The following is a 109783-nucleotide window of genomic DNA, read 5'->3' on the forward strand; positions in this document are numbered from 1 at the left end:
GGGATGGAGACGTGGTGGCAGTACGTGGTGGCGGTGGCGGGGAGCGTGGTGCTGGCGGTGGCGGCGTACGGGCTGGTGGAGCAGCCGGTGCGTCGTTATCCGCTGACGTGGTGGTGGGAGACGCTGCTGGCGGTGCTGGCGGTGGCGGGCCTGTGGATCGGCATCGATGCCCTGCACCACCAGTTCCGCGGCAAGTTGTTTCTCGGCAAGGACGCCGATCCGGTGCCGATCAGTGAGCGCGTCCATGCCCTCAATCCCCTGATCCCGGGCACCGGCATCACCAGCGATTGCACGGTGGCCAGTGGCAAGCCCTACAACGCCACCACCCGGCCGAATTTCGACAAGTGCAACCGGCCCGGCACCCCCGGCGCCCGGGAGATCTTCCTGCTGGGCGACTCCCATGCCCAGCACCTGCTGCCGATGCTGGATGCGGTGACCGCCCGCACCGGTCAGCGGCTCACCTTCGCCGCCATGGGCGCCTGCCTGATCGATCCGCAGCTCACGGTCACCTGGCAGCAGGGCCGCTACGAATCCTGCCGCCAGTTCTCGGCCGGCGAGATGGAGCGCTCCCTGCAGCGCCTCCAGCCGGGGGACATCGTCCTGGTCTCGGGCTTCCTGCACAACTACCTGGCCAGCAACGACCTGGAGGGCCGGGGCTACGGCGCCCCCACCTACCTGGGCCAGCGCCGCCTGCGCATCGCCGAGGTGCGGCGGGCCTGGGTGGGGGGCATGCGGGCCTACGCCGAGCGGCTGGCGTCCCGGGGGATCCAGCTGGTGCTGGTGGTCGACAACCCGTCCCTGGCCAGGGAGCCGGTGGCCTGTCAGGATCCCGCCGGCAGCAGCTGCGCCGGCGATGCCGCCACCACCGCCCGGATGCGGGCGACCCTGGGCAGGCTGCTCGCCGAAGTGGCCGCCGGCCTGCCCAACGTCCATGTCTTCGACCCCACCCCCTACCTGGTCGGTCCTGATGGGCGGGTGGTGTACCGCCGGCCCGACGGCACGCCGCTCTATGCCGATTCCCACCACCTGAGCGTGTCGGGGAGCCGGTCGCTGGCAGCCCCGTTCGAGCGTTTTCTCCAGCAGCAGGGCCTCACCAGCCCCCGGCCCACCCTTTCCCCGCCGTCGCCATGACCCTGCAACCCCCCACCGGGGACTCCCCCCACTGGCGCTTCACCGATCCGGCCAGCGGCGATGTGCTCACGGTCGCCCCCGAGCGCGGCGGGCTGGTCACCGGCTGGTGCTGCGGCGGCAGCGACGTCCTCTACTTCGATGCGGAGCGCTTCGCCGACCCCGCCAAATCGGTACGGGGCGGGATCCCCGTGCTCTTCCCCATCTGCGGCAACCTGCCCGGCGACGCGCTCGTGCTGAGTCAGGGGCGCTTCCCGCTGCCCCAGCACGGGTTCGCCAGGAATCTGCCCTGGTCCATCGCCCCGCTCGCCGACGGCAGCGGCGTGGCCCTGCGCCTCGAGGACGGCCCGGAGAGCCGCCCCCATTTCCCCTTCGCCTTCGCCCTGGAGCTGGAGCTGCGGCTGCAGCCCTCGGCCCTGGCGATCACGGCCCGGATCAGCCACAAGGGCGAGGCCGGCACCGATCCCCTGCCCTTCAGCCTGGGCCTGCACCCCTACATCGCCGTCGCCGACCTGTCCCAGGTGCGGCTCGAAGGCCTGCCGGTGGACTGCTTCGACCACCTCACCATGGCTCCTGCCGCCACCGCCGATCAGCTCTCCCGGCTGGAACAGGGCGTCGATTTCCTCTGCAGCGGCCGGGGCCCGGTGCGGCTGGTGGATCCGGCGGGCGGCCGGGCGGTGACGCTGCATCCCGCCGCCCCGATGGATCTGGTGGTGGTGTGGAGCGATCCGCCCCGGCCGATGCTCTGTCTGGAGCCCTGGAGCGGCCCGCGGGGGGCCCTGAGCACGGGCGAACGGCGCCTGCTGGTGCCGCCCGGGGACTCCCTGGAGCTGGGGTGCCGCTACACCGTCGAGAGCCTCTGAGCGACGCCGGGGAGCCGGCCCGGGGCCAGCTGGCCGGCTGGATCGAAACGGTGCTTGATCGCCTCGATCAGGGGGCGGGAGGGGGCATCCAGCCAGGCCGGCAGGCCGGAGCTGGGGGGCTGGCGCAGCACGGTGAGATGGCCGCCGAGTTCGTTGCAGAGGCTGCGCAGGGTGCTCACCTGGCTGGAGGTCAGGGCCGGCCGGGGCTCCGTCGGGTCTGACCAGGCCAGGCCGAGGCCACTGCCGGCCGCCATGTCCACGGCCAGTCCCGCCAGGGCCGGGGCCTGCATCAGGCTCCCGAGCCGATCGGGGCTGACGCCGAGGCGCAGCAGCCAGGCGGGCGCGCTGGCACCCGTGGGCGCTGCGGCGGCAGGGCCGGTGCCCCCGCGCGCGCGGGCCAGCCAGGTGCCGGTGGTGGCGGCGTCCAGCACCCGGGCGGGCAGGGTGCTGCGCTCCTGCAGGCAGCGCACCTGCTCCTGGAGGGTGGCGGCATCGACGCTGGCCAGGCCGATCAGCAGCAGGGGCTCCGGGTCCAGCCCGGCGGCGGCGGCGAGGCTGCCGTTCCACCAGTCGATGCGCTCCGGGCTGAGGCTGGAGCCCAGCAGCCAGCGGCTGAGGCCGGCCAGATCCTCCGCCCCTCCCTGGAAGCAGACACTGCGCCGCAGGGGCGGCTGGGGCAGGGTGCGCAGGGTCAGCTCGGTGATCAGCCCCAGGGAGCCCCAGCTGCCGGTGAACAGCCGCATCAGGTCGTAGCCGGCCACGTTCTTGACCACCTTGCCGCCGGCCCTGGCCGTCACCCCGTCGGCGCGCATCAGCGCCAGGCCGATCAGCTGGTCCCGCACCCCCAGGTAGCGCTGGCGGTAGCCGCCCGCCAGGCCCCGGGCCACCAGGCCGCCGATGCTGCCGGCGGCGGCGCCCTGCCGGTCCCCCCAGGGGGCATCCACGGACAACCACTGTCCCTGGTGTCCAAGGACCTCCTGCACCTCCACCAGTGGTGTGCCGGCGGCCACGGTGATGGTGAAGTCGCCGGGGTTGAACTCCCGCACGCCCCGCAGGGCGGCGCAGCTGACCACCGTGCAGGGCCCCGCGACGGGCGGGCCCCAGTCGAGCCGGGTGCCCAGGCCAGCGGGCAGCCAAGCCGAACCCTGCCGGTGCAGGTCACGCACCAGCTCCTGCAGCTCGCTGGGCTCAGGTCGCATCACGGCACGATGGTGCCATGGCGCAGGCAGCCCAGGCGATCAAGATCGTGGTGATCGACGACGATCCCACCGGCTCCCAGACCGTGCACGGCTGTCCGTTGCTGCTGCGCTGGGACGCTGAGACGCTCGCCGCCGGCCTGGCCCACCCGTCGCCGCTGCTGTTTCTCCTGGCCAACACCCGCGCCCTGGCGCCGGCCGAGGCGGCCGACCGGGTGCGGCAGATCTGCCGGGCCCTCCGGCCCGCCCTGGAGCGGGCGATGGCCGCCGGCACCATCAGCAGCTGGCTGGTGGTGAGCCGGGGCGATTCCACTCTGCGGGGCCACTTCCCCCTGGAGGTGGAGGTGATCGCCGCGGAGCTCGGCCCCTTCGACGCCACCCTGCTGGTGCCGGCGTTCCTGGAGGGGGGGCGCACCACCGTCGATGGGGTGCATCGGCTCCATGGCCAGCCCGTGCACGAGAGCCCGTTCGCCCGGGACGGACTGTTCGCCTACGGAACCAGCCATCTGCCCGACTGGGTGGAGGAGAAGAGCGGCGGCCGCATCCCCGCCACCGCCGTGGACCGCATCGGCTGGCGGGAGCTGGACGCCGGCGGCCCCGCCCTCATGGGCCACCTGGCCTCCCTGGAGCGCAACGTCTGCGTGGCGGTGGATGGGGCCTCCACCCAGCAGCTGGCGGCCCTGGCCGCTGCGGTGCGTTGCCTGATCGCGGCCGGGGGGCCAACGCCAGCGGGCGATGGCCCCGGCGATGGGCGTCCCCGCCGCTTCCTGTTCCAGTGCGCCGCCAGCCTGATCCAGGCCCTGGCTGCGCTGCCGCCCCAGCCGCTGGCGCCGGCGGATCTGGCGTCCCTGCGCCGCCGTGGCGGCGCCGGCCCCTTGCCTGGGCTGGTGCTGGTGGGCTCCCACGTGCCCCTGGCCGACCGGCAGCTGGAGCGGCTGCTGGCGGAGCCGGACTGCATCGGGGTGGAGCTGGAGGTGAGCAAGGTCCAGCGGTTGCTGGAGGGCCCGGAACCGGCTTTGTTGCTGGCCTCCCTTGAGCAGGCCTGGGCTCGGCGCCTGGCGGAGGTGCTGGCCGGGGGGCACACGCCGGTGCTCTACACCAGCCGTGGTGAGGCCCGCTGCCGCCATGCCGAAGAGCGCCGGGCGCTGGGCCTGGCCCTGGCGGGGGTGATGGCGCGGCTGGCGGCCGCTCTGGCCCCCGCCCTGGGCTACCTGATCAGCAAGGGGGGCATCACCACCCACACCCTGCTGGCCGACGGGCTGTATCTGGAGCAGGTGGAGCTCCAGGGCCAGTTGCTGCCGGGCCTGTCGCTGGTGCTGGCCGCCACGGAGACCTCCCCCGGGGAAGCCCCCGAGGTTCATCCGGGGCCCCTGCCCGTGCTCACCTTTCCCGGCAATCTCGGCGACGAGGGCACCCTGTGGGAGGCCTGGCGGCGGATGGAGGCTCAGGCCGGGCCGGCGTAGCTGCGATCCAGCAGTTCGATCGGATGGACCACCGGCAGCGGCCGCTGCTGCGCCGCCATGGCCTGGCGGATCTGGAGCGTGCAGCCGATGTTGGCGCTCACGGCCAGCTGGGCCCCGGTGCCGCTCAGATCCGCGGCCTTGATCCGGCCCAGTTCGGCGGCCTCCTCCGGCTGGACCAGGTTGTAGATGCCCGCACTGCCGCAGCAGACGCCGGCCTCGGTGGCTTCGCGGATCCGCACATGGGGGATCCGGCCCAGCAGGCGCCGGGGCTGGGCCGCCAGGCCCTGGCCGTGGAGCTGGTGGCAGGCATCGTGGTAGGCCAGCTCCACGGGTCGCTCGGCGCTGGCGGGGGTGCCGTCGTCGTGGAGGAGGGGCCGCAGCCCCGCCTGGAAGTCCTCGCTGAGCCCGACCGTGTCGAGGAATTCCTGCAGGTCGGCCACCGTGCCCAGCACGGGGTGGCGGGTGCCCAGGATCTGCCCGTAGGCCTTCAGGGTGTGGCCGCAGCCCGAGGCCGCCACCAGCAGGGCATCGAGGGGTTCGGGGCCCGCCGCCCGCCCCGGGCCGATCACCGCCTCGAAGCTGGCCATCAGGGCTGCCGCCAGTTCCCGGGTCTGCTCCAGTTCCCCCTGGTGGTGGGTCATGGCGCCGCAGCAGCCCTGGTCGGGGGGGATCACCACCTCGATGCCGTTGGCGGCCAGCACCCGGATGGCGGCGGCGTTGACCCCCGGCTCGAAGACCCGTTGCACGCAGCCGAGCACCAGCCCGACCCGGTGGCGGCGGGGACCCACGGCCGGCACCAGCACGGGCCAGTCGTCACGGAAGGACTGCGCCGGCAGGGGCGGTAGCAGGGTCTCCATCGCCGCGACCTGGGGCCCGAACAGCCGGGTGAGGCCGCTGCGGCGCGCCAGGGCCTGCAGGGGCGTGCCGGCGTAGGCCCGCAGGGGGGCCAGCAGGGCCCGCAGCCGCCCGGGGTAGGGGAGCAGGGCGAACAGCAGCCGCCGGAAGGTGCGCTGGCCGGGGCTGCGCAGCTCGGGCGCGTTCAGCCGCGGCCGCATGGTCTCGATCAGCTCGTCGTAGCGCACGCCGGCCGGACAGGCGGTGACGCAGGCGAAGCAGCCCAGGCAGGTGTCGAAGTGCTTCGCCACCGTGGCATCCAGCGTTAGCTCGCCGGCGTCGATGGCCTTGAGGGCATGGATGCGCCCCCGGGGCGAGTCCATCTCGGTCGCCAGCACCCGGTAGCTGGCGCAGGTGGGCAGGCAGAAGCCGCAGTGGACGCAGGGGTCGGCGGCGATGAAGCCGGCCCCGGGCTCCCCGGCAGCCTGGGACCCGCTGGTCGCGATGGACGGAAGGCTCATGCGGCCCATTGTGATCGCTCGTGCGGGCCCCCAGGCCCCTGGCTTCAGCCTCCGAAGTGGCGTACCACGGCCTCGGCGAAGCCGGAGCAGCTCACGGCCTCGGCGCGGGGTTCCATCAGCCGGGCCAGGTCGTAGGTGACCTCCTTGTTGGCGATCGCGGCGCTGATCCCGGCGGTGATCAGGTCGGCCGCCTCCTGCCAGCCCATGTACTCCAGCATCATCACGCCGGAGAGGATCACCGATCCCGGGTTGATGCGGTCGAGCCCGGCGTGCTTGGGGGCGGTGCCGTGGGTGGCCTCGAAGATCGCCGCGTTGTCGCCGATGTTGGCGCCGGGCGCCATGCCCAGGCCGCCCACCACCGCCGCTGCGGCGTCGGAGATGTAGTCGCCGTTGAGGTTGAGGGTGCAGAGCACCGAGTACTCCTGGGGCCGGGTCTGGATCTGCTGGAAGATGCTGTCGGCGATGCGGTCGTCGACCATCACCATCGACTTCCACTTGCCGCCGCCGTGGCTGGTGCCGATGGCGTCGAGCACGGCCTTCACCTCCGCGTCGACGGCTGCCTTCTTCTCGGGGGTGAGGCTGTCGTAGCCGGGTTCGATCAGGCGGGCGTTGTCCTCGATGCTCAGGCCAGGCTTCTCCTCCAGGTTCCCCAGGATCCAGCTCTCCCGCTCGGTGACGCACTGGTCACGGAACTCGGTGGTGGCCAGCTCGTAGCCCCAGTCGCGGAAGGCCCCCTCGGTGAACTTCATGATGTTGCCCTTGTGCACCAGGGTCACGTGGCGCTTGGCGCCCTCCAGCCCCAGGGCGTGGCGGATGGCCTTGCGCACGTGGCGCTGGGTGCCCGCCTTGCTCACCGGCTTGATGCCGATGCCGGCCCCCTCGGGGATGCGGCGCTTGCCGAGCTTGCCGTTGGCGGGGATCACGGTGTCGTTGAGGTGGGCGATCAGCTCCACGCACACCGGATCCGTGGCCTCCCACTCGATCCCCATGTAGATGTCTTCGGTGTTCTCCCGGTAGACCACCACATCCAGGTCCTGGGGCCGCTTGTGGGGGCTGGGGGTGCCGTCGTAGTAGCGGCAGGGCCGCACGCAGCAGTACAGGTCGAAGATCTGGCGCAGGGCCACGTTCAGCGAGCGGATGCCGCCGCCGATCGGGGTGGTCAGGGGCCCCTTGATGGCCACGCCGTACTGCTCGATCGCCGTGAGGGTGTCCTGGGGCAGGTACTGGTAAGTGCCGTAGAGCTCGCAGGCCTCGTCGCCGGCGTACACCTTGAACCACTCGATGCGGCGCTCACCGCCGTAGGCCTTGGCCACGGCCGCGTCCAGCACCCTCTGGGTGGCGGGCCAGATGTCCACGCCGGTGCCGTCGCCGCGGATGAAGGGGATGATCGGGTCGTTGGGAACGATCGGCTGGCCGCCCTCGAATCGGATCGCCGTGCCGCTGGACGGGACGGTGAGCTTCTCGTATGTGGCCATTGAGTCGGCACGGAACACGCCGATGAGCCTAGGTTTCGGACACATTGGCTTTCTGCTCAGGGGAAACGGCATGAATGCGGCCGACCAGGCCCGATCGGTGGAACTGGCCGCCGCGATCGCCGCGGTGGTGGGGCACTTCCGCCTGCATTTCCCCGCCGCCCGGGCCAACCTCACCCCCTGGCGCGACGATCCCCTCACCCGGGCCTTCGATGAGCGGGAGACACTGGATCTCTCCTTCCACTTCCCCGGCTGGAGCCCCCGCCTGCAGTGCCGCTCGCTGCTGGTGCAGCTGCGCCTGGAGCGGGCGCCGGTCGGATCGGGCGAACGGCCCCGGCTGCTGGGGGTGCTGATCCGCGGGCTCACCTACGAATCGGAGCGCTGGCGCCTGGCCACGGTGGGGGACTGGCAGCCCTCCGGGTCCCATCTCCCCGCCGAGGAGGTGGTCGGCGTGCTGCAGCAGGTGTGCCGGGAGCTGTTCGATCTCTTTGGCGATGTGTCGGCCGGCGGCACCCGGGCCGCGTAATCCTTCGCAACCTTGCCGCGTCGCCCCGCAGGCCCCACCTACGTTTGTACGTCTGCCCGCGCAGCCTCCCGATCCCATGCCCGTCGCCCTTGCTTCCCAACTCCGTGAGGGAACGAAGAAAGCCCACACCATGGCCGAGAACACCGGCTTCGTGAGCTGTTTCCTCAAGGGGGTCGTCGACAAGGCCAGCTATCGCACCCTGGTCGCCGACCTGTGGTTCGTCTACAGCGCCATGGAGGAGGAGATCGGCAAGCTGGCCGACCATCCGGTGGTCGGTCCGATCGCCTCCCCCGAGCTCAACCGCCGCGAAACCCTCGAGGCCGATCTCACCTTCTATTTCGGTGGCGACTGGCGCCAGCAGATCCGCGCCACCCCCGGCGCCCAGGAGTATGTGGCCCGCCTGCACCAGGTGGCGCGGGAGTGCCCCGAGCTGCTGGTCGGCCACCACTACACCCGCTACATCGGCGACCTTTCCGGCGGCCAGATCCTCAAGAACATCGCCCAGAAGGCGATGAACCTGGGTGAGCACGATGGCCTGCGCTTCTATGAATTCGACGCCATCGACGACGAAAAGGCCTTCAAGGCCAACTACCGCGCCACCCTCGACAGCCTGCCCATCGACCAGGCCATGGCCGACCGGATCGTGGCCGAGGCCAACGAAGCCTTCCACTGCAACATGAAGATGTTCCAGGAGCTGGAAGGCAATCTGGTGGCGGCGATCGGCAAGGTGCTGTTCGGCTTCCTCACCCGCCGCACCCGCGCCGGCAGCACCGAGGCCGTGCCCGCCTAGGTTTCCCAGGCCAGCGGCGGCCGCCGCCCCTCCGAACCGCGTGCGCCCGATCCGCTTCCTGCTCCCCGGCACCACCGGCCGCCTCCGCGGCGGCGGCCTGCTGGTCGAACTGCAGACCGCCAGGCTGACGTCCCAGCTGACCCCCACCGAGGTGGTCACCTACCGGAAGCGGGAGGCCGATCACCCGTTCCTGGATGATCTGCTGGCCCGGGAGCAGGCGCCCGGGGACGCCCTCTGGATCGTCAGCTGGGGGTTCGATGTGCCCCGCCTGCTGCGGCGACTGCGGGGCCGGCCCGTGGCTTACCACGCCCACAGCAGCGGCTACGGGTTTTCGCTGCCGCCCGGGGTGCCGCTGCTGGCGGTCAGCCGCAACACCCTCGGCTACTGGGGCGACCGGGCCCCCCGCAACCCTCTGTTCCTGGTGCCGAACGCGCTGCAGCCCCAGTGGCTGGAGCGGGGCAACCGGGCGGCCCCCGTGGGCTGCGGCCGGCCCATCGACGTCCTGGTGCAGCAGCGCAAGAGCAGCCATTACGTCCTGGCACAGCTGGTGCCGGCCCTGCGCCGGCGCGGGTTGCGGGTGGAGGTGCAGAGCGGCTGGGTGGACGATCTGGTGGATCTGTTCAACAGTGCGGCCGTCGTCCTCTACGACTCCGCCGACTACTGGCGCGGCCGGGGGGTGAGCGAGGGTTTCGGGCTGCCGCCCCTGGAGGCGATGGCCTGTGGCTGTGTGGTGTTCAGCAGCCTCAACCATGCCCTGGCCGACAGCCTCGATCCGGGGGTGGTGGGTCACCAGATCGGCTGCGGCAGCCTGGAGCACGATCTGGAGAGGATCCAGGCGGCGGTGGCCGACCCTCTGGCGTGGCTGCCGCCGCCGGCCCGCCTCGCCAGCCTGCTGGAGGCCTGCAGCGAGCCGATGCTGCAGGAACGCTGGCATTCGGCCCTGGAGGCCATCGACGCCCACTGGACCCACCTGCTGGAGGGGGCGTCGCCGTTGCGCTCGCCCCCCGTGCTGGCCGTGCGGATCGACCAGTGGCGGCGCCGATTTTCGGCCATGTGGCGATCACTGAACTGACTGGCTGGCGCAGCGGCGGCCCCTCGGGCCGCACGGGTACGATTCCGGCAAAAGTCTGACCAGATGTTTCGCAAAAGCCAAACCTTCAAGAGTTTGGTGCGACTTCTGGCCCAATTGCCGCGTCGTCGCAAGCGGGCGCTGATGCGCCTGATCCCGTTGGCGATTCTCGCCGGCGTCGCCGATCTGGTGGTGGTGGCCCTGGTGGCCCGCCTGTTCACCGTCGTCGTCGGCGGTGAGAACCGCCCCTCCATCCCCTGGGAAGGCCTGGTTCCGGACGATCCGCGCGTCAAGGTGGTGGTGCTGGTGGTGGCCTTCGTGACGGCCGCCTGGTTCTCCTCGATCTCCAAGCTGATGTTGCGGGCTTTCCAGCTGCGGCTGAAGGCTTCGATCTGGCGTGATCTTTCCGACATGGCGCAGCGCAAGCTGATCGCCCAGCCCTATGTCTATTTTCTGGGTGAATCGAAGTCAGATATCTCCTCCATGGTCCTGATCAACGTGTCGCGCGTCGCCGACATCGTTGTGCTGCCCCTCCTCCAGCTGGCCAGTGGCGTGTTCGTGATCGCCCTGCTCTCCGCCGGCATGCTGATCGTCGGCAAGATGCTGGCCGTTGTTCTGATCCTCGGACTCCTGCTTGGGTATCTGCTGATCTCCACCGCCATCACACCCTTCCTGCGCTTTGCCGCCCGGCAGCGAATCCTGCTGGAGGTGCGCACCAATACGATTCTTTCCGAATCCATGCGCACGATTCTCGATGTGCAGCTCACAGGATCGGAGCCATACTTTGAGCGTCATTATCAACAGGCCGGTCGCGAGACCATTCCCTTCATCTGGAAGGCCGATGTCCTGCCGGAAACACCACGGGCGCTGATTGAACCGCTCGGGATCACGATGATCTTCGCGGCCGGGATGCTGCCCCTCCTTTCCAATCCGGATCCTGGGGCGCTGCTGAAGATCATTCCGTTCCTGGCCACGGTGGCGGTCACCTCCCTCAAGCTCACCCCTCCCCTGCAGGACAGTTTCCGGGCCATCACGTCTCTGAGGGCCGGTCTGCCCGACCTCGAGGAGACACTCAAGCTGATCGAACTGCCCGAGGCCCGGCTCACGATCCGCTCCGAGGGTGTGCCCTCCCCCGACGGTGTGATGCCCAAGCGGGTGATCCGTCTCAACAGCATTTCCTATCGCTATCCAGGAACGGATGCCGATGTTCTCCGCGACGTCTCCATGTCGATCCCGGTGGGCTCCCGTGTGGCCTTTGTCGGTGCCACCGGCAGCGGCAAGACCACAACGGCCAACCAGCTGCTCTGTCTGCTGCGTCCCACCACCGGCACCCTGCAGCTCGATGGCATCGATGTGGATGACGCGGACGTGCCGGCCTGGCAGGCCAACTGCGCCTATGTCCCCCAGGCGATCAACCTGCTCAACAGCAACATCATCGAGAACATCGCCTTCGCCGAGGAGGTCGACGAGGTCGACCAGATGCGGGTCTGGGAGGCCCTCCAGGCGGCCCAGCTGGCCGACATCGTCGCCGAGCTTCCCCTTGGTCTGTTCACGCCGATCGGCGACAACGGCATCCGATTGTCAGGCGGCCAGCGGCAACGGCTCGCCCTGGCGCGCGCCTTCTACCGCAACGCCAAGTTCCTGGTGCTGGATGAGGCCACCAGCGCCCTCGACAACCGCACCGAATCCGAAGTGATGGATGCCATTGAAGTGATCGGACGTCGCTGCACCCTGGTGGTGATCGCCCATCGCCTCTCCACGGTCATGCGTTCCGATTGCATCTTCGAATTCGAAGCCGGACGCATCAAGGCCTCTGGAACCTTCGACCAACTCAGGCAGCGCTCCGAAACCTTCAACGACCTGGCCTCCTTCGAGCGTCGCCTTTCCAGCCCCCTTGGTTGATGGTGCTGTCCTGGTTTTTCCAGGTTGATGGTGATGGCTTCGATCGGCAGATTTGCACCGTTTCCTTCCCCTGAGCGACCCGTATCTGTTCCGATCGCCGCGCCTGTCGGGAAGGGGCTGCTAGGGTCAAATTTCAACGTTCCATGCCGGAGCCTGTGAGTTTTCTGGCCGGTCTGAACGAGGCCCAGCGGCGGGCGGTCGATCACCACACCGGCCCGTTGCTGGTGGTGGCCGGGGCCGGCAGCGGCAAGACCCGGGCCCTGACCCACCGCATCGCCCACCTGATCGGGCACCACGGCGTCGATCCGGCCCAGGTGCTGGCGGTCACCTTCACCAACAAGGCCGCCCGGGAGATGAAGGAGCGCCTGGAGGTGCTGCTGGCCCAGCGGCTGGCCCAGAGCCAGTTCGGCCAGCCGTGGAGCACCCTGCCGGCCCGGGAGCAGAAGCAGCTGCGCAGCCGCATCTACCGGGAGGTGATCAAGGACCTCTGGATCGGCACCTTCCACGCCCTGTTCGCCCGGCTGCTCCGCTTCGACATCGACAAGTTCCGCGACCCCGAAGGACTCACCTGGACGCGCCAGTTCTCCATCTACGACGAGAGCGATGCCCAGAGCCTGGTCAAGGAGATCGTCACCCAGGAGATGCAGCTCGATCCCAAGCGCTTTGAACCGAAGAAGGTGCGCTGGGCGATCAGCAGCGCCAAGAACCAGGGCTGGCTGCCCGAGCGGCTCGAGGAGGAGCACCCCGGCCCCCGCGGCAAGCACGAGGCCGAGGCCTATCGCCGCTACCGGCGCGCCCTGGCCGCCAACAACGCCCTCGATTTCGACGACCTGCTGCTGCTGCCGGTGCAGCTGCTGCAGCAGAACGAGCAGATCCGCCACTACTGGCACCGCCGCTTCCGCCACGTGCTGGTGGACGAATACCAGGACACCAACCGCACCCAGTACGACCTGATCAAGCTGCTGGTGGCCAACGGCCATCCCCCCGAGCACTTCGACGACTGGGAGGGCCGCTCCGTGTTCGTGGTGGGCGACGCCGACCAGAGCATCTACAGCTTCAGGGCCGCCGACTTCACGATCCTGATGGGCTTCCAGAAGGAGTTCGGCGACGGCTCCCTCGACGGGGACACCGGCACGATGGTGAAGCTGGAGGAGAACTACCGCTCCACCGCCACGATCCTGGAGGCGGCCAACGCCCTGATCGCCAACAACAGCGAACGGATCGACAAGGTGCTGCGGCCCACCCGCGGCGAGGGGGAGCCCATCAGTCTCACCCGCTGCGACGACGAGATCGCCGAGGCCGAGGCGGTGGTGCACCGGATGCGGATGCTGGAGGCGGCCCACCCCGACCTGCGCTGGGGCGACATGGCCGTGCTGTACCGCACCAACGCCCAGTCCCGCGCCATGGAGGAGTCGCTGGTGCGCTGGGGCCTGCCCTACATCGTGGTGGGGGGCCTGCGCTTCTACGACCGGCGTGAGATCAAGGATGTGCTCGCCTACCTGCGCCTGCTGGTCAACCCGGCCGACACCGTCAGCCTGCTGCGGGTGCTGAACGTGCCCAGGCGCGGCATCGGCAAGACCACCATCGAGCGGCTCACCGATGCGGCCAACCAGCTGGGGCTTCCCCTGTGGGAGGTGGTCAGCGATCCAGAGGCGGTGCGCTCCCTCGCCGGCCGCTCCGCCCGGGGGGTGCTGCAGTTCCAGGAGCTGATCTCCGACCTGAGCCGCCGCCTGCAGGATGCCCCCCCCTCCGAGCTGGTGCAGCGGGTGATGGAGCAGAGCGGCTACCTGGCCGAGCTGCTGGCCGAAGCCACCGACGAATCGGAGGAGCGGCGCCGCAACCTGCAGGAGCTGGTGAATGCGGCCCTCCAGTACCAGGAGGAGAACGAGGAGGGCTCCCTGGAGGGCTTCCTGGCCTCCGCCGCCCTGGCCAGCGACGCCGACAGCAAGGACACCGAAGCCGACCGGGTCACCCTGATGACCCTGCATGCCAGCAAGGGGCTGGAGTTTCCGGTGGTCTTCCTGGTGGGGCTGGAGCAGGGCCTGTTCCCCAGCTACCGCTCCCTGGAGGACCCCGCCGCCCTCGAAGAGGAGCGCCGCCTCTGCTACGTGGGCATCACCCGCGCCAAGGAGCGGCTGTTCCTCTCCCATGCCAGCGAGCGGCGGCTCTGGGGCGGCATGCGGGAGCCGGCGGTGCCGTCGGTGTTCCTCTCCGAGCTGCCCGAGGCCCTGCTCCAGGGCGACATCCCCCGCAGCGGCGGTGCGGCCCTGCGGCGGGAGCAGCGGCTGGAGCGGCTCACCCGGGTGGACCGCGACGACAGCCAGCGGGTCGCGGCCGGCGGCGCGGCTGCTGATCCCGCCAATGCGGTGCGCCGCCGCAGCCCGGCCCGCGCCTGGGCCGTGGGGGATCGGGTGCGGCACAGCAGCTTCGGCGAGGGCCAGGTCACGCACCTGTTCGGCAGCGGCGAGAAGACCTCCATCGCCGTGAAGTTCGAAGGCATGGGGCCGAAGATCCTCGATCCGCGCCTGGCTCCGATCGAGCCGGCATGACCATGCCGCTGGTCACCGCCGTGGTGCCCACCCGCAACCGCCGCGAGACCACCCTGCGCTTCCTGGCCGCCATGGCCGGCCAGACCCACGGAGCCCTGCGGGTCGTGGTGGTGGATGCCAACTCCAGCGACGGCACCGTGGCGGCGGTCCGCCGGCAGCACCCCAAGGTGACGGTGGTGACGGCCGGCGACCGGGATTTCTGGGCCGGCGCCACCAACCGGGGCGTGCGGCGGGCCCTGGCGGCCGGCACCGACTACGTGCTCACCATCAACGACGATGCCGTCGTCCCCGCCGATTACGTGGAGCGGATGGTGGCCCTGGCCCAGCGCCATGGCTGCGGCATCCTGGGCAGCCGCATCGACCTGCTGGCCGAGCCCGGGCGGATCTGGGCCCTGGGCACCCGCACCGACTGGGGCACGGAGCGCTTCCTGCGCCTGTCCCACCACGACGAGCTGGCCAGCCAGCTGGATCCGGCGCTGGCCGCCGCCGAGGTGCTCGAGGCCGAGGCGATGCCGGGCAACGGGGTGCTGATCCGCCAGGAGGTCTTCCGCCGTGTCGGCCTCTATGACGCCCGCTGGCTGCCCCACTACCACGCCGATTCTGAGTGGGTGATGCGGGCGGTCCGCTGCGGCATTGACGCTCGCGTGACCCCGGGGGTCGTGGTCCTCAACGACTTCGGCGATGAGCAGAAGCGTCTGCCCCTGGGCAGCCTGCGGGGACTGCTGTTCGTCTTCTTCCACCCCAAGTCCCACCTCTACCTGCCGGCGGTGGCCGCCATCCTCTGGCGCCACTGTCCGCCGGCCCAGCGCTGGCCCACCCTGCGGGCCCTGGCGGGCCGCTTCCTCAGGATGAAACGGTGAAGGATGTGCGCGGGTGGGGCGGCTCCGGCCGGCGCAGGAGCCGCCACCAGCACCAGCGCAGGTAATCCCCCAGTCCCCACCAGCGCCCCCGGGCCCGCTCCGGATCGGCCAGGCAGAAGCTGAGGGGGCGGACGGCGTAATAGAGCAGGTTCAGCAGCAGGGCCAGGGGCGTGGCGTGGCGATGCAGGAAGTAGAGCTTGCTGAAGGTGGCGTGCTGGTACTTGGCCCGGGGGGCCCGCCGGGTGATGGCCGACACCTGATGCTCCACCAGCACCGCCTGGGTGACCCGCAGCCGGTAGCCCAGCCGATGGTGGCGCTCGGAGATGTCGGCGTCCTCGTAGTCGAGGAAGTAGCGGGGGTCGAACTGGGGGCACTCCCGCAGCACCCCCAGCTGGAAGATCATGCTGCAGCCGGAGATCCAGCGGGTGGGCCAGGTGCGGACCGGCAGGGGGCGGCAGTCGTCGCCGGGGAAGCGATGGCCGACCTGGCCGGTCCAGCGGTTGAAGCTGCCGTGGCTGAACCAGACATCCCCCCGGGGGTCCCGGATCCGGGTGCCGAGCATGGCGATCTGATCGTCGTTGGACAGGCACTGCCTGACGTAGGCGATCGCCCCTGCTTCGAGGCGGGCATCGGGGTTGATCAACCAGGCCACCGCCCGTCTGTCGGTCTGCCACACGTGGCTGAGCCCCAGATTGCAGCCGCTGCCGAAGCCGAGATTGCCACCGGCCTCGATCAGGGTCACCCGCTGGCGATGGGGTGTGGAGGACAGCCAGTCCTGGACACCGATGTCCTGGGGTGAGTTGTTGACCACGATGAAGCGCAGATCAGGTTCTGCCGAGGCGATGGTGTCCTCGATCAGACCGATGATGAATTCACTGCAGTGATAGTTAATCGTGATGAAATGGATCGGCTGCAGCGCCCGCCCTTCGGTCATTGATAGGTGGAGGGGTAGACGAAGGCGCCTGTGATGCCTTTCAGGGCCGCTTCGCGCAGCCTGTTGTTGTAGCTCAGGGGCACTCCGCGTGCGTAGATGAGATCGCGAAAATCATCCGCGAGAGCCTTGACTTCCTGCTGGCGTTCCTCTCCCATGGAATCCAATAGGGCTTCCTTGAACAGGCTGATGGCCTGAGCCATCGTGTAGCTGCCTGCGGTTCCAAGGTCGTGCTTGACAAACGGACAGTGGAGATAGAAAGGGTACAGAAAAGCCGCGATATGACTGGGATTGCCATTTTCAATCAGGTCGGGAACGCTGTAGAGCTCAACCCGTGAGAGGGCCTCTTGTTTGTCGCTTTTTGCCATCAGCTGATTCAGGGAGTAGCCGATCTTCTTCATCTGCGCAGTCCTCGCAGGAGAGGGCATCAGTCGAAGGACTTCCTCGGCGAGAACTCCCGTCTTGTCCGGGCTGGACTGCTCAATGGCCTCCAGGAGCTTGTCGCTGGTGTAAAGGGTCTCGACGGGGTTGAAGCGTCGGTACACCTGCTGAGAAAGTTCTATTTCTCCGTTGTAGATGCAGTGTCCCCGATGGGACAAGGGTAGGTATTTCTTCCAGAAGCGGATGAAGGGCCTGGAGAGAAAGACGTCGGGTTTGAGAATCTGAAAATAGGATTGATAGTGGGTCTGAATCTGATGGCTGATGTGGCTGAAGAGGGCTTTCCGGTCGGAGGCGGCGAACTCCTCCACCGACCTGACGAGGGCATCAGCATTCCTTCCCGGGATGAACTGCATCGAGTCGTTCACGACGCAGAGCAGTTGGCAGCGTTGCAGATGCCCCTCCTCCAGAAGCAGTAGGATGCCATCTTTGAAGCCGCCAAAGTCCCGGCCGATGTTGCGTCTGTCGAAGGCGCGCCAGCTGAGGTCGCTGATGCCGTTCTGAGCCTCCTCCTCCGTGGTCTCGTTGTTGATGTAGAGCACCGCAAAGCCGGCCTTGTTCAGTGCTTCGAGATAGGCCCTGTTGGATCGAGTCAGCCGCTTCGAATAGGCAACAAAGACGGCGATCCGGGATGGCGTCGTGCCATCGGCAGACGGCTTCCCAATGGGAATCAGTCGCTTCGACGGGCTGCTGCGTGAACCGTTGGGGCCGAGCCAGTACTCGCCCAGGGACGCAAGGTAATCGGTCAGAATGAAGGCCTTGATCTTGATCCTTTTGTAGATTCCAAGCGGCGCTTTGATGAATTTCTTGGCGCTGTCAGTCATGCCGTTAGGGTGTGGCTTGTGGGATTTCGTCGCTTGTGTTCGCTGGCGCTGGATCGCCTCATCGGTTCATCGCCTGGCGATGAGCGGGCGGCTGGCGGAGGCGACGGCCAAGGGCGACGGTTAAAGACGACGGCCAAGGGCGTTTGCCGGCGGACACCTTCCCGAAGTTTCTGTATCGGGACGTCGCACGATGTCGATTGCCCGAGTGTACCGTGCGCCTTCTGGACAGCGCTCCATGGGCCTGCCTTGACGACGGTCTCCGCGATCGATCCCGGGGATCTCTCCTTGCCTCCCCGTCTGCTGGCCGCCTTCCATCGCTCGGCGGACTGCGGCGTGCTGGCCGTCGTGGGCGGCGCCGTGCGGGATCTGCTGCTGCATCGGGTGCATCGCGATCCCCTCCGGGGCCTGCTGGACCTCGACCTGGTGGTGGAGCTGGCCCCGGGGGCCGATCCGGCCGATCCCCGTCCGGCGGCCCAACGTCTCGCCGAGACCCTGCTGGAGGACACCCCGGCCGCGGCGGTGGGCTTCTGCCAGTTCCACCCGGCCTTCGGCACCGTCGAACTGGAGCTCGACGGGATCCTGCTCGACCTCGCCAGCGCCCGCCGCGAGACCTACCCGGCCCCCGGGGAGAACCCCGTGGTGACCGACGGCTCCCTGGAGGAGGACCTGGCCCGCCGCGACTTCAGCATCAATGCGATGGCCCTGGTGTTCGCCAGCTCCGGCCCGGGCCTGCGCCTGCTCGATCCCCATGGAGGCTGGGCCGACCTGGCCCACCGGCAGCTGCGCCTGCTGCACCCCAGAAGTCTGGAAGACGACCCCACCCGGATCGTGCGCGCCGCCCGCTACGCCGCCCGGCTGGGGTTCAGCCTGGCCCCCGCCAGCCTGGAGCAGTTGCGCACCACCCTGGCCCGCTGGCCCTGGGGGGAGGAGAGCCGCTGTGGCGGCACCGGTGACGGACGGGTGCCGCCGGCCCTGGGCACGCGGCTGCGGATGGAGCTGGAACTGCTGCTCGAGCGGGAACCCTGGGAGGCGGCCCTGGGCTGCCTGCAGGCGTGGGGCGCCCTGGTGCTGGTCGACCCGGCGCTGCAGAACGACAACGGCTGGCGCCGCCGCCTTCGCTGGGCCCGGCGCTGCGGCTTGCCGTCCCTGGCCGCCCTGCTGGCCCCCAGCGACGCGGCGTCCGCCGTGGCGACGCGGCTGCAGCTCCCCCACGGCCAGCAGCGGCTGCTGGCCCAGCTGGCCCTGCTGCGGCAGAGCTGGCAGGCCCTGGAGGCGGCGCCGGCCACGGCCCTGGCCTGGACCGGCTTCCTGGAGCGGCAGGGCTGGTCCGCCGAAGCCGTCGCCCTGGCGCTGGTGAGCGGGGCCCTGCCGCGGCGCCCCCTGCTGCGCTGGTGGTGCCGCTGGCGTCACCTCCCCTCGCCGGTGTCGGCGGCCGATCTGATCGCCGCCGGCCTGCGGCCGGGACCGGCCCTGGGGGAGCGGTTGCGGGAGCTGCGGGGCGAGCGGCTGCGGGACGAGCGGCTCTGAGCCGTTGCCGCAACGGTCAGTCCCGGCAGGTCCCCTAGGGTTTCGGGGCAGCGGCTTCCCCTGCGCCGAATGGCAGCGCTGACCCAACCCTTCCTCCCGCTGCTGCTGGCCGTCGCGGCTCCGCTGCTGTGGGGATGGCGCTGGCGCCGGCCCAGCTGGCAGATGCTGCTGCTGGGCGTGGGCCCCTGGGCCGCCATCGGCTGGCTGTCGCTGCTGCCGGCGGGGCCCACGCTGCGCCAGTCCTATGGCGTGCTGGTCGTGCTTGACCTGCTCGTGGTGGCGGCGGCCCTGGGCATCCGTCCGCTCCGCTGGCGCCAGCGGCTGGCGGACCCGGCCCTGGTGCGGCCGTTGCTGGCGGTGCTGGCTCCTGCCCTGGTGTGTGCGCTCGCCCTGGCGCGGCGCGGGGTGGTCTTTGAGTTTCCCTCCGATGGCTTCGTCTACTACACGACCTACTTCGGCAGCGACCTGCTCGACACGGTGCGCCTCGACCCGTTGCACTACCGCTCGCCGGCCAACTGGTTCTTCACCGCGGCCAGCTTCCTGTTCGGCTTCCCCGACGCCCTCGCCCCCTGGCGGGCCAGCCTGCTGGCGGGGCTGAACACCTTCCTGGTGCTCGTCGCCAGCTGCCAGCTCAGCCTGCGACTCGGCGGCCGGGTGGCCCTCTGCTGGCTCACGGCCCTGCTGTTCCTGCTGGGCATGGGGCACCAGAACTTCAGCTTCTTCCACCAGATCGCCCTGAACGGCACCCTGCCCGGGCTGGCCCTGGTGCTGGCTGCCGCCACGCCGCTGCTGGGGCTGCTGCAGCGGCCACGCTGGCCCGGTGCCCGCCCCCTGGCCGCGGCGACGGCGCTGCTGCTGGGGTCCGCCTATCTCGCCTATCACGCCCATGGGGTGACCGCCTTCCTCACGGTCAACCTGCTGGTCGTCACCACGGCCGCCTGCCTGGTGGTCTGGCCCTCACGGCGGCGGCTGCTGGCCGGCGTCGCCGGCGCCGGACTGCTGCTCGCGGCCCTTCACCGCCTGCCCTGGCACCCCAGGCTCGAATCCTTCTACGACTGGCCGGAGACCATGCGCTTCGTCCACGACTACCGGGTTCTGGGCCACCGCTTCTTCTATTTCTGGCCCAGCCTGCCGGTGGCGACCTGGGAGCCGGCCTTTCTGGCGGCGCTGGGGCTGTCCCTGGCCTGTGCCGTGGCCTGGAGGGGCCGGTGCCGCCCCCCCGGCGCGGTGCTGGCCCTGGCGCTGCTGGCACCGCTGGTGCTGCTGGAGTGGTGGGCCCCCTTCGTCAGCGATCTGGTCTTCAAGCTGATCGAACCGGACAGCGCCTACCGGCTGGTGTGGACGAGCCTGTTCTGGATCAGCATCCCGGCGATGGCCCGGGCCCTCGATCCCGGCGAGCGGCGGGACGGCTCCAGGGGATGGTCCCTGCAGCGGGGGATCCTGATGGTGATGCTGGCCGCCCTGATCGCCGTGCTGACGGTTCCGATCGGGCTGCAGGGGCGACCCAATGTGTTCGCCTCCAAGGTGCCCCACCTGCTCACCCCCCTGGAGGAGGTGCGGCCGGCAGATGGCGCCACCATCGAACCGATCCTCGGGCCCCTGCGGGAGTTGTGCGGGCGGGAGCCGCGGCTGCAGGGCCGGACCCTGCTCAGCGATCCCTACGTCGGCGCGGTGCTGGGCACCCGCCAGTGCCTGGCTCCGCTGGCCGCCAGGGACATCACCAAGCTGGCGGCGCCCACGGTGGAAACGGGCCAGTACCCGGGGCTGCAGAGCGCCTTGGGCTCACCCGTCACCCTGCGGGCCTGGCTCGATGAGCGCCGGGTGGATGTGGTGGTGCTCCGCGATGCCTACGTGCCCTACGAGAGCCGGATCGCCCGGGCCAGCACCCACTGGCAGCCGGATCTGCTGAGTCGCTATGGCGATCTCTCCCTCAACCGTCTGTCCACGGCCCAGCTCGCCCGGGTGGGATTCCAGCTGGTGCGGCACGAGCACGGGATCAGGGTGTACCTCAGGACACAGGCTGCGCCTGGATGAGGGACCGCCCGGGCTGCCGGTCGCTCCCGCGATAACCCTCGGGATTGGCGCTCTGCCAGGCCCAGCCATCGCGGCAGATGTCCGCCAGGGAGCGCTTGGTCCGCCAGCCCATGCGCCGCTCCGCCTCGCGGTGATCGGCAACGCTGATGGCGGAATCCCCCGGTCGGCGATCCACCACCGCGTAGGGCAGGGTGAGGCCGTTGGTGGCCTCGAAGCTGCGCACCAGATCGAGCACCGAATGGCCGCAACCGCTGCCGAGATTGAGGGTGAGCAGCTGGGGTGGCTCCGCCTGGAGCACCTCGAGGGCCCGGCCGTGGCCCTCCGCCAGATCCATCACGTGCAGGTAGTCGCGGACGCCCGTGCCGTCGGGGGTGGGCCAGTCGCCGCCGAACACCTCCAGCTGCTGGCGGCGCCCTGCCGCCACCTGGCAGAGGAACGGAAACAGATTGTTGGGGCGGCCGTTGGGGTCCTCGCCGATGCGTCCGCTGGGGTGGGCGCCCACCGGATTGAAGTAACGCAGCAGGGCGATGCGCCAGCCGGGGGTGCTGGCGGCCACATCGGCCAGCATCCTTTCGACCGCCCCCTTGGTGTAGCCGTAGGGATTGATCGGCTGCATCGGCGCCGTCTCGGGGATCGGCACCCGGTCGGTGATCCCATAGAGGGTGGCGCTGCTGCTGAAGACGAGCGTCTGGCAGCCGTGGCGGCCCATGGCCTCCAGCAACCGGACCGCACCGACGACGTTCACGTCCCAATAGCGCAGGGGCTGCCCCATCGACTCCCCCACCGCCTTGAGGCCGGCGAAGTGGAGCACGGCGTCGATGCCGCTGTCGCCCCCTCCCCCGTCTTCAAAGGCCCGGTCGAGATCCTGGGGGGAGCGCACATCTCCTTGCAGCAGGGTGAGCCGGGCCGGCTGCCCCTCTCCCGCGGCCCACTGCTCCGGCGCCAGCTGCCGCCAGCTCCCCAGCCTGGCCAGCTCGCTGACGCGGCGCAGGGCTTCGGGACTGCCGTTGCTGAAGTCGTCGATCACCACCACCCGGTGGCCGGCCTCCAGCAGCACCAGACAGGTGTGACTGCCGATGAATCCGGCCCCTCCCGTGAGCAGCACCGTGGTCAAGGACCGACCCCCGTCAGGCTCTCGATCTCAACTTACCTGTGCTTAACCTGCGTCACCGTTCCGGAGACGCTCCCCGCCATCGCCCGGCCACGGCCAAAGCCAGGCAATGGCGGTAATGTCCCCGCAGCACTGCCATCCCCCATGGACCCGGCCCATCCGCCGATTCGCACCATCTGTTGCATCGGAGCGGGTTATGTGGGGGGACCGACGATGGCGGTGATCGCCGATCGTTGCCCCGGGATTCAGGTCACGGTGGTCGACCTCAATGCCGAGCGGATCGCCGCCTGGAATGATCCGGATCTGGGCCGGCTGCCGGTGTACGAACCCGGCCTCGATGCCGTGGTGGGCAGGGCCAGGGGGCGCAACCTCCACTTCACCACCGAGGTGGATGCGGCGATTGCCGCCGCCGACATGGTGTTTCTCTCGGTGAACACCCCCACCAAGACCAAGGGCGTGGGGGCCGGCCAGGCCAGTGACCTGCGCTGGATCGAGGCCTCGGCCCGCCAGGTGGCCGCCTCCGCCCGGGGCCACACGATCGTGGTGGAGAAGAGCACCCTGCCGGTGCGCACCGCCGAGACCGTGAAGGCGATCCTGGGGGCCGCCCAGCAGAACCGCCCGGAGGGCGATCGCAGGCAAGCCAAGACCTTTGCGGTGCTCTCCAATCCCGAGTTCCTGGCCGAGGGCACGGCGGTCGCCGACCTCGAGGCCCCCGACCGGGTGCTGATCGGCGGAGAAGACCCCGCGGCGATCGAATCCCTGGCCGGGATCTACGGCACCTGGGTGCCCCAGGAGCGGATCCTGCGCACCAATCTCTGGAGCAGCGAGCTGTCCAAGCTCACCGCCAACGCCTATCTGGCCCAGAGGATCTCCTCGATCAACAGCATCGCCGCCCTCTGCGAAGCCACCGGGGCCGACGTGCGCGAGGTGGGCCGCGCCATCGGCACCGATTCCAGGATCGGCGCCAGGTTCCTTCAGGCAGGACCCGGCTTCGGCGGCAGCTGCTTCCAGAAGGACATCCTCAACCTGGTGTACCTCTGCCGCCACTACGGGCTGGAGGAGGTGGCGGGCTACTGGGAGCAGGTGGTGACCCTCAACACCTGGCAGCAGGACCGCATCGCCCGGCTGGTGGTCCAGCGCCTGTTCGGCACCGTCACCGGCAAGCGGCTGGCGGTGCTGGGCTTCGCCTTCAAGGCGGACACCAACGACACCCGGGAGGCGCCTGCCATCCGCATCTGCCAGGACCTGATCGAGGAGGGGGCTCGCCTGGTGATCGTGGATCCCAAGGTGTCAGCCGCCCAGATCGCCGAGGACCTCGGCCAGCCCCCCTCGCCGGCCGACGGCGGCTGGCAGACGGCGGGATCGCCCCTGGAGGCCGCCGCCGGCGCCGATGCCGTGGTGATCCTCACCGAATGGCGTGACTACGCCCGGCTCGACTGGGCGGCGATCGCGGCCCAGATGCGTCGCCCGGCCTGGCTGTTCGACGCCAGGGCCATCGCCGATGCCGCTGCCGCCCGGGCGGCGGGTCTTAACGTCTGGCGGGTGGGTGAGGGCTGAGTGACGCGGCGCAATCTGATCACGGGCGGGGCCGGCTTCCTCGGTTCCCATCTGGTCGACCGGCTGATGGAGGCTGGCGAGGAGGTGATCTGCCTCGACAACTTCTACACCGGGCGCAAGGACAACATCCGCCACTGGCTGGGTCACCCCCAGTTCGAGCTGATTCGCCACGACGTCACCGAGCCGATCCGCCTCGAGATCGACCGCATCTGGCATCTCGCCTGCCCGGCGTCGCCCGTGCACTACCAGTCGAACCCGATCAAGACGGCCAAGACCAGCTTCCTCGGCACCTACAACATGCTCGGCCTGGCGCGTCGCGTCGGCGCCAGGCTGCTGCTGGCCAGCACCAGCGAGGTCTACGGCGATCCGGAGGTCCATCCCCAGCCTGAGAGCTACCGGGGCTGCGTCAACACCATTGGCATCCGCTCCTGCTACGACGAAGGCAAGCGGATCGCCGAGACGCTCTGCTTCGATTACCAGCGCATGCACGGCACCGAGATCCGTGTGATGCGGATCTTCAACACCTACGGGCCCCGCATGCTCCCGGACGACGGCCGGGTGGTGAGCAACTTCATCGTCCAGGCCCTGCAGGGTCTGCCCCTCACTCTTTATGGCGACGGCAGCCAGACCCGCTCCTTCTGCTACGTGGATGACCTGATCGAGGGCATGATCCGGCTGATGAACGGCGAGCACACCGGCCCGATCAACATCGGCAACCCCGGTGAGTTCACCATTCGCCAGCTGGCCGAGAAGGTCCGGGAGCGGATCCAGCCCTCTCTGGAGCTCACCACCCAGCCCCTGCCCCAGGACGATCCCCTGCAGCGCCAGCCCGTGATCGACCTCGCCCGCGAGCTGCTCGGGTGGGAGCCGAAGGTGAGCCTGGACGAGGGACTGGAGCCCACCATCGCCTACTTCCGGGAACGGGTGCGGGCGGGCCGTTGACGGCGAAAGGGCCGATCCTCGTCACCGGGGTCGCCGGCTTCATCGGCGCGGCGGCGGCCGAGCGGTTGCTGGCCCGGGGCGAGCGGGTGGTGGGGCTCGACAATCTCAACGCCTACTACGACCCGGCCCTGAAGCGGGCCCGGCTGGAGCGGCTGGAGGCCCTGGCTCCGGCCGGCGCCTTCGCCTTCCATCCCCTCGATCTGGTGGACGCCGAAGCGGTGGCGGCCCTGTTCGCCGCCGAGCGGCCCGCCCGGGTGCTGCATCTGGCCGCCCAGGCCGGGGTGCGGCACTCGATCGACAACCCGGCGCTCTACATCCAGAGCAACCTGGTGGGGTTCGGCACGGTGCTCGAAGGCTGTCGCCAGGCGGGTGTGGAGCATCTGGTGTATGCCTCCAGCAGCTCGATCTACGGCGGCAACCGCCACATGCCCTTCCGCGAGCAGGACCCGGTGAACCATCCGGTGAGCCTGTATGCGGCCACCAAGAAGGCCAATGAACTGATGGCCCACACCTACAGCCACCTCTACGGTCTGCCGGCCACCGGCCTGCGCTTCTTCACCGTCTATGGCCCCTGGGGCCGGCCCGACATGGCGCCGATGCTGTTCGCCCGTGCGATCCTGGCCGGCGATCCGATCCGGGTGTTCAACCACGGCCGCATGGAGCGGGATTTCACCTACATCGACGACATCGTCGAAGGGGTGATCCGCTGCCTCGACAAGCCCGCCACGGCGGATCCGGCCTTCGATCCGCTGCATCCCGACCCCGCCACGGCCGCCGCCCCCCACCGGGTCTTCAACATCGGCAATGCCCGGCCCGTGCCCCTGCTGCGGTTCATCGACCTGCTCGAGCAGGCCCTCGGCCGTCCGGCGATCCGGGATCTGCAGCCCATGCAGCCCGGGGACGTGCCGGCCACCGCCGCCGACACCACCGCCCTGGAGTCCTGGGTGGGGTTCCGTCCCTCCACGGCGATCGAAACCGGGATCGGGCAGTTCGCCGCCTGGTACCGCTCCTTCCACGGCGTCTGAGCCGACCCCTTCGGGCACAATGGGTCGCTGTCGATCCGCACCGTCTTGAAACCGCTCCAGAGTCTGCGGGGCATGGTCGACCTGCTGCCCGGTCAGACCCCCTTCTGGCAGCGGATCGAAGCCACCGCCCGGGAGCACTTCCGTCGGGCCGCCGTCGAGGAGATCCGCACGCCCCTGCTCGAGGTGACCGAGCTGTTCGCCCGGGGCATCGGCGAGGCCACCGACGTGGTGGGCAAGGAGATGTACAGCTTCGAGGACCGCGGCGCCCGCAGCTGCACCCTGCGGCCCGAGGGCACCGCCTCGGTGGTGCGGGCCGCGATCCAGCATGGCCTGGTGGCCCAGGGACCCCAGCGGCTCTGGTACGGCGGGCCGATGTTCCGCTACGAGAGGCCCCAGGCCGGCCGGCAGCGGCAGTTCCACCAGATCGGCCTGGAGTTCCTCGGCCACGGCGATCCCCGCAGCGACGTCGAGGCCATCGCCATCGCCTGGGATCTGCTGATGGATCTGGGGGTGGGGGGCCTGTCCCTGGAGCTCAACTCCCTCGGCAGTCCCGAGGACCGGCAGCGCTATCGGGCCGAACTGGTGGCCTGGCTGGAGGCCCACCGGGAGCGCCTGGATCCCGATTCGCAGCAGCGGATCGCCACCAACCCCCTGCGGGTGCTCGATTCCAAGAACCCCGAGACCCAGGCCCTGCTGGCCGGCGCCCCCACCCTGGCCGATGCCCTCAGCGGCGAGAGCCATGAACGCTTTCTAAGGGTGCGCCAGGGCCTGGAGGCGCTCGCCATCCCGTTCGAGCTGAATCCGCGGTTGGTGCGGGGGCTTGATTATTACGGCCACACCGCCTTCGAGATCACCAGCAGCCAGCTCGGGGCGCAGGCGACGGTGTGCGGCGGCGGTCGCTACGACGGCCTGGTGGAGCAGCTGGGCGGGCCCCCCACGCCGGCCATCGGCTGGGCCCTGGGCATGGAGAGGCTGGTGCTGCTGCTCAGCCAGGCGATGGAAGCGGGCACCCAGGCTCCAGTGACGGCCGCCCAACCCGACCTCTACGTGGTGAACCGGGGGGCCCTGGGAGAGGCCTGCGCCCTGGAGCTCGCCAGGTGCTGTCGCCAGCGCCCTGGGGCTCCGCTGGCGGTGCAGCTGGATCTCAGCGGCGCCGGGTTCGACAAACAGCTCAAGCGGGCCCGCAGGAGCGGCGCCCGCTGGGCCCTGCTGCTGGGCGATGAGGAAGCCGGGGCCGGCCAGGTGCGGCTGATGCCCCTGGCCAGCGAGGCTGGAACAGGGGATCGGGTCCTGAGCCGGGAGGCGTTTCTGGCCCTGCCGCCGGAGGAGCTGCGTCGCCAGGGATGAACCGCCCCGCTGGAGCCCACGGCCTCAACCATGGCAACAGGATCATGGCCAACAAAAAGCGGATCCCTGGGGATCCGCTGGATGGGTCACTGGGGGCAGCGCGCTGGCCACCGTCCCATCAGGCCGAACCGACACCCACATAGGAGCCGTAGAAGAACAGACCGACCACAAAGATCACGGCCATGCCACCGGCGGTGGCGACCATCCAGAGCGGCAGGACCCCTTCGGTCCACCGGCTCTTCCAGGCCACGGCCGGGCGGCCGTCGGGAAGGCGGTCGGGGATCCGGCCGTCAGGAAGTGAGGATTTCTTGCCGCTCATGGATGGGGTGCCTCCCGATCAGTTGAAGAAGTAGCTGGAGAAGAGGATGCCGATGACGAACACGAACAGCAGGCCCAGATAGAGGCTGGTGCGGTTCAGCTCGACCGGCAGGTTGTTGGGGTTGGGATTGCGCTGCATGGATGTCTCAGCGACGGACGAACTGCATGGCCGCCAGGGCACCCAGGAAGAAGACCGTGGGAATGCCGAGGGCGTGGACGGAAAGCCAGCGCACCGTGAAGATCGGATAGTTGCGCGGCGTGGTGGGGGCGGTGGACTGGGTCATGGTTCCTGGAGGCGCAGATCAAGGCTGCTCTTGCCCTCGTAACGCTGACTCACAACGGGAGCCTTGGTTTCCTGGGCCTGGAAGTAGGCATCGGGACGGGGCGTGCCGAAGGCGTCGTAGGCCAGGCCGGTCGACACGAACAGGAAGCCCGCCAGGAAGATGGCCGGCAGGGTCACCGCATGGATGACCCAGTAGCGGATGCTTGTGATGATCTCGAAGAACGGGCGTTCCCCTGTGGAGCCGGCAGCCATAGCAACAAGCGTTCAGCCAGGAGATCCTAGGGGTCGATCGGGGGGCTCCGCCAGCCGGGCGGGGGGTTGGTTACAGAGGGATGCAGTTGCCCCCCGCCCTCAGCCCACCCAGCGCAGCAGCACGCCCCGCTCCCCCAGGACGAAGCCCTTGCCATCGGGGGAGAAGACGATCCGGGAGAAGTTGGTGGGCTGCTCAGTGCCCACCGGATCCCGCTGCCAGCTGGCGCCGGCATCGTTGCTCACCAGCAGGGTGCCGTTGCCGCCGCCGGTCCACACGGCGCCCCGGGGGTCCCAGGCCATGTCGAGGTAGCCATAGCCGTTGGTGATCGGGATCACGGGCTTGCTCCAGTCGCCGCTCTCGGTGCTCTCGGCGGTGCTCGGGTCGCCGTCGAAACGCAGCTGGGCGCCCCGGGCCACCATCCAGAGGTGGCCGTCGGGCTGGAAGCCCATCGACTGCAGCCGCTGGCTGCTGACCCGCTGGTGCACCTGCCAGGCGGGCAGGCCCGGTTCCCAGGTGGCGAAGAAGTTCCCCAGGCTGCTGACGCTGACGTAGTCGCCCTCGGCGCTGCGGCGCAGGTCGCGGATGGCGCCCGCGGCATCCCCCACCAGGGCCTGCCAGCTGGAGCCGGCATCGGTGGTGCGGTAGACGGCACCGACGTTGGTGGCCAGCTCCGCGGTCTTCGGCCCCAGGGCCGTCACCAGGTAGGGCTCGCCGGGCAGCTTGGTGTCGAGCAGCAGCCGGCTCCAGCTGCTGCCGGCATCGTCGCTGTGCAGCAGCAGGCCGGGCTGGCCCACGATCCAGCCCTCAGGGCCGTTGAAGTCGATGCTGATCAGCCGGAAGTTCTCCTCCTCCGGCAGGTCGAGGGCCCGTTCCTGCCAGCTGGCGCCAGCGTCGTCGGTTTCCATGATCAGCCGGTTGCTGCCCACCAGGAACCCGTGGTCGGCGCTGCTGAAGGCCACGTCGAGGGGGTTGGAGCGGGTGTCCAGGGGGACCGCCTGCCAGGGGCTGGCGGCGGCGGTGGGCAATCCGGTGGTGACGCAGCCCGTGAGGCCGAGGGCGAGCACGAGCGAGATCGCCAGGCTGAGCAGGGGCCGCAGCGGGCGGAGCAAGGCCGGCAGGGCGGGAAGGGGCGCAGGCATCAACGCAGGGAATAGAGAGAGAGGAAGAAAGCGAAGGCGAGGGCGAACCCCCCGAAGATCAGGACGTTCTTCTGACCGGGGGTGAGGCGGTTCACCCCCAGGCCGAAGTTGAGGTTCTCCTCGAAGCCACTGGGCTTGTTGCGTGGGCCAATGTCCTTGAAGGCCCCCACCCGGCTCCGGCAGACCGGGCAGCGGAAACCGACCGGGTCGAGGTCGAGAAAGGAGGTGCCGGAGGGGATCCCCAGCTTCTTCACCCCCTCGGCCGGGTCATAGACGAAGCCGCAGCTGCGGCACTCGAACCGGTGGCTGGATGGATCCTCGGCGACGGTTTCGGCCGCCTCGCTGACGGCCCCGGCGGGCCCGGTGGGGACCTCTTCGGTGGGTGTCTCCGTCGGCGGTTCCGTGCTCATCCCGTGCCTGGCCATACATGGGAACTCTATCGACGGCGACCCCGGGGCCCGCGGCTGCTCCGGCCATCCGGCCGCGCCGGTCGTCGCGGCGACCCCCGCCCCCGGAAGCAGGTGGCAGAATGCGCGCCAGGTTGGGTCCGCCGATGTTTGTGCTCTCCGGCTACGACGCCTTTCTGGGCTTCCTGCTGATCTCGGCGGCGGTTCCGGTGCTGGCGCTGGTGGCCAACAAGCTGCTGGCGCCCAAGAGCCGCCAGGGGGAGCGTCAGCTCACCTACGAATCGGGCATGGAACCGATCGGCGGGGCCTGGATCCAGTTCAATATCCGCTACTACATGTTCGCCCTGGTCTTCGTCATCTTCGATGTCGAGACCGTGTTCCTCTATCCCTGGGCGGTGGCCTTCCACCGGCTCGGGCTGCTGGCCTTCATCGAGGCTCTGATCTTCATCTCCATCCTGGTGCTGGCCCTGGCGTACGCCTGGCGCAAGGGCGCCCTCGAGTGGAGCTGAGCACCTCCCCACCATGACCCTCACACCTCCTGCCGGCTCCCTATCCGTCGATGCCCTGCGCGATCTGCGTGAGGCCAGCTGCGGCCCCGTGGGCGCCCCCGGCGTCACCGCCGACCTGTCCGAGAACATCATTCTCACCAGCCTCGACGACCTCCACAACTGGGCCCGGCTCAGCAGCCTCTGGCCGCTCCTCTACGGCACGGCCTGTTGCTTCATCGAGTTCGCGGCCCTGATCGGCTCCCGCTTCGACTTCGACCGCTTCGGTCTGGTGCCCCGTTCCAGCCCCCGTCAGGCCGACCTGCTGATCGTGGCCGGCACCGTGACGATGAAGATGGGGCCGGCGCTGGTGCGGCTCTACGAGCAGATGCCTGAGCCCAAGTACGTGATCGCCATGGGGGCCTGCACCATCACCGGCGGCATGTTCTCCGCCGACTCCACCACGGCGGTGCGCGGGGTCGACAAGCTGATCCCCGTCGATCTCTACCTGCCCGGCTGCCCGCCCCGCCCCGAAGCGATCTTCGATGCGGTGATCAAGCTGCGCAAGAAGGTCGGCAACGAAGCCCTGGCCGAGCGCGGCAACCTGCGACCCACCCACCGCTACTGCACGATTCCCCACCAGATGAAGCGGATCGAGCCGATCGTCACCGGGGCCTACCTGCGGGCTGAAACCCAGCAGGCCGCCCTGGCCGCCGCCGCCGGTCTGCCGATGGGCGCCGCCGCTGACACCGCCACCGTCCCTGCCACCACCGCCACCACCACCGATGCCTGAGGAGTCCCCCGTCACCCCCGGCGCCTCGGACGCCAAGGAATCCGCGGATGCCGGTGCCCTCCAGGCCGCCGCCCCTGGCCCTGTGGCCACCTGGCTGAGCGGCCAGGGTTTCGATGCCGTCGCCCTGGGCCCGGACCACTCGGGTGTCGAACTGCTCGGGGTGGAGCCTGCGGCCCTGCCGCTGGTGGCCACGGCCCTGAAGGCGGCCGGCTTTGATTATCTCCAGTGCCAGGGGGGCTACGACGAGGGACCGGGGGGCCGGCTGGTGAGCTTCTACCACCTGGTCAAGTTGGCCTCCATGGTCGATCAGTTTTCGGCCATGGCCGAAGCCACCGGCCCCCTGCCGGCCGATGCGCGTCCGGAGGAAGTGCGTCTCAAGGTGTTCCTGCCCCGGGACGGTGCCCTCTCGATCCCCAGCCTCTATGGCCTGTTCCGCGGTGCGGACTGGCAGGAGCGCGAAACCTTCGACATGTACGGCATCTCCTACGAGGGCCATCCCCATCCCAAGCGGCTGCTGATGCCCGAGGACTGGAAGGGCTACCCGCTGCGCAAGGACTATGTGCAGCCTGATTTCTATGAGATGCAGGATGCCTATTGAACCCCTCTATGGAGCGTCTGTGCCGCTGAGCGCAGCGAGCGTTTCTTTGAGGTAGCGGGTTCCCCAGCGCTGATCGGGTTCCAGGTGGTTGCCTTCGGCCCACTCGTTCCAGGCGTTGATGAAGACGACCGGTTCAGGAAGAGCGTAGTCAGGGAGGCGTTCCACTGTCTGCCTGAGCCAGTGGCCGTAGCGCTCCGGTGTCCCATCCTGGAGGATGATGCCCCCCCAGCGGCGGCGAGCCGTGTTGTCCCAGGAGGGGGTGACACAGGGAAAGCGGGGATAGGGGGGAGCTGGCCTGGCAAGGGCGGCTTGGCAGACCTTCTCGTAGTCGATGACCCGGTGGATCTTCTTGCCTGGAGACTCATTCTTGATGATCCCCTTGATCGTTTCACGAAGGCTGGGAGTCTGCGAGGGCAGCGTACCCAGCATCGGCCAGCAGGGCTGAAATTCCACGGCGGCATCAAAGCCGAAGCTTTGGGGGTTGTTGATCTCCTCCTCTTTCGATTCAACGGAAACGAGATAGAGATCTCCAAGGCCATGGTCATGGGCGATCGAACGCCAGATTTCGGCCGTTCGGGCCGGCTGGGGCAGGGCGCTGGTGCGGTAGACCAGAAACAGCGGTTTGCCTTCGATCCTGATGTAGCGGGGATCCCTGAAGGCTGCCAACAAGGACATCAGGTGATCGCGATCGTCCTGCTCGCTGTAGATCTGCTCAAGAAGAATCTCATCATCGGACCCGTCCCAGCGCCGGGTCCAGTTTTCATTGGCCCAGCAGAGGCAGAAGGGAAAGTCAGGCTCCCCTGAAGCCAGCACGTCTTCGAAGGGCCGTTGCAGGACCCTGCGGCCATTGAACCAGTAGTGGTAGTAGCAGAAGCCGTGGATTCCGAACGCCTGGGCCAGTTCCGCCTGGGCCTGGCGCGCTTCCGGCAGGCGAAGGTCGTAGAAGCCAAGATCCGCCGGCAGATGGGGTTGGTAATGATGGCGGAACAGGGAACGTGCCTTGGCTACGTTGCGCCATTCTGTGAAGCCTTTTCCCCACCAAGCATCGTTTTCAGGAATCGGGTGGTACTGGGGAAGATAGAAGGCGATGGCCTTGGGTAAGGGCACTGCTGCACGCGAGTCCGATGGACGGATCCTAGTCTTGGAAACTCCCATGGGCCATTAGATGGTTGATCCCATGGAGTTCTGAGGCCTGCAGGCTTGTGAATGGACTCTTGCCTGAGAAAATGATAGGGCCGACGGAAAAGATCTGTCTCCGTGGGCAAGGCCATGCCGATAGCAAGGCATTCACTGGCACAGACTATTCTTCGCCGTGTACGATTGAGTTCCCCGGCTGAGGCTGTCTGTGGCGCTGGTTCCCTCGTCCATGGGCATGACGCATGCACCTTTCTTCAGCATTGTTATCCCTACATACAATCCCCAGCTTGATCGTTTCGCGAGGTGCTTGGAGAGTGTCTATAAGCAGAACTTCTCAGACTGGGAAATCATTATCATTGACTCACTCTCGGCCCGCAGCGACGATGTCAAACGGCTGGTCGGAGAGTCTGCCCATGTTCGTTACATGCAGGATCTCGAGGCCAGTGGCATCTATCCAGCCATGAATATGGCTTTGGCTCAATCTACGGGGGCTTGGGTCTTGTTCCTTGGCCATGATGATCGGCTGGCCGACCCATCTGTGCTGAGGATCGTCAGGCAGCATATCCATGCATCCAGGCTTTGCTTTTGGAGGCAGGCATACTATGGGAATGTCTTGATTGACGGGGATGCCGGTTGGGCAAAAGGTGGGGCCATCTACGATGGTGAATTCAATCTGGCGAAGCTGCTGAGGCGCAATATCTGTCATCAAGCCATCTTCTACCGAGGCTGCCATGCACGCGGTGGTCGACCGCTCTATAACCCGGACTTCCAGGTGACGGCCGATTGGGACTACAACATACGAGCCTGGACGCGTGGGGGGTACGGATACATCCCATTGACGATCTCTGTCTTTTTGGGAGGGGGGACTTCATCCTCCATGAAAGCAGATGGGTTTTATGGCGCCTTAGCCTTGACGTGGGGCTATTGGAAGCGGAAGCGCCCAATGATCCTTGCCTTGATTACGCTTGTATACTGCAAAGTTGCTGCCTTATTTCCGGAATCCACGCGTGAATCTGCTTCCAGAAGCTAACGCGAACGGGACCGTCAGCGCAACGAAGGACCCCTGGGGATCCTGCTGTGGCGTTACGAAGTGGATGGGTTGAAGCGTGGCTTGCCGCTTGGGTTGAATCTGTCCATTCCTGTCCATGTGTACCGCTCAGCTTGGCAGAAGCTATGGGCACGGGCAAGTGCTTCAAAGAGAGGCGATTGGACACAGCCACCCCAAGGTGATCGGTTGTTGATCCGGCAGGCCCGAAGGGCCGGCCTGCAGTGCGCCTAACCTGCAGAAGCTGACTGGGCCGATCCAGTTCCCTTATTCACGACTCTTTCCAGGCTTGAGTATTCTTTTGATGCCAAGATAGATCTTGATGGGACGCTCAAGTTCGCCGAGGCGCCTCTCCAGGTATTCAATCCTGCGCTTTGCGGACTCTTGCTTGTATTCGAATAGCTTGTTGGCCTCATTGAGCTGTCGAAGGGCGTGATCCAGCTTTTGTGATAGCAAAGCGACTTTCTTCCAGGTGCTGATTCCAGCGGGAGTTTCAGCTTCAAAGCTCTTTTCGTCGACCCAATCTCCCTCTAACAGCAGAGGCGGCAACGCTTTCACGTTTCTGTCGAGGTCCAAGGGCTGCGGCAGCAGTGGCTGGTAGGAGGCGCCTGGCTGACCCTGGTTCAAGCGATCGCGCCTGAGAAAGGTGAGTTCGATGACTCGCGGTATGACAAGACCTGAGCCTTCAATAGTTACTTCACCGCAGCAGTTGTTGGGATGGGCATGGACGCAGATGTGACTGTTGTCGAGCCTTCTGAGCAATGGGCCAAGCTCGTTTTCAAACTCTTCTGGATCATTGGCTGAATCAAGTCTATGCAGCTCAATCGCAATGATCCTGAAGCGGTTCAGTGTGCTTTGCTTGCAGGCAAGAAGATTCCTGTACTCGGCGCCTTCAATGTCCATTTGAAGGAGAAGATCGCCTGCCGGGTCTGGACATTCTTCTTCAACCCATTCGTCAAGGTTGATGCTGTCTTTGCCATGGTCTATGTCCAGCCATTTCTTTTTGAATGTCTGCATGAACTCAACGAGTGGCGTCTCCAGGGCTTCCAAGTCGCTGGTGTAATCACAAAGGTGGCAGACGATCCCGTATGTTATTGCCAATTCATCTTCGAAACTCTTTGTATTGTTCACTCCTGGAGAGAAGCAGGCTCTGATTCCTTGAAGATCGTCAGGAATCAGATACGCTCCATCTTCATCGCCTCCGATTCTGATCAGGGGGTATGGGCATCGCTTGGGCTTCATGATCAGGATGTCTCTGATCCTCTTCGCGAGCTCTTGCTCTTCTTTAGTCCGCGATGAAGGCATTGTTTAGGACATGCCCCATGACATAAGCTTGGCGACTGGCACCTCAAGACCTCAGTCAAATTGAGGTTATCCTAACAGGTAAATCCCTGAACTTCTCGCTCCCGCTGTCCATAAGTGTTACCCATGGAAACCCGGGTGGACAATGTCCTTGAGCATCGGCAGTGTCAGCTTGTACCTTCTGGCTTGGCCGATGCAGGATCTGGTTGGCTGGCGAGCCCTCATCCTGCATGGCCAATCTCGCCATAGGCGTTTTCGGCCTGCAGTGAAGTTGACCCGATCGTACTTGTTTGCCCCTGGACATTTATCTGCTGCGATCGTGTCAGCGGGTAAACCTGCGGGCCTTGTAAACAATGTTGTAGTAGCTTCCTCCTTGCGCGCGTCGCGCGAATCTCGATCGACGGTATTCTTTGTATCCAAGCTGCGACATGAAGGCGTTCATGTCCTTTGGTTAGCAGCAGCCAGTGTAGGCCTCAAAATCTGGGACTTCTGTCTTGATGAATAGAAAAGCTTTCAGTACTGGAATGGCTCCCTTGAGGACAAGCAACTCTGATCCCTGGGTGTCCATGATCAGTGCTTGGTAATCTCTTTCATCCAGTTGATGCACTTTGGGCAGGGATGGCAGGGTTGTACTCTTCAGGCGAATCGTGGTTGAGTAGTTGACTTCAGGCCAAATGTCCCTATGCAGATGTAGGTCGAGAATGGAGGAGGACTCCCCACTGTTGTTAGAAATGAGAAACACATACTCCTTGTCATCGACATCTGTGATCAAGGCGTTCATGGCTTTCTTCTTTGTAAGCTCTTTGGTGTTCTTTTGAAGTTGTCTGAAGATTTCGGGGATCGGCTCAACCCAGGCAACTTTCAGATCGTACTTGGCGTAGAGATTGCGCTCTTGCCCGGTATTTGCGCCGGTGAATGATGCCCGAAACTTCCTTTAGGAAGTCGTCCAGGCCTGATGGCTTTTTTCGAAGTGGGCTCAGGATTGATCGAAGAGCTTTGATCATCATTGTCTTTCCTCAGTAACTTCACCAGCGCTGCTCTTGGCTTTATCGGCTTGAGGCCCTGTAAGGGCGTTGAAGGGGCCGTTCCCTTGTCGCGACAGGACCCCGTAGCATTGCTGTGGCACCTATCGCCCGCAATGCCTGATATCTGAGGCGAGTGCGTTCGATCTGGCCTTCAGGGGTGGAATCGCTGCTAAAGCTCGATTTATCTATTGCTGGCAGGCGCGCCATGGGTTGGCCGAAATGTGAACTCCCCACAGAATTCTCGTTTTTGTGTGGCTGCCCTGCAGGTCATGGGCCTGCGATTCTCCTGCGTCCCAATCCTCAGGTCGTTTTCGGCCACCACGCTGCTGTTCGACAACCCTTTGGGGCCATGGACCTAGGGATCAGCGGCTGCAGCGCTCATCGACGTTCAACTTTCAATCCCTTTTGTGCTTCCGGTAGAACCGGATCACCTCCTTGGCCACGCTGCGTGGTTCATGGCGCAGGGTGGCGCTGGGACGGGCCCCCTGCAGGGGCGCCAGGATCACCTCATAGCCCTGATCCCTGAGGACGGAGGCCTCGCACGTCACCGGTTCGGCGCCCCGCAACCGGTAGACGTCCAGCAGGCTGGAGTCGTCCAGTTCCTCCTGGGCCAGCACGGCCGTGAACAGGCGCTGCTCCACCCCCAGGCTCGCCAGCTGGGCTTCGATCGCCCGCAGGTGGCCGCCGACGTCCAGACCGTCGGTCTCGCCGGGCTGGGTCATCAGGTTGCAGATGTAGAGCCGCGGCGCCTTGCTGGCGCTGATGGCGCTCACCAGCTCCGGCACCAGCAGGTTGGGCAGCAGGGAGGTGTAGAGACTCCCCGGCCCCAGCACGATCAGTTCCGCGTTGGCGATCGCTTCCAGGGCCCGCGGCAGGGCCGGCGGCCGCTCCGGCGTGCAGCCCAGGCGCACGATCGGACAGGGGGCGTGGCCGATCTGGGATTCCCCCTCGATCCGCTCGCCGTTCTCCAGCTCCGCCCAGAGGCGCACGTCGGCGTTGGTGGCCGGCACCACCTGGCCCTGGACCGCGAGCACCCGGCTGCTGGCGATGATCGCCGATTCCAGGCTGCCCGTGATCGCCGTCAGGGCACTCAGGAACAGGTTGCCGAAGCTGTGGCCCTCCAGGCCGCTGCCGGCCTTGAAGCGGTATTGGAACAGGCGGGTGAGCAGGGGTTCCTCCCGTGCCAGGGCCGCCAGGCAGTTGCGGATGTCGCCGGGGGGCTGCACCCCCAGCTCCCGCCGCAGCACGCCGCTGCTGCCGCCGTCATCGGCCACCGTGACGATCGCGGTGAGGTTGCTGCTGTAGCGCTTCAGGCCGCTCAGCAGGGTGGCCAGCCCCGTGCCGCCGCCGATGGCCACGATGGTGGGGCCGCGGTTCAGGCGCCGCTGGGCCAGCAGGGCATCCACCAGCAGGGTGTCCTTCTCCGGGGCCAGGGCCTGCTGGATGGCGCCGAAGCTGCGGCTCTGGCCGAGCCAGACCATGGCGGCGCCGATCAGCAGCACCAGGGGGCCGGTGATGCCCCGGGGCATCACCTGGGTGAGGCGATTGAGCCCCCAGCGGATCGTCTCGAGGGTCCAGTAGATCGGCTGCAGGTCGGCCCATACCGCCGCCCCCAGCAGGGCGATCACCAGGCCCAGGCCCGAGGTGATCATCCAGCGCTTCACCACCAGGCCGGGCTGCAGCCAGCGGGCCGCCCGCCGCGAGCGGCTCATCAGGTCCTGCTGACGGAGGTCGCCGCGGCCCACCCAGCGGGGGCGCCCCGGGCGGGAGCCGCCCCGGCGCCGGCGGGCGTTCGCAGCGGAGCCTCGAACCGTCAAGGGCAGGGCGTGGCGACGCGACACAGACCACCCGAACTGTACGGATGAAAAGCCCGTCCTGAACCGGCAGGATGGGAGCCGGGCCTCCGGGGCCCCCTCGCCGTGGTTCCTTGGCCCTCAGTCAACTCGCGCTGAAAGTTCCCCCGGCCATCCCGCCGGTGGCCCAGATGGAGAACCTCAGCATGCGCTGGGGATCCAACATGGTCCTCGACCGCGTCGACCTCAGCCTCACCCCGGGCGAGCGGCTGGTGGTGGTGGGCCCCTCGGGCTCGGGCAAATCCACCCTGCTGCGGCTGCTGGCCGGGCTGCAACTGCCCACCGATGGGCTGCTGCGCATCCACGGCGAACCCCAGACCTACCTGCGCCTGGACCAGCGCCACCCTCCGGACGTGCGCCTGGTGTTCCAGAACCCGGCCCTGCTGGCCTCGCTGTCGGTGCGCGAGAACGTCGGCTTCCTGCTCTACCGCTTCAGCGGCCTGGGCGAGCGGGAGATCGCCGAACGGGTGGACCAGGCCCTGCAGGCCGTGGGGCTGGCGGGCATCGCCGATCGCATGCCGGGCGAGCTCAGCGGCGGCATGCAGAAGCGGGTGAGCTTCGCCCGCGCCCTGATCGACGACCCCACCCTGGCCTCGGCCCGCACCCCCCTGCTGCTCTTCGACGAACCGACGGCCGGTCTGGACCCGGTGGCCTGCACCCGCATCGAGGACCTGATCGTGCGCACCTCCCGCATCGTCCACGCCTCCACCCTGGTGGTCAGCCACGTGATGAGCACGATCGACCGCTGCGCCGAGCGGGTGGCCCTCCTCTACGACGGCCGCTTCCGCTGGATCGGCTCGGTCGAGGACTTCCGCGTGAGCACCAATCCCTATGTGGTGCAGTTTCGGAGCGGTAGTCTGCACGGACCGATGCAGCCGGCCGAGAACTGAGCCCATGCGCCGGAGTGTCCGTGAAGCCCTGGTTGGATTCTCTCTGCTGGCGGCGATCGCCAGCGGGCTGGGTCTGTGGTTCTGGCTGCGGGGGATCTCCCTGAGAGGGAACACCTGGACGATCCGCGCCAGCTTCGCCGACGCCGCCGGCCTGGCCGACCGTTCTCCGGTCACCTTCCGCGGGGTGCTGGTCGGCAGCGTGCGCCGGGTCACCGTCACCGACGCGGCCGTGGTGGCCGAGCTGGAGATCACCGACCCACGCCTGCGTCTGGCCCGGCCCCTGGTGGCCCGGGTCGGCAATGCCTCCCTGCTGGGAGGAGATGCCCAGGTGTCCCTGCTGGCCGGCGGTCCCCCCCTGCCGGCCAGCCTGCCCGGCCCTCGGGAGCGGGGCTGCGACAACACGCGCATGGTCTGCAACGGCGGCAAGGTGACCGGTGTCGCCGCGGCCAGCCTCGACACCGTCACCGAGACCGTCCAGGGCCTGCTCGACCAGGCGGAAAAGGAACAGCTCGTTCAGCAGATGGTGGCGGCCACGGCCGCCTTCTCCAAGACCGCCAGGGAGACCGAGCTGCTCACCAAAAGTGGCCAGGTGTTCCTGCGCGACGCCCAGGTGCTGGTCAGCCAGCTGAACCGTTCGGCGGGCAAGGTGGACCCGATTCTGAGCAACCTCAACCTCGCCAGCGCCGATGCCGCCCGGGCCTCCAAGCACGTTGGCAACCTGGCGGCGGCACTGGACAACCCCAAGACCGTGGCTGACCTGCAGGCCACCCTCACCAACGCCAAGCAGCTCACCGACCGCTGGTCGGCTGTCGGCGGCGACGTGAGCAAGCTCACGGGTGATCCCAAGTTCCTCGACGGCATTCGCAGCGTCTCGATCGGCCTGGGCCGGTTCTTCGAGGAGCTCTACCCCGCCGAGGTGGATGCGGCGCGTGACCGCAAGGCCCGCCAGGACGCCCGCCAGCAGGAGGCCAGGGCCGCCCGCGAGGCCGCCCAGGACCGGCTCGCCCCCACCGTCAGAAACCGTTGATCGCCTCCAGGGCGATGGCGGCGATGGCCTGGTCGCTCGCCTTGGGCAGCTGCACGTAGCGGCCGCCGGCCGCCTCGGCCAGCTCCCTGCCCATGCCGCTGCCGATGAACTTCCGCTCGGTGTCGATCACCAGCAGCCGCAGGCCGAGGCTCTGGTAGCGGCTCGCCACCTGCCGCAGCTCCTCCTTGAGGTCCACCGGTTCCTCCCCCTCCAGCACCGGCTGGCCCAGGGAACGGCTCAGGGGCACATTGCCGCGGCCGTCGGTGATGGCCACCACCACCACCTGGCCCAGATCGCCGGTGGCCAGGGCGTTCGCCCCCACCCGGGCCGCCTGGGCGAGGCCGTGGGCCAGGGGTGAGCCGCCGCCGCAGGGCATCGACTCCAGTCGGCGGCGGGCGGCGGTGATCGAGCGGGTGGGCGGCAGCAGCACCTCGGCCTGCTCGCCGCGGAAGGTGATCAGGGCCACCTCATCGCGGTTTTCGTAGGCCTCGGTGAGCAGGCGGATCACGGCCCCCTTGGCGCTCTGCATCCGATTCAGGGCCATCGAGCCGCTGGCATCGACCAGGAAGATCACCAGGGCGCCGGCCTTGCGCTGCAGCTGCTTGGCCCGCAGGTCCCCCTCCTCCACGATCACCTTGCGGTGCGGCTCCCTGGCGCGGCGGGCCTTCTGGTAAGGCGCGGCGGCCCGCAGGGTGGCGTCGATGGCGATGCGGCGCACGGGGCCCCGGGGCAGCATCGGCTTCACGTAGCGGCCGCGGCTGTCGCTGAACACCACCGCCCGGCTGCCGCTGCCGCCGCTCTTGGCTTTCGCCGAGGCGAACACCAGCAGGTCGGGGTCGATGGCGGTGGCCTCCGGATCGAGCAGGAATTCCTCCGGGATCTGGGGCGGGGCCTGGTCCTCGGGACTGTCGTCCTGGTCGTCGTCGTCCTGATCCTCAGGCTCCTCACTCTCAGGCTCCTGCTCCGGCGGCTCCGGTTCCTCGGGGGGCTGCTCCCCCTGGGGCGGTGGCGGCGGCGGCGGCTCCATGGGCTGGTCGGGATCCGGGGGCGGCAGCTGCAGGGCCCGCGGGGCGATCACCAGGCGCACCGCCACCTGCAGATCGTCTGCATCCACCCGGTCGCGGCCGGAGAGGGCCGCATGGGCCCGGGCCACCCGCACGGCGTAGAGCTCGGCCCGGTGCCCCTCGACGCCGCCGCGGATGGCTTCGGTGACCAGGTAGCGGATCTGCTCCCGGTCGATGACCACATCCGGCAGCCATTGGCGGGCCAGCAGCAGCTGGGTGGCCAGGGCTTCGGTCTCCTCCTGAAAGCGGGCGCCGAAGGCGGCGCTGGAGGCGCCGTGGTCGAGGGCCGAGCGGGTGATCGCCACCCGCTGGTCGGTGTCGAGCAGCTGGTTGGCCGACAGGGCGATGGCGAAGCGGTCGAGCAGGTGGTCGCGCACCGCCCCCTCTTCCGGGTTGTAGGTGGCGATCAGCAGGCAGCGGCAGGGGTGCGACAGGCTCAGCCCCTCCCGTTCGATGCGGTTTTCGCCGGAGCCCACCGCCGCCAGCAGCAGGTTGGTGATGCCGTCATCCAGCAGGTTGAGCTCGTCGACGTACAGCACGCCCCGGTGGGCCTCCGCCAGCAGCCCGGGCTGGAACACCGGCGCCCCGGCCGTCAGGGAGGCGGCCACGTCCACCGAACCGATCAGCCGGTCTTCGGTGACGCCCAGGGGCACCTGGATGAAGGGGGCTGGAATCACCCGGGTGGGCAGCAGGGCGCCTGGATCGGTGCCGCTGGCATCACCGCCCAGTTCGGTGATGCGGCGCCGGGTGGCCCCGTCCCACTCGTCGGGCCGGGAGGGATCGGCCTGCCGCAGCCCCGGACCATCGGCCAGATCGATGACATCGATCGGCGGCAGCAGGGCATGGAGCCCCCGGGCCAGCACCGACTTGCCGGTGCCGCGACCGCCGGCGATCACCACGCCGCCCAGGCCGGGGTCCACGGCCGCCAGCAGCAGGGCCAGCTTCAGGGTGCCGTGGCCGGTGATGGCGGCCAGCGGAAAGCTGCCGGTGGGCGCGGCACCGGCGGGCGCGGCAGGGGACCCGCTGACGACCATGGGGCAGTGGCTGGGTGGGTTGGCCAGTCTCGCCGACCGGGTGGCAGCGGGTGGCGGCCCTCTGACCCCGATACCCTGCCTGGGTGTCAGGCCCCGGTCGGCCGCCGATGACCCGCCGTCCCACCAACGTTCACGAGCGCTACCACGCCCACGTCTATTTCGGCGCCGCTGAAGCGGCGCAGGCCGGCGCCCTCTGTGGGGCCGCCGGAGCCCGTTTCGGCCTGCCGGTGGGCCGTCTCCACCTCGAGCCGGTGGGACCCCATCCGGTCGGCAGCTGCCAGATCAGCTTCAGCCAGGCGGACTTCGAGGCCCTGATCCCCTGGCTCGAGACCCACCGCGGCGGCCTCACGGTGCTGGTGCATGGCATCACCGGCCATGATCTGGCCGATCACACCGACCATGCCGCCTGGCTGGGGGAGCCCGTCCTCCTCAACCTGGCGGTCTTCGGCGGCTGAGCCGATGCCTCCCACCCCGGCTCCACCACCGTCTGGCCCCTCTGCGTCCAGCCTGGCCATCGCCATCGGGGCCAACCTCGGTGATCCCGTCGCCACCTTCACGGCCGTGCGGCCGCGGCTGGAGGCCGAGCTGCGGGCCTGGGCGGCGGCCCCCCTGCAGCTGAGCTGGTCGCCCCGGTTCCGCACCCAGCCGGTGGGGGGGCCGCCGGGACAGCCGCCGTACCTCAACGCGGTCCTGCTGGCGCGGCTCGCGTCTGCGCCGGTGCCGGCGGCGCCCTGGCCTGATCCCACCGGGCTGCTGGCGCGGCTTCTGCAGCTGGAGGCGGCGTTCGGCCGGGAGCGCCGCGAGCGCTGGGGACCCCGTCGTCTCGACCTCGACCTGCTCTGGTGCGGGGCCATGGCCTGCCCAGGCCCGGAGCTGGTGCTGCCCCACCCGCGCCTGGGGGAGCGGGCCTTCGTGCTGGCCCCGCTGGCGGCGATCGATCCGGACCTTCCCCTTCCCCTGGCGCCCGCCGGTCCCCCCCGCACGGCCTCCGCAGGCCTGGCGGCCCTGCCGCGGGCCGCCCTGGAGCCGCCCCCCCAGGTGCTGCCTGGAACGACGGGCTGGCCGGAAGGGCCCTGAACCGCGCCCACCGGCCCCCGCCCGTCACACTGGGGGCCCCAATGGCCCGCCCCATGGCTCCCCTGCCGCCCCCCGAGCCCAGCACCCATCTGGAGACCACCGCCGCCCTGCAGGCCCGCAAGGTGCGTTTCGAGCTCAACCGGGTGGTGCTGCCGATCGGCATCGAGGGCACCTACGGCGTGATCCGCCATCCGGGCGCCTCCCTGGCGGTGCCGGTGCTCGAGGACGGCCGGGTGGTGATCCTGCGCCAGTACCGCTTCGCCGTGGCCGGGCGGCTGCTGGAGTTCCCGGCCGGAACCCTGGAGGAGGGGGAGGAGCCCCTGGGCTCGATGCGGCGGGAGCTGGAGGAGGAGACCGGCTACAGCGCCAGCCGCTGGGACCCCCTTGGGGCCATGTACCCCTGCCCCGGCTACTCCGACGAGGTGATCCACCTCTTCCTGGCCCGCGATCTCACCCTGCTGCAGGACCGCCCCCCCGGCGATGACGACGAGGACATGGAGGTGCTGCTGCTCGAGCCGGCCCAGCTGGATGCGCTCCTGGCCAGCGGCGACGAGGCCCTGGACGGCAAAACGGTCACGGCCTGGTACCGCGCCCGTCAGCTGCTCGGACTCTGATGGCCCCGGAGCGCTGGCTGTTCTGGCATCGCCGCGACCTGCGCCTGGCCGACAACCTGGGCCTGGCGGCGGCCGCCGCCGCTACCCCGGCGGTCACCGGCCTCTACGTGCTGGATCCGGCGATCCTCTCGGACCCGCTCATGGCGCCGGCCCGGGCCTGGTTCCTCTGCGAGAGCCTGCGGGAGCTGGCGGCCCGCTGGCGGGCGGCCGGCAGCCGGCTGCTGATCCTTCAGGGCGAGCCGACCGCCCTGGTGCCCCTGGCGGCCCGGGCGGCAGGCGCCGCGGTGGTGGCCTGGAACCGGGAGGTGGAGCCCTACGGCCGCGAGCGCGACCGGAAGGTGGCGGCGGCGCTGCAGGGCCAGGGCACCCGGGTGCTGGTGGACTGGGACCAGCTGCTGGTGGCACCGGAGGTGATCCGCACCGGCGCCGGCGAGCCCTACCGGGTCTATGGCCCCTTCCTGCGCAACTGGCGCGGCCAGGTGGAGGGGCGGGCCGGGCTCGGTGCCGGATCGGCCGGCGGCCTGGAGCCGGTGGCGGCGCCAAGCGCTCTGCGGGATCTCGATCCCGGCGCCCTGCCGGCGGAGCGCGCTTCCTTGTGGGAGGCCCTGCCCAGGCTGGACACCGTGCCCAGCGCCGAGGAGCTGGGCTTTCTTTTCAGCGGCGCCGATCTCTGCCCCTGCCGCCCCGGGGAGGCGGCGGCCCTGGCCCAGCTGCAGGCCTTCGCCGACGGTGGCGTCAACGGCGGTCCCCTGGCGGCCTACGAGCCGGGTCGCAACCTGCCGGGGGAGGCCGGCACCTCCGGGCTGTCCGCCGCCTTGAGCGTCGGCACCCTCAGCCCCCGCCAGGCCTGGGCCGCCGCCCAGGAGGCCCGCGCCCTCGCCCGCAGCACCGAGGCCCTCACTTCCATTGGCGTCTGGGAGCAGGAGCTGGCCTGGCGCGAGTTCTACCAGCAGGCCCTGTTCCATTTCCCCGAGCTGGCCGACGGCCCCTACCGCCCCCAGTGGCGCCACTTCCCCTGGGAGAACGACCCCGAGCGGCTGCGGGCCTGGGAGGAGGGGCTCACCGGCCTGCCGATCATCGATGCCGCCATGCGCCAGCTGAACGAGAGCGGCTGGATGCACAACCGCTGCCGCATGGTCGTGGCGTCCTACCTCGTCAAGGACCTGATCATCGACTGGCGCCATGGCGAAAAGGCCTTCATGGTCCGCCTGGTGGACGGCGATCTGGCGGCCAACAACGGCGGCTGGCAGTGGAGCGCCAGCAGCGGCATGGATCCACGCCCCCTGCGCATCTTCAATCCCTCCACCCAGGCGGCGAAGTTCGATCCGGAGGCCACCTACATCCGCCGCTGGCTGCCGGAGCTGGCCCATGTGGCCACCGCCGACCTGATCAGCGGCGAGATTGCGCCGCTGGAACGGCGCGGCTACCCGGCGCCGATCGTCAGCCACAAGGTCCAGCAGGCCCGCTTCAAGGCCCTCCACGCCGCCCTGCCCCGGGGCTAGGCGGGGGCTGTCTCAGGCGACGACCGCTTCGGCCCCCACCAGGCTGCGCACGGCGGCGATGACGCTGTCCTGCTGCTCGGCAGTGAGTTCCGGGAAGATCGGCAGGCTGAGCACTTCGGCGCAGAGCCGTTCGGTGATCGGCAGGCTGCCGGGTCCGTAGCCGAGGGAGGCGTAGGCCGGTTGCCGGTGGATGGGGATCGGGTAGTAGATGATCGTCGTGACGCCCGCCTCCTGGAGCTGCTGCTTGAGCCAGTCGCGGCAGCAGGCCTCGGGCAGTCCGTAGCTGGCGCTGTCGGCGGCCGGGGTGCAGCGTCCCCCGCAGGCGCTGGTGGCGGCGGGGCAGCGGGGCACCCGCACCACGAACTGGTTCCAGCTGTGGCCCTCCGGTCCGGGCGCAGCCGGCACCAGGCCCGGCAGGCCCGCCAGTTCCCGCTGGTAGCGCTCGGCGATGGCTCGACGCCGCTCCACCCAGCCGGGCAGGTGGGGCAGCTTCACCATCAGGACGGCGGCCTGCATGGCATCGAGGCGGCTGTTGTAGCCCAGATCGGTGTGCAGGTAGCGGCGGGGCATGCCGTGCACGGCCAGCTCCCGGATCCGCTGGGCCAGCTCGGCGTCACCGCAGACCACCATGCCGCCGTCGCCCGCGGCGCCGAGGTTCTTGGTGGGGAAGAAGCTGAAGCAGCCGGCGTCGCCCCAGCCGCCCACCGGCCGGCCGGCCCAGCTGGCGCCGCTGGCCTGGGCGCAGTCCTCGATCACCCGCAGGCCGTGGGCGGAGGCGATGGATGTGATCCGCTCCATGTCCACCGGCCGGCCGAACAGGTGCACGGGCATCAGGGCCCTGGTGGCGGGGGTGATGGCGGCCTCGATCGCCTCCGGATCGATCAGGTAGGTGTCCGGGTCCACGTCCACGAACACCGGCGTGGCCCCCACGGCGCTGATTGCTTCGGCGGTGGCGAAGAAGCTGAAGGAGCTGGTGATCACCTCGTCGCCGGCGCCGATCCCCAGGGCGCGCAGCGCCAGGACCAGGGCATCGGTGCCGCTGTTGCAGCCGATGGCATGGGGCACGCCGCAGGCCTCGGCGAAGGCGGCCTCAAAGCCGTTGATCGTGCTCCCCCCGATGTACTGGCCACTGCGCAGGACGTCCAGGACGGCCTGGTCGAGGGCGTCTCCGAGCTGGTGCAGTTGCTCGCTGAGACTGAAGGGGGGCACATGCATGGCGGCAACATTAAGCCTGCGGATCCGACCGCCGCCGCCGCCACCCTGGAAGAGTCAGCCGCTGAACCAGGGGGGCTCGGCACCGGCCCGCCACTTGATGTTGCAGCCGATCGCCGGCCGCTGCGGTTCCGGCACCGGCCGCCCCTCCAGCAGGGCCGCCAGGGCCGCCCGCAGATCCCGCCCATCGCAGGGCTCACCGCCGGGACGGCTGCCATCCAGCTGGCCCCGGTAGGCGAGCCGGTGGGCCCGATCGAAGAGAAAGACGTCCGGGGTGCAGGCGGCCCGGAAGGCCTGGGCCACGCTCTGGTCGGGGTCCTGCAGGTAGGGGAAGGTCCAGCCCCGGGCCGCGGCCTGGGCCGCCATCCCCGCCGGCCCGTCCTGGGGATGGCTGGCGGTGCTGTTGCTGCAGAGGCCGATCAGGCCCGCCCGCCCCTCCAGGTCGCCCTGCAGCCGGGTGAGTTCCGCCTCCACATGCTTCACGAACGGGCAGTGGGGGCACAGGAACAGCACCAGCACGGGGCTGCCGAACGGCGCGGCGGCTTCGAGCGGGCCACCCGTGACGGGCCGCAGCGCGGCCCGCATGGCGTCCAGCGGCAGCGGCGTGCCGAGGGGCAGCATGGTGGAGCTCGTGAGAACCATGGCTGTGCTGCCGCCCTTGCTGCAGAGCGGATGGGGGAGAGCGGGCAAGGATCATCGCCGCCACCGAGCCATCCCCGCCGTGTCGCCACCGTGCCGTCTGCTGGTGCTGCCGCTTCTGGCGGCCGTGCTCACCGGCTGTGTGCCCGCTGATCAGCGTCCCAGCGGCCGGGTGTATCCCCTGCCGAGACACCAGCCCAACGACGGCCTCGCCGTGGTGAGCCGGCCCGGCGGCGAAGGCCTGCACATCTGGATCGAGACCGACACCGCGCGCCCCGGTGTCTGCCGGCCGCGCTGGCTTCCGGACGCCGCCCGGCTGCGCGGCGGCAACGGCCCCCAGCCCACCAGCTTCGGGCTGGCCCCGCGGGAGGAGTTCTTCCAGGCCCTGGACCGGGGCACGGTGCGTCTGGCCCTGCGCCGCCAGATGGAGGCGCTCTGCCGCCAGCGGGCCCCTGGCAGCACCTTCCTGTGGGAGCCGCCCCCGCGGACCGCGGCCGAGCACCGGCCGCCGGTCCTGCCCCTGCTGGAGGAACCCGATCTGCTCAGCGACCCGCGGGCGATCCGGCGGGCTGAAAAGCAGCTGCTGGGTCTGCCCCTCACCCCCGAGGACCTTGAGGAGCCCGGGGCAATGGACCACGGGGGCTGGTGACGGCCGTCGCCTCAGCGGCTCAGGCCAGGGCCGCGGCGCCCACGTAGCCCTCAGGCAGCACGAGGGGCCAGGCCTCCGGATCGGGTTCCCCCGGGGCCGGCGGCGGGCCGAACAGCCCCAGCCCCCTGGCCTTGAGGCGCGCCTCCAGCCGGCACCAGGCGGCCAGGAAGGCCTGCTCGCGCTGCTGCTGCGGCAGGGTGCCGATGGCGCTCCATTCCCCCGGCGGCAGACAGCGGCGGGCGATGCTCTCCCACTCCGGCACCGGCCGACCCTGCTCCACATCCACCCCCACCGGCCGACGGGGGTGAAAGCCCAGCAGGATCAGGTCCCCCGAATGGGAGACGTTGAAGCGGGGAGGCGGCTCCCCCCCGTCCGACGGCGGCAGCAGTTCCGGCTTGCCATGGGGACCGGCACCCAGCACGAGGCCGGCGGGGTCGCACCCCAGCCAGCTCCCCAGAATCAGCCGCAGGGCGCCGCGACCGAGCAGGAAGCGTTCGCCATCCCCCTCGCCCCGGAGCCGGTGCAGGCGTTGCCGTTCGCCTGCCTGCAGCAGATCCCCCAGGGGGGTGAGCAGGGCCCGGACGTCCGGATCGCGGCGATCGATCAGCAGCAGCAGGGGAGGCCCGTCGGACCCGGCGGGGGGCCAGGGCGGCGGAGCCACGGCAGGGCCCATCCGGGGCGGCCAGCGCTGAGGCCGGAGCAGCCAGGGCCCCCCCGCGGGTGGGGGAGAATCGCCGGATTGCATTCCTTCGCCCTCCGGCGCCCTGTTCCCCATGCTCCTTGATCTGCGCGGCAAGAAGGCTCTCGTCACCGGCATCGCCAACAACCGCTCGATCGCCTGGGGCATCGCCCAGCAGCTGGCGGCGGCGGGTTGCGAACTGGGCATCACCTACCTGCCGGACGACCGGGGTCGCTTCGAGGGCAAGGTGCGCGAACTCACCGCCCCCCTGAACCCCACCCTGTTCGAGCCCCTCGACGTGCAGAACCCTGCCCAGATCGAGGCCCTGTTCCAGCGCATCGCCGAGCAGTGGGGAACGCTGGATGTGCTGATCCACTGCCTGGCCTTCGCCGGTAAGGACGAGCTGGTGGGAGATTTCAGCGCCATCAGTCCAGAGGGCTTCGCCCGGGCGCTGGAGGTGAGCGCCTATTCCCTGGCGCCCCTCTGCCGCCACGCCAAGCCCCTGTTCAGCCCGGGGGCCAGCGTGATCACCCTGAGCTACCTGGGGGCCGAGCGGGCGATCCCCAACTACAACGTCATGGGGGTGGCCAAGGCGGCCCTGGAGGCCTCGGTCCGCTACCTGGCGGCGGAGCTGGGCCCCGAGCAGCAGGTGCGGGTGAACGCCATCAGCGCCGGCCCGATCCGCACCCTGGCCAGCTCGGCCATCGGCGGCATCCTTGACATGATCCACAACGTTGAGGAGAAGGCCCCCCTGCGCCGCACCGTCACCCAAGATGAGGTGGGCGCCACCGCCGCCTTCCTGGCCAGCCCCCTGGCCAGCGGTATCACCGGCCAGGTGATCTACGTGGATGCCGGGTATTGCATCACGGGGATGTGAGCCAGCCCTGTCTTCCGTCGGCCAGAGGGTGCTCGGCACTGGAGAGTCCTTGAGCGACCCCACGCAGCGAACGATTGTCGATAAGGGAGTTGCGGGGCTTGGCAATCGCCTTCAGGCCCTGGGCCATTGCTGTGATCTCTCCAGACGATTCAACGCTTTTCTGTGTGTTGACTGGACCAATAACTCATGATCCGCGAATCGGAGCCATGGCCGACCTCATCGCCGTCATCTCGAAGGTGAATGAGGAAAAGTTTTCGCCCCAGGCTCCCTGTGTCCGGATCGATCAGGCCGTGAGTTCGGCTTTTCTGGCGCAGGCCTCTGAGTTCAGGCCCGCCTGCCCCCAGCCGGTTCTGGGCTATGTCGGCACGTTCTGGGATCGCCAGGACATCGATCTGCTGCGCAGGATCGCCCTGGAGCGGCCCCACTGCCGGCTTCTGCTGGTGGGTCCCGAACTCAACCGGCGCCTGTCGGACTCCGGCCTGCTCGGCCTCGGCAATGTGGAGTGGCTGGGGAGCCTTCCCAATGATCAGGTGCCGATGCAGTTGAAGCGGATGAATCTCTGCCTGATTCCCCATCTCGATACGCCCTTCTCGCGGTTGATGGGTCCGCTGAAACCCTTTCAATACATCGCCAGCGGCAAGCCGGTGGTCTCCTCCGCCGTGGAAGGGCTGGAGCTGGCCGAGGATCTGATCCGGATCGAAAAGGATCCCGACCGCTTCCTGCAGGCCATCGATGAGGAACTGGTCTCCGACAGTCCGGAGAAGTTCCTTGCGCGGGTGGCCTTCGCCCGGGCCCAGACATGGGAAAACCGGGTGGAACGGATCCTGGCGGCCCTGCCGGCTCAGCCCTGAGGCATCGGCATCAGGGCCCCCATCCACTCGATGCTGGTGGTGTGCAGGTTGTAGTACGCCGCCTCCACCTGCAGCCGGCCCGATCGGAGCCTGTCGGTGAGCATCACGCTGGAATCGACGAGGTTGCGGGCGGCGTTGAGGGTGTGACGGCGGCAGGCCTCCTCCAGGTTGTGTTCTCCGCCGAGGCTGAACAGCTCCATGCGCAGCTGGCCCACCACCTGGGCCAGGCTCGGGGTCAGGTTGAGCTCCCGGTCGAAGGCGGCCGCCACCGCCCCGCAGGCGGCGTGGCCGAGCACCACGATCACCGGCACCTCCAGATGGCTCACGGCGTATTCGAGCGAGGCGATCGCGGCCACGGTGCTCATCGTGCCGGCGTTGCGCACCACGAACAGATCGCCGAAGCCCGTGTCGAACAGCAGCTCCACCGGCACCCGCGAGTCGGCGCAGCCCAGGACCGCCGCCACGGGAGTCTGGCCCGCTTCCACCTCCAGCATCCGCAGGCGATCGCTGTGGGGGTGGAGCACATGGCCGTCGAGAAAGCGCTGGTGCCCGGCGCGCAGCTGATCGAGGACGGCACCCGGACGTTCATGCATGGCACTCACCCCACCACCCCTGGCGGCCCGCCGCCGTAGCGCTGCACACCATGGGCACCCCGATCGCCATGGGCGCATCGGACCGCCGGAGCACGGCCCCGGGGGCTTTGGCATGATTCAGGTCCGGCCCGTCGCCTTCGCTCGCGTGTCCATCAGCCCTCCACGCACCGGCCCCCAGCGCACCGGCGAAGTCCATCGCGTCACCGGTGAAACCGACGTGCACGTGGCCCTCGATCTCGACGGCACCGGCCGCTGCCAGGTGGCGACCGGCGTGCCGTTCCTCGACCACATGCTCCACCAGATCGCCAGCCACGGCCTGCTGGACCTGGAGATCACCGCCCGGGGCGACACCCACATCGACGACCACCACACCAATGAGGACGTGGGCATCGCCCTGGGCCAGGCCCTCGCCCAGGCCCTGGCCGACCGCCGGGGCATCCGCCGCTTCGGCCACTTCCTCGCCCCCCTCGATGAGGCCCTGGTGCAGGTGGCCCTCGACTGCTCCGGCCGGCCCCACCTCAGCTACGACCTGGCCATCCCCGCCCAGCGCATCGGCACCTACGACACCGAACTGGTGCGGGAATTCTTCGTGGCGGTGGCCAACAACGCCGGCCTCACCCTCCACATCCGCCAGCTGGCGGGGGTGAATTCCCATCACATCGTCGAGGCCGGATTCAAGGCGTTCGCCCGCGCCCTCGACCAGGCGGTGGAGATCGATCCCCGCCGCGGTGGGGCCGTGCCCAGCAGCAAGGGGGTGCTGGAGCGTGCCGGCCACGCCGGTGCCTGACCGGTGCGTGGCGACTAGCATCAGGTGATCTGCGTACGCGCCATGCGTCCTTTCCTTTTGCTGGTGGCGGGTTTGACGGCCGCCCTTGCCGTGGCTGCCCCCGCCCGTGCCGCCGACTGCCTGCCGAGCCAGGTCGAGGCGGCCCCCTGTGCCGTGTCCCAGCCCCCCTGCCCGGTGGTGGAGCTGCCCTGCGAGGCCTGAGGGCGGGACGGCCGCCCACGCCTTCACACTCCGTTACGTGATAATCGGGGCAGCGCACTGCGCTGTTCTTCCCGTGGGCTGATCCGATGACCGTTGCCTCCCCCGCCGCTGCGGCCTCGCCTGCCTACGACCGCGCCGACTGGGCCAGCTCCTTCTGCAACGTCAGCGTCGAGCTCAGCGACGAGCCCCTCGTCGCCGCCCGTGGCGCCATCCCGGCCGAGCTGAGCGGCACCCTCTACCGCAACGGCCCCGGCCGGCTTGAGCGCGGTGGCCACTGGGTCCACCACCCTTTCGATGGCGACGGGATGATCACGGCCCTGCGCTTCTCCGAGGGTGGCGCCCGGCTCAGCAACCGCTTCGTGCGCACCGAGGGCTGGTTGGCCGAGGAAAAGGCCGGCACGGTGCTCTACCGGGGCGTGTTCGGCACCCCCAAGCCCGGCGGCCCGCTGGCCAACGCCTTCGATCTGCGGCTCAAGAACATCGCCAACACCCATGTGGTGCGACTCGGCGACCAGCTGCTCGCCCTCTGGGAGGCCAGCTCCCCCCATGCCCTCGATCCCCTCAGCCTCGAGACCCGCGGCCTGACCCTGCTGGACGGGGTGCTCAAGCCGGGTGAGGCCTTCAGTGCCCACCCCCGCTTCGATCCCGGCCACCACGGCGCTCCCCGGATGGTCACCTTCGGTGTCAAGGCCGGCCCCCGCAGCACGGTGCGCCTGATGGAGTTCGCCGCCGACGGCCCCGGGGCCGGGACGCTGCTGGCCGACTCCAGCCACAGCTTCGGTGGTTTCGCCTTCCTGCACGATTTCGCCATCACCCCCAACTGGGCGGTGTTCCTGCAGAACGCCATCGACTTCAACCCCCTCCCCTACGTGCTCGGCCGCAAAGGGGCCGCACAATGCCTGAAGTCCCGGGCCGGTGCCCGCGGCCAGTTCTGGCTGATTCCGCGCCAGGACGGCGCCTTCGCCGGCCAGGAGCCGCGTGTGCTGGAGGCCCCGGAAGGCTTCGTGTTCCACCACCTCAACGCCTGGGAGGACGGCGATGCGGTGGTGGTCGACAGCATCTTCTACGCCGATTTCCCCTCCATCGGCCCTGATCAGGACTACAAGGAGGTCGACTTCGACCGCATCCCGGAGGGCCTGCTGGAGCGCTGCCGTCTCGACCTGGCCAGCGGCACGGTCACGGCCACGCGGCTGAGTGAGCGCACCTGTGAATTCGCCATGGTGGCGCCGGCCCGGGTGGGGCTCGAGAGCCGCTACGGCTGGATGGCGGTGGCCGAACGGGAGCGCGGCAATGACCCCCTGCAGGCCCTGATGAAGCTCGATCTCGCCAGCGGCGAGTCCCGGGTCTGGAGTGCGGCGCCCCGCGGTTTCTTCAGTGAACCGATCATGGTGCCCCGTCCCGGCGCCACGGCCGAGGACGACGGCTGGGTGCTCGGCCTGGTCTGGAACGGTGCCCGCAGCGCCAGCGATCTGGTCGTCCTCGATGCCGCCTCGATGGGCGAGGTGGCCGTGCTGGAGCTTCCCCTGGCCATCCCCCATGGCCTGCATGGCAGCTGGGTGGCTGCCTGAGGTTGCGCCAATCTGCCGGCGGCTGAAGGATCAGCGCCGCAGCAGCCCTCGGACCCGGCGCGCCACCTTGCGGGTCAGGTTGAGCAGGGGCCAGAGCAGGGAGAGGGGAAAGGGCTGGCGAACCAGCGGGGTTTCGGCCTTCCGGTAATCCTTGTAGAGCCGACGATGGGCGTTCGGGTCTGCCGAGCCATCGAAGACGCTGTACTGCAGACCGATCTCCTCGCTGCCGACCAGGCGCCGGTGGGGATGGGCCGCCAGGATCCGGTGGATGCTCTGGGTGTAGACGACCGGGCCGGTGGTGCAGATCACCGCCTCCCAGGGATTGGTGAAGGCGAAGGGATTGAAGCGATCGATGTTGCTGAGTACCGCAGCGATCACGGCGGCCAGATACGGATGGCCCGGAGAGGCGATGACGTGCCACTGCTGGAATTCGCCGCCCGGGATTCCGGCCAGTCGCCGGTGGGTGCCCCAGCCGGCATGGGGACTGCCGGCCCCATGGTCCCACTGGCTCAGCAGGAAGGCATCATCGTCGCGCAGCCCCTCGGAGAGCGGCCGGGTGACGCCGACCTTGACGTCCAGATAGACACCGCCGAAGTGGTAGATGCACAGATAGCGGAACAGATCGGCCCGGGCGGCACCGTAGGCAGGATCGATTCGCTGATAGCGGGCCAGGATCGCCTCGCCGTAGGTGTCGCCGATGAAGCGCTCACGATCGTGATCGTCGTAGAAGCGATAGCTGAAGTCCGGGTTGAGGGCTTCGATCGCGCGGCAGTTCTGTTCCAGCACGGCCGGCATCCGGCTCCTGGTGCTGAAGGTCTGGTGGATGATCCTGGGGATGCCGCGGCTGGCCGGAGGATGGGAGGCCAGGGACGCCCCTGAAAGCAGCCACGCGCTGGCTCGGTTCACCCCGCTCCGCCCCTGCATCGTCTCCCCCATCGTCCAGCCGTGACAGGACCGCGCCGGCCTCAGCCGCGCGAGAAACGGGTGAAGGTGGCGGGGGAGAAGAGATGACCTTCGGAAAGGGCGATGGCGACCACGGCATCGGCGTCGGCGGCTGCATCCACACGGGCCTTGAGGGCCGGATCGGCGGCCACCTTGGCGAGGAAAGCGTTGAGCTGGGATTTGGACATGGGACCATCGACTACTGACTCTCTCTGTCCTACTCCATTCCGGAGCGCGGCCCGGAGCCTGATCTCTCGTTCCGTTCCTGCCATGGCCTGGTTCATCAAGACCGAGACCTTCCGGCTCCCCCATGATGCGGTGATTGCTCACCTGCAGGAGCACCGCCTCTGGGTAGAGCGGCTGCGCTTGGAGGGCTGCAGGATCAGCAGCGGGTATCTGGTGGACGACCAGGGGCGGCCCGGCGGCGGCGGCCTGCTGCTGCTCGAGGCCCCCGACCATGCAGCCGCCCTCGCCCTGGTGCTGCAGGATCCGATGGTGATCGCCGGTTGCGCCCACTGGCAGCTGCAGGGATGGCGGCCGGCGGTGGGGGACTTGGAGGTGCGCTGACAAGCGCACTAGCGATCCATGCTGGAACGGTCCAGCCCAAGAGCCTGAGCAAGTGCTTCTCTTGATTGCATGTTGATTGACTCCGCTGTTTTTGTCGCCAGCGAACCATCCTTCATAGCTGCGATCGGATCCGCAAGTCTGGAGATCACGCCCTCGGCAAACTCTTCCTTTGAATTTGCGATCAGAATTCCTTGGCCATGATAAGCATCAAGACCGCTGGAGCCGCATGTTGTTGAAACGACGGAGCGTCCGAATGACAAAGCTTCAACCGTCTTGATCTTCAAGCCAGTTCCCAGGCGTATGGGATTGATAGCGAAGAGGATCTGTGAATAGAATTGGGACAGTGATGGAACATTCCCAACGGGCTTCACGCTTGCACTTTCAGGGATTTCATTGCCGGCAGAACCTGCAATCAAGAAAACAGCATTGGGTTGCTTGGCTCTGATGAGCGGCCAGACGTCGCGCAAAAACCAATGCAGACTTTCCAGATTGGCCGAGCTGTCGGAGGCAATGTAGCCAAAGGTGCTGATGGCGTCTGGAAGAAAATCCAATGGGCGGATGTCTGTGAAATGTCCCACGGTGAAGACGGACCGCTTGCCATGGGTAAGCCTGGCAAAGAATTCGGATTCTTCGTGTTGAATTCCCAGAATATGGTTGGCTCTGAGGAGGCCTCTGCGTTCGTCTGCTTTGTAAATGGAGTACCACCAGGACTTTGATTCTTCATTGCTTGCGATATCGTTTCTGCAGGTGAAGATGTCGTGGCAATCGAGAATCTTTAATGTTCTCGCCGGAAAAGCGTCCAAAAAGCCAGATGCGAACACATAGGCGGCAACAACTCGCGTGTAGTTCTGTTGCTTCTGAAGCCTCTTGGCCTGTTTCGTCCAGTCGGGATGAAACCACCCATCCAGACGGTGAATTCCTTGGCTGTGTCTTTCCCGGCCTCTGCGAGTAAGTCGTAGTAGAAGGTGTCTGGCTTTGCTGAGAGTCACACTCCATCTGTTGGCCGTTCGTTCATTCCAAAGAAAGTCCTGGGCCCATTGGTCAACAAACGTGTGAGTTACCTCCCTTGCCTCGGGAGAAAGTCGTGCCCAGGTTGTTTCATCTGGAATCTGAGCCCAGGCAAAATGCACCTCCAGCCCCATGCGCCTGAATTCTTGCAGAAGGGTTTGTAATCTTGTTCTGTTTCCGCTATGCGGTGGTCCGCACCCAATCGGAGAGATTACAAGCACACGACGATCAGAGTTGGAGCCAGGCTCAGCTGGGCTGATGCGCCTTCTGATCAATGGAGGAGTCATTGAACGATGAGTCCCGCGAATGACATTTTAGTGGCCACTGGAGGTGCATGGAGCTGTCGACTAAATCGATTGTGATCATATGTCTCTAGCATGGGTGGAAAAATCGTTCAAGCTTTAATCTGAGGATGTCTATGGGGACAATGATGTCCGCACGCTTAATGGGTACCCAAGTGGATAGCGGCCCAGGCTCTCTACCCATGACTCGAGCGTAATTCAGTTGGCATACTTTTGCAAGACCACTGAAATAGGGAGGAGAGTAGTTTCGAGGAGTCAGCTCCAAAAGGGTTGTGCCGGGCGCGCTGAATACCGCATTGGCGAGGCTGGCACCGTGAATACCTAGCAGGAGATTTGCGGAGGAAGCAAGGCGAACCTGATCAGAAAAGGAAAGGGAGCCACAATCGATGCATTGAATTCCATAGCTCTCTAGAACAGAATAAACCTCCTCCGCGTTCACTATTCTTCTCGTGGCAGGGAAGTGACGATCAAAAAAGATCGGCGATGAAGGAGTCGTCTGTGGTTTTCGAAGCTGACGCAGGAAGTCAATGGCCCATGGAGTGTAGGTGCGATTTGCACAGGGTATGGTGGTCAACACAAGTTCTTCGGCCAAGTAGTTCTTGCCTGGGCTGATCCCGATGATTTTCTGGGGGGGGATGCCTAGGAGAGATAGTGACTCGGATTGAAATGGCTTGATCGGACCTTTGACGAGAACATTGTCGATCTCATCCATGCGGATGCATTCGCCAGCGATTCTCAGAATTGGAAGGTACTGAAATAGCCAGTGATAGTAATTGTCGCTCCACGGCCCAGTGAGGCACAGAGAGCGTCCATTGATGATGACGGACTCACCATGAATGTCATCACGAAGCTGGGCCTCATTGTGATAATCAATCTCTGTGGACTCAATGGTATGACCATCTGAGCGCTCACGCCATCTCCCACAAAGGTAGTGCCCGTGATGAAGAATGGAATCTCCGCTATTGACGAGCACTCCGTCCTGGATGATTATCTGACCCTGAATGGATTCAGCATCGGCGTGGAGAACGCGATCTTTAGGTCCGATGCCTGCTGCAGGGCCACGGTTCGTAGCTTGGAGTCGTACAGCGTTGAAGATCACCTGTTCGCAGGGCGGGTCACTAGAGTTGAGCTTCTTTTTTCGGCGTACCAATTCTCCAAGGTACGCGTATGCATGCATCGTGTAGATAGTCAGGAGAAACTTATATCCATGGGACTGTTCCTGGCTGGCTCTCCAGAGCGATGCCCAGAGCCGACGAAGGATGGCCCGGGGTAGACGGACAAGGTTGGCAAGGGTTGACATCATGGCCGTTGCAACGCTGATTCGGCTACCTGACTGCTTAAGCTGCTTTTCGACAAGGTTTACGGGGTTGGCGATACCCTCGTTTGCCGGGCTTATCCAGTGGAATTTATCATGAAATGTTCGGTTCGGGCGTTCTGTGCATCCCTTCTGCTGATGACTGCCAGTGTGTTGCTTTCTCTGCAGTTACTCTGAAGGCTTCGCCTGGCAATGCGGCGAGCCCGCTCGCGGAATGTTGTCTTTGGTGCCGAAGAAAGATATCCGCGCCCAACACTCTTCCGAAAATCTCATTGTCAATCCTTGGACGTCAGGTTAGGATCGCAATGAATGGCGATTCTGGCGGGCATTGGTAAGTATGATTCAATCGGCTCAATCGGCCAGGAATCAGCAGCCTGCGCTCCAATCAGGACAGGGGTATTCGCCGCGAGGTGACGGCAGCAATTCGACATCTCCGCTTCGCCGTGTTTTTGTGGTCGGTCTGGTGGGCCCATCTCGGCTTGCATGCTTTGAGGCCTTGCGTGGGTTTTGTGATGTCACCGTCATCTCCCCTGCCCTGACGCTGGCCGGCTGGATCCCGTTCGCGCTGCCATGGCGCAGGGGCCGATGCGAGCTGCCGCGCGGTGCCTTTTCCCACCGTCGCTGGCTCGTCCGACTTTTGGCTCCTTTGGTGGGCCATCGTCTTGAAAAGTTCTACGGCCGTGGTGACGTCGTCATCATCGCCAATCCATCTTTCTGGCCATTTGCTATCCACTACCGACGGCTAGCTCCTGTTGTTGCGTATCATGTCTTTGATAACTATGCCGCCTATCCCTTTATTCGATTGGACCAGGAGGTGTTTGTCGCGAAGCATGTCGATCTTGTGTTCGCCGTTTCCCGAGGAATTGTCGATGCTCTGCAGCGACGATGCGGATTTCAGCTCCCCTCTGTCCATGTCATTCCCAACGGCTTTCCTGGCTCGTGGCTTCCACCGTCCATCCCCTCAGAAAGGCAGAGGTTGCCTGACCGGTTATCGGAAGACTTTCGGCCATTGATTGGCGTCATTGGGGTCATCAGTTCACGCGTCGATCTACTGCCAATCCTGGCAGCCCATGATGCCCTTCCAGCCTTGCGCTGGCTCTTCATCGGGCCCGTCTACAGGGAAGTTCCCGGTCTTGCTGAATTGCAGAGCAGCCCACGCTGCCGCTTTCTTGGCGCCCTGCCCTACGAGACGCTTCAGCCCTATTTCGCCACCCTCGACGCGGCCTTGCTGCCCCTCACCGACGATGACATCAACCCCTGCAGCAGCCCCGTCCGCTTCTTCTCCCAGCTACCCACCGGTCAGCCGATTCTCTACACCGGCACCTGCGCCCAGATCGCTGAAACTCCCTCTCTGGCTTATCACTGCGCCGATGGCCAGGCGCTTACGGCCACCCTCAAGAACCTGGCCGCCACCGGCTTCGATGACGGCCGCGCGGAAGAGCGCCATCGCTTCGCCATGGGATGCACCTGGGATCAACGGGCTGCGGCGATCGCCCAGGCCCTGGAGGCGGTGCTGGAGGCCCGCTCCCGCCCCCCCGCAGCCCGCTAAGGATCTGTCGGTGTTGCTCCAGTCCTGCCCAGCAGCTCCCTCAGTCCCGGCGCCAGCCGACTGAAGGCACGCCCCCGGTGACCGAGTTGGCCCTTGAGGCCCTTGTCCATCTCCGCGTAGCTGAGGCCCGCCTCCGGCACGAGGAACACCGGGTCGTAGCCGAAGCCGCCGCTGCCCCGCGGGGACTCCAGGATCTCTCCGTCGCAGCGGCCCTCCACCTCCAGGCGGATCGCGCCGCTCGGGTCGGCCACGGCCAGGGCGGCCACGAAGGCCGCCCGGCGGTCCGGCCCCAGGCCCTGAGCGCAGCGCGCCTGGTCCGCATCCCCCAGCTCCCGCAGCAGGCGGGCGATCCGGGCGGGGTCGCTGTCGGCGTAGCGGGCCGAATGGACCCCGGGGGCGCCGCCCAGGGCCGCCACCGCCAGGCCCGAGTCGTCGGCCAGGGCCCAGTGGCCGGTCGCCCGGGCCACCGCCTCGGCCTTCAGGCGGGCATTGGCGGCGAACGTGGTGCCCGTTTCCTCCACCTCCAGGCCCTCCGGCTGGGGCCGCACCTCCAGGGGCAGGGAGGCCAGCAGGTGGGAGAACTCCCGGATCTTGCCGGCGTTGCCGCTGGCGATCACCAGCACGGTGGGCGCCACCCCGGGCTCCGATGGGGCGGCCATCAGATGCTCTCCGCCAGCTGGCGGGCCCAGGCCAGCACCGCCTGCACCCGGTCGGCGTCGGGGGCTTCGCAGTAGAGCCGCAGCAGGGGCTCGGTGCCGGAGAAGCGCAGCATCAGCCAGTGGCTGGGGCCCATCCGCAGCTTGACGCCATCGGTGCGGTTCACCTCCAGCACCGTCGCTCCGGCCACCTGCTGCGGCGGATCCTGGGCCAGCAGGGCCTCCAGCCGGCGGCGGCTGGCCATGTCCGGCAGGCGCAGGTCGAGGCGGTCGTAGACGCTGGCGCCACCGCAGCGCTCCTGCAGGGCCGCCAGCCGGGCCCCGAGGGGCAGTCCCCCTTCCACCAGGGCCTCGATCAGCAGCAGGGCTGCGAACAGGGCATCCCGCTCCGGCAGATGGATGCCGAAGCCCACCCCGCCCGATTCCTCTCCCCCCACCAGCACCTCGCTGCTGAGCATCTCGGCGGCGATGTACTTGAACCCCACCGGCATCTCGATCACCTCCCGGCCCAGGTCGGCCGCCACCAGGGCCATCAAGTCGGAGCCGCTCACGGTCTTGACGACACGGCCCCCCAGCCCGCGGGCCCGGGCCAGGTGGTCGATCAGCAGGGGCATCAGCAGCTGGGTGCTGCAGAAGCGGCCCTGCTCGTCCACCGCGGCGATGCGGTCACCGTCGCCATCGAAGACGATGCCCACCGCCGGCCGGCCGGACGCCGTGGCCTGGCGCACCTCGGCGATCAGCTGCTCCAGGTAGGGGGCCAGGGGTTCGGGCGGGTGGCCGCCGAACAGGGGATCCCGCTCCCCCCGGATCTCCCGGATCACGCCCGCGGCCCCCCCCGCCTCCCCCAGCAGGGCCGGCAGTCCGCCGGCGGCCGAGCCGTGCATCGGGTCCACGATCACCTGCAGGCCGGCGGCGGCCAGGCCCTCCACCAGGGCCGCGGCGTCGACCTTGGCGCCGAGACCCGCCAGGTAGGTGCCCATGGCATCGAAACGTTCGGTGTCGCCGGGGATCGGCACCGTCAGGCCCCCGGCCGCCAGGCGCCGCTCCACCCGGGCGGTGAAGTCCCCCTCCACCGAGCCGCCGAAGGGTCCCTTGATCTTGAGGCCCAGCCATTCCGGCGGGTTGTGGCTGGCTGTGATGACGAGCGCGCCCAGGGCCCTGCGCTCCACCACCGCCCAGCTGCAGGCCGGGGTGGGCACGGGGGTGGCCGCCAGCAGGGGCACCAGATCGGCCCCCCTCACGGCGGCGGCGATGGCCTCGGCCAGCTCCGGGGCCAGGAAGCGCCGGTCGTAGCCGATCACCACCTCCCGGCTGGCGAGGCCCTCCGGGGCGCTGGCGGCCAGTTCCCGGGCGGCGGCGGCGGCCACCGGCAGCAGCCGCTCCATGGTGATGTCCACCCCGAGGATGCCCCGCCAGCCATCGGTGCCGAAGAGGATCGGTCCGGCCTCGAGGGGCAGGGGGGCGGAGGCCATGGGCGGCGCGGAGGCGATGGAGGGGCAGGCCGGTCGTAGCAGGCCGGCCGCTCCGGATGGCTGGGGCGGGTGCCGGCCTGATGGCAGGCCACCGGTCCCCCTAGCCTGCATCCCATGCCCCAGACCCCGGACGCCGCCTCCCCCGGATCCCCCGTCCTCACCGACCGCCTGCTGCGCAGCTGGGTGCGCTGCCGGCGGCGGGCCTGGCTCGATCGCCACGGTGCGCCCCAGGAGCGGCAGTGGAGTGCCCACCGCGCCCTGGCCCTCGATGACCAGCTGCGCAGCTTCCAGAGCCTGCTGCCCCAGCGCCCCGGCCACGGGGAGGCCGCCTGCCGCGACGGGGCGCCCGGTGTGGTGGGGCTCAGGCTCGCGGGAACGGGCCCCCGGGGCCTGCGCCTGGAGGCCCACCCGAGCCTGCTGGAGCGGGTCGAGGAGCCCAGCCGCTGGGGCGCCCACAGCTACCGGCCGGTGCTGGCCCGCCAGGGCCGGCGCCTCACCCGGGAGCACCGCCTGCAGCTGGCCCTGTGGGGGCGGCTGCTGGAGGAGCACCAGCGGGCCCCCGTGCCCCATGGGCTGGTGGTGGCCGGCGCCGACCGGGGGCTGGAGCGGGAACGGCTCGCCCTCGGCTCTTCCCTGCAGCGCCAGCTCGACGAGAGCCTGGAGCGCCTGGCCCTCGACCTGGCCCGCAGCGAGCCGCCGCCCCTGGTCAGCGACCGCAAGAAATGCACCCTCTGCAGCTGGCGCGGCGCCTGCGATCGGGTCGCGGCCGCCGAGGGGCACCTCAGCGAGGTGAGCGGCATCGGCGGCAAGCGCCGCGAGCTGCTGCTGGAGCTGGGCATCACCAGCCTCGACCAGCTGGCGGCGGCCGACCCGGAGCGGCTGGCCGAGGACCTGGCCGTCCACAGCGAGCAGCACCGCGAGGTGGCCCCCAAGCTGGTGGCCCAGGCCAGGGTGCAGCAGCAGGGCACCCCCCGACGCAGCGGCGATGGGGCCGGCCCTGCCCTACCGGAGCTCGCGGCGGCGCCCGGGGTGCTGCTCTACGACATCGAATCCGACCCCGATGCCCGCGACGACTTCCTCCATGGCCTGGTGCGGCTGGAGCGCGGCGCGGACGGCCTCTGGCCCGGCGCGCCCGGGCCGGGGGAGGACCTGGGGAGCTACCAGCCCCTGCTCGCCCTGCAGGAGCACGGCGAGGCCCTGCTCTGGCGGCGCCTGAGCACGCTGCTGGCCCGTTACCCCGACTGGCCCGTGCTGCACTACGGCGAGACCGAGTCGGTCGCCCTGCTGCGGCTGGCCGAGCGCCAGGGGGCCAGCGAGCGGGAGCGGGAGCGGTTGCGGGCCCGGCTGGTGGACGTGCACCAGCGGCTGCGGCGCCACTGGCTGCTGCCGGTCAACAGCTACGGGCTCAAGGCCGTCGCCAGTTGGCGGGGCTTCACCTGGAGCCAGAAGGGGGTCGACGGCGCCCGCTGCCTGCTGTGGTGGCGCCAGTGGCGTGAGGGCTCCGGCGGCCCGCGGCGTCCGAGCCGGCGGGCCCTGGGCCGCAAGCTGCAGCGGATCTTCCGCTACAACCAGGACGACAGCCTGGCCACCTGGGCGGTGGTCCGCTGGCTGCTCGATCAGGACGCGGCCTTGCCCCCCGGCCCCAGCGGCGGCGGCTGAAACGCCTCCGGCAGCGACAGGCCCAGGGGCACGCCCGGGGCCGCCCCGGCCAGCAGCTGGCTCTCCGGCAGCCAGGCCTTGCGCACCAGGGCCAGGCCGATCCAGCCCCCGTCACCGGGCAGTTCCAGGCTGGAGGTGATCACCCCGGCGCGGCCCCCGGCCCCGTCCTGCAGGGGTGTGCTGACTGCGACGGCCCCGTCGGGGACAGCCGAAGCCCACCAGCGGCGCAGCTGCTGCTTCACCCCGTCGTAGGTGGCCAGCTTGGCCAGGGTCTCCTGGCCCACGTAGCAGCCCTTGCTCAGGCTCACCCGCCCCGCCAGCCCCAGCTCGAAGGGGTTGATCTCCTCGTTGATCTCCCCCGGCGCCGCCGGCAGGCCCTGCTGGAGTCGCCAGCGTTCCGCCTCCTGGGGTTCCAGGGGGCGCCGGGCGGCCAGTGCGGGGGGCAAGGGAGTCTCGGCCGGAAGCAGCAGGGCCTCCCCCAGCCGCCAGCCCGGCGAGCCCTCGAGCGGCGCCCAGGTGCCGGCCGGCAGGGCCTCCGGCTCCGGTGCCCCCAGCGGCTGGTGCAGGACGGCCGCCGTCACCGGACCCAGCCGCACCTTGTCGGCGGGGAACAGCACCCGGTCGAGGGCGGTGCGCACGGCCCCGGCATCCCCGTCGACGATCACCAGCCAGGCCCCGGCGTCATCCACCAGCACCTCCGCCACCGCCCGCAGCCGGGCCGTGGGGCTGATGCAGCAGGTGCCGAGCCACTGGCCCGGGCGGGCCCCTTCGAGGGCCTGGCTGGTCTGGCCGTGCAGCACCCGCAGGGTGTCGGGACCGTCGAGCCGCAGCAGGCCCACCGGCCGCGACCAGCGGCTCCCCTGCGGCGGCGTCCACTGCCAGGGATCGGCCGCAGCCGGTGTCGGGTCGGGGGAGGGGGCCATGGCAGAGCGCGTCGCGGGGTTCAGCCTGTCGCGGGGCTCAGCCTGCCGCGCCGTCCAGCCCAGCGGCCGTGGCGGCCACCTCCTCGAGCAGGAACAGGCTGCGAAGGTCGAGGCCCGCTTCCTCCATCGCCTCGGCACCCCCCTCCTGGCGATCGACGATCGCCACCACCCGCTCCACGGCGTAGCCCGCCTCCTGCAGCTGGGCCACGGCCTTGAGGGCCGAGCCGCCGGTGGTGACCACGTCCTCCAGGACCGTGATCCGGCTCCCGGCCGGCGGCAGGGGGCCTTCGAGCCAGGCGCCGGTGCCATGGCCCTTGGCCTCCTTGCGCACGATCAACGCATCGAGGTCGCGGCCGGCCAGGGCGGCCTGCAGGGCCACCGCGCTCACCAGCGGATCGGCCCCCAGGGTGAGCCCCGCCACCGCGGCGGCTTCGTCTTCCACCAGCTCCAGCATGAGGCGGCCCAGCAGGGCCAGGCCGATGCCGCTCAGGCTCACCGGCTTGCAGTTGACGTAGTGCGGGCTGCGGCGCCCCGAGGCCAGGGTGAAGTCACCCAGCCGGTAGGCCCGCTCCGCCAGCAGGGCGAGCAGGGCGGAACGCTGTTGGCTGGGGCTGGAGGGCAGGGAGACCATGGACGTTGGGGAAGCGGCGTTGGGGAGGCGCGTTGCGGCGGGCCATGGATGGGCGAGAGCGTCAGAGGTCGCTAACCTGCGCACATATCGCCCCGAGGCTGGGCCTGTAGACCCCATGACAGCACCGATCCTGGCAGTGCCTGCCCCCCTCGCCGCCCGTCTCACAGCCCGCCTGTCGGCCCGCCTCGCTGCCGGCGTCACAGCCCTGCTGCCCCTGGTTGTCCTGGCCCCCGCCCTGGCCGGCCCGGTCCTGTGCACCACCACCCTCGAAGCCCCCATCCCCGGCTCGGCCGGCACGGGGCCGGTGGAGGTCACCCGCTGCGGCGTGACGCGCTCCGCCCCCGAGCTGATGGAGCAGCGCTTCTACAGCTTTTCGGCTCCCTTCGCCCAGGGCGTCAACCTGCTCCACCAGATCACCGATCCCCTCGGTCTCTCGATCCCCGGCCGCGATGGCGGCAGGATCGTCGCCTTCGGTTTCCCCGACCAGAACATCATCTGGGACGGAACCGCCATCGAGAACACCGCGTCGGTGATGCTGACCGATCAGAGCGGTCTGATGCCCCAGCGCACCGCCGACATCACCAACGGCTTCAGCACCAGCCTCGGGGCTGGGGCCGCCACCCCCACCTACGTCCGGCCGTCGGCTGCCACCACCTGGACCCCGCCGATCCGGGGCCTCTGGTGACGCCTCCGCCCAGCCGGTGGCCCGTCCCCCGGGGGTCTAGCAATCTGGTGAATGCAGCGAACTCATAATTCGCCTTAGGCGAGTTCGATCCTCGCGACCCCCATCCGCCTCACTCGCCCCACATCCTCAGCAGGTTGGCGTAGCTGCGGCTGAGCAGATCGAAGATCTCGTCCTTGCCCTGCTCCTGGAAGAGGGCGCGCCGGGCGGTGTCGAGCTCGAACAGCAGTTCGCGCCGGTCGCTGCGGCGCACCCTGCTCTGGATCCAGCCCACGGCCACCAGCCGTTCACCCCGCGTCACCGGCTCCACCCGATGCAGCAGGGAGCTCGGATACACCAGGGCATGGCCGGCGGGCAGGCGCAGGGGGCTCTCACCGCCCGGATCCTCCAGCACCAGGGCGCCACCGTCGTACTGATCGGGTTCGCTCAGGAACAGGGTGAAGGAGAGGTCGGAGCGGCCGCCGGCCATGAAGGCATTGTCGACGTGACGGCCGTAGCCCTCGCCGACGCCGCAGCGGCTGAAGCGCAGGTTGTGCAGCCGCACCGGCAGGGCCGCCGCCTGGAGCAGCGGATGCTGGAGCAGGCGGTCGCTGAGGGCGGAGGCGAGGGTCTGGTGCAGGGAGGACCCCGGGTCCAGCTGGCGGTTGCGCTTCACGGCCCGGGCGTGCCATCCGGCCGTTTCGGCCCCGTCCCGCCAGGGGACGTCCTCCGCCAGCAGGGCCTGCCGCAGCTCGTCGACCTGACCGGCACTCAGCAGGGGTTCGAGACGGAACTGCATTCACCGGCTGTCCGCTGCGCCACAATTCTCCCCCCACCCCACCACGGTGCATGCCATGGCCCGATCCAGCATCGCCCTGTTCCTGGTCACCACCGGCCTGATCACGGCCACGATGGGCTGCGCCCAGGCCCCCGAAGCGAAGGACCAGGAGGGCGGCGAGAACGGCATCAGCGCCCCGGCCGAGGAACGGCCGGCCCCCGGGGCGCCGGATGGGGCCGGCAAGGACGGCGACAAGGACGGCGACAAGGACGGTGACGGTGGCGAGGGCGGTGAGGGCGGCGAAGGCTGAGCCGGGCCGCGGGGCCTAACCTTCAGCCACGACACCCCACCGATGCGCTTCCTGGTTCTGGCGATCCTGTTGGCCCTGCTGGCCTTCTTCGCTGCCGGGGAGCTTGCGTTGATCCGTCTGCGGCCCAGCCGCGTCCAGCAGCTCGAAGAGGCGGAGGAGCCCGGAGCCCGTTCCGTGGCCCGGCTTCAGCACCGGATGCGCAGCGTCCTGGTGGCCACCCAGCTGGGCCTGGTGCTGGCGCTGCTGGCCATGGGCTGGCTGGCCCGGGGCCTGGCGGAGCAGGTGGCCGGCTGGATGGGCAGGGGCGAGCAGGCCTGGATCGATGCCGGGGTCTTCCTGGTGCTGGCCCTGCTGGCCACCCTCCTGGGCGGTCTGGTGCCCAAGGCCTGGGTGCTGCACCGTCCCGAGGGCTCGGCCCTGCGGCTGGCGCCGCTGCTGGAGTCCCTCACCCGCACCCTGGCGCCGCTGCTTCTGGTGATCGAGCGCTTCAGCGGCGGGCTGCTGCGGCTGCTGGGCCTGCCGCGCAACTGGGATGAGCTGGTGCCGGTGCTGTCGGCCGGTGAGCTGGAGACGCTCATCGAGAGCGGCAGCGTCACCGGCCTGATGCCCGACGAGCGCAGCATCCTCGAGGGGGTGTTCTCCCTGCGGGACACGCTGGTGCGCGAGGTGATGATGCCGCGCTCCGGCATGGTCACCCTGCCGCTGGATGTCACCTTCGCCCAGATGATGGAAGCGGTGCATGCCAGCCAGCACGCCCGCTTCCCGGTGATCGGCAGCTCCCTCGACGACGTGCGCGGCATGCTCGACCTGCGGCGGCTGGCCGAGCCGATCGCCCGGGGCCAGCTGCACCCCGACACGGCCCTGGCCCCCTGGATCCTGCCGGTGGCCCAGGTGCAGGAAAGCGCCTCCCTGGCCGATCTTCTGCCGCTGATCCGCAGCGGCCAGCCCCTGCTGGTGGTGGTGGATGAACACGGCGGCACGGAGGGGCTGGTCACCGTGGCCGACCTCACCGGCGAGATCGTCGGTGAGGACGAGAACCCCCTGGAGACGGCCCAGGACCTGCTGCCCCTCGTCGACGGCAGCTGGTCGGCGGCGGGGGACCTGGAGATCGTCGAGCTCAACCGCCAGCTGGGTCTGCAGCTGCCCGAGGCGGACGGCCACCACACCCTGGCCGGCTTCGTTCTGGAACGGCTCCAGCACATCCCTTCCCCCGGGGAGGGTCTCCGCTGGCAGGGCGTCCGCATCGACGTTCTCACCATGGACGGCCCCCGCATCGAGCGGGTTCAGATCACCCTCGCCAGCACGGACGGAACCTGATCATCGATAATGCGGCCACCTGCTCTGCCCCTGCCATGAACCCAGTGCGCGTGGGTGTCATCGGCATCGGCAACATGGGCTGGCACCACGCCCGGGTGCTTAGCCTGCTCCGCGATGCCGAACTGGTGGGTGTCGCCGACCCCGACGAGGCCCGCGGCCGGCTGGCGGTGGAGCAGTTCGACTGCCGCTGGTTCCCCGCCTACGAAGATCTGCTCGGCGAGGTGGAGGCCGTCTGCATCGCCGTTCCCACCCTGCTGCACCACCGGGTCGGCATGGCCTGCCTGCAGGCGGGGGTGCACGTGCTGATCGAGAAGCCGATCGCCGCCACCCAGGAGGAGGCCGCCGACCTGATCGGCGCCGCCGAGGCGGCCGGACGCCTGCTGCAGGTGGGCCACATCGAGCGGTTCAACCCCGCCTTCCGGGAGCTGCTGCGGGTGGTGGCCAACGAGGAGGTGGTGGTGCTCGAGGCACGGCGCCACAGCCCCAACGCCGACCGGGCCAACGACGTGTCGGTGGTGCTCGATCTGATGATCCACGACATCGATCTGGTGCTCGAACTGGCCGCCTCCCCGGTGGTGCGGCTGGCGGCGGCCGGCGGCCGCAGCTCCGATGGCCCGATCGACTACGTCAACGCCACCCTGGGCTTCGCCAACGGCGTGGTGGCCAGCCTCACGGCCAGCAAGATGGCCCACCGCAAGATCCGCAGCCTCAGCGCCCACTGCCGCAGCAGCCTGATGGAGACGGATTTCCTCAACCGCAACCTGCGCATCCACCGGCGCTCCCATGAATCGGTCAGCGCCGACCACGGCGAGCTGCTTTACCGCAACGACGGCTTCATCGAAGAGGTGAGCACCACCTCGATCGAACCCCTCTACGCCGAACTCGAGCACTTCCTCCAGTGCGTGCGCGGTCGGGAGACCCCGGCCGTGGATGGCCTGCAGGCCTCCCGGGCCCTGCAGCTGGCCGACCTGATCGAGCAGTGCGTCGAGCAGCCCAACCTCTGCATGGCCCTGGAGGCCCCGATCTAGACACCCGCCGCCGGGATCATCGCGGCAGGGGCCGCGTCCCGGTCCGCCAGCTCCTGCAGGGCCAGCAGCTGCCAGCGGCGGCAGTCGGCCGGGGAGGAGCGGTAGAAGAGATCCCAGGCTTCCGCCTTGTGGCGGCCGTAGGCCTCGCTCGGCACCTCGGGATGGCGCTGCTGCCAGCCCACCCGCACGGCGTGGCCGATCACCACGTCCAGGGCCAGGTCGTCGTCGAACTGGACCTGGGGGTTGGCGGCCACGAAGGCCATCAGGGTGAGCAGGGTCTCGATGCAGAGCCGGCGGTACTCCGGCGCTTCGATCTTGCTCAGCAGGTGCTCTACCAGGATCGCGAAGTTCTTCTCCCCCGGCGTCTTCTCGCGCAGCAGGGGGGCGCTCTCCAGGCGATTGCGGCGCTCCAGCTTGTCGCCGATCACCAGGCCCCGGCAGTGGTGCAGCAGGTCCCAGATGCCCGGGTAGAAGTCCTTCGGCACCCGTTGCAGCGCCCCGAGCCGCATGCGGTGCTGCAGCCAGCTGCCGTCCTTGGGCAGTTCCGCCAGGGGGTCGGGCACCTCCCAGCGCACCCGCCCGCGCAGGTGCAGCTGCTCCTTGCGCTGCAGGGAGGCCCGGGCGTGCTCCACGTCCGCCAGCACGGCCCGCAGCCGGCGGCGGATGGCGTGGGGCGGCAGGGCGCAGAGGGCCTCGAAGGCCTCGCTGGGGCTGAGGTTGGCCTCCGCCGCCAGCTCGCCGGTGAGCAGCAGCAGGAACTGACCCAGCTGCAGGGTGAGGCTGCCGCTGAGCAGATCCACGTCGGAGCGGGCCAGGGCATCGATGGCCAGCAGCAGCTCCTGCTGCAGCATCCATTCCCGGCCGTCCTCACCGCTGAAGCGGCGCACCATCGCCGCGATCGCCAGGCTGCCCTCCGGATGGCCGAGCAGCGAATCGCGGGTGTAGTTGCGGCCCACCACCACCTGCTTCTGGCGCAGCAGCAGGTCGGTGAGGGCATCCTCCAGCTGGGGGTGCACCAGGCCCATGGCCCCGGCGGCCCGGCGCACCACGCTCCAGTCGGCGTCGGCGAGGCCGCGGCGGTAGACCTCCTCCAGCAGCACCATCAGCCGCACCCCCGGGCCGCTGCGGGGTCCCTGCAGGCGGGCATTGGGGCCGAGCCGGCGGCTCAGCAGCTCCAGCACCTCGGCCTGCTCCTCCAGGGAGCGGCTGGCCCAGAGCCTGTCCACCAGGTGGGCCAGCGGCACGTCCTCCAGCTCCTGCTCCTGGCGGGCGGTGAGCGGCTGGTGGCTGGCGCTGGGCGGCAGCAGGGTGTGGCCGTCCGGCACCAGGTCGCAGGCCGCCAGCGCCTGGGGCGGCAGGTCGATCAGGCTGGCGAGCGGCACCAGCTCCTCCAGCGACACCAGCCGCACCGGCACCGATCCCAGCTGGCCCTGCTGCAGATCGCGGCCCAGGTTCAGGAAGGCGCCCGGGTCGCGGCGGAAGGGGCCAGCGGCGACCGGCACGAGCAGCAGCGGGGCGCCGGAGCCCCGCCAGTGGCGCTGCAGCACCCGCACCTCGGTGGCCACCGTGTCCACCAGCACCTGGGCATCGTCGGCCAGGTAGAAGGTGTCCTCCTCCAGCACCGCCGGCAGGAAGCCGATCAGTTCGCCGTCGTGGCGGTAAAGGCGGGCGGTGGCCTGGGTCTCCATGCGCACCGGCGGGTGGCCCGAGAGGCCCAGGCGGCCGTTGGCGCCCACCGTCGCCAGGCGCCGGGCCAGCTCGCCGGAACTGGCCACCCGCAGGGGGGACGTCCCGTCCGAGGGCCGCCGCACCGGCAGGCCGGCCTCCGCCAGGGCCGCGGCGATGCTGTCGTCGGCCGGAGCCAGGGCCACCAGCACCTCCTCGGCCCCCGGGGGGTTGGGGTGACGGCGCCCGCAGGGGTCGAGATCCTCGGCGGTGATCAGGCCGTGCAGCAGCAGATCCGACAGCCAGGTGAGGCTCTGGGTCCAGAGCAGGGGCACGTTCTCGTTGGGGACGCGGGTCTGGCTGCCGGGCTGGCGGCGCTCGGCCTCGATCAGCCGCTCCGGCACCAGGTAGAGCTCCGGCAGCAGCGCCTCCCCGTCGACCGACACGCTCAGCTCCGCCAGCTGCTCCCGCCAGCGGCGGGCTTCCTCCCAGCGGCCCTCGCAGCAGGCGGTGATCAGCTCGTAGGCCAGGAACAGGGGCCACTCGGATTCGATGTGCTCGAACTGGGCCAGCTCCTCCCGTTCGTAGTGGAGCCGGGTCACGTCCTCCAGCACCGTCTGGTGGCCATCGCGCCGGAATCGCTTGTAGCCGTAGGACCCGGCCAGCTCGCTGCGGATCTTCTCCCGGGTGCGCTCCACCAGCGCCGGATCCTCCACGGCCCAGGCGGGGTAGCCGATCACCGACAGGCAGGCGCTGTCCACCTCCTTGCTGGCCGATTCCCTCGGCAGCAGGCCGCGCAGGGCACGCCGCAGCCGGACGATGGCGTCATGGGGGATGGTCAGGCAGCAGCTGCCGTCGCCCTGGGGGCCGTAGAGATCCAGACCCACGAGGGTCTCGAGGGCGGCCTTCACCATGCCGATCGAGCTGGCGTTGCGCTCCGGCTGGCCGTGGTTGCCCTTGTCGCCCCGCTCCCAGATGCCGTAGTCGGCCACCCGGTAGGCCCGGGCCACGTAGTAGACGAGGTTCTGGAGGAAATCGCGTTCGTGGCTGGTCTGCACGATCACCAGGCCCGAGCGGGTGAGCTGGGCGAGCTGCAGCAGGAACAGGGCCGTGGCGTCGAGCTGCAGATGGCCCCAGCCGTCGTCGTCCACCACCGGATCGCCCGTGGCGGTGTCGAACTTGGCGTGGATGGCGTCGAGGCGCTCGAGGCTGGTCTTGAAGCGCTCCACCTTCGCCGACTGGCGCATCATCGAGCGCATCAGCCCCCGCATCAGCTGCAGCACCCGCTGCTCCAGTTCGAAGCTTCGGCGGCAGGGTCCCTGCAGCCGACGGTGGGCCAGGGCCAGCCCCCAGACGCACTGGATGGAGTAGACGCAGTCCCGCACCCAGGCATCGCCGTAGTTGCCGTGCACGGTGCTGGCGGTGCTGGCGGGCAGCAGACCCGTGATCGGATGCTGGCGCCGCAGGACGACATGCTCGATGCCGCGGTCGAGCCGTTCCAGGAGCTCTCTGGCCTCCGCCTCGCCGGTGGAAGGGGCGGGCGGATCGATCACGCCCCTGTCGCCATTGCTCGCCGTGCTCATCATGGTCGCGTCAGGACGGGGCGTGCCGGTGGTGGCGGCCGTGGAACCAGGCCATAGATTCTCCCCGCCGTCGTTCCTTCCCATGGCAGCCCTCGCGACCACGCCGGTCCGTGCCCGCGTCCTGGGCATTCCTGTGAATGTAAGCAACGACGTCTTCCGGGACGCCGTGGCCCTGCACGCGGCCGGCGGTGGCCAGATCGTCACCCTCAATGCGGAGATGACGATGGCGGCCCTGGCGGATCCCGCCCTGGGGGCGGCGATCGAGGCGGCCCGCATGGTCATCCCCGATGGGGCCGGCGTGGTGTGGGCCCTGGGTCGCCAGTCGCACCGGGTGCGCCGGGCCCCGGGGATCGAGCTGGCCCGCCGCCTGCTCGACCATGCGGCCGCCAGCGGTTGGCGGGTGGCCCTGGTGGGGGCGAGTCCGGCGGTGATGGATCAGCTGCGCGATCGCCTCGCCCACGACCTTCCTGGGCTGAAGCTCGTCTTCAGCGTCCACGGCTACCAGAGCGCGGACGCCTGGCCCGGGCTCGAGCGCCAGCTGCTGCAGTGCCGCCCCGATCTGGTGCTGGTGGCCCTGGGGGTGCCGCGCCAGGAAACCTGGATCCAGGAGCTGCCCGGACCCCGCAGCGGCCTCTGGATGGGGGTGGGCGGCAGCTTCGACATCTGGGCCGGCGCCAAGAAGCGGGCCCCCGCCTGGATGGGAGCCCTGCACATCGAGTGGCTCTACCGGCTGATCAAGGAGCCCAGCCGCTGGCGGCGCATGCTCTCGCTGCCGGCCTTCGCCTGGGCTGTGCTGCGCGAACGCCGCTGAACGGTGGTGCTCAGTGAACGCCGCTGATCAGCGGAAGCCGACGGAGGCCTGCCAGACGAAGGCCAGCAGCAGGAAGAACAGGGGAATGATCGGCAGGATGTCCACCAGGGGGCCGAAGGCTTGGTACGCCTCGGGCAGCTGGGCGAGGGTATGGGGCGCGTAGCTGGCCAGCAGGGAGAGAGCCATGCCTGGGGGAGAACCGTTGCAATGGCCGGAACCTACCACGTGTGGGCGGCCTGGGAGTCTGGCTCCCAGGGAGCGAAATCCTCTGAAAAACATCCCTCGCCGATGGCCTGGGCCATGGCGGTCGTAAAGCGCAGCAGGGTGGTGAGGTTGTGGAGGCTCAGCAGGGTGCGGCCCAGCAGTTCGTCGCTGCGGAACAGGTGGTGCAGGTAGCTGCGGCTGTGGTGCCGGCAGGCCAGGCAACCGCAGCTGGGGTCGAGGGGGCCGTGGTCGTGGCGGAAGCGGGCATTGCGCAGGTTCCAGCGCTCGCCCCCCACCAGGGCGGTGCCGTGCCGGCCCAGCCGGGTGGGCAGCACGCAGTCGAACAGGTCGAAGCCGTTGGCGACCGCGATCGCCATCTCCCGCAGGCTGCCCACCCCCATCAGGTAGTGGGGACGCTCCTGGGGCAGCAGGGGACCCACCTGGCGCACCACCCGGTGCATCTCCTCGACGGGCTCGCCCACGCTCACGCCCCCGACGGCGATGCCGGGCAGGTCCATCGCCGCCACCACCCGGGCCGAGGCCTCGCGCAGATGGGGGAAGCAGCCCCCCTGCACGATCCCGAACAGGGCCTGGTCGCCGCCGCCGTGGCAGGCGACGCAGCGCTCCAGCCAGCGGTGGGTGCGCCGGCAGGCCTCGGCCACCGCCGCTTCGCTGGCGGGATAGGGCGGGCACTGGTCGAAGGCCATGGCCACATCGGCCCCCAGGGCACGCTGGATGGCCATGGAGCGCTCGGGGGTCAGGTCGATCCGCGAGCCGTCGCGGGGGGAGCGGAACACCACGCCGTCGTCGTCGATCCGGTTGATGGCGTCGAGGCTGAACACCTGGAAGCCGCCCGAGTCGGTCAGCAGGGGGCCGTCCCAGCCCATGAAGCGATGCAGCCCGCCGGCCTCGGCCACCACCGGCTCCCCCGGCTGCAGATGCAGATGGAAGGTGTTGGCCAGGACCATCTGGGCCCCGGTCTCCCGCAGCTGGGGCGTGCTGACGCCCTTGACGGTGGCCGCGGTGCCCACCGGCATGAACCGGGGCGTGTGGACGGGGCCGTGGGGGGTGGTGAAGCAGCCGCAGCGGGCCCGGGTCCGCGGGCAGCGGGCGGTGATCGTGAAGTCGAAGGCGATGACGCCGCAGCGGCTCAGCGCTGACGCTAGGCGCCGCTGCTGCGACGCTACCCGGGGTTCCCAGCCCCACCTGCACCTCTGCTCCCACTGCCCTGCCCATGCCCCGCCTGAGCGCTCCACCGTGGCTGCGGGATCTGGCCGGGGCCTGGATCTTCTATTCGGTGCTGCCGGCCTGGCCGGCGCCGGCGCCCCGGTTCGAGCGGATCGCCCGCTTCGCCCCCTGGATCGGCGCCGTTCTCGGTGTGCTGCAGGGGCTGCTCTGGTGGGCCCTGGAGGGGCGGGTGCCGCTGGTGGCCCAGGTGGCGCTGGTGCTGGCGCTCGGGCTGTGGCTGAGCGGCGGCCTGCACATGGACGGCGTGATGGACAGCGCCGATGGTCTGGCGGCGGGGGACCGCTGCCTGGAGGCGATGGCCGACAGCCGGGTGGGGGCGAGCGGCGTGCAGGCTCTCGTGCTGGTGCTGCTGCTGCGGGCCGGGGCCCTGGCGATGCTTGGGCCGGCGGCGCCGGTGGCGCTGGTCTGGGCCGCGGTCTGCGGCCGGGTGGCGCCCCTGCCCGCCATGGCCTGGTTCCCCTACCTGCGGCCCGGCGGCAGCGCCGCCTTCCATCGCGCCCACGGGGCCGGCCTGGCGGCGGAGCTGCGGCCCGCCCTGCTGCTGCTGCCGCCCCTGCTGCTGCTGCCCTGGCCGGGCCTGGCCACCTGGCCCGGCCCCGTCGGAGCGCTGGCCCTGGTGCCGGCCCTGCTGGTTCCGGTGGTCCTGGGCCGTCGCCTCGGCGGCCACAGCGGCGACAGCTACGGCGCCTGTGTGGAGTGGAGCGAATCGCTGGGCCTGCTGCTCATCGCCGCGGTGCTGACGGCCTGGGCAGGCTGAGCTGGAAGGCGTTGCCCTCCTCCGGGAGCGCCTCGGCCACGGTCCGCGGCGGCACCACGAGCGCCAGTTCGCCGCCCAGGCTGCGGGCCAGATCGCGGCCGAGGGCCAGGCCCAGGCCGGTGCCGGGCAGCTCCTGGCCCCGGGTTCCCCGCACACCCCGCCCGAAGATCGTTTCCCGCTCGGCGGCGGCAATGGCCGGCCCGCCGTCCCAGACCGTGAGCTGCAGCCCGCCGTCGTCGCTGGCCCAGTGCAGGCCCACGGCGGCGCCTGGGGGGCTGTAGCGGAAAGCGTTCTCCAGCAGGTTGGCCAGGATCTCCGCCACCGATCCGCTGTCGCCGCTCCAGTCCGGCAGGGTCCGGGGGCCGTGCCACTCCCGCCCCTGCAGGGTCGCGGTGGCGGCCGCCCGCTGCAGCAGCGGTTCGAGCAGCCCGGCCAGGGGCTGGCCCTCGGGTCCGCTCAGCAGGGGCGGCAGCAGCAGGGGCTGGGGGGAGGCGGGGGCGGCGAGCTGCCCTTCCGGGTGGACCAGGGCGCTGATCGCCTCCACATAACGGTTGATCTGGCGCTCCTCGGCCAGCAGGCCCTGCACCAGGGAGCGGTCGTTGTGGTCGGGGCCGAGGCGCCGCAGCAGCAGCTGCCCGAAGGTGCGCAGGGCCGTGAGCGGGTTGCGCAGCTGGTGCAGCAGCAGTCCCAGCTGCTCCTCACGCTCGGTGAGCCGCTGCCGCAGCTCCCCGCCCTCCAGATCCAGCCGCAGGGCTTCGGTGAGGGCCAGGGCCACGGCCTGGAGCCGCTGGGCGAGCGGCTCGGGCCAGGGGTTGCGGGCGGCCTCCACCTGCAGGGCACCGAGCAGGCGCTGGCCATCCCGCAGGGGCAGCCAGCGCCGCTGCTCCGCCGGCACCCGCAGCCGGCTGACGCTGTCCACCGCCGGCAGGGCCCGCTCGTCCGGGGGCCAGTGGCCGACCGGCAGCAGGCTGGGCTGGCCCGTTTCCCCCTGATGGGTGACGTAGACCACCAGGGACCGGACCTCAGGGCAGTCGACGAACTGGCCCAGCTGAAACCCCACCAGGGCCAGAAACCGTTGCGAGACAGGCATCACCAGCCGCGGACCGGATCCGTCCGGGAAATTTTCGGGAGAGGCGTGTTGAAACGCAAAAAAAGTTTTAAGATCTTGGTAACGACCACTACTTCGCAGTCCTCGGACGGGCGGAAAGTTGCAGTCGTAACGGCCAGCGTTGCGCTTTGCTCGCAACCAAGGCTACAGCAGAGGCAGCTGCGCACCGCCTCTGTACCGGCCATGACCTCCTCCGGGAGCCGGCCGGCGTTACCGACGGTGATCCTCTCCGACCAGCCCCAGGTCGACAGTCGTATGGACGTGGACCCGCCACCCCTGGGTGGTCGGTCCTCTCTGCCGTTCGTCGCCGGCTCCGGCCGCTATCGCACGTCTGCAGCCCCCCCCCCCCCCCCAACTCCACCTTTCGGTCTCCCTTCGCCGGGATCCATGCCATGTCCAAGAAGCGCAAGCGGATCAGTCGCCGTCGTCTCGCAGGCCAGCGGGTCCTCGCCCATGTCCCGACCTTCAACCTCGAAACCGGCTCCCACAAACCGGTGACGGCAGCCCGCCGCTACATCGCCGAAACGGAGCTGACGGCTCCGGCGATCCTCAACGTGCGCCGCAACGAGCACACCACCGACCGCTTCTTCTGGGGGGAGAAGGGCCTGTTCAGCGCCCAGTACGCCGAAGAGAACCACTTCCTGTTCCCGTCCCTGCGCCTGATCGTCGACAGCATCGGCGAAGAGGTGCTCTTCGAGGGCCTCGAAGCCCTCGCCTCCGACGACTGGGAGGAGATGGAGGAGTACGAGTACGCCTTCGTCTGATTCCGGCTTCGCCGCTCCTGGTCAGCGTGCTTCCCAGCCCCTGACCAGGAACTCCCGCACCGGGGCGATCAGCTCGGGATCGATGCTGTGGCCGCCTGGGAAGGTGATCCGCCGCACCGAGCCACCGGCCTCCGCGAGAGATCGTTCCAGCGCCGCACTGGCCGCAAAGGGCACCACCGGATCCTGCTCGCCATGGGTGAGCAGGATGTCCGTGCGTGGCGTCCGGGGCTGCCAGTCGGGATGGGGGTAGCCGCTGCAGGCCACCAGCCCCGCCAGCGGTAGGGCCTCGGTGGCGTCCGGGCCGCAGCCCGTGGCCACATCGATGGCCATGGCCGCCCCCTGGGAGAAGCCCAGCAGGCAGGTGTGCTCCAGCGGCACGGAGGCGCCCAGGGCCAGCAGCCGGCGCCGCAGTGCCCGGCGGGCCTCGGGCAGCTGGGGCCACTCGGGCTGCTGCAGGTCGTACCACTGGCGGCCCATGCCGGCCGGATGGGGCAGGGGCGCCCGCAGGGCGACCACGCTCAGGCCGATGGCGGCGGGATCGGCGTCCAGGAGCACCGCCCCCAGATCCAGCAGGTCATCGGCGTCGGCGCCCCAGCCGTGCAGCAGCACCAGCCGTCTTTCGGCCTGGCGCGGGCCCGCGAACAGGGCGGTGGCGTCGTCTTCGATCGGCGGCACTTCGGCGAGGGGATCCGTGGGCACGGTGACGTTCGGCTGTTGCTGCGTAGGTTGGCTCCTCCTCCGCCCTTTCCGCCGTCATGGCTGCCACGGCCCTTCTGAGTGTGTCCGACAAGCGGGGCCTGGTGCCGCTGGCGGAGGGGCTGCTGGCTCAGGGCTACGCGTTGCTCTCCAGCGGCGGCACCGCCGCGGCCCTGGCCGCCGCCGGCCTGCCGGTGACGAAGGTGGCGGAGCACACCGGTGCACCGGAGATCCTCGGCGGCCGGGTCAAGACCCTCCATCCCCGCATCCACGGCGGCATCCTGGCCCGCCGGGACGATCCCGCCCACCGCGCCGACCTGGAGGCCCAGGGGATCACCACCATCGATGTGGTGGCGGTCAACCTCTATCCCTTCCGCGCCACCGTGGTCGACCCCGCCGTGAGCTGGGAGACGGCCATCGAGACCATCGACATCGGTGGCCCGGCGATGGTGCGCGCCGCCGCCAAGAACCACGCCGACGTGGCGGTGCTCACCGATCCCGACCAGTACCCGGCCTTCCTGGAGGCCCTGGCGGCCGGCCAGGTCGACGGGAGCCTGCGGCGCCGGCTCGCCCTGGCGGCCTTCGCCCACACCGCCGCCTACGACGCCGCCATCGCCACCTGGATCGATGGCCGCCTCGCCGATGAACCGGGCCAGCCCCTGCGGCTGGAGCTGCCCCTGCGGCAGGTGCTCCGTTACGGCGAGAACCCCCACCAGGGCGCCCGCTGGTTCGGTGAGGCCGGCGTGGGCTGGGGGGCGGCCCGCCAGCTTCAGGGCAAGGAACTCAGCTACAACAACCTGATCGACCTGGAGGCGGCCCTCACCACGGTGGCGGCCTTCGGCTACGGCCCCGGCGCCGAGCAGGCGGCGGTGGTGATCAAGCACACCAACCCCTGCGGCGTCGCCATCGGCGCCGACACCGCCGAGGCCCTGCTGCGGGCCCTGGATGCCGACCGGGTCTCCGCCTTCGGGGGCATCGTTGCCCTCAACGGGCCGGTGGACCTGGCGGCTGCCGAGCACCTGGCGGGGCTGTTCCTGGAATGCGTCGTGGCGCCGTCCTTCTCCGAGGAGGCCCGCCAGCGGCTGGCGGCGAAGACCAACCTGCGCCTGCTGGAGCTCGATCCCGGCGCCGTGGCGGGGGCCGCCGGAGCCCTGCAGCTGCGCAGCGTGCTCGGAGGGGTGCTGGCCCAGCAGGCGGACGACGGCCCCGCCGATCCCGATGCCTGGCAGGTGGTGAGCGAGCGCCAGCCCAGCGCCCAGGAATGGCAGGATCTGCGCTTCGCCTGGCAGGTGGTGCGCCATGTGCGCTCCAACGCCATCCTGGTGGCCCGCGATGGCTGCACCCTCGGCGTCGGGGCGGGCCAGATGAACCGGGTGGGCTCGGCCCGGCTGGCCCTCGAGGCGGCCGGCGCAGCCGCCCGGGGGGCCGTGCTGGCCAGCGACGGCTTCTTCCCCTTCGATGACACGGTGCTGCTGGCGGCGGAGCACGGCATCCGGGCGGTGATCCAGCCCGGCGGCAGCAAGCGCGACCCGGATTCGATCGCCGCCTGCAACGCCAACGGCATGGTGATGGTGATCACCGGCCGTCGTCACTTTCTGCACTGAGGGCACGGAGAAGTTGTAACTTCGGTGCACTCGCAGCCGGCCGCCCTGGCCCGGTGGAGTTCCAACGCGTCATGTTCGCCGCCCTTCCCGCTTCGATCGCCTTCGCCCTCAACTTCGCCCACCCCCTGCTGATGTGGGTGCTGCTGGGCCTCGCGGCCTACGCGATGTTCCTGGGCATCAAGGCCAAGAAGACCCGCACGGCCACCGCCGAGGATCGCAAGGAGCTGATCAAGGGGCAGTTCGCCAAGCGCCATTACCTCATTGGCAGCCTCGTGCTGGCCGTCCTCGTGCTCGGCTTCGTCGGGGGCATGGCCGTCACCTACATCAACAACGGCAAGCTGTTCGTCGGTCCCCACCTGCTGGTGGCGCTGGGGATGGTGTGCCTGATCGCCCTGGCGGCGGCCCTCTCGCCGTTGATGCAGGCCGGCAACCTGATCGCCCGCAAGGTGCACGTGGGCCTCAACATGACCCTGATGACCCTGTTCCTGTGGCAGGCCGTCACCGGCATGCAGATCGTCAACAAGATCCTCACCGCTCCCGCTCCCTGAGCCCCCGCACCCTGAGCACCCCCCCCTGAGGGAGGGGGGTCAGAACTGGGCCCGGCGCCGCGGCGGGCATGGGATGCCGTGGCTGGCGTGGAAATCCTCCTGGACCTTCCAGGTGAGCCGGCGGGAGATCTGCCGCACGATCTGACGCAGCAGGTGGTCGCCGCTGCTCTGGACCAGGTGTTCGGGCAGCAGGGAGAGCATGCCGGGCAGCCGCAGCCACACGGCCAGGTCGAGCTGCCAGCGCACCAGGGTGTGGAGCATCACCCCATCCACCTCCTCGTGGGACACCTCGGAACCGCTGGCCTCGTCGAGGCACAGGGAGGCCGCGAATTCGACGTCGTAGAGCCCCCGCAGGGCCGCGTCCGAGTGGGGCAGGGGCACGGTGACGATGCGGTAGATCCCGGCGGCCTGGGGCAGCAGCTCCAGGCCGATGGTGGGCTCCACCTCGAAGCCGAAGTTGCCGAAGCGGCCCAGGGTCAGCACATACCCCTGGCTGCCGATGGGCTCCACCGTCATCGGGGCGGCGCAGCGGCGGAACCAGCCCTCGTGGCGGTCGAGGTAGGAGCCCACCACGGCGGCCGGCGCCCGCATCTCCATCAGATCGGCGAAGGTGCTGGCGTAGCGGCGGATGGCAGGGTCCGTCCTGTCGCGCAGGGGTTCGCTCGCGGTGGCCCCGGCGTCGTCGGGATCCTGTTGCAGGGAGAAGCCTGCCGCCATCGTGGTCTGGGGCGTGCGGTGGGTCAGAGGGGAACGGCCAGAAAGGACGGGGGTTCTGATCTCCCGGGCGGCCCTGGAGGGAGGAAAACCTTTCGTGAATGTAAAGCCACCGGGTGGTGGTTCACTCCTCGCTGAGACCCACCAGGCGCTCGATCACGTCCTCCACGACCCGGTCGGGGGTGGAGGCGCCGGAGGTGATGCCCACCCGCACCGGCCCCTCCGGCAGGAAGGGCTCCAGGGTCTCCAGCTCGCCCCCCAGGGGCTTGTGCTCGATGCGGTTGCCCGGTCCGATCCGCTCGGGGGTGTCGATGTGGAAGGAGCGGATGCCGCGGCTGACGGCGATCTCCTGCAGGTGGGTGGTGTTGGAGGAGTTGTAGCCGCCGATGACCACCATCAGGTCGAGGGGCTCGTCCACCAGGGCGAACATGGCGTCCTGGCGCTCCTGGGTGGCGTCGCAGATGGTGTTGAAGGCCAGGAAGTGCTCGTCGAGCTCGGCGGGGCCGAAGCGCTGCAGCATGGTGCGCTCGAACAGGCGGCCGATCTCCTCGGTCTCGCTCTTGAGCATGGTGGTCTGGTTGGCGACGCCGACCCGCACCAGGTCCCGGTCGGGATCGAAGCCGGGGGAGCAGGCATTGGCGAAATGGCTCATGAAGGCCTCACGGTCGGTGGCCCCCTGGCCCCGCTCGAGGATGAAGTCGCTGACCATGCGGGCCTCGGCCAGGTCGAGCACCACCAGGTAGGTGCCGGCGAAGGAACTCGTGGCCAGGGTCTCCTCGTGCTTCACCTTGCCGTGGATGATCGAGGTGAAGGCGTGCTTCTTGTGCTTCTCGACGGTGTTCCACACCTTCGAGACCCAGGGACAGGTGGTGTCGACGATGTGGCAGCCCCGTTCGTTGAGCAGCTGCATCTCCTGCACGGTGGCGCCGAAGGCGGGCAGGATCACCACGTCCCCGGTGCCCACCTCGGAGAAGTCCTTGACGTCGTCGTCGACCGGGATGAAGCGGACGTCCATCTGGCGCAGATGGGCGTTGACCGAGGGGTTGTGGATGATCTCGTTGGTGATCCAGATCCGCTCGCTGGGGTAGTGGCGGCGGGTTTCGTAGGCCATGGCCACCGCCCGCTCCACCCCCCAGCAGAAGCCGAAGGCCTCCGCCAGGCGGATCTTGAGACGCCCGCGCTGCAGGACGTGGCCGTTCTCCCGCAGGCTGGCGATCAGGTTGCTCTGGTAGGCCTGCTCCAGGCTGCCCGCGACCTCGTCGCCCAGGCCGAAGCCGCGGCGGTTGTAGCGATCCGAGTGGTGCAGGGAGCGCTTGAAGGCACGGGTGTCCACAGGCAGGTACCGGGTTGTGCCGACTCTATGGGGGTCGGCGGTGGGACGGGCGAAAAAAAAACCGCGGCCGAGGCCGCGGTCGGTGAAGGGAGCAGGCTCCGAGAATCAGTTCGAGGAAGCGACGAAGTCGGGATAGGCCTCCATGCCGTGCTCGCTGATGTCGAGACCGACCAGCTCCTCCTTCTCCTCCACGCGGATGCCTCCGGTGAGAGCGCCGAGGACGCTCCAGAGGATCCAAGCGGTGACGACCGTGAAGATGGCGTAGGCGAAGACGCCCAGGAACTGGATGCCCAGCTGGTTGAAGCCCTTGCCGAGAAGCAGGCCGGCGTCCTTGTTGAAGAGGCCCACGGCCAGGGTGGCCCAGATACCGCCGACACCGTGGACCGAGAAGGCACCCACGGGATCGTCGATGCCGATCGAATCGATGAAGCTGACGGCGTAGACGACGATGGCACCGCCGATGAAGCCCACGACCCAGGCGGCCCACATCGGGAAGCCGTCGCAGCCGGCGGTGACCCCGACCAGGCCGGCCAGGATGCCGTTGATGGTCATCGTGAGGTCGGGCTTGCCGGAGTGGATCTGGGAGATCAGGGTGCCGGCGATGCCACCGCCGGCGGCGCCGAGGGTGGTGGTGACGGCGATGTAAGGAACCGTCTCGTTCATAGCCAGGACGGAACCGGGGTTGAAGCCGTACCAGCCGAGCCAGAGGATCAGGGCACCCAGGGTGGCCAGGGCAAGGCTGTGGCCGGGGATGGCCTGGGGCTTGGAATCGACGTACTTGCCGATGCGGGGGCCGAGGATCATGGCCCCGACCACGCCGGCCCAGGCACCGACGGAGTGGACCACGGTGGATCCGGCGAAGTCCTTGAAGCCAAGGGTGCTGAGCCAGCCACCACCCAGGCCGGCGTCATCGGGAAAGTTCCAGGTCCAGGAGCCGGCGATCGGGTAGATGATGCCGACCAGGATCAGGGAGAAGATCACGAACTCCTTGAACTTGATGCGCTCCGCCACGAGGCCGGAAACGATCGTGGCGGCCGTGCCGGCGAAAGCGGCCTGGAAGAGGAAGTCGACGCTCGGGACGAGCTTGGCTTCGGTCACCATCTCGGGGGTGACGGTGGGATCGAAGAACAGGCCGCCGAATTTGAACACCCCTGGGATCACCCAGTCGGCGTTGTACATGATCTTGTAGCCGATGAACCAATAGGCCGACACCGCCAGGGCGAAGACGATCAGGTTCTTGGCCAGGATGTTGACGGCGTTCTTCTGGCGGCAGAGACCAGCCTCCACCATGGCGAAGCCGGCGTTCATGAAGATCACCAGGAAGGCCGCGATGGCCAGCCAGAGGTTGTTGATCAGGAAGCCGGGGGTGAGCTCGGGAAGTTCGGCCGCGTGGGCCGAGAGGTTGAACACGCCCAGGATGAACAGGGCCAGAGGCACACAGGCGAACCAGGTGAGGCCTGCCCGTGAGGAGAGACCACGAACCTTGCGCATTAACAGGGCCGGGGCCTCACGCAGGCTGGCCTCGCTGAGGCTTCTCGGCGGTCGAACCTTGTGCGGGTGACTTGAATCGATCATGGGAACGTGGTGAAGTGAACGTTCGACTTCTGACGCCGGAGTAGGCATCAACAAGCTCCGACTATCCATGACGGGCACCCGTTCCAATGTCTGATTCGCTACCAAATGAGCCCCAGGCCACCGTGCGGCCCGGCCCAGCGGCCCGGGGCTCCGCCCTGAAGAGATGCAAAGAGTTTTCAGGAATGTTCAGCATGGACAGTGCAGAGGCGCTAGACATGCATCAGGGAAGTCTTCCTGGCCTCCCCATCTCTGCCTTTGTCGCCATGGCCCGTTCCGCCCTCTGCTATCGCGGTCTCCCCTACGACCACTCCCACGACGCGTCTCCCTCCCCCGCCCCGATCGACCACGTCTATCGCGGTCATCACTACGACGCGCCGCTGCGGCACGAGCCGTCCCCGGTGGATGGGGCCCTCGACCTCGTCTACCGCGGCACCCACTACCACCATCACCAGGCCTGAGCGGCCAGGCCCAGCCACGTCACGGACGCCCCATCGAAGCTGTAGCGGCAGGGGAGCACCTCCACCCCGGCCGCCGCAGCGGCCCTGAACAGTTCCCCATAGCGGGGGTCGGCACTGTCCCCGGGCGCGAAGCGCGTCACGTCGCCGCGGCTCAGGCACGGCACCAGCACCGCCCGGGTCCCGGGCAGCAGGGCCGTGAGCTCCACCAGGTGCTTCTGGCCCCGTTCGGTGACCGTGTCCGGGAACAGGGCCAGATCGCCGTCGCTCCAGGTCGTGTTCTTCACCTCCACATAGATCGGACGGGGATCGGCGGCGCCTTCGGCGGGTGTCAGCAGCAGGTCGATCCGGCTGCGGCGCCCCTCGCCGTAGGGCACCTCGGCGCGGATGCTGCCGATGGGGCCCAGCCAGGGCTCCAGGCAACCCGCCTCGATCGTGGCCCGCACCAGCCGGTTGGGCAGGGCCGTGTTGACCCCCACCCAGACCGGCTCGCCGCCATGGCCGCCGACCTGCGCCTGCTCCCAGGTCCAGGCCAGCTTGCGGCTGGGTGAGGGGTCGTGGCGCAGGCGCACCCGTCCTCCCGGCAGCAGCACCCCGGTCATCGGCCCGGTGTTGGGGCAGTGGGCCGTCACCGTCCGGCCATCGTCCAGCTGCACGTCGGCCAGGAAGCGCTTGTAGCGCTTCAGCAGCACCCCCTCCTCCAGGGGGCCGGTGGACAGCACGGGCACGGCAACGGTCGCTGGGGCCATGGGGTCGGCTGCCCGAAGGGGGAGGGCCATACTGCCGTGCGTTCCGATGGGCAGTGCCCCGCCGCCATGGCCCGATCCCTGCGCCGGATTGCCCTGATCGTGGGGGCGGCCACGGCCCTCAGCAAGGTGGCCGGCCTGCTGCGCCAGCAGGTGATCGCCGCCGCCTTCGGCGTGGGCGCGGCCTATGACGCCTACAACTACGCCTACGTGCTGCCGGGGTTCCTGCTGATCCTGCTCGGCGGCATCAACGGGCCCTTCCACAGCGCCATGGTGAGCGTGCTGGCCCGGCGGCCGCGCCATGAGGGCGCCCACGTGCTGGCCAGCATCAACACCCTGGTGGGGGCGGGGCTGATCGTCGTCACCCTGCTGCTGCTGGTGGCCGCCGATCCGCTCATCGACCTGGTGGGTCCCGGCCTCGACCCGGAACGCCACGCCCTGGCCGTGCTGCAGCTGCGCTGGATGGCGCCGATGGCCCTGTTCGCCGGCCTGATCGGCCTCGGCTTCGGGGCCCTCAACGCCGCCGACGTCTTCTGGCTGCCCTCGGTGAGTCCCCTGCTCTCCAGCGTCGCCGTCATCGGCGGCATCGGCCTGCTCTGGTGGCAGCTGGGCAGCACCATCACCCTGCCCGCCACGGCGGTGATCGGCGGCGTGGTGCTGGCCGCCAGCACCACGGTGGGGGCGATCCTGCAGTGGCTGATCCAGCTGCCGGCCCTGGCCAAGGAGGGCCTCAACCGGCTGCAGCTGGTCTGGGACTGGCGCAATCCGGGGGTGCGGGAGGTGCTGCAGGTGATGGGGCCGGCCACCCTCTCCTCCGGCATGCTCCAGATCAACGTCTTCGTGTCGCTGTTCTTCGCCTCGGGGATGCCGGCGGCGGCGGCGGGCCTGGGCTACGCCAACCTGCTGGTGCAGACGCCCCTGGGCCTGCTCTCCAATGTCCTGCTGGTGCCGCTGCTGCCCGTCTATGCCCGGCTGACGGCACCGGAGGACCGGCCCGAGCTGGTCACGCGCATCCGCCAGGGCCTGATGCTCTCCAACGCCACCATGCTGCCCCTGGGGGCACTGATGGTGGCCCTGGCCGTGCCGATCGTGGCCCTGATCTACCAGCGCGGCGCCTTCGATCACACCGCCGCCGACCTGGTGGGCCAGCTGCTGATGGCCTACGGGATCGGCATGCCGGCCTACCTGGGCCGCGACGTGCTGGTGCGCGTCTTCTATGCCCTCGGCGACGGCAACACCCCCTTCCGCTGGTCCCTGGGCGGCATCGGCCTCAACGCGGTGTTCTGCTGGGCCTTCACCGGCGGCCCCACCCCGGCCTGGGGGCTCCAGCTGCCGATGCTCAACGCCGGCGCCGCCGGCCTGGTGCTCGCCACCGTGGCGGTGAACCTGATCACCTGCGCCGGGCTGCTGCTGGCCCTGAGCCGCCGGCTGGGGGGCCTGCCCCTGCGGCTCTGGGCCGCCGACAGCGGCAAGCTGCTGCTGGCCGCCCTGGTCGGAGGGGGGGCCTGCTGGTGGCTGTCGCTGGCGGTGGCCTGGCCCCCGGGCCTGGTGGGGCTGCTGCTCCAGAACACGCTCTGCGCCGGCCTGGCGGTGGGCCTCTACGGACTGCTGGCGAGCCTCGCCGGCGTGCCCGAGGCGGGCCAGCTGCTGCGGATGGTGCGCCGCCGGGCCTAGGGCAGCCGCACCTGGCGCTCCTCTCTCACCTGCACGGGAATCTCCAGATGGGAGCGGCCGATCATCTGGGGGCCGTCGATGGAGAAGATGCGGGCCTCGATGCCGAAGTCCCGGAAGGCGCTCTCCAGTTCCTGGATCAGGGCCTTCTCCACCTGGGCCTCCGCATCCACCACCTTGCCGATCAGACGCCCGCCGAGTCGGCCGATGCGCTGGCGGACCACGTCACGGGCATTGGTGACTTCGATGACCAGCACGACCAGCCTGCGTGGGGCGTCACCCTATCCGTAGAACGGCCTTCCGGCCGCAGGCTTCAGCAAAAGGGTTGCAGCACGTCTTCCAGATCACGCAGCTGGCCGGCGGGCACCAGCCGTGCAAGGGGCAGGCGCGTCGCCCCGCCGCCGATCGGCACCTGCACCGCCTCCAGGGCCTGGCGGGCGCAGACCTCGGCGCCCTGGTCGAGCCGGGCGGCGCATTCGATCGCCAGGATCTGGGCCAGGCCCGCATCGCCCAGGTAGAGGTGCCAGCCGGCCACCTGCACGTACAGCCGGTCGGCGATCGCCCGGGTCAGTTCCTCGAGATCGGCGGCGGCAAGCGTCATGGCTGGGGTTCGGGGCGTTGCAGCACCACCACGCTGCCATGGACCAGCAGCACGGCGGCCCAGCCGATCGTCAGCCAGCCCAGGTGGGACCAGGGGTGGCGCAGGCCCTGGACGAACCAGAGGCCGCTGTTGACGGCGGCGAACAGGGCGGCATGGAGGGTGAGGTTCACGATCCGCTCGAAGTGCCGATAGGTGGGATCGTCGGGATCGGCGGGGCCGTACCAGCGGATCGGCATGGGGGGAAGACCGCCGCAGGCGGTGGTTGGGCTCTGCTGCGGACCCTATCGGGCCGGGGGCGGCGGGGGCGTTGTTGACGGATCGGCACCCCGTGGGGTGAGAATGTCGGGGCAGGCGCTTGTAGCTCAGCGGATTAGAGCATCTGACTACGGATCAGAGGGTCGGGAGTTCGAATCTCTCCAGGCGCGTTCCTTCCCACACCGCCCTTCGGGGCGGTTTTTTCATGGCTGTCACGGGGATGCAGGGGCCTGCACGCCCGAGGCCGGTCAGGCCTGCGGCGTTTGCCTACGATCGGCTTCACACTGAGTAGCCCCATGGCGGACCGAGCGGATCACGGCCCCACGCAGCCTGCAGCCTCCATCGACAGCCCCCTGGCCAGCGGCGATCCGGCCATCGCCGCCCTGATCGAGAAGGAGCTGCGGCGCCAGCAGACCCACCTCGAGCTGATCGCCAGCGAGAACTTCGCCTCCCGGGCGGTGATGGAGGCCCAGGGCTCGGTGCTCACCAACAAGTACGCCGAGGGCCTGCCCCACAAGCGCTACTACGGCGGCTGCGAGCACGTCGACATCATCGAGGACCTGGCCATCGCGCGGGCCAAGCAGCTGTTCGGCGCGGCCTGGGCCAACGTCCAGCCCCACAGCGGCGCCCAGGCCAACTTCGCCGTCTTCCTGGCGCTGCTGCAGCCCGGCGACACGATCCTGGGCATGGATCTCTCCCACGGCGGCCACCTCACCCACGGCTCGCCGGTGAACGTGTCGGGCAAGTGGTTCAAGGCCGTCCACTACGGCGTCGACCCCGAGACCCACCAGCTCAACTTCGACACCATCCGCCAGCTCGCCCTCGAGTACCGGCCCAAGCTGATCATCTGCGGCTATTCCGCCTACCCCCGCACGATCGACTTCGCGGCCTTCCGGGCCATCGCCGACGAGGTGGGGGCCTACCTGCTGGCCGACATGGCCCACATCGCCGGCCTGGTGGCCTCCGGCGTGCACCCCAGCCCGGTGCCCCACTGCCACGTGGTCACCACCACCACCCACAAGACCCTGCGGGGCCCCCGCGGTGGCCTGATCCTCTGCAACGACGAGACCTTCGGCCGCCAGTTCGACAAGGCCGTCTTCCCGGGGTCCCAGGGTGGGCCGCTGGAGCACGTGATCGCCGCCAAGGCCGTGGCCTTCGGCGAAGCGCTGCAGCCCAGCTTCCGCACGTACAGCCAGCAGGTGGTGCGCAATGCCCAGGCCCTGGCCGAGCGGATCCAGGAGCGGGGCATCGCCGTCGTCTCCGGCGGCACCGACAACCACCTGGTGCTGCTCGACCTGCGCTCCATCGGCCTGACCGGCAAGGTGGCCGACCGCCTGGTGAGCGACGTCAACATCACCGCCAACAAGAACACGGTGCCCTTCGATCCGGAGTCGCCGTTCGTCACCAGCGGCCTGCGCCTGGGCAGCGCCGCCCTCACCACCCGTGGCTTCGATGTCGAGGCGTTCCGTGAGGTGGCCGATGTGATCGCCGACCGCCTGCTGCACCCGGACGATGCCGCCGTCGAGCTCCGCTGCCGTGAGCGGGTGGCCTCCCTCTGCGGCCGCTTCCCCCTCTATGGACGCCAACGTGAGCTCCAGCACGCCTGACGGCCCCGTTCACCCGTAACGTGTCGCCTACAGGACCGCACTCTTCCGGCCCGCCGTTGTGACCCTCGCCTACAGCCCCAACGCGGCGGCCCTGCTCACGGCCACTGCGGCGGCCCTGCTCACGGCGCTGATCGTGCCTGTGGTGCGGAGGCTCGGTCTGCGCTGGGGGCTGGTGGACCCGCCCGATGACCGCAAGCAGCACACCGGCCCCATGGTGCGGCTCGGGGGGGTGGGCATCGTTGTGGGATTCAGCCTCTCGCTGGCCTGCACCTGGACCTTCGGCGGCTTCGCCGACCTGCCGCCGGACAAGGACCAGCTGATCTGGACCACCCTGGCGGGGGCCCTCTGCTTCTTCGTGATCGGCCTGGCGGACGACCTGTTCGCCCTGCCGCCCCTGCCCCGCCTCTGCGGCCAGGTGCTCGTGGCCGCGGCGGTTTGGAACCAGGGGGTGCGCATCGGCAGCATCGACCTGCCCTTCGGCCTGGGGCATTCCGTCGCCGGGCTGCCGCTGCCGGAGGGGCTGAGCCTGCTGGCCACGGTGGTCTGGCTGGTGGGGATCACCAACGCGATCAACTGGCTCGATGGCCTCGACGGGCTGGCGGCGGGGGTGAGCGGCATCGCCGCCGTGGGGCTGCTCTCGGTGAGCTTCAGCCTCAGCCAGCCCGCCGCCGGCCTGCTGGCGGCGGCCCTGGCCGGCAGCTGCCTGGGCTTCCTGCGCCACAACTTCAACCCGGCCCGCATCTTCATGGGCGACGGGGGTTCCTATTTCCTCGGCTTCGCCCTGGCGGCGATCAGCATCGTCGGCCCGGCCAAGCGCCTCACCAGCGTCAGCCTGCTGCTGCCGCTGATGATCCTGTCCCTGCCCCTGGCCGACATGTCGGCGGTGATCATGGGCCGCCTCCGGGCCGGACGCTCGCCCTTCTACCCGGATCGCCGCCACCTGCACCACCGCCTGCTGCGGGCGGGCTTCAGCCACCGCCGCACCGTGGTGCTGATCTACGCCTTCACCCAGTGGCTGGCCTCCATCGCCCTGGTGCTGGCCAATGCCGAGATGCGCTTCCTCTGGCTGGCGCTGGCCACGGCGGTGCTGATCGCCGTGCTGGTGGTCTGCCGCCGCCAGATGCAGGAGGAGGCCAAGTGAGCGGCCCCCCCGGCGCCGCCGGGGTGGAGGTGCTCTGCATCGGCACCGAGCTGCTGCTGGGCAACATCGTCAACGGCAATGCCCGCTGGCTGGCGGAACAGCTGGCCGCCCTCGGGGTGGTGCATCACCGCCAGCAGGTGGTGGGCGACAACCGGGAGCGGCTGATCGAGGCGGTGCGGCAGGCGGCGGGCCGCTGCCGGGTGCTGGTCACCACCGGCGGCCTGGGGCCCACCCCCGACGACCTCACCACCGAGGCGATCGCGGCCGCCTTCGGCGCCGACCTGGTGGAGCACGGCGAGATCTGGGCGGCGATCCAGGCCCGGATCACGGCCCGGGGCCGGACCGTCGCCCCCTCCAACCGCAAGCAGGCCCTGCTGCCGCGGGGGGCCGCCGTGCTGCCCAACCCCACCGGCACGGCCCCCGGGATGATCTGGACCCCGGTGCCGGGGTTCACCGTGCTCACCTTCCCGGGGGTCCCCAGCGAGCTGCGGGCCATGTGGGAGGCCACCGCGGCCCCCTGGCTGCGGGAGGCGGGCCTGGCGGGCGGGGTGTTCGCCAGCCGCATGCTGCGCTTCTGGGGGGTGCCCGAGTCCGATCTGGCCGAGCGGGTGCACGACCTGCTGGCCCTGGAGAACCCCACCGTGGCGCCCTACGCCGGCGCCGGTGAGGTGAAGCTGCGGGTCACGGCCCGGGCCGGCGACGCGGCCGCCGCCGCCGCCCTGCTGGCCCCGGTGGAGGCGGAACTGCGTCGCCGCACCGGCACCAGTTGCTTCGGCGCCGACGGCGACAGCCTGGCCTCGGTGGTGCTGGCGGCCCTGCGGCGCCGCGGCGAGACCCTGGCGGTGGCGGAGTCGTGCACCGGCGGCGGCCTCGGGGCCGCCCTGGTGGCGGTGCCGGGGGCGTCGGAGGTGTTTCTCGGTGGCGTGATCGCCTATGCCAACGCCGTCAAGCAGGCGGTGCTGGGGGTGCCGGCGGCGGTGCTGGAGCGCCATGGGGCGGTGAGCGACCCGGTGGCCGAGGCGATGGCGGAGGGGGTGCGGCGTCTCACGGGGGCCACCTGGGCCCTGGCGGTCACGGGCATCGCCGGCCCCGGTGGCGGCACGGCCGAGAAGCCGGTGGGGCTGGTGCACATCGCCGTGGCCGGGCCCGATGGCTGCCGCAGCGAGGCGGTGCGCTTCGGCAGCGGCCGCGAGCGCGGCTGGATCCAGACGCTGACGGTGGGGGAAAGCCTGAACCGTCTGCGGTTACAGCTGAACATTGGGACGATCTGAGCCGGCCTGATCGGAACATCTGCTGCCGCGGCCGCCATCGATCACGAATCCTGAGGCATGGACTTTTCCCCCCGACCTGGCCCTTTTCCCCCGAAAGCAGGGGCGTTTTCCACAGGTGGCGGCGGTCGGCCCGAGCTGCCGGAGGGGTCCTGGCTCGGCGCTGCGGGAAAGGCCTCTCCCCCTTGACCATGCCCCCCGGCGGGTACCGCAGCAGCGGCCACCCCCGGGCGGCGGCCGGGAAGCCGCCCTGCGCCGGGATTCTCAGCGGCGGTCCCTTGGGACCGGCCCGGTGGGGGTCGCTTTGACGCGGGGGGCGGCCCCATGGCCTGATGGGGGGGACCGACGACCAGCGCCGTATGAGCCAGATTCCCGACCACGCTCCCCGCACCGTGAGCATCGAGAACCAGATGCCGGAGGACCTGTTCGAGGCGATGCGGGAGTTCATCCGGGTGCACCCCCAGTGGGACCAGTACCGCCTGATGCAGGCCGCGCTGGCCGGTTTCCTGGTCCAGCACGGCAGCCACGACCGCGCCGTGGCCCGCCATTACCTCAACGGCCTGTTCCGCCGCGAGCCCGCACCGGTGGAACACCCTCCTTCTAGGGTGGTTTCTGACCGTCTCGATCCTTCCTCTTGAGCGCCGGCACCCTCTACGACAAGGTCTGGGAGCTGCACCGCGTCGCCGATCTCCCGGGCGGAGCCACCCAGCTGTTCATCGGGCTGCACCTGATCCACGAGGTCACCAGCCCCCAGGCCTTCGCCGCCCTCGACGATCTGGGCCTGTCGGTGCGCCACCCCGAACGCACGGTCGCCACGGTCGACCACATCGTTCCCACCACCTCCCAGGCCCGGCCCTTCGCCGACCCCCTGGCCGAGGAGATGCTCGCCACCCTGGAGGCCAACTGCGCCCGGCACGGCATCACCCTCCATGGCCTCGGCAGCGGCCGCCAGGGGATCGTGCACGTGATCGCCCCGGAGCTGGGGCTCACCCAGCCCGGCATGACCGTGGCCTGCGGCGATTCCCACACCTCCACCCACGGCGCCTTCGGTGCCATCGCCTTCGGCATCGGCACCAGCCAGGTGCGCGATGTGCTCGCCAGCCAGAGCCTGGCGATGGGCAAGCTGAAGGTGCGCCGGATCCGGGTGGAGGGAACCCTGCAACCCGGCGTCTATGCCAAGGATCTGGTGCTGCACGTGATCCGCACCCTGGGGGTGAAGGGCGGCGTGGGCTACGCCTACGAGTTCGCCGGGCCGGCGATCGAGGCCCTCTCGATGGAGGAGCGGATGACGCTCTGCAACATGGCCATCGAGGGCGGGGCGCGCTGCGGCTACGTCAACCCCGACGCCATCACCTTCGCCTATCTGAAGGGCCGGCCCCATGCCCCCGCCGGCGAGGCCTGGGAGCGGGCCGTCGCCTGGTGGAGCGCCCTCGCCTCCGGTCCCGACGCCGTCTTCGACGACGAGGTGGTGTTCGATGCGGCCACGATCGCGCCCACCGTCACCTGGGGGATCACCCCGGGGCAGGCCATCGGCGTCGATGAGGCCGTGCCCACCCTCGAGCAGACCGACAGCGACGAGCGGCCGATCGCCGAGGAGGCCTACCGCTACATGGACCTGCGCCCCGGGGTGCCGATCGAGGGGTTGCCGGTGGATGTCTGCTTCATCGGCAGCTGCACCAATGGCCGCCTCAGCGACCTGCGGGCCGCCGCCGCCGTCGCCCGGGGCCGGCAGGTGGCGGCGGGCATCAAGGCCTTCGTGGTGCCGGGCAGTGAGCAGGTGGCGGCCGCCGCCGAGGCTGAGGGCCTCGATGCGGTGTTCCGCCAGGCCGGCTTCGAATGGCGCGAGCCGGGCTGCTCGATGTGCCTGGCCATGAACCCCGACCGGCTCGAGGGGCGCCAGATCAGCGCCAGTTCCAGCAACCGCAACTTCAAGGGGCGCCAGGGTTCCGCCTCCGGCCGCACCCTGCTGATGAGCCCGGCCATGGTGGCCGCGGCGGCGGTGAGCGGCCACGTGGCCGACGTGCGCCGCCTGATCGCCACCCCGTCCTCCCCCGAGTCCGCCCCCACCCCCGCATGAGCGCCACCCCCTTCCCGGCCGGACCGATCCAGCACTGCCAGGGCCGCGCCGTCGTCGTGCCCGGCGACGACATCGACACCGACCGGATCATCCCGGCCCGCTATCTCAAGTGCGTCACCTTTGACGGGCTGGCGGAGGGTGTCTTCGCCGATGACCGCCGCGAGCGGGCCGGCGACCACCCCTTCGACCGGGCCGGCAACCAGGGCGCCGCGATCCTGGTGGTCAACCGCAACTTCGGCTGCGGCTCCAGCCGGGAGCACGCCCCCCAGGCGCTGATGCGCTGGGGCATCCGGGCGGTGATCGGCGAGAGCTTCGCCGAGATCTTCTTCGGCAACTGCCTGGCCCTGGGGATCCCCTGCCTCAGCGCCGACCACGACACGGTGCTGGCCATCCAGGCCGCCGTCGCCGCCAATCCCGGCGCCCTGCTGCAGCTCGATCTCGAGCCGCCCCAGGTGACGCTGCAGGCTGACGGCGAGGCTCTGGCGTGGCCCCTGGAGCTGGCGGCCGGCCCGCGCCGCATGCTGGTGAGCGGCGAGTGGAACGGCACGGCCCAGCTCGTGGCCCACGACGCCGAGCTGCGGGCCACCGCCGGCCGGCTCCCGTATCTGGCCGGCTTCGCCACCGCCTAGAAGGGACCTAGAAGGGGCGCTGCAGGACCCCCTGGGTGGGGTGGTAGGGGATGAAGGGCGTTCCCGGCCCTTGGAAGTTGAAGTCGTTCAGCCGCACGCGGATGCCGCCCAGCCCGTCATAGGGGCTGTAGTAGACGCCGATCTCGTAGGAGCGCCGCTGCCAGCGCAGCTCCAGGTAGGAGCCGGTGACATCGCCATAGAACCCGGAACTGGGATCGACGTTGAAGCCGATGCCGCCGCTGAAGACGAGCGGCCCAATGATCTGCTGGGAGAGGCCGATGCCGACCGTGCCCAGGTCGACGGCCCGGTCGAAGTTCAGCGGGCTCTGGCCCTGCCGCAGGGTGATGCCGCCGGTGACGGTCAGCTGGGTGTAGTCGAGGAAGGGCTTCTCGAAGCGTCCCAGGGTGAGGGTGGGCCCTCCGGAGAGGCCGATCGTGTTCTGGTTGGTGCCGTCACTGAAGTAGGCGGCCACCCCGAGCAGGTTGGCGTTGAAGCGCAGCCCCGGCACGATCGGCACCGGTGAATTGGCCAGGGAGACCACCGGCGGACTGGTGGTGGGCTTGCCGGTCCAGATCGGGTAGGAGAAGTTGAAGGAGCCGATGGCGTTGGCGCGCCACACATCAAGCAGGCCGGTGCCGGTGGTCGGGTTGGCCTGGAAGTTGCCCACCCCCATGCGCCAGTAGTAGCTGCGGGACAGCTGGCCCCAGCTGGGCAGGCTTCCCTGCTGTTCCAGCGAGACGCCGTAGGCGGAATAGACGTCCTGCTCGCCGAGGGAGCCGTTCCAGGTGCGGAAGCGGTAGGCCCCGAACAGCCGCATGGTGCTGAAGCCCAGCACGGGCACCTTCACCAGCCGGGAGAGGTCGCCGAAGCTGCGGGTGCCGTTGGCGAAGTTGTCGGGATTGAGGGTGGAGATGGAAAGGCGGGCATCGGCGTTGAACCCCAGCACCGGCCCGGTGAGACGGGCATCGAAGCCGAAGTAGTCGCCGGTCTTGGCCGGCTGCTCGAAGATGTTGGTGGAGCCGGCCGGCGATCCGGGCAGGGGGTAGGCGTCGGTGTTGCCGGTGTAGAGGCGCTGGACCATCACCTGCGGCTGCAGGTTGAGGAGCCCCTTCTCGCCGATCTTGATCGGGATGTTGTAGCCGAGGAAGAAGCCGTCCCGGTCCTCCCGGTCGTTGCCGATCACCAGGGGATTGCTCACCTCGTCCTGCTTCTGGATGCGGCGCTGGCGCGCCACCCGGATCGGCAGACGATCCTCCAGCCGCAGCGTGTTGCGGCGCGCCTTCACCAGGGTGTCGCCGTTGGGCAGCAGGGTGATGACGACCTTCTCCGAATCCATCCACGACTGGGCCGGCGTGAACGGGTCGTTGGTGAAGCCCACCCGATCGCCCGAGAGGGTGTTGGGGGTGATCTTGAGGCGCCGGGCCTGGATGCGCCAGCGGCTCACGGTGCCCTTGATCAGCTCCTGGTTGCCTTCGGTGGTCTGGTCCTTGAGCTGTTCGGGGCGGGTGGTGCCGAAGTCGTTGGCCACTTCCGGCGTGGTGAACTCGCGCGGGAAGCCGAAGCGCCGCTCGGCCTTGAGGCTGCGCTCGAAGGTGACGTTTTCGACCCGCTGGGGGATCCGGCCGATGGCCTCGCGGCGCAGCCGTTCCTGATGCCGCGCGTTGCGCCAAACCCCACCTTTGTCCTCAACCGGCTGGACCGGGGGCTTCGGGGCCGGCTGGCCGCTGGTGCCGGTCCAGCCCGGCCCCATCGTCACCTGCTCGAGCTGCTGGGCCAGGCCATCGGGCTGCTCGCTGGCCAGGGGCGGGGCGTCCGGGCAGCCCTGGGCGGGGGGCACCGGCAGCGGCTGGCTGGTGGGCCTGTCGGTGCCGAAGCGGTAGCGCAGACCCACCAGATAGGCGTTGCTGCCCTCGCTGACGCCGCTGAAGGTGCCGTAGGCGCCGGAGCGGTGGTGGATGCGGCCGACGGCCGACCAGCGGGGGGTGACCAGCGCCTCCACCTCGAAGGCCAGGTAGTTGAGCAGGCGCGCCGAGTTCTGACGGAAGGTCTGCTCGTAGTTGCTCTTGGCGGTGAGGACGCTCAGGCCCTCCACGAAGAAGACGTTGAGCCAGGGCCGCAGCCACAGGCGCAGACCGATGCCACCGGTGACCTCACCGAAGTTCTGGGCGGGGGTGTCGGAGAAGGGGACGGCCTGGTTGAAGCCGCCGCCCGGCTGGGCGCTGGCCCGGTGGCCGAGCAGGTTGGCATCGAACTCCAGCGACAGCGGCCCGGCCTGGAAGAGGCGGCGCTGCAGGCCGATGCCGCCCAGGTATTCGGGCCGGAAGCGGCCGCTGAAGGTGAAGGTGTCGCCGAATTCACCGGCATACATCTGGCCGGCCCAAGTGGTGACGGCCCAGGGGTAGGGCTGCCACTGGGGCACGGCCGGATAGGTGGGCGTGCAGCTGATCGGCTCCGGTGGCGGGAGGGGCTGGGAGGCCTCCTGCTCGAGGTCGAAGTCCTCCTTGGTGGAGTCGAGATCGATGACGCCGTAGACGTCGTCGATCTCCCCCACCCCCTCCAGCAGGGCATAGCGGAGGCGGCTGCCCTGGAGATACTGCTGGCCGCGCTGGAAGCGCACGTTGCCCACCGCGAAGATGGTGCGGGTGCTGGCCTCAAACTCCAGCCGGTCGGCCAGCAGGCGGCCACCGGCGAGGCGGGCCATGACACTGCCGCTGGCCACGAAGCGCTGCAGCTGGCCGTCGTAGCCCTGCTGGTTGGCGGTCAGCTCCAGCTCCAGGGGCATGGCGTCGCCCGCCGGGGCGGCGTCGAGACCGGCCACCGGCGCCGTCGTGGCGGCGGGGTCGGCCGGGAGCGGTTCCGGAACGGGCTGGGGGGTGACCGCCAGGGGGCGGCGACGAGGAGCCGGGGGCTGAACGGCGGGCGATGGCTCCGCTGAGGGCTCCGCTCCGGCCTGGGCCCCTGCGGGCGTCGCGGGCTGGGGCTCGTCGTCGAAGGGATCGGGGGTGGAGGGGGCTGCCGGCGCCGGCGCCGCGGGCTGCGCCTGGGCGACCTGAAGCCTGGAGGGTGTCTCCGGCCGTGCCTGGACAGGTGCGGCCGTCAACGCCACAACACCGGAGATGCCCAGCCACAGGCCCAGCCCAGGGGTCAGGCCTTCAGGGGCCTGGCGGCGTCCCGAGCGGGGGTGGAGCACCACAGGCAGCGGATGGGCAGCGAGAACGCGGCCGATCCTGCCATGGGAGTTCGGGGTCGACCCCCGCGGCGGTCCGGTTTCCGGACGGGTGGCGGGCGGGGCCGCCGCCGAAGGGGTCAGTCCTCCAGGTCCTTGCGGCTGGGGGAGCGGGTGGGATCGCTGGCCAGGAAGCCGAAGACGAAGATCCCGATGAAGAAGAAGACGACGGAGTAAACCGAGATCTTGAGAGCGAGCATGGTCTGTCCGGCGGGTGACAGGGAGTGACAGGCGCCGGTACGGGTCTCGATGACCCCTCGGCAGCCGCATCATCTTATGGGTGGTGGTTGGCCATCCAGGCTGTCCGATGCCGTTTGGCGGGGGCAACCGGCTCCGATTGAAACGTTTCGGTCACGTTCCCCATGCCCCGGCCCCTGGATCTCCAACCCCTCTGGCAGGCCATCCAGCCCGGGGGCGGAAGCGGTCCGGCGCTGGGGGGCGAGTGGGGGCTCCGCCACCGGCCCGACTGGGCGGCCCGGGGCCTGATCATCTGGCCGCGGGGCGGCCAGTGGTGCCGTCTGCGCCTGCACTGCCCCTGCCCGGAGGCCTGGGCCCCCCTGGCCGAGGGCGCCCGGGCGCGGCTGGCGCTGCGCTGGTGGGCCGACAGCGCCGAGCTGTGGGTGGATGGCGAGCGCATCCACAGCGGCGATCTGTTCGACACCGCCTGCCGCTGGCCCCTGCCCGAGCGCTGGTGGCGGGGCGAGGCCCTGGACCTGGAACTGCGGCTGCGCAGCCCCCTGCACGACGACGGCGCCCTGATCAGCAGCCGCATCGAGCTGGAGCCCCTGGATCCGGCCGACCCCCTGGGCCTGCTGGCGGCCACCGCCGACGAACTGCGGCAGCTGCGCCGCGAGCACCGGCACGACGGGGCGCCGGGGGAGGGGGTGCTGCAAGTGCTGGGCCATGCCCACCTCGATCTGGCCTGGCTGTGGCCGGTGGCCGACACCTGGCAGGCGGCGGAGCGCACCTTCGCCTCCGCCCTCGATCTGATGGAGCGCTTCGAGACGCTCCACTTCGGCCACTCCACCCCGGCGCTCTATGCCTGGCTGGAGCGCCACCGGCCGGCCCTGTTCGAGCGGGTGCGCCGGGCCATGGGGGAGGGCCGCTTCGAGCCCCTCAACGGGCCGTGGGTGGAGAGCGACTGCGTGCTGCTTTCCACCACCTCGCTGCTGCGCCAGTTCCAGGAGGGCCAGGCCTACAGCCTGCGCACCTTCCCGGAGTGGAGCCACCGGCTCGCCTGGCTGCCGGACAGCTTCGGCTTCGCCGCCGGGCTGCCGGCGCTGGCGGCCGCCACCGGGGTGCGCTGGTTCTGCACCCACAAGCTGGCCTGGAACGCCACCAACCCCTTCCCCCACCGGCTGTTCCGCTGGCGCAGCCGCTGCGGGGCCGAGGTGCTGGCCCTGATGACGGCGCCGATCGGCACCGACGGTGACCCGGTGGCGATGGAGCGCTACCGGTTGCAGTGGCAGCAGGCCAGCGGCTGCGCCGATGCCCTGTGGCTGCCCGGGGTCGGCGACCACGGCGGCGGGCCGACCGCCGAGATGCTGGAGCAGCTGGCGCTCTGGCAGGACCAGCCCGTGGCCGCCGGCCAGCGCCACGGCACCCTGCGCGCCTACCTGGAGCCGCTGGAGTCGCTGGCGGGGCAGCTGCCGGTGTGGCGCGACGAGCTCTACCTGGAGCTGCACCGAGGCTGCCCCACCAGCCGGCCCGACCAGAAGCGCCACAACCGCACCCTGGAGCGGCTGCTGCGGGAGGCGGATCTGGCCGCGGCGCTCTTCGGCAGGCCGGCGCCGGCCGCCACCGACGACTGGCGCACCCTGCTGTTCCAGCAGTTCCACGACATCCTCCCGGGCACGGCGATCCCGGAGGTGTTCGAGCAGGCCGAGCCCCAGTGGCGGGGCGCCCGCCGCCGGGCCGCCCGCCGCCGCGACCGGACCCTGCGGCTGGGGCTGGCGGCCGCGGGGCCCTGCGCTGCAACGGCCGGGGCTCCCGGGAGCGCCGCTGAATCCTGGTGCGTCGTGCAGCTGCAGCCGCTGCCGGCCCAGCCCCGCACCCTGCGGCTGCCGGCAGGCGACTGGTGGCTGGCGACGGCGGACGGTGAGCGGCGGCTGGCGGGGCAGCCGGCCCCCGGGGGCGGCCAGTGGCTGCAGATCCCCGACCTGGAAGGGGTCGGGGTGCGGCGCCTGCGGCGGCAACCGGCATCCGCCGGCAGCGGCGGCGAGGCAGCGGCCAGCCCCGTGGCGGGGGCGGTGCGCCTGGAGCGGGTCGCCGGCGGCGGGCCGGACCACTGGCGGCTGGGCAACGGCCTGGTGTCGGCGCTGATCGGCCCGGCGGGGGTGGAGCAGCTCTTTGATGGGGCCGGCCGGCCCCAGCTGGCGGGGCCGCTGGCCTGGTGCCGCTGGCGCGACCGGGGCGAGTTCTGGGATGCCTGGGACCTGGCCGCCGACTACCGCGAGCACCCGCTGGCCTGGACCTGGGAGGGGGTGCCGCAGTGGCTGGAGACAGGGCCGCTCTGCGCCCGGTTCGTCTGGCGCGGCCGCTGCGGCGAGAGCCCGGTGCGCCTCGACGGCCGCCTGCTGGCGGGCAGTCCCTGGCTGGAGCTGGTGCTGGGCACCCAGTGGCGGCAGCGCCATGAGCTGCTGCGGCTGGAGATTCCCCTGGCCGATCCGGCCTGCCGCTGGGCGGCCGACACCGCCGGCGGGGTGATCGAGCGGCCGTCCACGGCCCGCACCGCCCGGGAGCGGGCCCGCTGGGAGGTCAGCGCCATCAGCTGGATGGCCGCGGTGGGCCCGGGCCGCGGCGATGGGCTGGCGGTGCTGCTGGATGGCCCCCAGGGGGTGTCGGCGACGGCGGAGAGCCTGGGGGTGTCGCTGCTGCGCGCCCCCACCTGGCCCGATCCCGGCGCCGACAACGGCTGGCAGCGGCAGCGACTGGCCCTGCTGCCCTGCCCCGGCGGCTGGCGGGCGGCCGCCGCGCCCCAGCAGGCCACCCGGCTGCGGGAGCCGCTCTGGTGCCGGCCGATGGCACCGGGCGCCGGCGCGGGCGCCGAAGCTGGAAATCAGGCCGAAACGCTGTTCCCGTCCCTCGGCGAGGACCTGCAATTGGTGGCCCTGCGGCCCCTGCCGGCAGAGGACGGCGTGGAAGCCGACGGCTCCGTGCTGCTCAGCGTCCAGAACCTGGGGCCCTGCCGAAGGCGCTTCTCAGCCGGCCCGGACTGGAACGTGCTGGGGAGCTGCGATGCCCTGGGACAGCCCCAGGGAACCGAGCCGCTGGCACTGGGGCCGTGGCAGCTGGGGCACTGGCGGCTGCGGCGCGTGCCGGCGGGGAGCGCGGCGGCTCAGTCGTCGTGATCGTCGAAGGGATCGGTGAGGCCCTTGGAGGGCGGACCGAAGGCGGTGTAGACCCCGAAACCGGTGAGGGCCAGCAGCACGGCGAGCACCGCGAGGGCGACGGAGAGGGCGGGGGAGGTGCTGGCGGCGGGATCCATGGAGGGCATTCAGGCGGGGCAGGGGGCGCGGGGTGGCGAGGCTTCGGGCCTCGCGCTTCCGTCACAACTCTCGACAGCCCATCTCGGTGCGGCCGGCAAGACCCTTACAGTAAGCACCGCGATCCCGTGCCCGAGAGGTCCGAGCTGCCATGGCCCAACGCACCCGTCTGGGAAACCTGCTGCGCCCCCTGAATTCCGAGTACGGAAAGGTGGTGCCCGGCTGGGGTACCACCCCCGTGATGGGCGTGTTCATGCTGCTCTTCCTGGTGTTCCTGCTGGTGATCCTGCAGCTGTACAACAAGTCCCTGCTGCTCGAGGGCATCAACGTCAACTGGAACGGCGTCGGCTGATTCCTCTCGCCCCCTGTCCATGAACATCTTCGGCATCGGTCTGCCCGAGATGGCGGTGATTGCCGCCATCGGGCTGCTGGTCTTCGGACCCAAGCGGCTGCCCGAGCTCGGCAAGACCCTGGGGCGCACCCTGCGCGGCTTCCAGTCGGCCTCGCAGGAGTTCGAGAAGGAGTTCCGCACGGCCGTGGGCACTGAGCAGCCGACCGGGCAGCCGATCGACATCTCCGGTCCCCCTGCCGCCGTGCCGCCTGCGGCCGAACCCGCCGCGATCACGCCCGCTGCCGACCCGGCAACGCCGGCGGTGGTGGTCGAGGAGAGCGCCGCACCCTCCAACGGCCCCGCCAGCTGAGGACGGCCATCCGTTGGATCTGCAACTGCTGGTGGGCCTGGGCAATCCCGGCCCCCGCTACGCCGACACCCGCCACAACGTCGGCTTCATGGTGCTGGAGCGGCTGGCCCGCAGTGGCGGCGCCAGCTTTCGCAACCAGGGCCGCCTGCACGGGCTGCTGGCCGAAGTCGGCCAGGGGGACAAGCGGCTGCGGCTGCTGATGCCCCAGACCTTCATGAACGACAGCGGCCGCTCGATCCGCGCCGCCCTCGACTGGTTCCGCCTTGAGCCCGCCCAGATGCTCGTGCTGGTGGACGACATGGACCTGCCCCTGGGGCGCCTGCGGGTGCGGGCCGCGGGCGGCGCCGGGGGGCATAACGGCCTGCGCAGCACGATCGCCCACCTGGGCAGCGAGTCGTTTGCGCGGCTGCGCATCGGCATCGGCGCCCCCGGCGAGACGCCCGAGGAGCGCCGGGCCCGCACCGTGTCGCACGTGCTGGGCAAGTTCTCCGCCGCCGACCGGCCGGTGCTGGAGACGGTGCTGGAGGAGGTGGAGGCGGGCATCGACCTGATCCGGCGGCTGGGGCTGGAAAAGGCGGCCAACCGGTTGAACAGTTTTCGCGCCGATCCGCCGCCATCCTGAGAGCATCGACAACGTCCCGTGAGCCGCCTTCCCGCCACCACCGCACAGCTGCGGGTGCTGCGCCAGAGCTTCAGCCCCTGCCTGCTGGAGGGGGAGATCAGCGCCGGCAGCTTCCAGTGGCGCTTCCGCTGGGCGTTCGATCGGGGCGAGCTGCAGGTGGAGCCGTCCCTGGGGCGCGCCTTGATCCAGGACGCCCTGCTGCGCTTCCTGCTCAAGGCCGACTACCAGCTCGAACCGGGCGGCGACTACGTGTTCACGGTGCGGGCGTCGTTCTGAGCAGCTCCCGCCCCAGGCGCCGCTCCAGCAGCAGCTGGGCCACCACGTCGTCGTAGTCACGGGGGGGCTGGCGCAGGCCCAGGGGCAGAAGCCGCCGCCAGTCCCGGGCGGGGAACAGCTCCCAGTAGCGGCGCCGCGCCGCCAGGGTGGTGCCCCGCTCATCCACCAGCTCCACCGCCAGCAGGGGCTCCAGGCGCCGCCGCCAGGGGCCGCTGCCGGTGCCGTCGCCGATCACCACGGCCGCCAGGGCCTGGTGGCGGTGCCACTGCTCCAGCCGCTCCCAGGCCGCCTCCGGGGGCAGCACCAAGGCCTCGCGGATCTCGCGGCAGGCAGGGTCGGTGAGCACCAGGCCGCACTTGCTGCGGCCGGGATCGAGGCCCGCCAAAGGGCCGGTGGTCATGGCCGCACCGCCACCGTCATGGCCGCCCTGGCCGGGTGGCTCCGGCGCCGTCCTTGCGGGGCCAGCGCAGCTCCACGGTGATCGGGTCGGGGGTGTCGGCGTTCTGGGTGGCCACGGCCTCGAGGTTGGCGGTGACGCCGGCGGGGCGCTCGCTGAGGTCGCGGGCCAGGGCGTTGATGCTGGCGGCATCGAACTGGAGGCCGTTGGCCAGGGTGCCCTGGCGCTGGACCTTGGCGAAGGCGGCGGCCAGCAGCAGGTTGAGGCGGCTGCGGACGGCTTCGGGGTCGCGCACGTCGGGCTCCAGGGAGGTGCGGGAGAGGACTTCCCCCTGCTCCACCACCTGGCGGTTGGGGCGCAGGTCGGGGAAGGCGAGCACCTGGGCCTCGCCCCGCAGCACGTTGGCGGCCGAGCGGATGCTGACCACCCAGGTGCCGGGGGTGGCGAGCAGCGATTCCAGCCGGGTGATGTCGCTGCGGGGCACCAGCAGGATCTGGCGGTTGGGGGGCTGGCCAGGCAGCAGCAGCTGGAAGGCGGCCCGGTTCGACTCCTGCAGCAGGGCATCGATCACCTGCTTGGCCTGGTCGGGCCGCTGCAGCTGCACCTTGGCGGTGGCCAGGGGCTGGCCGCTGGCGATCACCACGTCGCCGCGGCGCAGGGCGATGACGTTGGTCTCCAGGTCCTTGAGCTCCTTGGCACCGGCGGCGATGCGGCGGCGCACATTGGCCAGTTCGGCCTCGGTGCGGCGGATCTCGGCGTCCCGGCCCTGCACCTCCCGGCTGAGCCGGGCCCGCTCGGCCTCCAGCCGGGCGCGCTGGGCCTGCAGAGGCTGGAGCTCGCGGCGCAGGGTGTCGACGCGGCGTTCGGCGGCCAGCAGCTGGTCGCGGGCGCGGCGTTGGCTGGCCAGGGCCTGGTCACGGCGGCGTTCGGCCGTGATCAGATCGAGGCGGCTGCGCTCCAGTTCCCCCCGGGTGCGGGTCAGTTCCCCCTTGTTGCGCTCCAGGGCGGCGCGGCTGTCCCGCAGGCGGTCCTGGATCTGGTCGAGCTCGAAGAGCCCCACCCGCAGGCGCTCGCTCACCAGCAGCATCAGCGCCAGCGACACGGCACTGATCAGGCTGCCGGTGAGCACCGTGATCACCACGGCGGTCTTGCGGGGCCGCAGGTTGAACAGGCTGAGGCGCGCCTTGCCCACACGGCTGCCGAGCCGGTCCCCCAGGGTGGAGAGCACTCCGCCGAGCACCAGGAGCGCGAGGATCAGCAGCCAACCCGACACCTTCCGAGCCCCGGTTCCGCGATCCACCAAGTATCCATGCCGGTGGCCTCACGGCACCCGGCTGGGGCCGCCCGATCAGCTGAACCGCTTGGCCAGGGCGATGGGGTCGAAGACGGTGATCTTCTTGCGGTCGATCTGGACCAGGCCGTCGTTGCGCAGGTCGCCAAGGAGGCGGGTGATGGTGACGCGGGTGGAGCCGATCGCCTCGGCGATGGCCTGGTGGGAGAGGCGCAGGTCGATGGTGATCCCCTCGGCGCCGGGCACGCCGAAGTCGCGGCAGAGCACGAGCAGGAAGCTCACCAGCCGGGAGGACATGTCCCGGTGGGTGAGGGTCTCGATCATGGTCTCGGTCTGGAGGATGCGGGAGGAGAGGCCCTGGAGCAGCAGCAGGCCGACGCTGGCGTCCTGCTCGATGGCGCGCCGCACCGAGGTGGCCGGGGCCGTGACCATCTCCACCCGGGTGAAGGCGATGGCGTGATAGAAGCGGTCGGAGCGCTGGCCGGTGAGCAGGGAGAGCACCCCGAAGAGGCTGTTTTCGCGCAGCAGGGCCACTGTGATCTCCTCGCCCGACTCGTAGACGCGCGAGAGGCGCACGGCACCGCGCCGCAGCAGGTAGACGCGCTCGGCCGGGTCGCCGGGGAAGAAGATCGTCTTGCCGCGCTCGATGGTCTCGACGCTGCTGCCGGCCAGGCCGCGGATCACGTCCAGCAGGGTGGTGGCCAGGGCGCCGGGGGCGCCCATGGGGGTCACGGAGCCGGGGGATCCGCTGGAAGGGCTGCTGGGGTAGCGGCTGAAGCCACGCGTAGCGCCGACCATCAAGGCGTGGCGATTGGTGATGAACCTATGGATCGGTCTGGCCGATCCATGTAGCCAATGACACTCTTTAGCCGGTCGTGGTGCCTGGCGCCACAGCCAGGGCCTGGCGCTGGGCCTCCTGCAGGTCCCGCAGGCCCGGCTCAGCCAGATCCAGCAGGGCGTCGAGGCGGGAGCGGGAGAACGGGGCGCCTTCGGCGGTGCCCTGGATCTCCAGCAGCCGGCCCTGCTGGTCCATCACCACGTTGAGGTCGACCTCGGCGCGGGAATCCTCGGAGTAGTCCAGATCCAGCAGGGCCACACCGTCCACCAGGCCCACCGACACGGCCGACACCTGCTGGCGCAGGGGCGAGGCGGCCAGCACGCCCTGGTGCTGGAGGCGATCCAGGGCGGCGGCCAGGGCGATCCAGGCGCCGGTGATCGAGGCGGTGCGGGTGCCGGCGTCGGCCTGGAGCACGTCGCAGTCGACCAGCAGGGTGCGCTCGCCGAGGGCCTCCAGATCCAGGGCGGCCCGCAGGCTGCGGCCGATGAGGCGCTGGATCTCCTGGGTGCGGCCGGAGAGCTTCATCAGCTCGCGGCCCTGGCGGCTGGGGGTGGAGGCGGGCAGCAGGCGGTATTCGGCGCTGAGCCAGCCGCTGCCGGAGCCCTTGCGCCAGCGGGGCACCTCGGGATCGAGGCAGACGCTGCAGAGCACGCGGGTGCGTCCGGCGGCGAACAGCACCGAGCTGAGGGCGAAGCCCATCGGGTCCCAGTCGACGGCCACCGGGCGCAGGGCATCGGCGGCGCGGCCGTCGTTGCGGGGGGCGTCGGCGGGAGTGGTCACGCGGCCTTTGGCGGAGCCGGGCCAGCGTAGGTGGCGCCGGTGGTACGCCTGTTCCCAGCCACTACCGATGGTGTGCCGGGCTGGCGAGGGCCGCTACATTCGGGAGGTGAGCGGCCGGGGCGATCCGTCCGGACCTTTCACACCAAAGCTTCCGTGGGGTGTCCATGACCGCCAGCCTCATCGACCCCGGCCACCCCCGGCGCACGGCCGTCCCGGCGCGCCCGGAGCCGCTGGCCCTGGTGCCGCCCTTGCGGCTGGTGAGCCAGCCGGAGGGGTTGCTGCAGATCCACACGGCGCCGTTCCGGGGCAGCTTCGCGGCGGTGTTCAGCCAGGCCCTGCGCAGCGCCGGGCTGGGCAGCCGGGTGCTGGTGAGCCAGTTCCTCAAGGGGGGCGTGGAGCAGGGGCCGGCGGGCAGCCTGACGCTGTGCGGCCGGCTGGAGTGGCTGCGCCCGGGCACGCCCCACTGCCTCGATGGGCCGCCGGGCTCCCAGGGCTCCGAGGGGGCCACGGCCGAGGAAGCGCTTGAGGCGGTGGCGGAGGTGTGGGAGGTGAGCCGCGAGCGGCTGCTCAAGGGCGACCTGGATCTGCTGGTGCTCGATGAGCTGGGCCTGGCGATCGCCCTGGGCTATCTGAGCGCCGAGGCGGTGATCGAGGCGCTTGAACAGCGGCCGGCCCATCTGGATGTCATCCTGACGGGCCCCTCGATGCCGGCCAGCCTGATGGCGATGGCCGATCAGGTCACCCAGTTGCGCCGCGGCGGCTGACGCCATGCTCAAGAACGACCACTGGATCAACGAACAGGCCGCGGCCGGAATGCTGGAGCCGTTCCAGCCGACGCTGGTGCGCCACCTGGATCCGGAGGGCCGCACCGGCCCGGTGCTGAGTTTCGGCTGCTCGTCGTACGGGTACGACCTGCGGCTGTCGCCGAAGGAGTTCCTGATCTTCCGCCACGTGCCGGGCACGGTGATGAACCCGAAGCGGTTCAACCCGGCGAACCTTGAGCCGGCGCCGATGCACAGCGACGAGGACGGCGACTACTTCATCCTGCCGGCCCATTCCTACGGGCTGGGGGTGGCGCTGGAAAAGATGAAGGTGCCGTCGAACATCACCGTGATCTGCCTGGGCAAGAGCACCTATGCGCGGCTGGGCATCATCGTGAACACCACCCCCGCCGAAGCCGGCTGGGAGGGTCACCTCACCCTGGAGTTCAGCAATTCCTCCGGCGCCGACTGCCGCATCTACGCCGGCGAAGGCATCTGCCAGCTGCTGTTCTTCGAGGGCGACCCCTGCGCCACCACCTACAACGACCGCCAGGGCAAGTACCAGCACCAGCCCGAGCGGGTGACGCTGGCGAAGGTGTGAGGGGATGAACAGTTGGTTATCGGGTCCGTCTACTTCGCTTGGCTGGCGAGACGCTATGGCGTTGATGGGCTGCGGCGGAACGGATCCGGGACAACGGGCCCAGCTGCAGCCGCTTCTTATGCGGCCTCGAGGTACGGCTTTGGGTGGTTATCGGAAACCGTCCAATTGGCGTTAGTCTTATCAGCAGCAGATACTGCCATAGAGCCTAAAGACCCATGCCAAGCGGAGACAGGCTTCTTTGGGCGAGAAAAGGCCCTATTGCCGAGGATTCTTTTCGGTGGAGATCAATGAATCTACTTCTACTATCAACCGATCATATTTAACTGTTTTGGGTTGAGAAAGAGTTCTGCAGAGGTAGTTGATTGTATTGTCTAACTGCGCCTCAGCTATCTCCTTCTTTGCGATCTTCTTCAAATTGTCGTGGATGCTAGCGGCTTCAGAGAGACTTCGGAATGTTGCCGCTCTCTCCTTTCTGAAATCCTTGGGCCAGTCCTTTTCTTCCGATTGGAGATAATAATACTGCGCTTCGGCTACAATCGAAGCCACCCCAAAGACAATCGCCTTTCTCCCCTTGCCCTCATGCTGGAGTAGTCGACACATCGCCTTGTAGATCTTTGATCGTGAGAGAAGAATAAGGGCCTCATTCTGAATCTGGTTGGGGCAACCCTTCGCGAGTAGCTGATTGAGGAAGCCCCATGCTTCATCATATCTGCCAAGTTTCTGTAGATAGGAGGGCAGCCTTAGATAAGTATCAATGCCGTAGCTCACCGAAGAGTTCCCGATTTTTTTGTATGCCTCTTTTAAGACCAAAACGGCTGCTGACACGTTTCCATCTCGGTTGAGTTCTGTCGCAACCTTGAGGGTTTCGCTGGCCTGCAGTGATTGTACGTAATCAATGATGTTATCAGAGTCGGGACGAGTATCTATGATCGCTCTTTCTGCGACTGTTCTCCCTGCATCAGAGCAGATCCAGGCAACTCTATCGGCATCATAAGGCTGGATTAATCCCTCACTTATCAGTTGGTTTACGAATGCCGCGACATCCCCACCAACTAAATGTTCATAATATTCAAGACCACTATAGTAATCGATCATTTCTCTAGATAACGGGGTATCGAGAAACTTTTTTAGAAACTGTACCTGTCCTGCGCTCAGGCTTGGCCGCAGTTCGTTGGACTTTGTAGGGCTGGCAGCATTGCCTTCGTCAAGTAGTCGAGGATTAATGGGTGGGGGAGGTGGTGGCGGAATGCCCAGGCCCGTTCTAGAAAGACTTCTGCTCTGTCGCCTGCATCGTGGGCATTCTGTTGCATGGTTGAGGAGTTCTTCCCCACATTCGATGCAGATCACTGTTGCCTCCCTGCTGTTCTAAGATTACTTTGATTCTACAGATGCGTCGGTAACCTGGTGACTTTAGGCTGGCTAAGGCGGTTTCTGGCGCTTGGCCGTTTCTCCTTGGAAAGGATGAAAGAGCCAGTTCTGCTTAGAGACCATGGTCGTATGAACTATGTTCAACCCGCTAGATAAGCACAACCAGGGTGAGAGACTCTTCGATACCGTCAAGGCTTTCTTCGAGAAAGGCACGATGGCAATGAAGCCAGACACTACCCTCGATGCCACCTTGAATGCTATTTTCAACTCTACCAGTTACAAGCATATTCAGCGGTACCCCAGATTGCGCGTGTCCTGCAGATACCAAGGGGGAAAGTCTAACAATGCCATCCACCTGTGCCGCCTCCGAATGATTCTTTTCCACCCCTCGGCCTATCAGCGGCCAGGTGATGGCAAGCGTTGACCAGGCGTATGTCCAAGTCGGGGGGGCTGCGGATTTTCATGGTAAAGTCGCAGCACAAAGCTTTCTAAATTTGACCAGTCATCCAGAATGAACCTAGCTTCAAGGGATTAACTCCATCCCAACCGGGATTATCTCCTACGCAACTCAGGGACAAACTCCCGTGCACTTTGCTTAATGGCCTAATGGCAGATGAACCTGGAAAAAGTAAATTCCTTAGCATTCTTGACGCTTATTCCAAGTGGGAAGGAAGGGTTAAGACGTTTGGCACACTTGCAGGTCTATTTGTATTTGTCGTTGGATGGGCAGTGTCAGCCGTGGCAAGAGCGCTCCTCTCTGCTGCGCCCTTGCTGAACTCATTCCTGACCACATTACCTCTTGCCTTCTCGGTAGGAATGCTGACGGCTCTAGTTACGCGCTACAAAATCAAGAATCCGATTGAACTCGGGCTTGCGGCAGTGCTGACATTTATTGCGAATTCATTTATCACCAATTGGCTTGGTCTAGGTCTGCAGATTGATTATAACCAAGCTCTTGCCTCCTTAGGCTTTGTCGTGAGCCCCAATGGCATGACGCAGACCATTAGTCCGTATGCATTAGTCTTCTTGTTTCCATTCGCAATTCTTTGGGAATATTTCCAGCTGTACGGGGTAGCAGGATTTATCATGTCAACGGCAACGGGAATTATTGCTGGAAGAATACTTGGCGGAAGAAAACATCAATAGTCACTTTAGGAGGCTGCTGAATAACCCTGCCAGCCGCGGGAGAATGGCCAAACGGCACTGAGCGGATGCGCGGCCAGCAGGAGAGGACCGGTCCTCTGTTCTCCTACGTCTCCACCGAGGATCGAATCCCCAAGGGCCATCCCCTGCGGCAGATGCGCTGGCTGGCGGATCAGGCGCTCGATCGGCTGAATCCCACCTTCTGCCGGCTGTACCAGCAGGCCGGACGGCCCTCGATTCCACCGGAGCAGTTGCTTTTCGCCCTGTTGCTGCAGGCGATCTACGGCATCTGCTCGGAGCGGATGTTGATTGAGCAGTTGGACTACAACATGCTGTTCCGCTGGTTTGTCGGCCTCAACCCCGACGATCCTGTTTGGCACCCGACCACGTTCACCAATAACCGTGACCGCTGCTCAACGAGGAGCTGATGGCCAAGTTCCTGCAGCTGTTGCTGGCCTCACCGGAGGTCAAGCCGCTGCTGAGTTCGGACCACTTCTCGGTGGATGGCACCTTGCTGCGGGCCTGGGCCTCCCACAGCTCACTGGAGCGGATCGACGGGAATGACGACGATCCGTCACCGCCCCGTGGTGGCCATGGCTTTGGCTCAGCTCCCGCCAAGGGGAAGAAGAGAGCCAAGGGTGATTTCAGGGGGCTGTTGCTCTCTAACCACACCCATCGCTCCAGCAGTGATGGCGAGGCCCGGCTGTTCCGCAAGTCCGGTGGCACCGGGGCGTTCCTCAGCTATCTGGGCCACTGCCGCATGGAGAACCGCCATGGCCTGGTGGTGGCCAGCGAGGTGACCCCAGCCGATGGCTATGGCGAGCGTGCGGCAGCGGTGCGGATGGCGCGTTCCCTGCCGGGTGCCTACCAGAAGACGCTGGGGGCCGACAAGGGCTAAGACACCAGGGATTTCGTGGCCGACATCCGCTTTGCCGGGATCACGCCCCATGTGGCGCAGAACATCCAGGCCCGCCGCCGCTCCGCCATTGACGGGCGAACGGCTCGCCATCAGGGCTACGGCAAGTCGATCAACGCCAGGAAGCGGATCGAGCAGGTGTTTGGCTGGATCAAACAGGCTGCGGGATTGCGGCAACTCAAGGCGAGAGGCCGATCACGGGTGGGAGCCGTGTTCCGGCTGCACGTGGTGGCCTACAACCTCATCCGCCTAGCCAACCTGCTCAGCCCACGGGAGGCCACGGCATGAAACGGGCGGAAAGGGGCGATCGGGGTGGATTCAGTGCTCCGCGAGAGGAACAGAGGCCAACGGGTATCACCCGATCGGCCGATCGGACTCCCCCATGGTGC

At 69.2% G+C, this 109783-nt stretch carries 108 protein-coding genes, 2 tRNA genes and 2 pseudogenes; 62 read left to right on the forward strand and 50 right to left on the reverse strand.

What is annotated here, in order from left to right; all coding sequences use genetic code 11:
• Both H6G99_RS08975 and H6G99_RS08980 read left to right on the forward strand, forming a co-directional pair.
• Positions 1-1131 (forward strand): SGNH hydrolase domain-containing protein (locus H6G99_RS08975; RefSeq protein WP_286191085.1); only part of this gene is annotated, 1131 nt, incomplete at its 5' end.
• Positions 1128-1991: an aldose epimerase family protein gene (locus H6G99_RS08980; RefSeq protein ID WP_190611156.1), complete on the forward strand. Its 864-nt coding sequence runs from the start codon at positions 1128-1130 to the stop codon at positions 1989-1991. The genes H6G99_RS08975 and H6G99_RS08980, both read left to right, overlap by 4 nt.
• Here the strand turns inward: H6G99_RS08980 and H6G99_RS08985 are convergent.
• Positions 1970-3190, reverse strand: coding sequence for an FAD-binding oxidoreductase (locus H6G99_RS08985; RefSeq protein WP_190611158.1), 1221 nt, complete (start codon positions 3188-3190; stop codon positions 1970-1972). The two genes, H6G99_RS08980 and H6G99_RS08985, sit on opposite strands and share 22 nt — an antisense overlap.
• A gap of 17 nt (positions 3191-3207) precedes the next feature.
• Between H6G99_RS08985 and H6G99_RS08990 the strand changes: the two genes are divergently transcribed.
• Entirely contained in the window at positions 3208-4650 is a 1443-nt protein-coding gene (locus tag H6G99_RS08990; RefSeq protein ID WP_190611160.1) for a four-carbon acid sugar kinase family protein, read from the forward strand.
• On the opposite strand, the gene H6G99_RS08995 is transcribed toward H6G99_RS08990, so the two are convergent.
• Both H6G99_RS08995 and H6G99_RS09000 read right to left on the reverse strand, forming a co-directional pair.
• Positions 4632-6005 (reverse strand): (Fe-S)-binding protein, encoded by a 1374-nt coding sequence (locus tag H6G99_RS08995; protein WP_190611161.1) that lies wholly within the window; start codon positions 6003-6005, stop codon positions 4632-4634. The genes H6G99_RS08990 and H6G99_RS08995 overlap by 19 nt on opposite strands.
• Before the next feature lie 44 nt (positions 6006-6049).
• A complete protein-coding gene (locus H6G99_RS09000) occupies positions 6050-7480 on the reverse strand; it encodes an NADP-dependent isocitrate dehydrogenase (protein ID WP_190611163.1) in 1431 nt (476 codons plus the stop codon).
• Between the two features lie 70 nt (positions 7481-7550).
• On the opposite strand from H6G99_RS09000, the gene H6G99_RS09005 reads away from it, so the two are divergent.
• From H6G99_RS09005 to H6G99_RS09030, 6 genes are all read left to right on the forward strand, one after another.
• Positions 7551-8003, forward strand: coding sequence for a Tery_1686 family protein (locus tag H6G99_RS09005; protein ID WP_094584348.1), 453 nt, complete (start codon positions 7551-7553; stop codon positions 8001-8003).
• A 76-nt stretch (positions 8004-8079) separates the two neighbouring features.
• The gene (locus H6G99_RS09010) at positions 8080-8793 is read left to right on the forward strand and encodes a biliverdin-producing heme oxygenase (protein WP_094584349.1); all 714 of its coding nucleotides are present in this window, start codon (positions 8080-8082) and stop codon (positions 8791-8793) included.
• A gap of 40 nt (positions 8794-8833) precedes the next feature.
• Entirely contained in the window at positions 8834-9865 is a 1032-nt protein-coding gene (locus H6G99_RS09015; RefSeq protein ID WP_190611165.1) for a glycosyltransferase, read from the forward strand.
• Positions 9866-10021: 156 nt separating this feature from the next.
• Positions 10022-11764 (forward strand): ABC transporter ATP-binding protein, encoded by a 1743-nt coding sequence (locus H6G99_RS09020; protein ID WP_353615201.1) that lies wholly within the window; start codon positions 10022-10024, stop codon positions 11762-11764.
• A gap of 155 nt (positions 11765-11919) precedes the next feature.
• Positions 11920-14313, forward strand: a complete 2394-nt coding sequence (locus tag H6G99_RS09025) for a UvrD-helicase domain-containing protein (protein WP_094584468.1) — start codon at positions 11920-11922, stop codon at positions 14311-14313.
• The gene (locus H6G99_RS09030; RefSeq protein ID WP_190611166.1) at positions 14310-15173 is read left to right on the forward strand and encodes a glycosyltransferase family 2 protein; all 864 of its coding nucleotides are present in this window, start codon (positions 14310-14312) and stop codon (positions 15171-15173) included. Before H6G99_RS09025 ends, H6G99_RS09030 begins: the two co-directional genes overlap by 4 nt.
• Here the strand turns inward: H6G99_RS09030 and H6G99_RS09035 are convergent.
• Both H6G99_RS09035 and H6G99_RS09040 read right to left on the reverse strand, forming a co-directional pair.
• Entirely contained in the window at positions 15157-16107 is a 951-nt protein-coding gene (locus H6G99_RS09035; protein WP_190611170.1) for a glycosyltransferase family protein, read from the reverse strand. The two genes, H6G99_RS09030 and H6G99_RS09035, sit on opposite strands and share 17 nt — an antisense overlap.
• A complete protein-coding gene (locus tag H6G99_RS09040; protein ID WP_094584354.1) occupies positions 16104-17366 on the reverse strand; it encodes a rhamnan synthesis F family protein in 1263 nt (420 codons plus the stop codon). Before H6G99_RS09040 ends, H6G99_RS09035 begins: the two co-directional genes overlap by 4 nt.
• 246 nt (positions 17367-17612) lie before the next feature.
• Here H6G99_RS09040 and H6G99_RS09045 point away from each other — a divergent pair, with 246 nt between their 5' ends.
• Both H6G99_RS09045 and H6G99_RS09050 read left to right on the forward strand, forming a co-directional pair.
• Positions 17613-18893 carry a tRNA nucleotidyltransferase/poly(A) polymerase family protein gene (locus H6G99_RS09045; RefSeq protein ID WP_190611171.1) on the forward strand — a complete coding sequence of 427 codons (1281 nt, stop codon included), beginning with the start codon at positions 17613-17615 and terminating at the stop codon, positions 18891-18893.
• 69 nt (positions 18894-18962) lie between these two features.
• Complete coding sequence (locus H6G99_RS09050; RefSeq protein WP_190611172.1) at positions 18963-20927, forward strand: hypothetical protein; 1965 nt, start codon at positions 18963-18965, stop codon at positions 20925-20927.
• Here H6G99_RS09050 and galE read toward each other — a convergent pair.
• Positions 20902-22041, reverse strand: coding sequence for a UDP-glucose 4-epimerase GalE (gene galE, locus H6G99_RS09055; protein ID WP_190611175.1), 1140 nt, complete (start codon positions 22039-22041; stop codon positions 20902-20904). The two genes, H6G99_RS09050 and galE, sit on opposite strands and share 26 nt — an antisense overlap.
• 141 nt (positions 22042-22182) lie before the next feature.
• Here galE and H6G99_RS09060 point away from each other — a divergent pair, with 141 nt between their 5' ends.
• From H6G99_RS09060 to hisS, 4 genes are read left to right on the forward strand one after another with little or no spacing between them, the layout of a single operon-like run.
• A complete protein-coding gene (locus H6G99_RS09060) occupies positions 22183-23595 on the forward strand; it encodes a nucleotide sugar dehydrogenase (protein WP_190611181.1) in 1413 nt (470 codons plus the stop codon).
• Positions 23596-24537, forward strand: coding sequence for a UDP-glucuronic acid decarboxylase family protein (locus tag H6G99_RS09065; protein ID WP_094584359.1), 942 nt, complete (start codon positions 23596-23598; stop codon positions 24535-24537).
• Positions 24534-25562 carry an NAD-dependent epimerase/dehydratase family protein gene (locus H6G99_RS09070; protein ID WP_190611182.1) on the forward strand — a complete coding sequence of 343 codons (1029 nt, stop codon included), beginning with the start codon at positions 24534-24536 and terminating at the stop codon, positions 25560-25562. Before H6G99_RS09065 ends, H6G99_RS09070 begins: the two co-directional genes overlap by 4 nt.
• A 45-nt stretch (positions 25563-25607) precedes the next feature.
• Complete coding sequence (gene hisS / locus H6G99_RS09075) at positions 25608-26909, forward strand: histidine--tRNA ligase (protein ID WP_190611184.1); 1302 nt, start codon at positions 25608-25610, stop codon at positions 26907-26909.
• A 118-nt stretch (positions 26910-27027) separates the two neighbouring features.
• On the opposite strand, the gene H6G99_RS09080 is transcribed toward hisS, so the two are convergent.
• The 6 genes from H6G99_RS09080 to H6G99_RS09105 form a co-directional block, all read right to left on the reverse strand.
• Positions 27028-27228, reverse strand: a complete 201-nt coding sequence (locus tag H6G99_RS09080; RefSeq protein WP_015109703.1) for a photosystem II reaction center protein J — start codon at positions 27226-27228, stop codon at positions 27028-27030.
• 18 nt (positions 27229-27246) lie between these two features.
• A complete protein-coding gene (psbL, locus tag H6G99_RS09085; RefSeq protein ID WP_015109702.1) occupies positions 27247-27366 on the reverse strand; it encodes a photosystem II reaction center protein PsbL in 120 nt (39 codons plus the stop codon).
• Between the two features lie 7 nt (positions 27367-27373).
• The gene (gene psbF / locus H6G99_RS09090; protein ID WP_015109701.1) at positions 27374-27511 is read right to left on the reverse strand and encodes a cytochrome b559 subunit beta; all 138 of its coding nucleotides are present in this window, start codon (positions 27509-27511) and stop codon (positions 27374-27376) included.
• Positions 27508-27762: a cytochrome b559 subunit alpha gene (gene psbE / locus H6G99_RS09095; protein ID WP_015109700.1), complete on the reverse strand. Its 255-nt coding sequence runs from the start codon at positions 27760-27762 to the stop codon at positions 27508-27510. The genes psbF and psbE overlap by 4 nt, the downstream gene beginning before the upstream one ends.
• Before the next feature lie 99 nt (positions 27763-27861).
• Entirely contained in the window at positions 27862-28902 is a 1041-nt protein-coding gene (locus H6G99_RS09100; RefSeq protein ID WP_190611185.1) for a photosynthesis system II assembly factor Ycf48, read from the reverse strand.
• Positions 28902-29312 carry a rubredoxin gene (locus tag H6G99_RS09105; RefSeq protein WP_094584363.1) on the reverse strand — a complete coding sequence of 137 codons (411 nt, stop codon included), beginning with the start codon at positions 29310-29312 and terminating at the stop codon, positions 28902-28904. Before H6G99_RS09105 ends, H6G99_RS09100 begins: the two co-directional genes overlap by 1 nt.
• 143 nt (positions 29313-29455) lie before the next feature.
• On the opposite strand from H6G99_RS09105, the gene ndhC reads away from it, so the two are divergent.
• Genes ndhC through H6G99_RS09120 form a run of 3 tightly spaced genes read left to right on the forward strand, consistent with a single transcriptional unit; the run spans position 29456 to position 31185 of the window.
• The gene (ndhC, locus tag H6G99_RS09110; RefSeq protein ID WP_015109697.1) at positions 29456-29818 is read left to right on the forward strand and encodes a photosynthetic/respiratory NAD(P)H-quinone oxidoreductase subunit C; all 363 of its coding nucleotides are present in this window, start codon (positions 29456-29458) and stop codon (positions 29816-29818) included.
• Positions 29819-29831: 13 nt separating this feature from the next.
• A complete protein-coding gene (nuoB, locus tag H6G99_RS09115; RefSeq protein ID WP_190611187.1) occupies positions 29832-30587 on the forward strand; it encodes an NADH-quinone oxidoreductase subunit NuoB in 756 nt (251 codons plus the stop codon).
• Positions 30580-31185: an NAD(P)H-quinone oxidoreductase subunit J gene (locus tag H6G99_RS09120; protein ID WP_094584365.1), complete on the forward strand. Its 606-nt coding sequence runs from the start codon at positions 30580-30582 to the stop codon at positions 31183-31185. The genes nuoB and H6G99_RS09120 overlap by 8 nt, the downstream gene beginning before the upstream one ends.
• A gap of 6 nt (positions 31186-31191) precedes the next feature.
• On the opposite strand, the gene H6G99_RS09125 is transcribed toward H6G99_RS09120, so the two are convergent.
• Positions 31192-32292, reverse strand: coding sequence for a glycosyltransferase WbsX family protein (locus H6G99_RS09125; protein WP_199297098.1), 1101 nt, complete (start codon positions 32290-32292; stop codon positions 31192-31194).
• A 238-nt stretch (positions 32293-32530) separates the two neighbouring features.
• Here H6G99_RS09125 and H6G99_RS09130 point away from each other — a divergent pair, with 238 nt between their 5' ends.
• Entirely contained in the window at positions 32531-33352 is an 822-nt protein-coding gene (locus H6G99_RS09130) for a glycosyltransferase (RefSeq protein WP_190611190.1), read from the forward strand.
• Between the two features lie 282 nt (positions 33353-33634).
• Here the strand turns inward: H6G99_RS09130 and H6G99_RS09135 are convergent, their stop codons facing one another.
• From H6G99_RS09135 to H6G99_RS09145, 3 genes and pseudogenes are all read right to left on the reverse strand, one after another.
• Complete coding sequence (locus H6G99_RS09135; protein WP_190611191.1) at positions 33635-34498, reverse strand: FkbM family methyltransferase; 864 nt, start codon at positions 34496-34498, stop codon at positions 33635-33637.
• Positions 34499-35120: 622 nt separating this feature from the next.
• Positions 35121-35567 (reverse strand): annotated as a pseudogene (locus tag H6G99_RS09140) (FkbM family methyltransferase); the annotation flags it as partial.
• A 522-nt stretch (positions 35568-36089) separates the two neighbouring features.
• A complete protein-coding gene (locus H6G99_RS09145; protein WP_094584469.1) occupies positions 36090-37406 on the reverse strand; it encodes a gluconeogenesis factor YvcK family protein in 1317 nt (438 codons plus the stop codon).
• Between the two features lie 272 nt (positions 37407-37678).
• Here H6G99_RS09145 and H6G99_RS09150 point away from each other — a divergent pair, with 272 nt between their 5' ends.
• A complete protein-coding gene (locus tag H6G99_RS09150; protein WP_190611451.1) occupies positions 37679-38437 on the forward strand; it encodes an ABC transporter ATP-binding protein in 759 nt (252 codons plus the stop codon).
• A gap of 4 nt (positions 38438-38441) precedes the next feature.
• A complete protein-coding gene (locus H6G99_RS09155) occupies positions 38442-39464 on the forward strand; it encodes an MlaD family protein (protein WP_190611193.1) in 1023 nt (340 codons plus the stop codon).
• Here H6G99_RS09155 and bchD read toward each other — a convergent pair.
• Positions 39451-41562 (reverse strand): magnesium chelatase ATPase subunit D, encoded by a 2112-nt coding sequence (gene bchD, locus H6G99_RS09160; RefSeq protein ID WP_190611194.1) that lies wholly within the window; start codon positions 41560-41562, stop codon positions 39451-39453. The genes H6G99_RS09155 and bchD overlap by 14 nt on opposite strands.
• A 107-nt stretch (positions 41563-41669) precedes the next feature.
• Here bchD and H6G99_RS09165 point away from each other — a divergent pair, with 107 nt between their 5' ends.
• Genes H6G99_RS09165 through H6G99_RS09180 form a run of 4 tightly spaced genes read left to right on the forward strand, consistent with a single transcriptional unit; the run spans position 41670 to position 44755 of the window.
• Positions 41670-42017: a DOPA 4,5-dioxygenase family protein gene (locus H6G99_RS09165; RefSeq protein WP_094584372.1), complete on the forward strand. Its 348-nt coding sequence runs from the start codon at positions 41670-41672 to the stop codon at positions 42015-42017.
• Between the two features lie 4 nt (positions 42018-42021).
• Positions 42022-42639 carry a 2-amino-4-hydroxy-6-hydroxymethyldihydropteridine diphosphokinase gene (folK, locus tag H6G99_RS09170; protein ID WP_094584373.1) on the forward strand — a complete coding sequence of 206 codons (618 nt, stop codon included), beginning with the start codon at positions 42022-42024 and terminating at the stop codon, positions 42637-42639.
• A 53-nt stretch (positions 42640-42692) separates the two neighbouring features.
• On the forward strand, positions 42693-43253 hold the full coding sequence (locus H6G99_RS09175; RefSeq protein ID WP_094584374.1) for an NUDIX hydrolase: 561 nt from the start codon (positions 42693-42695) through the stop codon (positions 43251-43253).
• Positions 43253-44755 carry an FAD-binding domain-containing protein gene (locus tag H6G99_RS09180; RefSeq protein WP_094584375.1) on the forward strand — a complete coding sequence of 501 codons (1503 nt, stop codon included), beginning with the start codon at positions 43253-43255 and terminating at the stop codon, positions 44753-44755. The genes H6G99_RS09175 and H6G99_RS09180 overlap by 1 nt, the downstream gene beginning before the upstream one ends.
• A 12-nt stretch (positions 44756-44767) precedes the next feature.
• On the opposite strand, the gene H6G99_RS09185 is transcribed toward H6G99_RS09180, so the two are convergent.
• Complete coding sequence (locus H6G99_RS09185; protein ID WP_094584376.1) at positions 44768-45970, reverse strand: DegT/DnrJ/EryC1/StrS family aminotransferase; 1203 nt, start codon at positions 45968-45970, stop codon at positions 44768-44770.
• A gap of 54 nt (positions 45971-46024) precedes the next feature.
• Positions 46025-46609, reverse strand: coding sequence for a thioredoxin family protein (locus H6G99_RS09190; RefSeq protein WP_094584377.1), 585 nt, complete (start codon positions 46607-46609; stop codon positions 46025-46027).
• 79 nt (positions 46610-46688) lie between these two features.
• On the opposite strand from H6G99_RS09190, the gene H6G99_RS09195 reads away from it, so the two are divergent.
• Positions 46689-47255: a hypothetical protein gene (locus tag H6G99_RS09195; protein WP_094584378.1), complete on the forward strand. Its 567-nt coding sequence runs from the start codon at positions 46689-46691 to the stop codon at positions 47253-47255.
• 19 nt (positions 47256-47274) lie between these two features.
• On the opposite strand, the gene H6G99_RS09200 is transcribed toward H6G99_RS09195, so the two are convergent.
• Positions 47275-47916 (reverse strand): 4'-phosphopantetheinyl transferase family protein, encoded by a 642-nt coding sequence (locus H6G99_RS09200; RefSeq protein WP_190611196.1) that lies wholly within the window; start codon positions 47914-47916, stop codon positions 47275-47277.
• 112 nt (positions 47917-48028) lie between these two features.
• On the opposite strand from H6G99_RS09200, the gene fabI reads away from it, so the two are divergent.
• A complete protein-coding gene (gene fabI, locus H6G99_RS09205; protein WP_094584379.1) occupies positions 48029-48811 on the forward strand; it encodes an enoyl-ACP reductase FabI in 783 nt (260 codons plus the stop codon).
• Between the two features lie 290 nt (positions 48812-49101).
• Positions 49102-49662 carry a glycosyltransferase gene (locus H6G99_RS09210; protein WP_190611197.1) on the forward strand — a complete coding sequence of 187 codons (561 nt, stop codon included), beginning with the start codon at positions 49102-49104 and terminating at the stop codon, positions 49660-49662.
• Here H6G99_RS09210 and H6G99_RS09215 read toward each other — a convergent pair.
• Positions 49653-50255 (reverse strand): carbonic anhydrase, encoded by a 603-nt coding sequence (locus tag H6G99_RS09215; RefSeq protein ID WP_094584381.1) that lies wholly within the window; start codon positions 50253-50255, stop codon positions 49653-49655. The two genes, H6G99_RS09210 and H6G99_RS09215, sit on opposite strands and share 10 nt — an antisense overlap.
• 112 nt (positions 50256-50367) lie before the next feature.
• Here H6G99_RS09215 and hisB point away from each other — a divergent pair, with 112 nt between their 5' ends.
• The 3 genes from hisB (at position 50368) to H6G99_RS09230 (ending at position 52811) form a co-directional block, all read left to right on the forward strand.
• Positions 50368-51042, forward strand: a complete 675-nt coding sequence (gene hisB / locus H6G99_RS09220) for an imidazoleglycerol-phosphate dehydratase HisB (protein WP_199297099.1) — start codon at positions 50368-50370, stop codon at positions 51040-51042.
• A 42-nt stretch (positions 51043-51084) separates the two neighbouring features.
• Positions 51085-51243: a hypothetical protein gene (locus H6G99_RS09225; protein WP_190611199.1), complete on the forward strand. Its 159-nt coding sequence runs from the start codon at positions 51085-51087 to the stop codon at positions 51241-51243.
• An 86-nt stretch (positions 51244-51329) separates the two neighbouring features.
• A complete protein-coding gene (locus H6G99_RS09230) occupies positions 51330-52811 on the forward strand; it encodes a carotenoid oxygenase family protein (protein WP_190611201.1) in 1482 nt (493 codons plus the stop codon).
• Positions 52812-52841: 30 nt separating this feature from the next.
• On the opposite strand, the gene H6G99_RS09235 is transcribed toward H6G99_RS09230, so the two are convergent.
• Both H6G99_RS09235 and H6G99_RS09240 read right to left on the reverse strand, forming a co-directional pair.
• Complete coding sequence (locus H6G99_RS09235; RefSeq protein ID WP_158219489.1) at positions 52842-53717, reverse strand: glycosyltransferase family 32 protein; 876 nt, start codon at positions 53715-53717, stop codon at positions 52842-52844.
• Positions 53718-53776: 59 nt separating this feature from the next.
• Positions 53777-53941 carry a Nif11-like leader peptide family RiPP precursor gene (locus tag H6G99_RS09240; protein WP_094584384.1) on the reverse strand — a complete coding sequence of 55 codons (165 nt, stop codon included), beginning with the start codon at positions 53939-53941 and terminating at the stop codon, positions 53777-53779.
• An 82-nt stretch (positions 53942-54023) separates the two neighbouring features.
• Between H6G99_RS09240 and H6G99_RS09245 the strand changes: the two genes are divergently transcribed.
• Positions 54024-54320: a YciI family protein gene (locus H6G99_RS09245; RefSeq protein WP_094584385.1), complete on the forward strand. Its 297-nt coding sequence runs from the start codon at positions 54024-54026 to the stop codon at positions 54318-54320.
• A gap of 8 nt (positions 54321-54328) precedes the next feature.
• Here H6G99_RS09245 and H6G99_RS09250 read toward each other — a convergent pair whose 3' ends face one another.
• Together H6G99_RS09250 and H6G99_RS09255 are read right to left on the reverse strand one after the other, a co-directional pair.
• Entirely contained in the window at positions 54329-55462 is a 1134-nt protein-coding gene (locus tag H6G99_RS09250; RefSeq protein WP_158219490.1) for a glycosyltransferase, read from the reverse strand.
• Positions 55463-55700: 238 nt separating this feature from the next.
• Positions 55701-56807 carry a glycosyltransferase family 61 protein gene (locus H6G99_RS09255; RefSeq protein WP_158219491.1) on the reverse strand — a complete coding sequence of 369 codons (1107 nt, stop codon included), beginning with the start codon at positions 56805-56807 and terminating at the stop codon, positions 55701-55703.
• A 634-nt stretch (positions 56808-57441) separates the two neighbouring features.
• Between H6G99_RS09255 and H6G99_RS09260 the strand changes: the two genes are divergently transcribed.
• On the forward strand, positions 57442-58494 hold the full coding sequence (locus H6G99_RS09260) for a glycosyltransferase (RefSeq protein ID WP_190611202.1): 1053 nt from the start codon (positions 57442-57444) through the stop codon (positions 58492-58494).
• On the opposite strand, the gene rdgB is transcribed toward H6G99_RS09260, so the two are convergent.
• Both rdgB and H6G99_RS09270 read right to left on the reverse strand, forming a co-directional pair.
• A complete protein-coding gene (gene rdgB / locus H6G99_RS09265; protein WP_190611204.1) occupies positions 58491-59153 on the reverse strand; it encodes an RdgB/HAM1 family non-canonical purine NTP pyrophosphatase in 663 nt (220 codons plus the stop codon). The two genes, H6G99_RS09260 and rdgB, sit on opposite strands and share 4 nt — an antisense overlap.
• Complete coding sequence (locus H6G99_RS09270; protein WP_094584390.1) at positions 59153-60622, reverse strand: phosphohexomutase domain-containing protein; 1470 nt, start codon at positions 60620-60622, stop codon at positions 59153-59155. Before H6G99_RS09270 ends, rdgB begins: the two co-directional genes overlap by 1 nt.
• Positions 60623-60736: 114 nt before the next feature.
• Between H6G99_RS09270 and H6G99_RS09275 the strand changes: the two genes are divergently transcribed.
• The gene (locus H6G99_RS09275) at positions 60737-62281 is read left to right on the forward strand and encodes a TM0106 family RecB-like putative nuclease (RefSeq protein ID WP_190611205.1); all 1545 of its coding nucleotides are present in this window, start codon (positions 60737-60739) and stop codon (positions 62279-62281) included.
• On the opposite strand, the gene ygfZ is transcribed toward H6G99_RS09275, so the two are convergent.
• The gene (ygfZ, locus tag H6G99_RS09280) at positions 62239-63204 is read right to left on the reverse strand and encodes a CAF17-like 4Fe-4S cluster assembly/insertion protein YgfZ (RefSeq protein ID WP_190611207.1); all 966 of its coding nucleotides are present in this window, start codon (positions 63202-63204) and stop codon (positions 62239-62241) included. The genes H6G99_RS09275 and ygfZ overlap by 43 nt on opposite strands.
• Positions 63205-63241: 37 nt before the next feature.
• Positions 63242-63835, reverse strand: coding sequence for an orotate phosphoribosyltransferase (pyrE, locus tag H6G99_RS09285; RefSeq protein WP_190611208.1), 594 nt, complete (start codon positions 63833-63835; stop codon positions 63242-63244).
• 115 nt (positions 63836-63950) lie between these two features.
• On the opposite strand from pyrE, the gene H6G99_RS09290 reads away from it, so the two are divergent.
• Together H6G99_RS09290 and H6G99_RS09295 are read left to right on the forward strand one after the other, a co-directional pair.
• Positions 63951-64520: an Occludin/ELL family protein gene (locus tag H6G99_RS09290; RefSeq protein ID WP_094584394.1), complete on the forward strand. Its 570-nt coding sequence runs from the start codon at positions 63951-63953 to the stop codon at positions 64518-64520.
• A gap of 30 nt (positions 64521-64550) precedes the next feature.
• Positions 64551-64623: transfer RNA gene (locus tag H6G99_RS09295), tRNA-Ile, on the forward strand.
• Positions 64624-64629: 6 nt separating this feature from the next.
• Here the strand turns inward: H6G99_RS09295 and H6G99_RS09300 are convergent.
• The gene (locus H6G99_RS09300) at positions 64630-65295 is read right to left on the reverse strand and encodes a Fe2+-dependent dioxygenase (RefSeq protein ID WP_190611209.1); all 666 of its coding nucleotides are present in this window, start codon (positions 65293-65295) and stop codon (positions 64630-64632) included.
• Between the two features lie 55 nt (positions 65296-65350).
• Here H6G99_RS09300 and H6G99_RS09305 point away from each other — a divergent pair, with 55 nt between their 5' ends.
• Genes H6G99_RS09305 through H6G99_RS09315 form a run of 3 tightly spaced genes read left to right on the forward strand, consistent with a single transcriptional unit; the run spans position 65351 to position 67929 of the window.
• The gene (locus H6G99_RS09305) at positions 65351-65584 is read left to right on the forward strand and encodes a hypothetical protein (RefSeq protein WP_190611210.1); all 234 of its coding nucleotides are present in this window, start codon (positions 65351-65353) and stop codon (positions 65582-65584) included.
• A gap of 42 nt (positions 65585-65626) precedes the next feature.
• A complete protein-coding gene (locus H6G99_RS09310; RefSeq protein WP_094584397.1) occupies positions 65627-66901 on the forward strand; it encodes a hemolysin family protein in 1275 nt (424 codons plus the stop codon).
• A gap of 35 nt (positions 66902-66936) precedes the next feature.
• On the forward strand, positions 66937-67929 hold the full coding sequence (locus tag H6G99_RS09315; protein WP_094584398.1) for a Gfo/Idh/MocA family protein: 993 nt from the start codon (positions 66937-66939) through the stop codon (positions 67927-67929).
• Here H6G99_RS09315 and H6G99_RS09320 read toward each other — a convergent pair.
• Positions 67926-71180: a glycoside hydrolase family 15 protein gene (locus H6G99_RS09320; RefSeq protein WP_190611212.1), complete on the reverse strand. Its 3255-nt coding sequence runs from the start codon at positions 71178-71180 to the stop codon at positions 67926-67928. The genes H6G99_RS09315 and H6G99_RS09320 overlap by 4 nt on opposite strands.
• A gap of 79 nt (positions 71181-71259) precedes the next feature.
• On the opposite strand from H6G99_RS09320, the gene H6G99_RS09325 reads away from it, so the two are divergent.
• Positions 71260-71988 carry a WecB/TagA/CpsF family glycosyltransferase gene (locus H6G99_RS09325; RefSeq protein WP_190611213.1) on the forward strand — a complete coding sequence of 243 codons (729 nt, stop codon included), beginning with the start codon at positions 71260-71262 and terminating at the stop codon, positions 71986-71988.
• Between the two features lie 27 nt (positions 71989-72015).
• Here H6G99_RS09325 and H6G99_RS09330 read toward each other — a convergent pair whose 3' ends face one another.
• Positions 72016-72174 carry a photosystem II reaction center protein K gene (locus H6G99_RS09330; protein WP_015109656.1) on the reverse strand — a complete coding sequence of 53 codons (159 nt, stop codon included), beginning with the start codon at positions 72172-72174 and terminating at the stop codon, positions 72016-72018.
• 32 nt (positions 72175-72206) lie between these two features.
• Positions 72207-73328 (reverse strand): tRNA guanosine(34) transglycosylase Tgt, encoded by a 1122-nt coding sequence (gene tgt / locus H6G99_RS09335; protein ID WP_190611452.1) that lies wholly within the window; start codon positions 73326-73328, stop codon positions 72207-72209.
• Between the two features lie 98 nt (positions 73329-73426).
• On the opposite strand from tgt, the gene H6G99_RS09340 reads away from it, so the two are divergent.
• Positions 73427-74197, forward strand: a complete 771-nt coding sequence (locus H6G99_RS09340; RefSeq protein ID WP_190611215.1) for an adenosylcobinamide-GDP ribazoletransferase — start codon at positions 73427-73429, stop codon at positions 74195-74197.
• On the opposite strand, the gene H6G99_RS09345 is transcribed toward H6G99_RS09340, so the two are convergent.
• Positions 74163-75287 (reverse strand): sensor histidine kinase, encoded by a 1125-nt coding sequence (locus tag H6G99_RS09345; protein WP_190611216.1) that lies wholly within the window; start codon positions 75285-75287, stop codon positions 74163-74165. The two genes, H6G99_RS09340 and H6G99_RS09345, sit on opposite strands and share 35 nt — an antisense overlap.
• A 410-nt stretch (positions 75288-75697) precedes the next feature.
• Between H6G99_RS09345 and H6G99_RS09350 the strand changes: the two genes are divergently transcribed.
• Positions 75698-76069 carry a DUF3155 domain-containing protein gene (locus tag H6G99_RS09350; protein WP_015109652.1) on the forward strand — a complete coding sequence of 124 codons (372 nt, stop codon included), beginning with the start codon at positions 75698-75700 and terminating at the stop codon, positions 76067-76069.
• 21 nt (positions 76070-76090) lie between these two features.
• On the opposite strand, the gene H6G99_RS09355 is transcribed toward H6G99_RS09350, so the two are convergent.
• Complete coding sequence (locus tag H6G99_RS09355) at positions 76091-76768, reverse strand: alpha/beta hydrolase (protein WP_190611218.1); 678 nt, start codon at positions 76766-76768, stop codon at positions 76091-76093.
• A 56-nt stretch (positions 76769-76824) separates the two neighbouring features.
• Between H6G99_RS09355 and purH the strand changes: the two genes are divergently transcribed.
• A complete protein-coding gene (gene purH / locus H6G99_RS09360) occupies positions 76825-78369 on the forward strand; it encodes a bifunctional phosphoribosylaminoimidazolecarboxamide formyltransferase/IMP cyclohydrolase (protein WP_190611219.1) in 1545 nt (514 codons plus the stop codon).
• A gap of 71 nt (positions 78370-78440) precedes the next feature.
• Positions 78441-78917, forward strand: a complete 477-nt coding sequence (locus tag H6G99_RS09365) for a DUF4079 domain-containing protein (protein ID WP_190611221.1) — start codon at positions 78441-78443, stop codon at positions 78915-78917.
• Positions 78918-78956: 39 nt separating this feature from the next.
• Here H6G99_RS09365 and H6G99_RS09370 read toward each other — a convergent pair whose 3' ends face one another.
• The 3 genes from H6G99_RS09370 to H6G99_RS09380 form a co-directional block, all read right to left on the reverse strand.
• The gene (locus H6G99_RS09370; protein ID WP_190611222.1) at positions 78957-79634 is read right to left on the reverse strand and encodes a DUF1997 domain-containing protein; all 678 of its coding nucleotides are present in this window, start codon (positions 79632-79634) and stop codon (positions 78957-78959) included.
• Positions 79635-79755: 121 nt separating this feature from the next.
• Positions 79756-80964, reverse strand: a complete 1209-nt coding sequence (locus tag H6G99_RS09375) for a 4-hydroxy-3-methylbut-2-enyl diphosphate reductase (protein WP_190611224.1) — start codon at positions 80962-80964, stop codon at positions 79756-79758.
• A gap of 105 nt (positions 80965-81069) precedes the next feature.
• Positions 81070-82539 (reverse strand): ammonium transporter, encoded by a 1470-nt coding sequence (locus tag H6G99_RS09380; protein WP_190611226.1) that lies wholly within the window; start codon positions 82537-82539, stop codon positions 81070-81072.
• A gap of 263 nt (positions 82540-82802) precedes the next feature.
• Between H6G99_RS09380 and H6G99_RS09385 the strand changes: the two genes are divergently transcribed.
• Positions 82803-82997 carry a DUF4278 domain-containing protein gene (locus tag H6G99_RS09385; RefSeq protein WP_094584408.1) on the forward strand — a complete coding sequence of 65 codons (195 nt, stop codon included), beginning with the start codon at positions 82803-82805 and terminating at the stop codon, positions 82995-82997.
• On the opposite strand, the gene sfsA is transcribed toward H6G99_RS09385, so the two are convergent.
• On the reverse strand, positions 82985-83743 hold the full coding sequence (gene sfsA, locus H6G99_RS09390; RefSeq protein WP_190611227.1) for a DNA/RNA nuclease SfsA: 759 nt from the start codon (positions 83741-83743) through the stop codon (positions 82985-82987). The genes H6G99_RS09385 and sfsA overlap by 13 nt on opposite strands.
• Before the next feature lie 66 nt (positions 83744-83809).
• Here sfsA and murJ point away from each other — a divergent pair, with 66 nt between their 5' ends.
• Entirely contained in the window at positions 83810-85414 is a 1605-nt protein-coding gene (gene murJ, locus H6G99_RS09395) for a murein biosynthesis integral membrane protein MurJ (RefSeq protein ID WP_190611454.1), read from the forward strand.
• On the opposite strand, the gene H6G99_RS09400 is transcribed toward murJ, so the two are convergent.
• Genes H6G99_RS09400 through H6G99_RS09410 form a run of 3 tightly spaced genes read right to left on the reverse strand, consistent with a single transcriptional unit; the run spans position 85411 to position 86248 of the window.
• On the reverse strand, positions 85411-85668 hold the full coding sequence (locus tag H6G99_RS09400) for a hypothetical protein (RefSeq protein WP_015109642.1): 258 nt from the start codon (positions 85666-85668) through the stop codon (positions 85411-85413). The genes murJ and H6G99_RS09400 overlap by 4 nt on opposite strands.
• 56 nt (positions 85669-85724) lie before the next feature.
• Positions 85725-86012 (reverse strand): DUF3181 family protein, encoded by a 288-nt coding sequence (locus H6G99_RS09405; RefSeq protein ID WP_015109641.1) that lies wholly within the window; start codon positions 86010-86012, stop codon positions 85725-85727.
• Positions 86009-86248 carry a 2TM domain-containing protein gene (locus H6G99_RS09410; protein ID WP_190611229.1) on the reverse strand — a complete coding sequence of 80 codons (240 nt, stop codon included), beginning with the start codon at positions 86246-86248 and terminating at the stop codon, positions 86009-86011. The genes H6G99_RS09405 and H6G99_RS09410 overlap by 4 nt, the downstream gene beginning before the upstream one ends.
• A gap of 115 nt (positions 86249-86363) precedes the next feature.
• Here H6G99_RS09410 and H6G99_RS09415 point away from each other — a divergent pair.
• The 7 genes from H6G99_RS09415 to H6G99_RS09445 all read left to right on the forward strand — a co-directional run bounded on the left by H6G99_RS09415 (position 86364) and on the right by H6G99_RS09445 (position 92989).
• A tRNA-Arg gene (locus H6G99_RS09415) sits at positions 86364-86437 on the forward strand.
• A 126-nt stretch (positions 86438-86563) separates the two neighbouring features.
• Positions 86564-87874, forward strand: a complete 1311-nt coding sequence (gene glyA / locus H6G99_RS09420) for a serine hydroxymethyltransferase (RefSeq protein ID WP_286191088.1) — start codon at positions 86564-86566, stop codon at positions 87872-87874.
• Positions 87875-87932: 58 nt separating this feature from the next.
• Complete coding sequence (locus tag H6G99_RS09425; protein WP_094584412.1) at positions 87933-89015, forward strand: MraY family glycosyltransferase; 1083 nt, start codon at positions 87933-87935, stop codon at positions 89013-89015.
• Complete coding sequence (locus tag H6G99_RS09430) at positions 89012-90286, forward strand: competence/damage-inducible protein A (RefSeq protein ID WP_233133794.1); 1275 nt, start codon at positions 89012-89014, stop codon at positions 90284-90286. The genes H6G99_RS09425 and H6G99_RS09430 overlap by 4 nt, the downstream gene beginning before the upstream one ends.
• A 356-nt stretch (positions 90287-90642) precedes the next feature.
• The gene (locus H6G99_RS09435) at positions 90643-90921 is read left to right on the forward strand and encodes a DUF2811 domain-containing protein (RefSeq protein ID WP_051017225.1); all 279 of its coding nucleotides are present in this window, start codon (positions 90643-90645) and stop codon (positions 90919-90921) included.
• Entirely contained in the window at positions 90918-92360 is a 1443-nt protein-coding gene (gene leuC / locus H6G99_RS09440; RefSeq protein ID WP_190611230.1) for a 3-isopropylmalate dehydratase large subunit, read from the forward strand. Before H6G99_RS09435 ends, leuC begins: the two co-directional genes overlap by 4 nt.
• On the forward strand, positions 92357-92989 hold the full coding sequence (locus H6G99_RS09445) for a 3-isopropylmalate dehydratase small subunit (RefSeq protein WP_190611232.1): 633 nt from the start codon (positions 92357-92359) through the stop codon (positions 92987-92989). The genes leuC and H6G99_RS09445 overlap by 4 nt, the downstream gene beginning before the upstream one ends.
• A gap of 7 nt (positions 92990-92996) precedes the next feature.
• Here the strand turns inward: H6G99_RS09445 and H6G99_RS09450 are convergent, their stop codons facing one another.
• Positions 92997-96182, reverse strand: coding sequence for a DUF3769 domain-containing protein (locus H6G99_RS09450; protein ID WP_190611234.1), 3186 nt, complete (start codon positions 96180-96182; stop codon positions 92997-92999).
• A gap of 113 nt (positions 96183-96295) precedes the next feature.
• Positions 96296-96415 (reverse strand): photosystem II reaction center protein I, encoded by a 120-nt coding sequence (locus H6G99_RS09455; RefSeq protein ID WP_015109632.1) that lies wholly within the window; start codon positions 96413-96415, stop codon positions 96296-96298.
• Positions 96416-96577: 162 nt separating this feature from the next.
• Here H6G99_RS09455 and H6G99_RS09460 point away from each other — a divergent pair, with 162 nt between their 5' ends.
• Positions 96578-99565, forward strand: a complete 2988-nt coding sequence (locus H6G99_RS09460) for an alpha-mannosidase (RefSeq protein ID WP_190611235.1) — start codon at positions 96578-96580, stop codon at positions 99563-99565.
• Here the strand turns inward: H6G99_RS09460 and psbN are convergent.
• Positions 99553-99702, reverse strand: a complete 150-nt coding sequence (gene psbN, locus H6G99_RS09465) for a photosystem II reaction center protein PsbN (protein WP_015109630.1) — start codon at positions 99700-99702, stop codon at positions 99553-99555. The two genes, H6G99_RS09460 and psbN, sit on opposite strands and share 13 nt — an antisense overlap.
• A gap of 149 nt (positions 99703-99851) precedes the next feature.
• Here psbN and psbH point away from each other — a divergent pair, with 149 nt between their 5' ends.
• The 4 genes from psbH to H6G99_RS09485 are packed head-to-tail and all read left to right on the forward strand — an operon-like array spanning position 99852 to position 101299.
• A complete protein-coding gene (gene psbH, locus H6G99_RS09470; protein WP_015109629.1) occupies positions 99852-100052 on the forward strand; it encodes a photosystem II reaction center phosphoprotein PsbH in 201 nt (66 codons plus the stop codon).
• 19 nt (positions 100053-100071) lie between these two features.
• A complete protein-coding gene (locus H6G99_RS09475) occupies positions 100072-100401 on the forward strand; it encodes a TatA/E family twin arginine-targeting protein translocase (protein ID WP_190611237.1) in 330 nt (109 codons plus the stop codon).
• A 13-nt stretch (positions 100402-100414) separates the two neighbouring features.
• On the forward strand, positions 100415-101023 hold the full coding sequence (pth, locus tag H6G99_RS09480) for an aminoacyl-tRNA hydrolase (protein ID WP_190611238.1): 609 nt from the start codon (positions 100415-100417) through the stop codon (positions 101021-101023).
• A gap of 18 nt (positions 101024-101041) precedes the next feature.
• Entirely contained in the window at positions 101042-101299 is a 258-nt protein-coding gene (locus H6G99_RS09485) for a DUF3146 family protein (RefSeq protein WP_190611239.1), read from the forward strand.
• Here H6G99_RS09485 and H6G99_RS09490 read toward each other — a convergent pair.
• From H6G99_RS09490 to rph, 4 genes are all read right to left on the reverse strand, one after another.
• Positions 101277-101699 carry a RuvC family protein gene (locus H6G99_RS09490; protein WP_190611241.1) on the reverse strand — a complete coding sequence of 141 codons (423 nt, stop codon included), beginning with the start codon at positions 101697-101699 and terminating at the stop codon, positions 101277-101279. The genes H6G99_RS09485 and H6G99_RS09490 overlap by 23 nt on opposite strands.
• A 16-nt stretch (positions 101700-101715) precedes the next feature.
• Positions 101716-102969, reverse strand: a complete 1254-nt coding sequence (locus H6G99_RS09495; RefSeq protein WP_190611242.1) for a DUF3084 family protein — start codon at positions 102967-102969, stop codon at positions 101716-101718.
• Between the two features lie 75 nt (positions 102970-103044).
• The gene (gene ntcA, locus H6G99_RS09500; protein ID WP_416233167.1) at positions 103045-103710 is read right to left on the reverse strand and encodes a global nitrogen regulator NtcA; all 666 of its coding nucleotides are present in this window, start codon (positions 103708-103710) and stop codon (positions 103045-103047) included.
• Positions 103711-103852: 142 nt separating this feature from the next.
• Positions 103853-104605, reverse strand: a complete 753-nt coding sequence (rph, locus tag H6G99_RS09505) for a ribonuclease PH (RefSeq protein ID WP_190611244.1) — start codon at positions 104603-104605, stop codon at positions 103853-103855.
• 164 nt (positions 104606-104769) lie between these two features.
• Between rph and H6G99_RS09510 the strand changes: the two genes are divergently transcribed.
• On the forward strand, positions 104770-105369 hold the full coding sequence (locus H6G99_RS09510) for a cob(I)yrinic acid a,c-diamide adenosyltransferase (RefSeq protein WP_190611246.1): 600 nt from the start codon (positions 104770-104772) through the stop codon (positions 105367-105369).
• Between the two features lie 4 nt (positions 105370-105373).
• Positions 105374-105967: a dCTP deaminase gene (gene dcd, locus H6G99_RS09515; RefSeq protein ID WP_094584423.1), complete on the forward strand. Its 594-nt coding sequence runs from the start codon at positions 105374-105376 to the stop codon at positions 105965-105967.
• A gap of 255 nt (positions 105968-106222) precedes the next feature.
• Here the strand turns inward: dcd and H6G99_RS09520 are convergent, their stop codons facing one another.
• Complete coding sequence (locus H6G99_RS09520) at positions 106223-107062, reverse strand: hypothetical protein (protein ID WP_190611247.1); 840 nt, start codon at positions 107060-107062, stop codon at positions 106223-106225.
• 879 nt (positions 107063-107941) lie between these two features.
• Here H6G99_RS09520 and H6G99_RS09525 point away from each other — a divergent pair.
• Both H6G99_RS09525 and H6G99_RS09530 read left to right on the forward strand, forming a co-directional pair.
• A complete protein-coding gene (locus H6G99_RS09525) occupies positions 107942-108481 on the forward strand; it encodes a hypothetical protein (protein WP_190611249.1) in 540 nt (179 codons plus the stop codon).
• A 65-nt stretch (positions 108482-108546) separates the two neighbouring features.
• Positions 108547-109682 (forward strand): annotated as a pseudogene (locus tag H6G99_RS09530) (IS5 family transposase).
• Positions 109683-109783: the final 101 nt, after the last annotated feature.

The sequence above is a fragment of the Synechococcus sp. FACHB-909 genome, assembly GCF_014698945.1.
Classification (GTDB): domain Bacteria; phylum Cyanobacteriota; class Cyanobacteriia; order PCC-6307; family Cyanobiaceae; genus Cyanobium.

Excerpts from the sequence above, each read along its gene's own strand:
- H6G99_RS08980 (WP_190611156.1), top strand. The coding sequence starts at position 1,128 with ATGACCCTGCAACCCCCCACCGGGGACTCCCCCCACTGGCGCTTCACC.
- H6G99_RS08985 (WP_190611158.1), bottom strand. The coding sequence starts at position 3,190 with ATGCGACCTGAGCCCAGCGAGCTGCAGGAGCTGGTGCGTGACCTGCAC.
- H6G99_RS08990 (WP_190611160.1), top strand. The coding sequence starts at position 3,208 with ATGGCGCAGGCAGCCCAGGCGATCAAGATCGTGGTGATCGACGACGAT.
- H6G99_RS08995 (WP_190611161.1), bottom strand. The coding sequence starts at position 6,005 with ATGAGCCTTCCGTCCATCGCGACCAGCGGGTCCCAGGCTGCCGGGGAG.
- H6G99_RS09000 (WP_190611163.1), bottom strand. The coding sequence starts at position 7,480 with ATGGCCACATACGAGAAGCTCACCGTCCCGTCCAGCGGCACGGCGATC.
- H6G99_RS09005 (WP_094584348.1), top strand. The coding sequence starts at position 7,551 with ATGAATGCGGCCGACCAGGCCCGATCGGTGGAACTGGCCGCCGCGATC.
- H6G99_RS09010 (WP_094584349.1), top strand. The coding sequence starts at position 8,080 with ATGCCCGTCGCCCTTGCTTCCCAACTCCGTGAGGGAACGAAGAAAGCC.
- H6G99_RS09030 (WP_190611166.1), top strand. The coding sequence starts at position 14,310 with ATGACCATGCCGCTGGTCACCGCCGTGGTGCCCACCCGCAACCGCCGC.
- H6G99_RS09035 (WP_190611170.1), bottom strand. The coding sequence starts at position 16,107 with ATGACCGAAGGGCGGGCGCTGCAGCCGATCCATTTCATCACGATTAAC.
- H6G99_RS09040 (WP_094584354.1), bottom strand. The coding sequence starts at position 17,366 with ATGACTGACAGCGCCAAGAAATTCATCAAAGCGCCGCTTGGAATCTAC.
- H6G99_RS09050 (WP_190611172.1), top strand. The coding sequence starts at position 18,963 with ATGGCAGCGCTGACCCAACCCTTCCTCCCGCTGCTGCTGGCCGTCGCG.
- H6G99_RS09060 (WP_190611181.1), top strand. The coding sequence starts at position 22,183 with ATGGACCCGGCCCATCCGCCGATTCGCACCATCTGTTGCATCGGAGCG.
- H6G99_RS09080 (WP_015109703.1), bottom strand. The coding sequence starts at position 27,228 with ATGAGCGGCAAGAAATCCTCACTTCCTGACGGCCGGATCCCCGACCGC.
- psbL (WP_015109702.1), bottom strand. The coding sequence starts at position 27,366 with ATGCAGCGCAATCCCAACCCCAACAACCTGCCGGTCGAGCTGAACCGC.
- psbF (WP_015109701.1), bottom strand. The coding sequence starts at position 27,511 with ATGACCCAGTCCACCGCCCCCACCACGCCGCGCAACTATCCGATCTTC.
- psbE (WP_015109700.1), bottom strand. The coding sequence starts at position 27,762 with ATGGCTGCCGGCTCCACAGGGGAACGCCCGTTCTTCGAGATCATCACA.
- H6G99_RS09100 (WP_190611185.1), bottom strand. The coding sequence starts at position 28,902 with ATGCCTGCGCCCCTTCCCGCCCTGCCGGCCTTGCTCCGCCCGCTGCGG.
- H6G99_RS09105 (WP_094584363.1), bottom strand. The coding sequence starts at position 29,312 with ATGAGCACGGAACCGCCGACGGAGACACCCACCGAAGAGGTCCCCACC.
- ndhC (WP_015109697.1), top strand. The coding sequence starts at position 29,456 with ATGTTTGTGCTCTCCGGCTACGACGCCTTTCTGGGCTTCCTGCTGATC.
- nuoB (WP_190611187.1), top strand. The coding sequence starts at position 29,832 with ATGACCCTCACACCTCCTGCCGGCTCCCTATCCGTCGATGCCCTGCGC.
- H6G99_RS09120 (WP_094584365.1), top strand. The coding sequence starts at position 30,580 with ATGCCTGAGGAGTCCCCCGTCACCCCCGGCGCCTCGGACGCCAAGGAA.
- H6G99_RS09145 (WP_094584469.1), bottom strand. The coding sequence starts at position 37,406 with ATGAGCCGCTCGCGGCGGGCGGCCCGCTGGCTGCAGCCCGGCCTGGTG.
- H6G99_RS09150 (WP_190611451.1), top strand. The coding sequence starts at position 37,679 with ATGGAGAACCTCAGCATGCGCTGGGGATCCAACATGGTCCTCGACCGC.
- H6G99_RS09155 (WP_190611193.1), top strand. The coding sequence starts at position 38,442 with ATGCGCCGGAGTGTCCGTGAAGCCCTGGTTGGATTCTCTCTGCTGGCG.
- bchD (WP_190611194.1), bottom strand. The coding sequence starts at position 41,562 with ATGGTCGTCAGCGGGTCCCCTGCCGCGCCCGCCGGTGCCGCGCCCACC.
- H6G99_RS09165 (WP_094584372.1), top strand. The coding sequence starts at position 41,670 with ATGACCCGCCGTCCCACCAACGTTCACGAGCGCTACCACGCCCACGTC.
- folK (WP_094584373.1), top strand. The coding sequence starts at position 42,022 with ATGCCTCCCACCCCGGCTCCACCACCGTCTGGCCCCTCTGCGTCCAGC.
- H6G99_RS09175 (WP_094584374.1), top strand. The coding sequence starts at position 42,693 with ATGGCTCCCCTGCCGCCCCCCGAGCCCAGCACCCATCTGGAGACCACC.
- H6G99_RS09180 (WP_094584375.1), top strand. The coding sequence starts at position 43,253 with ATGGCCCCGGAGCGCTGGCTGTTCTGGCATCGCCGCGACCTGCGCCTG.
- H6G99_RS09185 (WP_094584376.1), bottom strand. The coding sequence starts at position 45,970 with ATGCATGTGCCCCCCTTCAGTCTCAGCGAGCAACTGCACCAGCTCGGA.
- H6G99_RS09190 (WP_094584377.1), bottom strand. The coding sequence starts at position 46,609 with ATGGTTCTCACGAGCTCCACCATGCTGCCCCTCGGCACGCCGCTGCCG.
- fabI (WP_094584379.1), top strand. The coding sequence starts at position 48,029 with ATGCTCCTTGATCTGCGCGGCAAGAAGGCTCTCGTCACCGGCATCGCC.
- H6G99_RS09215 (WP_094584381.1), bottom strand. The coding sequence starts at position 50,255 with ATGCATGAACGTCCGGGTGCCGTCCTCGATCAGCTGCGCGCCGGGCAC.
- hisB (WP_199297099.1), top strand. The coding sequence starts at position 50,368 with ATGATTCAGGTCCGGCCCGTCGCCTTCGCTCGCGTGTCCATCAGCCCT.
- H6G99_RS09225 (WP_190611199.1), top strand. The coding sequence starts at position 51,085 with ATGCGTCCTTTCCTTTTGCTGGTGGCGGGTTTGACGGCCGCCCTTGCC.
- H6G99_RS09230 (WP_190611201.1), top strand. The coding sequence starts at position 51,330 with ATGACCGTTGCCTCCCCCGCCGCTGCGGCCTCGCCTGCCTACGACCGC.
- H6G99_RS09240 (WP_094584384.1), bottom strand. The coding sequence starts at position 53,941 with ATGTCCAAATCCCAGCTCAACGCTTTCCTCGCCAAGGTGGCCGCCGAT.
- H6G99_RS09245 (WP_094584385.1), top strand. The coding sequence starts at position 54,024 with ATGGCCTGGTTCATCAAGACCGAGACCTTCCGGCTCCCCCATGATGCG.
- H6G99_RS09250 (WP_158219490.1), bottom strand. The coding sequence starts at position 55,462 with ATGGGGCTGGAGGTGCATTTTGCCTGGGCTCAGATTCCAGATGAAACA.
- H6G99_RS09255 (WP_158219491.1), bottom strand. The coding sequence starts at position 56,807 with ATGCATGCATACGCGTACCTTGGAGAATTGGTACGCCGAAAAAAGAAG.
- rdgB (WP_190611204.1), bottom strand. The coding sequence starts at position 59,153 with ATGGCCGCCCCATCGGAGCCCGGGGTGGCGCCCACCGTGCTGGTGATC.
- H6G99_RS09270 (WP_094584390.1), bottom strand. The coding sequence starts at position 60,622 with ATGGCCTCCGCCCCCCTGCCCCTCGAGGCCGGACCGATCCTCTTCGGC.
- H6G99_RS09275 (WP_190611205.1), top strand. The coding sequence starts at position 60,737 with ATGCCCCAGACCCCGGACGCCGCCTCCCCCGGATCCCCCGTCCTCACC.
- ygfZ (WP_190611207.1), bottom strand. The coding sequence starts at position 63,204 with ATGGCCCCCTCCCCCGACCCGACACCGGCTGCGGCCGATCCCTGGCAG.
- pyrE (WP_190611208.1), bottom strand. The coding sequence starts at position 63,835 with ATGGTCTCCCTGCCCTCCAGCCCCAGCCAACAGCGTTCCGCCCTGCTC.
- H6G99_RS09290 (WP_094584394.1), top strand. The coding sequence starts at position 63,951 with ATGACAGCACCGATCCTGGCAGTGCCTGCCCCCCTCGCCGCCCGTCTC.
- H6G99_RS09300 (WP_190611209.1), bottom strand. The coding sequence starts at position 65,295 with ATGCAGTTCCGTCTCGAACCCCTGCTGAGTGCCGGTCAGGTCGACGAG.
- H6G99_RS09305 (WP_190611210.1), top strand. The coding sequence starts at position 65,351 with ATGGCCCGATCCAGCATCGCCCTGTTCCTGGTCACCACCGGCCTGATC.
- H6G99_RS09310 (WP_094584397.1), top strand. The coding sequence starts at position 65,627 with ATGCGCTTCCTGGTTCTGGCGATCCTGTTGGCCCTGCTGGCCTTCTTC.
- H6G99_RS09315 (WP_094584398.1), top strand. The coding sequence starts at position 66,937 with ATGAACCCAGTGCGCGTGGGTGTCATCGGCATCGGCAACATGGGCTGG.
- H6G99_RS09320 (WP_190611212.1), bottom strand. The coding sequence starts at position 71,180 with ATGATGAGCACGGCGAGCAATGGCGACAGGGGCGTGATCGATCCGCCC.
- H6G99_RS09325 (WP_190611213.1), top strand. The coding sequence starts at position 71,260 with ATGGCAGCCCTCGCGACCACGCCGGTCCGTGCCCGCGTCCTGGGCATT.
- H6G99_RS09330 (WP_015109656.1), bottom strand. The coding sequence starts at position 72,174 with ATGGCTCTCTCCCTGCTGGCCAGCTACGCGCCCCATACCCTCGCCCAG.
- H6G99_RS09340 (WP_190611215.1), top strand. The coding sequence starts at position 73,427 with ATGCCCCGCCTGAGCGCTCCACCGTGGCTGCGGGATCTGGCCGGGGCC.
- H6G99_RS09345 (WP_190611216.1), bottom strand. The coding sequence starts at position 75,287 with ATGCCTGTCTCGCAACGGTTTCTGGCCCTGGTGGGGTTTCAGCTGGGC.
- H6G99_RS09350 (WP_015109652.1), top strand. The coding sequence starts at position 75,698 with ATGTCCAAGAAGCGCAAGCGGATCAGTCGCCGTCGTCTCGCAGGCCAG.
- purH (WP_190611219.1), top strand. The coding sequence starts at position 76,825 with ATGGCTGCCACGGCCCTTCTGAGTGTGTCCGACAAGCGGGGCCTGGTG.
- H6G99_RS09365 (WP_190611221.1), top strand. The coding sequence starts at position 78,441 with ATGTTCGCCGCCCTTCCCGCTTCGATCGCCTTCGCCCTCAACTTCGCC.
- H6G99_RS09370 (WP_190611222.1), bottom strand. The coding sequence starts at position 79,634 with ATGGCGGCAGGCTTCTCCCTGCAACAGGATCCCGACGACGCCGGGGCC.
- H6G99_RS09380 (WP_190611226.1), bottom strand. The coding sequence starts at position 82,539 with ATGATCGATTCAAGTCACCCGCACAAGGTTCGACCGCCGAGAAGCCTC.
- H6G99_RS09385 (WP_094584408.1), top strand. The coding sequence starts at position 82,803 with ATGGCCCGTTCCGCCCTCTGCTATCGCGGTCTCCCCTACGACCACTCC.
- sfsA (WP_190611227.1), bottom strand. The coding sequence starts at position 83,743 with ATGGCCCCAGCGACCGTTGCCGTGCCCGTGCTGTCCACCGGCCCCCTG.
- murJ (WP_190611454.1), top strand. The coding sequence starts at position 83,810 with ATGGCCCGATCCCTGCGCCGGATTGCCCTGATCGTGGGGGCGGCCACG.
- H6G99_RS09405 (WP_015109641.1), bottom strand. The coding sequence starts at position 86,012 with ATGACGCTTGCCGCCGCCGATCTCGAGGAACTGACCCGGGCGATCGCC.
- H6G99_RS09410 (WP_190611229.1), bottom strand. The coding sequence starts at position 86,248 with ATGCCGATCCGCTGGTACGGCCCCGCCGATCCCGACGATCCCACCTAT.
- glyA (WP_286191088.1), top strand. The coding sequence starts at position 86,564 with ATGGCGGACCGAGCGGATCACGGCCCCACGCAGCCTGCAGCCTCCATC.
- H6G99_RS09435 (WP_051017225.1), top strand. The coding sequence starts at position 90,643 with ATGAGCCAGATTCCCGACCACGCTCCCCGCACCGTGAGCATCGAGAAC.
- H6G99_RS09445 (WP_190611232.1), top strand. The coding sequence starts at position 92,357 with ATGAGCGCCACCCCCTTCCCGGCCGGACCGATCCAGCACTGCCAGGGC.
- H6G99_RS09455 (WP_015109632.1), bottom strand. The coding sequence starts at position 96,415 with ATGCTCGCTCTCAAGATCTCGGTTTACTCCGTCGTCTTCTTCTTCATC.
- H6G99_RS09460 (WP_190611235.1), top strand. The coding sequence starts at position 96,578 with ATGCCCCGGCCCCTGGATCTCCAACCCCTCTGGCAGGCCATCCAGCCC.
- psbN (WP_015109630.1), bottom strand. The coding sequence starts at position 99,702 with ATGGATCCCGCCGCCAGCACCTCCCCCGCCCTCTCCGTCGCCCTCGCG.
- psbH (WP_015109629.1), top strand. The coding sequence starts at position 99,852 with ATGGCCCAACGCACCCGTCTGGGAAACCTGCTGCGCCCCCTGAATTCC.
- H6G99_RS09475 (WP_190611237.1), top strand. The coding sequence starts at position 100,072 with ATGAACATCTTCGGCATCGGTCTGCCCGAGATGGCGGTGATTGCCGCC.
- H6G99_RS09490 (WP_190611241.1), bottom strand. The coding sequence starts at position 101,699 with ATGACCACCGGCCCTTTGGCGGGCCTCGATCCCGGCCGCAGCAAGTGC.
- ntcA (WP_416233167.1), bottom strand. The coding sequence starts at position 103,710 with ATGGGCGCCCCCGGCGCCCTGGCCACCACCCTGCTGGACGTGATCCGC.
- H6G99_RS09510 (WP_190611246.1), top strand. The coding sequence starts at position 104,770 with ATGACCGCCAGCCTCATCGACCCCGGCCACCCCCGGCGCACGGCCGTC.
- dcd (WP_094584423.1), top strand. The coding sequence starts at position 105,374 with ATGCTCAAGAACGACCACTGGATCAACGAACAGGCCGCGGCCGGAATG.
- H6G99_RS09520 (WP_190611247.1), bottom strand. The coding sequence starts at position 107,062 with ATGATCGATTACTATAGTGGTCTTGAATATTATGAACATTTAGTTGGT.
- H6G99_RS09525 (WP_190611249.1), top strand. The coding sequence starts at position 107,942 with ATGGCAGATGAACCTGGAAAAAGTAAATTCCTTAGCATTCTTGACGCT.